This is a genomic window from Bilophila sp. T19-St14 (genome assembly GCF_059728385.1).
Genome location: NZ_BAAGFT010000002.1, coordinates 508,777 through 624,119 on the forward strand (window position 1 = coordinate 508,777; position 115,343 = coordinate 624,119).

Here is a 115,343-nt window from a genome sequence, read left to right on the forward strand (position 1 = left end):
CACGGCCAGAAATTCAGTGTGCAGATGGCCGGGCTTGATGTTGGTCACGCGGACGGGAGTACCCAGAAGGTCGCAACGGAGCATCCTGCTGAAGTGGTTCACGAAAGCCTTAGTGGCACCGTACACGTTGCCGCACTTGAAGGCGCGGTTGCCAGCGACGGAGCCGATATTGACGATGTGACCGGTACCGCGTTCGATCATGCCGGGCAGAACGGAGCGGGTGCAGTACAGCAGCCCGTTGATATTGGTGGCGATCATTTCGTCCCAGTCGTCCATGCTACCCTCCTGAGCGGGATTCTGGCCGATGGAACTGCCGGCGTTGTTCAGCAGAACGTCGATATTCTTGAACCCTTCGGGAAGATTAGCGAACATTTCCACCACAACATCACGCTTGGCGACATCGAAACAGAGGGGGAGGAAGTCTCCGCCCAGTTCAGCGGCGAGTTCGTCGAGGCGGGGCTGACGGCGACCGGTACCAATGACCTTCCAGCCTTCCTTGATGAAGCGGCGGGCGGTTTCGCGGCCAACACCGGAGGTAACACCAGTGATGAAGATGATTTTCTTGGACATGTCTGACTCCTCAGAAAGGTTAAAAGTGAGTATGCTGCAACATTGAGGAGGGGGCCCGGAAGCCGCTCCGGGCGGCAGCGGCTTCCGGGGATGGAGGAAGGGGGATTGCTTACAGCATCTTGAAGGTCGCGGTGAAGTTTTCTTCACCGTACTTTTCAGCGGTGGCTGCAAACACTTCGCGGGCGCGGGACATCATGGGCACACGCTGTCCGAGGGATTCGCACATCTCAATGCCGAGGCGCACGTCCTTGAAGGCAAGATTCACAGTAAACACCGGATGCTCGAAGTCTTCGTCGAAGGTGCCGGAAGCGGTGTTCTTGAACTGGAAGGAGAAGGCGCCGGAGTTGGAGATCTGTTCGATGAACTGTTCCTTGGGGATGTTGGTAAGCTTGGCAAGCTTGATGCTTTCGGAACAGACGGCGTTGATGCTCATGCCCATGAGGTTCTGAATGAGCTTCAGAGCACAGCCAGCCTTCACATCGCCGATGTAGGCGGGCTTGCCCATCTTCTTGAGCAGGCATTCTTCATACTTGTCGTAGGTGGCCTTGTCGCCGCCGCCGAACAGGGGGCAGGTGCCGTCTGCGGCAAAGGCGGGCCCCTTGCCCATGGGGATGACGAGGTACTTCTTGCCGAGCTTGGCGGCTTCGGCTTCGAGCATCACCACCGTTTCGATGTCCAAGGTGGACAAGTCGAAATGCACGCCGCCTTCGGGAAGGTTTTCAAACACGCCGTCGGGCCCGAGCAAAACACCCTTGGCGTCTTTAGGCATGGGCACGCAGGTGATGCTCACTTCAACTTGGGCGGCCAATTCCTTTACAGAGGCGGCGGGAGAGGCACCCATGTCCACGAACTTTTGGACGTTGGCGGGATTAATGTCATACACCACCACGTCGATGCCGTTCTTAACAATGTTAGAGCAGATGCCTGCCCCCATCTTGCCAAGACCGATAAAACCAACTTTCATGACAAACTCCTAATCAATTACATGGTTCCGCAGAAGTCGCGTCGTCACTTTTCTGCATCCACAAGAAGACGATACACAGAGATGTAGTCTTCCTCTCCGTAGCCGGCTTCCGATGCGGCCTTGTAGCGATCCCTGAGCATGGTGAAGGCGGGGCAGGAAACTCCCGCCTCTTCCGCCATCTCCACGCCGAACTTCATATCTTTCCAGGCGTTGTTGAGTGTACCGCGCATGGGCAGGAAGGCTTCATTGAACACCTTATGCCCCGAGTTCTGCATCTGGTAGGACCACGCACCAGTGGACTTTGCCCCATTGAGGAAGACCTCTTCGGAGAGGCCCATCCTCTTCGCGAGGAACACGCCTTCGGTAAGGATGACGTTGTTGGAAAGCCCGATGAGGTTGGTGATGAGCTTGAAGGCGCAGGCCGCCTTCACGTCGCCGAGGTAGAACACCTCCCCTATCTCGGAGAGGAACGCCTTATCCCGCTCATACACATCTCTGGAGCCGCCGAAGAACAAGGGAGACTCCCCTGCCTCGGCCGCTTCGGGCCCTTTGCCCATAGGCATGTACACGTAACGGACGCCGTGCCTCTCGGCTTCCGCCTCCAGAGCAAGGACGGACTCGATGTCCCACGTGCCCATATCGTAGAAGGCCATCCCCTTCCCCATACAGGAGAACACACCGTTTTCGCCTCCCGCCACGGCCTTGAGCGCAGCCACGGAAGACAGGCAGCTGAGCACCACACGGGCACCGAGGGCCGCTTCCTGAGGCGTGGCAAAGGCTTCCGCACCCCAGCCAGCAACCTTGGCCGCCTTTTCAGGGCTACGGTTCCATACCTGCAGGGCATATCCCTTGTTCAGCAGGTTGCGGCACACGCCGCTCCCCATGCTTCCAAGCCCCAGAAAACAAACCTTCATGGCATCCTCTGGCTTACAAAGTTCTCAAAAGACGGCTGGCAGCCGTTTCGATCTCACCCAGCATGTCGGAGCTGGTCATGGCACCCCAGCATACGTCCGCCAGCTTGTCCTGCACGATATCGGTGGCCTGATCGAGGGTGAGCCCCTGATTGATGACGCCGGACACGTCGACGTCGATATTGTCGCGCATAGACTTCACGGTCATGGGATTGCCGGAAATCTTGATGACCGGGGCCACGGGGTGGCCGATGCAGTTGCCCTTGCCGGTAGAGAAGATGACGGCGTGGCAACCGCCAGACACGATGGCGGTGAGGTTCTCCACGCCGGGGGCAGGAGCGTCCATGATGACGAAGCCCTTCTTGGTAGGACGTTCGCCCTCTTCGAGGACTTCGACCAGGGGCTTGGTGCCTCCCTTCTTGATGGAGCCGAGGGCCTTTTCCTCAATGGTGGTCAGGCCGCCGGCAATGTTGTCGGGAGCGGGATTGGCACCCATGATGTCGAGATTATGCTCAGCGGCATAGTCGAGGGTGCGCTGGATGATGCGCTTCACCTTGGCGGCCACTTCAGGAGTGACGGCACGGCGGCCAAGGATCTCTTCGCCGCCCAATAGTTCCAGCGTTTCCGACATGATGACGGTACCGCCGGCGTCGATGACACGGTCAGCCAGACGGCCGGTCACGGGATTGGAAACGATGCCGGAAGAACCATCGGAACCGCCGCATTCCACGCCGAGGACGAACTCGCTCCAAGGCATGGGTTCAGGGCGCAGGCGGCCTGCATCGTGAAGCATCTGAATGGCAGCCTGGGCGGCGCGGTACGCCACTTCCACGGTGCCGCCCTGATCTTCGATGGAGAAACCCACCACGGGCTTGCCGCCCTTCGCGATCTCGCCGGTGATGTATTCGGCGGTCTGATCTTCCAAAGCCACGACGATGACGCCGTACACGTTGGGATGCAGAGCGGTATTGATGGAGAGGAGATTGTGCAGGGCAAGGTCTTCGTTCATTTCACCACGGCCGAACCCGGGGCAGAACGGCACGCAACCCTTCACCAGAGAGCATATGCGCCGCACCGTAGGATTGGCGTTGTCCATCGTAGCGATGACGGCGATATGGTTGCGGATGCCGAAACGACCATCGGGACGCCTGTAACCCATGATTTCTGGCAACATAACAGCGTTCCTTATCCTTTTACAGTGTGGCGACCACTGATGACGTTATGCACATGAACATGTTCACCGGGGGCGATATCGGCGGTCGCTATACCCACCGGCTCTCCATATTTAACGATCTGACTTCCCTTGGGGATAGCCTTGATGGCGACCTTATGAGCAAAGGGGAGCTCATCTTTGGCGCAGACCGCCTTGCCTCCTACAGTAAATTCGCTTCCCACAGCCAAAGAAGGGGCCATGACAATGGCGATGTTATCTTTAGCATCCATCATAATAACGTGTTCCATTAGGCAACCTTTTCGTTGAGTGTATAGAGGGCGGATCGGTTTTTTGATTTCTCTTTTCCGACACCTTGTGCAAAAGGTTTGCCAAAATCCCATTTCTGCCGAAAAGCCTTCAATCTGGCCTCACCAATCCTCTGGAAAAGCCGCGAGTCTCACTGATTGCCCCGCCCAAAATCCTGCGTGCGGTACTTTTCATTTCAGTTTAAGATGATTTCATTTTGAACTATTTCATTTTGAAATAATAAAAGAAACTGCATTCCAAAAGACTTCTCACGGCACCTCAAAATTTACTATTTAATCTTTTCTTTTTCAAAAAAGTTTCTGTATATATAATATCAGATAGTTCCATTGTTTTTTGATCCAGGATCTGTCATAATAATCAGTTGAGATTCCATCTCATGGAATTTCATAGGAATACTACAAAATCACCCTTTACCGAAGGGTGGGATCAATAAAAATATTCCATAATTGAAATCACATAAAAACGTATCAATATTATTTTATTGCAAAATATTTATTCTTTATGGTTCATTGCATCTTTTTAAACTATGAGTTGGTGACTCAACATCGATATGAACATGTTACTTGTTATCGTGTTCTAAAATCATATTGATTCTCAATACAAAAAATCCATTTTAGGTACAAAAAAACATATTGTGCAACCTTAAAACCTACAGCCGGCAAACAGCTTTTTGCCTCTATCGTTTTTGATATTTTCAATTTTGAATATTTCATTTTAAAATTACAAACCATTTCTCCGCCCAGCGCCCTTCCCAAGCGCATAACAGAACCACTTCAAAAGCCCTGCCTTCTTGCGGCCATACTTCGGGCCTGTGCCCGTTGACACAGAATTTGCAAGAAGAAAACACAAATGGTGTTCCGACTGTTGAACCAGACATTCCCTCGTCACGAACATACGAACTCTGGAGGTTGTCATGCAGCGAGTTGAAAGAAGCGTTTTTGGTGAACTCAATGGTAAACCGATCCACCTGTTCCGCTTGGCCAACGCCAACGGTATGGTGGCCGAGCTCCTTGAATTCGGCGGCCGCATTAAGGCCCTGTGCATCCCCGACGGCAAGGGCGGAACGGACAACATGAGCGTGGGGTACGACACCTTCGAGCCCTACCATGCTCGCTTCAATCCTTGGCTCGGCGCCCTCCTCGGCCGCACAGCCAGCCGCATCACCGGCGCACAGTTTCAGATCGACGGCAAGGCCTACAATCTGTCCGCCAGCGGCCCCGCCGGCAGCAGCATGCACGGCGGATTCGTAGGCTTCGACAGCCGCGTGTGGGCTGGCGAAGCCGACAGCGACGCCACCGGCGCCACGCTGAAGCTCACGTATCTCTCTCCCGATGGTGAAGAAGGCTATCCCGGCAACGCTTCCGTGACCGTCACCTACCGCCTCGACGACGACAACCGCTTCCACATGAACTGGGAAGCCACCACCGATGCCCCCACCATCATCGACATGTCCTCTCACGTGTATCTGAACCTCAACGGCTTCAAGAACCGTGACATCATGAACGAATACCTAAAGGTCAACGCCTCATATTATCTGGAAAAAGATGCCACAGGCACCCCCACCGGCAACTTCATCCCCGTGGAAGGATCCGTGTTCGACCTGCGCACCCCCAAGCTGATGGAAGAACTCTCTCAGGGTGCGGTGTACAATCCCATCATGGCTCTGGACGGCGAAGGCGGCACCCTGCGCGAAGTGGCCGAAGTGAGCATCCCGGAACTGGGCCGCTCCTACACCCTGCATACCACGGCCCGCGCCCTGCAGGTGTACAACGCCTATAACATGGCCTCGTTCTACACTTCCCGCGGGCTGGAGTCCCCCTTCGCCCCGGCCCCCGGCCTTGCCATCGAACCGCAGAACTATCCCAACGCCATCAACATCCCCTCTATGCCGTCACCCATTCTTCGCCCTGGGGAAAGGTACAGCGCACAGCAGTTCTTTGCCTTCAAGTGGTAACCAGTTAGTATGATTAAGGATGGGAGCTTTGGAAAGCTTCCATCCTTTCATGCCGTTGCCGGTCATCAACGCAGCACTATCCTGCTAGGAGGCTCTTATGGCTACCCCACATATCCTCGATCTCAGCCAGCCCATCACCCCGGCGTCGCCTGCCCCTTGTGATCCGCCTGTGGAATTCCGCACGGTGGCCAGCCACAGCCCCGATTCCCCCTACCAGATGATGTGGTTCGGCATGACCGATCACACGGGCACGCACATCGATGCGCCTCTGCATTTCTTCCCCGGCGGAAAGCCTATCGATGAAGCAGATCTCTCTGCCCTGTATTCCATGCCCGGCGTCTTCCTCGACTTCACCGCCGCATCCTGCTTCCACAAGATCGATGCTGGCGACGTGGAACGCGAGCTGAAGAAATACGATTCCATCCCGAGAAACGCCTTCATCATGATCCATACGGGCACGGGTTGGTATTCCAACACGCAGGAATATTTCAATTCTCCCTTCATCACTCCTGCCGCGGCGGAACGTATCATCCGGCTCAGCCCGGTGGCTGTGGGCGTCAACGGACCCACCGTGGACGACCGCAGGGGAGAAGGACGCCCGATCCACTGCGCCTTTCTTTCCCATGGCGTGCATATCATCGAAGGCATCGTGCATTCCGAACTTCTGGCAGGAAAACGATTCCACTGTACGGCTCTGCCCTTGAAGCTCGCCGGCTTCACGGGTTCCCCGATACGCCTCGTGGCGGTTCTGGAAGGACCTGCCTGATCTGGTTTCGAATGGCCCTGCGGATGCCCATATACGGAAGACTGAATAAAAAAGCCCTCATGACAGAGGGCATACCAACAGGAGGTTCCATGAAGCCAGATTCCCTTTTCCGCAAAGCAATCAACGCCATCGAAGTCTGGGTCAGCGTCTTCGCCATGTTGCTCCTGATCCTCGTCATCTCCATTCAGGTATTCTGCCGCTATGTGCTTCATGACTCCCTCGACTGGACGGAAGAACTGGCCCGTTACCTCATCATCTGGAGCGTGCTTTTCGGATGCAGTTTCGCCATGCGCACCGACTCACACCTTGAGCTTTCCATCCTTTCCAACTTTTCCGGCCCCCGCATGAAGGCGTACATCAAGTGCTTCTCCTGCATCGTATGCCTCGTGTTCAGCGCCATCATGGTCTATGCCAGCATGGAGTCCGTCATCAACATCCACTGGAGCGAACAGCTCACCCCCGCCATGCATCTGCCAGCCTGGATTATCTGGATGGCCATGCCTGTAGGCTTCGGCCTCATGGGTATCCAAGCCATCCTGCGCTGTGCCGATGAGATATCGAAGAACGTCTAACATAGAATAATAAAAGGAAATAGCATGGATCCTGTTCTTCTTACCACATTCGGCACCCTCATTATCCTGCTCATCTTCACCGTGCCCATCGGCGTTTCCATCGGCACCGCTGTCTTCATGGGCATGATGGTGGGCGGCCTTCCCCCCGTGTTCCTCGCGCAAAAAATGTACAGTGCGCTGGACTCCTTCCCCCTGCTGGCCGTCCCCCTCTTCATCATAGCTGGCGACATTATGCAGAAAGGCACCATCGCCAACTCCCTACTGGCCGTTTCCCACTGTCTGGTCGGCCACATCAAGGGGGGCATGGCCCACATCTCCATCCTCACCAGCCTCTTCTATGGGGCCCTGAGCGGCTCCGCCGCCGCTACGGTAGCCGCCGTGGGCGGCATCATGATCCCCGCTATGGAGAAGGAAGGTTATCCCAAGGAGTTCGCCACAGCCGTGAACTCCACCTCCGGCTGTCTCGGCATCATGATCCCACCCAGCATCCCGCTCATCCTTTTCGGCTCCACCGCCGGCGTTTCCATCAGCGACCTCTTCGTGGCCACCATCGTTCCCGGTATCCTCATAGGATGTGCCCTCATGCTGGTAAGCTACGTCATCTGCGTACGCAGGAAATACGGCAAGACCGTAGCCCGTGCCAAATTCGCGGAAATGTTCAAAGCCCTGTACGAAGCCAAGTGGGCCATCATGGTGCCCGTCATCGTTCTTGGCGGCATCTACGGCGGCATCACCACCCCCACCGAAGCCGGTGCCATCGCCGTGGTTTACGCCCTGTTCGTGGAAGTGTTCATCACCCGTTCCATGACAAGGAGGCTGTTCCTCGAGATCATCAAGAGCTCCGTACGCATTAACGCCTCTATTTTCCTTGTGGTGGCCTCCGCCACGGCACTCGGTCAGATCATGATGTACTACAACCTTTCCGCCGCCGTGCTCGATACCATCATGAGCATCTCCACGAGCAAGGTCGTCATCATGACGCTCATCCTCATCGTGCTGCTCATTCTGGGCACCTTCCTCGAAGCGGCTGCCATCATCATGATCGTGACTCCGCTTCTGCTGCCCGTTGTCAATGCCATTGGCGTGGATCCCGTACACTTCGGCATCATCATGCTCACCAGTTTCGCCGTAGGGGGACAGACTCCTCCCGTGGGCATGACGCTCTTCGTGGGTGCCTCCATCGCCAAGATCAGCATCGAACGCCTCAGTATCGCGAGCATCCCCTACATTCTCACGCTCGTGGTCATGCTGTTCACCATCGCTTTTGTCCCACAGATCTCGCTCTGCCTCATCTAATCCTTAACGTTGGGAAGCCATTCTCACAAACTGCTAGGAGGATCTCTATGAAACTGTTTAAGGCCATGCTCTGTTCCGTCGCCGCTCTGAGCCTTCTGCTCCCTGCCGCCCACGCACAGGCTGCCCCCACTGTGGTGAAGATCGCCCTCACCCAGCCTACTGGCCACCCCACCACCGACCTCATCCGCGGCCAGTTCAAAAAGACCATTGAAGAAAAGACCAATGGCCGCTTCCGTATCGACGTGTTCGACAACTACTCCTTCGGCAACTTTGAAGCCGTAGTACAGGGCCTGCAGTTCGGCATGCTGCAGTTTGCTCAGGAATCTCCTTCCAACTTGTCCATCTACGATCCCAAACTGCTGATCTTTGACCTTCCCTACCTTATGCCCGACTACGATGCCGTCAATATTCTGCTCGATGGCAAGGTTGGCAAGGAACTGAGCTGTTCCCTCGAAAAGATCGGCATCAAAGGCATGGGCTGGATCGCCCTCGGCACCCGTTTCTACTGGATGAACAAGCCATTCCACACTATGGCTGAAGCCAAGTCCATGAAAATCCGTGCCACCGCTTCCAAAGTTCATATCAGTATGACCAAGGCCTTCGGCATGAATCCCACCCCCATGGCCTGGAGCGAAACATTTACTGCCCTTCAGCAGGGCACCGTGGACGGCGTGGACGTTGACATCCACTCCGCCATTGCCGCCAACCTGCACGAAGTCGCCCCCCATCTTGTGCTTTCCGGCCACTTCTATACCCCCCATCTGTTCATGGCTTCCGCCAAATTCATGGATTCTCTGTCTCCTGAAGACCGTAAGATTTTTGAAGAAGCATTCGCTGAAGTCCAGAAGATCCAGCGTAGTGCCATCCACAGCGGGGAACAAAAGCTCATCGAAAAGCTGCGTGCTCAGGGCGTGGACGTAATCGAGTTCTCCCCCGAAGCCCGCGCTGAATTCATGAGCGCCGGCAAAGCCATCTGGAAGGACTTCGATAAGCAGGTTCCCCCGTCCCTCATCCAGCAGGTTCTCGACGACTACAAGGCCGCTGGTAAGAACTACTAAACCATATAAAAGCTATCCGGCGAGGAGAAGCTCCGTTAGGGAGCTTCTCCTCCTTTGTCGTTTCTGCTTAGGCAGTTGAAAAGTTAGCGTGTTCAGGTATCCTGTATATATCCATTCACCAACTGCTCCCGCATCTCCGCCGAGTGTCCCTATGCCTAAGCATCCCTTCATCTGCGCCATCGTTTCCGACAACAGCGCGGCAGAACAGATAGAGCTCTGCCGGCACTCCATATCCTCGCCTGTCCGAATCATCACTACGGAATCCAGCAAATGCATAGTAGCCACGAAACGGGTCATCGAGGAAGGTGCCGCCGTCATCGTCAGCCGCGGCAGCGTGTGGAGCACGATAAAAAAGGCTTTTCCCCTCGTACCCACGCTACAAACCCCCATAACATGCTGTGATGCCATTGAATTTCTTACCAAGGCGAAGCAGTACGACACGAACATCGGCGTGGTTTCCTTTCCTTCCCACATCTCTAAGATGGCTACGGTGGCCCCACACATTGGGGTGAGCCTCACCGTCCATAGGGTTAACAATCCCGACGACATCGAAAAAGGCTGTTACGAGATGAAAGATAAGGGGATGAAGGTGCTCGTTGGCGGCGGCCACGCTGTGCAGTGGGCACAGAAACTGGGACTGCATGGCGTACTGCATACGGTTTCCGCGGACGGCGTGATACAGGTGCTGAACGAAGCCGACCGCATACTCAACGCCATCATCAGCGAACGTTCCAAAGACGCCCGCGTGCGTACCATGCTCAACGCCCTGAAAGACGGAGCCATCTCGCTGAACGAACAGGGCAAGGTACTGGAATACAATCTGCCTGCCCAAAAGATGTTTGCCAACGGCGAATCCACTATGAAAAGCATCTGCGCCTTTTTGCAGGATACGGGCATCATCGAGGCGGTACAGCAACAGCTCACGTGGTCGGGAGAAAGCAAGAAGTACGAAAAAAAGCAGTATCTCTGCAATATCATTCCAGCCTACAGCAACGATATCTACTGCGGAGCCAGCGTGATCATCCAGGATGCCAGCCATATCCAGAGCCTCGAACACAAAATGCGCCGGGAACTGCACGCCAAGGGGCATGTGGCGCGCTATACCCTCAAGGACGTGGTAGGGCATTCCGCGGAGATGCGCAGCCTTGTGGAACACGCGGAGCTTTACGCCAACAGCCCTTCTTCCATCTTCATCTACGGGGAATCCGGAACCGGCAAGGAGATCTTCGCGCAGGGCATACATATGGCAAGCCCGTTCAGGAACGGCCCCTTCGTGGGCATCAACTGTACGGCCCTGCCTGAATCCCTTCTGGAAAGCGAGCTTTTCGGCTATGCCGAAGGTGCCTTCACCGGCGCGAAAAAAGGCGGCAAAGTGGGCCTTTTCGAAATGGCGCACAACGGCACCCTCTTCCTCGACGAAATCGGCGAGATCCCCACCTCGGTGCAGGCCAAGCTTCTGCGCGTGCTCGAGGAAAAAATCGTCATGCGCATCGGTCAGGAACGCTATATCCCCATCAACGTGCGCATCGTGTGCGCTACGAACAAGGATCTTGCGGAATTGGTGCGATGCGGCAAGTTCAGGGAAGACCTTTTCTACCGCCTGAACGTGCTCCGGCTCAACCTCCCTCCCTTGCGGAAACACCCGGAAGACATCGAGGAACTCGTCGACAGCTTCCTCAGCTGGCTGCCCCAGTCGCTCTCTCTCCCCCGGCCCCTGATCAGCCCCGAGGCTCTGGCCGTGCTGAAGCGCTATCATTTCCCGGGCAATATCAGGGAACTGCGCAACGTCATAGAAAGGCTGGTGGTGATCGCAAAGGGCAGGGAAATACGGGAAAGCGACATCTCGCGCGTGCTCCTGATGAACGAGGCCCCGTGCGGGAACAGCCACAAGAAGGCCGTGACCGTGCCCCCGTCGCCTTCCGCACCTGCCAATGCGAACAGACGAACCAAGCAGAGTATGCTTCGTGCCCAGATAAACAGCACCATCCTTCAGGTACTGGAGGAAACACAGGGCAACAAGGCGGAAACAGCCCGGCGTCTGGGCATCTCCCCCGCCACGTTATGGAGAAGGCTGAAGGAGATCGCCGCACAAGAGAAGAAATAAGACGGGGCACGTCCTCAAAATTGCGGTTTTGGCATGTTATTCGCATCCAGTCTGTATTATTTCTTCAGATTGGGAGGCTTTTTCATGAGTAACCGCAGGACACAGACCATGGACGGCAACACCGCTGCCGCCTATATCTCCTATCCTTTCACGGAAGTTGCTGCCATTTTTCCCATCACCCCCTCTTCTCCCATGGCGGAACTCACAGATGCGTGGGCGGCTCAGGGCAAGAAAAACCTTTTCGGAGCCCCTGTGCGCGTGGTCGAGATGCAGTCCGAAGGCGGCGCGGCAGGAGCTCTGCACGGCTCCCTGCAAGGCGGCGCTCTCACCACCACCTACACGGCCTCGCAGGGGCTCCTGCTGATGATCCCCAACATGTACAAGATAGCCGGTGAACTCCTGCCCGCAGTCTTCCATGTGAGCGCGCGCTCCCTCGCCTCCAACTCCCTGAGCATCTTCGGCGACCATCAGGACGTGATGGCCACCCGCCAGACCGGCTTCGCCATGCTGGCCTCCAGCTCCGTGCAGGACGTCATGAACCTCGGTGCCGTGGCCCACCTTTCCGCCATTGAGGCGCGCCTGCCCTTCATCCACTTCTTCGACGGGTTCCGTACCTCCCACGAAATCCAGAAGATCGAGCTCCTTGAGCAGGAAGAACTTGCCGACATGCTCGACTGGGAAGCCGTGGAAGCTTTCCGCCACCGCGCCCTGAACCCCGACCATCCTCAGCTGCGCGGCATGACCCACAACCCCGACGTGTTCTTCCAGCTGCGTGAAGCGGTGAACCCCTTCGTGGACGCCCTGCCCGCCATCGTCCGGAAGTACATGGACAAAATCAACGCCATCACCGGCAAGGGCTACGACTTCTTCAACTATTACGGCCATCCCGAAGCGGAACGCCTCATCATCGTCATGGGCTCCGGTGCCTCCGTGGTGGAAGAAACCATCGACGAGCTCATGCGCCGCGGCGAGAAGGTCGGTATGGTCAACGTGCGCCTGTACCGCCCCTTCCTGCCGGAAAAGCTACTGGAAGCCGTCCCCGCCTCCGTAAAGCGCATCGCCGTGCTCGACCGCACCAAGGAGCCCGGCGCCTGCGACCCCCTGTGCCTCGACGTGCGCAACGCCTATGCCTCCAAAGCCGATGCCCCCGCGATATATGCCGGTCGTTACGGTCTCGCCTCCAAGGACTTCACCCCCGCTCAGGTCCTTGCTGTCTTCGATAATCTGGCCGCCGGACACCCCCGCGACAACTTCACCGTGGGCATCATCGACGACGTGACCCACACATCCCTCGAAGTGAAAGACTTCCACGTGGTGGCCGAAGGCCAGACCGCCTGCAAGTTCTGGGGCTTCGGTTCCGACGGTACCGTTGGCGCGAACAAGCTGGCCGTGAAGATCATCGGCGACCATACCGACATGTATTCTCAGGCCTATTTCGCCTACGACTCCCGCAAGTCCGGCGGCGTCACCATATCGCACCTGCGTTTCGGCAGCCAGCCCATCCGCTCTTCCTATCTCATCGACTATGCCGACTTCATCGCCTGCCACAACCAGTCCTATGTGGACAAGTACGACCTTCTGCGGGGCATCAAGGAAGGCGGCGTCTTCCTGCTGAACTGCATGTGGAAGGACGGGGATCTGGAAAAGCATCTGCCGGCTTCCCTGCGCCGCACCATCGCCCGCAAGAAGATCCGCTTCTACACGCTCAACGCCGTGGATATCGCCATGAACCTCGGCCTCGGCGGACGCATCAACATGCTCATGCAGGCCGCCTTCTTCAAGCTGGCCGGCATCATCCCTCTCGATGACGCCGTCGCCTACCTGAACGAAGCCATCGTCAAGACCTACGGCAGGAAGGGCCATAGCGTCGTCGACATGAACCAGGAAGCCGTGCGTCAGGGCATCGCCATGCTGCACGAAGTGGCCGTGCCCGCTGCATGGGCCGACGCCGCGGAAGACGCCCCCGCCTCCTGTGACGAACGCCCCGACTTTGTCCGCAACATCGTGGACGTGATGAACCGTCAGGAAGGCGACGAGCTGCCCGTGAGCGCCTTCCTCGGTTATGAAGACGGCACGTGGCCTGTAGGCATCACGGCCTTTGAAAAGCGCGGTGCCGCCATCATGGTACCCGTGTGGGATGCCGAAAAGTGCATCCAGTGCAACAAGTGCGCCTTCGCCTGCCCTCATGCCGCCATTCGCCCGCGCCTGCTCAGTGCCGAAGAAGCCGTCGCCGCGCCAGCTTCCATCGAGCATCGTCCCTGCCGTATCCAGAAGGGCTTTGAGTTCCACATGGCCATTTCCGTCCTTGACTGCACCGGCTGCGGAGTGTGCGTGGGCCAGTGTCCGGCCAAGGAAAAGGCCCTGACCATGACCAAACTGGAGAACGTGATGCCCGAGGGCGCCCGGAAGTGGGACTACGCTGAAAAGAACATCACCTACAAGAAGCCCGCTCAGGGTAAGCTCAACGTGGCCAACAGCCAGTATCTGCGCCCGCTCAACGAATTCTCCGGAGCTTGCGCCGGCTGCGGCGAAACGCCCTATGCCAAGCTCGTCACCCAACTCTTCGGCGACCGCATGATGCTCTCCAACTCCGCCGGCTGTTCCACGGTGTGGGCCGCCGGTGCCCCCTCCGTGTCCTACACCACCGACGAGAACGGCCACGGCCCGGCGTGGGGCTTCTCGCTCTTTGAAGACAACGCCGAATACGGCTTCGGCATGTTCCTCGGGGTTGCACAGATCCGCGCCACCCTCGCCTTGAAGATGAAGGCTCTGTTGGAGGGCAACGACATCAGCGCCGCTCTCCGTTCCGCTATGGAAAGATGGCTGAGAGACAAGGACCTCGGCGAAGGCACCCGCGAAAGGGCCGCCGCCCTCACAGCCGCCCTCGACGAAGCTCTGGCGGAAAAGGATAACGCCGAGCTCAAGGCCCTCCGCGAGAAGAGCGACTTTTTCGTCAAGCGTTCGCACTGGATCTTCGGCGGCGACGGCTGGGCCTACGATATCGGCTACGGCGGGCTCGACCACGTGCTGGCCAGCGGCGAGGACATCAACGTCCTCGTCTTCGACACCGAGGTCTATTCCAACACCGGCGGCCAGTCTTCCAAGGCCACGCCTACCGGTGCGGTGGCGCAGTTCGCCGCCAACGGCAAGATGAACCGCAAGAAGGATCTGGGCCTCATGGCCATGAGCTACGGCAACGTGTACGTGGCGCAGATCGCCATGGGCGCCAGTCAGGAACAGACCCTCAAGGCCATCTCCGAAGCGGAAGCCTATCCCGGCCCTTCCCTCATCATCGCCTACTCCCCATGCCTGAACCACGGCATCAAGGGCGGCCTCGGCAACAGCCAGATGCAGGCCAAGCGTGCTGTGGAAGCCGGCTACTGGTCGCTGTACCATTATGATCCCCGCCGTATCGGACAGGGCGAGAATCCGTTCGTGCTTGATTCCAAGGAGCCTTCCAACGACTTCAAGGAATTCCTGCTGTCCGAAGTGCGCTATTCCTCCCTCAAGCGCCAGTTCCCTGAACGTGCGGAGATGCTGTACGAAAAGGCCGAAGCAGATGCTAAAGCCCGCCGCAGCAACTACACGCGTCTCGCCAACAAGTAAGCAGGACGCATAATATCAGGAAGACGCTGGAGGAATTTCTCCGGCGTCTTTTTTCGCGCCAATCCGGTCGAGGGCTCTTTGCGAATACTCATCTAGATGCTGGAGATCATTTCAAAACGTTTTTGAGCAGGATCGTGATATAATCCAACTGAATAAAAGATGCATCATGCAGAACCGTTCAAAAGGAGTCGCCAAACGACGAAAGTTGTTCAGCTAAGCGAAAAACCGTTCCACCTTCCAGCGATTCATAGACAGATCGCCCTGAAAAGACCTTGGCCACCTCCCTTCTTTGGGCTTTTTTTCGTTCAGGGATACTGTGCTGTATGCCCACATGGACAGAGATACTGACGACACAAGTGGCTGTCCCCCTTGCCTGCTGTAAGCCCCACGGACGTCAGCCACAAACAACCTGTCTGGATGCTTCCCACAACCGCGACAGCGCGAGAACATCGTGGCATCGCCCGTCGGAAAGCGTTCCGCCAGCGGCAACGCGCGTTACTCGGTGACCCCATTCAAGGAGCCGAAACGAATCTCCCGCCGGAGGCATACGCGGCCTTCCGGCGCTGCACCGCCGCCCTTGATCCGCACGCCATTGCTGACGCCTGCCGAAACCTGCTTGAAAAAGCATGTGCCTCCATCCGCCCCTTCATGGCCGTTACCGTGTGGGCGGCATCCGCCAGCCGTTTGAACCCCCTAGCCCCATCTTGCCGGGCTCCAGACCCAAGCCTGACGCCCTGCCGCCGGATATGGTTACATTTTTGTGAAACATACCGGCCCATCTTTCGCCCAAGCCCTTACCCCCGAAAAATTGATTGACAACCCAAACAGCTCGCGCGTATCTAACGCGGAGATGCAGGAGCTATCCATGATCCTTTCCGCCACGCTGCGCACCCTCTTTTCCGCCGATGCCGAAGGGCATTTCGGTTTTTATTACTTTATGCGGAAAAGCGGCTCGCTCCGCGCCTGACGGTATGGATCAAGCGCAGAAGCGAAGGCCGCGGGCAAACAGTCCGCGGCTTTTTTATTACAAGAATGGAAACCGCCTCCCTCCCCAAAGGGAAAGGGCTTAGGCGGCAGAGGCGGAACGTGCCGGAGGGAGTGAAGGGGGCGGGGGACATCTCCCGCAGGACGGCACAAAAGCCGGAAAACGGATTCGCGGAATTGGACAACAGCGGAACGCCCCGGCCAACCGCCGGGGCACAGCACAGACGAAGGGGAAACATGAACGGCAGCGATGCAAGGGAACAGGCCGTCAACGCGGCTCACGTGCACGCCGTGGAGCAAGCCGCGGCACAGGCACTGGTAGAGGAAAAAGAGAGCGAATCACGCTTCCGGCACTACAGCAGCGGCCCGTGGGCGGCGGCCATCTCCATGCTGGCGGTGGCCTTCTCGCTGTTCCAAATATACGCGTCCACGTTTTCGGCCTTCGACGCCATGACCCTGCGCTCGTGGCACATCATTTTCCTGCTGGTGCTCTCCTTCCTCATGTATCCGGCATGGAAGGGCGAGCGCCGCAACCGTACCCGCCCCACCCCATTCGATGCCCTGTGTATTGCGGCGGGGCTGTTCTCATTCGGCTACCTCATCGTCAATTATACGGAAATCACCCTGCGCGGCGGCTACTTCCTGCCCGCCGACTACCTCGTGGCCTCAGTCGGCGTGCTCATCTGCTTTGAAATGGCCCGGCGCGTGGTCGGCAACCTTGCGGCGCTGGCGGGCGTGTTTTTCCTCTACAACTTCGTCGGGGAATGGATTCCCGGCGCATTCGGGCATACGGGATTTTCATGGGATCGCGTCGTCGAGCACATGTTCTGGGGCAGCCAAGGGCTCCTCGGCGTGGGCGTGGGCGTATCCGCCACCTATATTTTCCTGTTCGTGCTCTTCGGGGCATTCCTGAAATACAGCGGGTTCAGCGATTTCATCAATGATCTCGCGCTGACCCTCGTGGGCCGCACGGCCGGCGGGCCCGCCAAGGTTTCCGTGGTCGCCAGCGCGCTCATGGGCATGATCAACGGCAGCGCCCTCGCCAACGTCGCTACCACCGGAGCGATCACCATCCCGCTCATGAAAAAGACCGGGTACAAGCCCGAATTTGCCGCAGCCGTCGAAGCGGTCGCCTCCACCGGGGGGCAGTTCGCACCACCCATCATGGGCGCTGTTGGCTTCATCATGGCCGAATTCCTCGGCGTCCCCTACACCAAGGTCATGCTTGCGGCGGCCATCCCTGCCTTCCTCTATTACCTTACGCTGCTCATGGCGGTGCATTTCGAGGCGCGCAAGCTCGGACTCAAAGGGCTCTCCCCGGAACACATCCCGGCGGCCGGCAAAGTCCTGCGCGAGCGCGGGCACCTGTTCATCCCGCTGATCGTGCTGCTCTGGCTGATGTTTGACGGCTACACCCCCCTGTTCGCGGCGGCGGCCTCCATCTTCGCCACCGTCGGGGCCACATGGCTGCCTTCCCTCATCGGATTGCTGCGGACGAAAACCGCCCGCACCGCCGCTTTCATCCTGCTGCTTGCCGCCCTCGGAGGCCTGGCCCTCTCTGGGTTCCTCAGCCTTGGCGCGGCAATCCTCACGGCCCTGTGCGCGCTCGCTTCCGCGTGGTGTTCGGATCGGTACCGCATGACCCCCCGCTTGGTGATCCAGGCGCTCGACGAAGGCGCACGCGGCGCGGTGGGCGTGGGCGCGGCCTGCGTGATCATCGGCGTCATCATCGGCACGGTGTCCCTCACAGGGCTCGGCCTGACCTTTGGATATGAAGTGCTCAAATACGTGGGCGAAGGCCAGCTCTACCTCGGCGGCCTGTTCGTCATGATCATGAGCACCATCCTCGGCATGGGCGTGCCCGGCGTGGCGGCCTATGTCATCGTAGCGGCGGTGGCTGTCCCGGTGCTCACGGGAGTGGGGGTGATGCCGATGGCGGCGCATATGTTCTGCCTGTTCTACGCCTGCCTTTCCAACATCACGCCGCCGGTCGCCATGTCGTCCTACGTGGCGGCGGGCATTGCGCATTCGGATCAGACCCGTACGTCCCTCATTGCTGTAAAGCTGGGCCTGACGGGGTTCATCCTGCCCTTCTTTTTCCTGAACAACCCCCTCCTGCTGTACAGCTCGGCCAACCCGGCCCTGGCGACGCTGTGGGCGTTCGCCACGGCCTGCCTAGGCGTGAGCGCGCTGGCCGCCGGGCTGCAAGGCTGGCTGTTCGGGCCCTGTAATTACGTCATGCGCGGCCTGCTGCTTGTGGCGGCCTTTCTCGCCATCGATCCCGGCCTCAAGACCGATCTCGCCGCGTTCGCCCTGTGCGCCGTGGCAGGTGTGTGGAGTTGGAAGGCGAGAGGGAAGGGGTAGGGATTAGCGGGAATTGGAGGGGGAAGGAGGCCCTTTCTTGGAGAAAGGGCCTCCTTCCCCCTCCAAACCTCCCCCATCCTCCCCAAAGACTTTCGACTGGTGGGGAGGCAACACGGAGGAAGTCCCTGTCGCCTCATGGGGAAGCCGGAACGGAAAACCTGCCGGATGAAGGTATCGGCGGGGACGGAAAAATGAGGGAAAGAGCCCGGCGGCGCGGAACCCTTCATGTGGAGAGGAGCCGAATCTTTGCGGATATTTCGGCAACGAATGCAGCATGTAAAAGACTGGTGGAGAGGCGGCACGGAGGAAGTCCCTGTCGCTTCATGGGGAAGCCGGAACGGAAAGTCTGCCGGATGAAGGTATCGGCGGGGACGAAAAAATGAGGGAAAAAGCCCGGCGGTGCGGAACCCTTCATGTGGAGAGGAGCCGGGACCTTACGAATATTCCGGTAACGAATGCAGCATGTAAAACATTAGTGGGGAGGCGGCACGGAGGAAGTCCCTGTCGCTTCATGGGAAAGCCGGAACGGAAAGCCTGCCGGATGAAGGTATCGGTGGGGACGGGAAAATGAGGGAAAAAGCCCGACGGCGCGGAACCCTTCATGTGGAGAGGAGCCGGGGCGCTGCGGATATTCCGGCAACGAATGCAACATATAAAACGAGGAGAACGTCATGAAAACATGGTCCATGCTTTTGGCTGCGGCGGCGTGCGCGTGCATACTGGCCTCGCCCCTTCAGGCTGCGGAACGGAAAAAGGTCAACATCAGCTTTCCCACGGCGGCGACGACCGGGGCATTATATCCCCTCGGCGCGGGTATCGCCAATTTGTGGAATACCAAGCTCGGCTATGTGAATGCGCGGGTGCAGGCCTCCAACGGCGGCATTCAGAACCTCAACCTGCTCAAAGCCGGGAACGCGCAGGTTTCGTTCGCCGTATCGAGCATTACCTACGAGGCGCTCAACGGCGAGCGCGGGTTCAAAGGCCGTGCCTATAAGGATGTCCGCGTGCTGGCGGGGCTGTACTACAACCCGAACCAGGTCGTAGCCCGCGCCGACAGCGGCGTAGCTTCGCTGGCGGACTTCAAGGGCAAAAGTTTCGCGCCGGGGGCGGCGGGCGGTACGACCGAAGTGGAATCCCGCATCCACTTCACCGAAGCGGGGCTCAAGTATCCTGACGAGATCAAAGCCCATTTCGTGGGCTTCACCGAATCCATCGACCTGATGCGCAACAAACAGCTTGACGGCGTATGGATCATGGCCGGGATGCCCACCGCCGCCGTCACGGAAATGTGCTCCACCGCCGACGGCAAGCTCGTGGGCATGGACGACGAACTGATCGCCAAGGTACAGTCGAAGTATCCTTGGTACTCCAAATTCACCATCCCGGCGGGCACCTATGACGGACAGGCCGAACCCGTCCAGACCACGGCCGTCAAAATGCTCCTCCTCACCGATGCCTCCATGCCCGACGATGTGGTGTATGATCTTGCCAAAACCTTCTGGGAAAACCTTGATTCTCTCGGTAAGGCCCACGCCGTCATAAAAACCGTCACCAAGGAAATGGCCGTCAGCGATCTTTCCGGCATCCCCCTCCATCCCGGCGCTGAAAAGTACTACCGCGAAATCGGGCTGCTGAAGTAAAAGGCTGTCATAGACCCGTCCGCGCGGGTTTTCCCCTGATGATTCCCGACGCGCCGACTCCCGCAAGGCCATAGACCCGTCCACGCAGGTTTTCCCCGGCGAAGACCGCGCTGCGGGGAATGGAATCGAAACGGTAATGCGGCGTGGGGAAAAATCCAGAGGACCCCGCGCTAGGGGGAATGAAAAAACATTCCGGCACGCTGAAAATGGTTGATGCTTTTCCCTTGAAGTCCCAAAGGAATAACCAGAAGGCTGTGTTCAATTTTACGGTTGATGATTTTTTCAATGAAAATCAATAGATAAAAGCTCGTTCCACGTCTGGTGATGTGGGCCTCTCTCATTTTTTGTTCATTACATGAAATCCAGTTTTGAAGAATTGTTGCGAGACCTCCAAATAATTTCCAAAGAACTCTTCCTTTCCAGTTGGAATCTTGTATCAGCCACAAACTTAAACACAGCCAACCAGAATAACCAGCCAAATGCTTTAGCTAAGAATTCCGCCAAGGGGAAAACTGGATGAAGAGGCCGTATTTTCATCATGTTGTGAAGATGAAACAACCACGCCATGACAGAGCCAAGTAAAAAACATCCGCATGTTCCGGGAGCTGCCTTCCGTATCCGCGCCATCCCTGTTCTTCGCATACCAACACGAAATGGGGCCTCCAAACGGATAACGAACAAAAGCAACTGCCCAAGACACAAAAAACAGGGAAAGGAAAGCCCCGCCGTGCTCCCGGCACGAACGGAAATGTGGCGATAGAAAGGGAAACCTTTCCCAAAGGCTCTGTTATAGCATGTGGTTGTTTCATCTCCACAGTGCGGTGAAAAATGGAGCTTTTTTCCAGTTTTCCCCTTGGCGGGATCCACGGCTAAGGCATTTTGCCGGTTATCCCTTTGGAGTTTCAAGGAAAAAAGCATCAACCGTTTTCTATAACACTGCCTTCCCCAAAATCAAAACCACCCGCATAGCGGGTGTTTTCTTGTTTCGGATACTTCGTATCCACAACAGGCTGAAGCCCACAAACCAAGAGAGGCCGCCCGATCCAAGGGATCGGGCGGCCTCTCTTGCTGACCTTCAAAACGGCTTTCCTCATATCCCTCATTCCTCATATCCCCCAATGGTGCGCCAAACCCAAATGTCCCACCCTGCCCCAATACGGGAAAGCAAGGGAAAAACACCATGAGGGATTCAATAAAGAGGAAAAGTTTAGAGGGATGAGGGGAGGGGGTTCGGGGGAGGGGGGAAGGGAACCTTTTTAAAGGTTCCCTTCCCCCCTCCCCCGTTTCCGGGTTTCCCGTCCCGTTCCGTTACGCTCCGCGTGCGGCAAGCTCACGCTTGAGGGCGCGGGCGAGCTGATCGGGGCAGGACGTGGGCTTGCTGCCGCACCGGATGCCTTCAAGCCGGGAAATGACGGCTTCGGCGGGAAGCCCTTCAACAAGGCGGGAGACGGCTTCAAGGTTGCCGGGACAGCCGCCCGCGAAACGGACGCCGGTCACGCGGCCGTCATCGGTAATATCATACTGGAGCGCGCTCGAACACACGCCCATAAGAGGAGCAATAGCCATGAAAACAAATCCTTATCATCAGAATGTGACCAGAAAGCGGGAACCGCGGGCCCCGCAGTCCCAAACGGAAAGCCCCGCAGCAAAAGCCCAGAAAACGCCGGGGCAAGACCTCGCTGCGGAAAAGGCTGGGGCGTGCTAATCATCACGCCCATCGTCGCAGCGCCCATCCCGGAAACGGGAATCCCCCGGCATACGCGACGAATCGGAATCCTGTCCGATCCCCCCGCCGTCCCAGCGGAATCCGTATTGCCGCGGCTGCACGATGCGCCCAAACGAATGCCCGACACTGTCCACGGACTTGACCAGGTCGTCAAGGTTCTCCAGCGCTTCCGAAGCATCTTCCAGCGGTTCGGCGGCGTGGGCCGGGTACGCGCACAGGACGCCGAGGACGGCCAGAGCGGGAAACCATTTTACAAACACGGTAAACTCCTTGTTCGGTTGCATGGCACAGAGAGCGCCGGGCAACAGTATACCCCAAAACGGGCAGAGGGAAAACAGGGCTGAACAAAATATTCTTCACCAACAAGGACAGTATGATAGAAATGAACGGCATATGAATGAAGCCGAAGCGGAAACGGAGGTGGGGCACATGCTGGAACCGTGGGCATAAGGCTGGATACGTATGGATGAAAGCCGGGAAACCGTCCCGGCGGAAAACAGGCACAATGCGCGGGTGACGGTGCGGAAAGAAGGCAGCATTGCGTAACACGCCAAGATTGATAAAGGAACATGAAAAACGCACCGGATAGCACTCTTGACCCAAAATCGATTTTGCGTGAACACGGAATGGACGTCCTTACGCATGACATGACACGAGGTACGCTATGGCCCATCATTATTCCAATTCCCTGTATGACCGCCTTGCGGATCGGCTGAACCAGTTCCCGCAGGGCGCGCCGCTTTCCGACAGCCTCTTCGCCATTCTGAAAATCCTCTTTTCCGAAAAGGAAGCCGGGCTGGTGGCGCAGTTGCCCATCAAACCCTTCACCGTAGACCGCGCCGCCGCTATCTGGAAGCTCGACAAGGCCACCGCCCAGAATATGCTGGAAGACCTCGCGGGGCGGGCCATGCTGCTCGACATGGAGCAAAACGGCCGGCAGATGTTCTGTCTGCCCCCGCCGATGGCCGGGTTCTTTGAATTTTCCATGATGCGCGTGCGCGGCGACGTCAACCAGAAGGCGCTGGCGGAACTGTATTACCAATATCTCAACGTCGAAGAGGATTTCGTCAAGGCGCTGTTCGTCGAGAACGGAACCCCGCTTGGGCGCATCTTCGTACAGGAAGCCGCGCTCCCGCAGGACGGCAAGCTGGAAGTCCTCGACTATGAGCGCGCTTCGCACATCATCAAGACAGCCTCGCACATCGGCATCAGCATGTGCTACTGCCGCCATAAAATGCAGCACCTTGGGCGGGCGTGCGACGCCCCGATGGATATCTGCATGACATTCAACACCTCGGCCCGATCGCTCATCAAATACGGCCACGCCCGGCAGGTGGACGCCGCCGAATGCCTTGATCTGCTCGCCGTGGCGCAGGGGCACAACCTCGTCCAGTTTGGCGAAAACACCCGTGAAGGCGTGAACTTCATCTGCAACTGCTGCGGGTGCTGCTGTGAGGCGTTGCTGGCGGTCAAGCGCTTCGCCATCGCCCGAACCATCCATTCCAACTTCATCGCCCGCGCCGGGAACGGCTGCCGGGGGTGCGGCAAGTGTGAAAAAATCTGTCCGGTCAATGCCATCCATATGGAAGACGGCCCGGCGGGCAAACGCTTCGCTTTCGTCGATCCCGATCGCTGCATCGGGTGCGGCGTGTGCGTGCGTTCCTGTGCCTTCGGCCAGCTTATGCTCGAAGCCCGGCCCGAACGCGCCATTACCCCCCTCAATACCGTAAACCGCGTGGTCGCCATGGCCGCCGAACGGGGGATGATCAAGGAACTTCTCGAAGACAACGACGCGATGGGCAACCATCGGATCATGGCGGCGGTCATCGGGGCGATCATGAAGCTTCCCGGCGCACCAAGGGCGCTCGCCGTGGCGCAGCTCAAATCCCGCTATCTGGAAAACCTCATCGGCAGGATGGGATAGCGGAACATCCAAAAGGCCGGCGGGCGGCGTTTTGCCCCCGCCGGCTTTTTTGCCTGATCAGGCAAGGCGATGGGGCAGCCTGCCCCATCGGGCGGAAGCCGCCCGTTCCCCACGGGGTGCGGCTTTTCCGGCAATCCCGATACACTTTGTTACATTCCGCTGCATTCGGCACATCCTTATGAAACACTTTACGGGTAGTTTCGCTTTCACAGGGCAACGAGCCCTAAAGGAGCAACTACCATGTTGAAGCATACTTCTTTGATCGTCGCCGGGGCCCTCGTCCTCGGAATGGGAATTTCCACCGTTTCCTTCGCTGAAATGCCCTCCCTGGACAGCCAATCCTACACGCGGCCCGGCTCCATCATCAATACCAGCAGCGATACCGACAAACTCGCGCCCGATCCGCAGACCGGGAAACGGCCCGGCATCCTCGACTGGGAAGGCATGGGGGCCGACGTATCGAAGCATCCCGACAAGCCCGGACACGATCCCATGAACTGCGGCATCTGCCGATAGCCCTTTCCGGCGGGGAAAGCCGCCCGCCGGGAAAGCCCCGCATCCCTTCGGCCGTAACGGGCCTCCCCAAGGGGGGACGCGGGGCGCCCGTTTTCGGGAAGCCGCCGCGTTCCCGGTTCCGCCCAAAGGGAACCTTTTCTTTTACCAGCAAATGGAGCATGCTCGGATCGCCCCGGACGAGGCCATCCGGCGACAGGGCCGCCGTTGGCGGGCCGGAAGGCCCGGCGGGATGGGAGGTGATCCGTGCCAGAACAAACACGCCTTCTCGTCGTTGACGACGATGCCGACATCCGCGAGCTGCTCTCCGCCTACCTTGCCCGTTACGACATGGCCGTCGAAACCGCGGCGGACGGCGCGGGGCTTTTCGAGAAGCTCGATCATGCCCGCTTCGATCTCATTATCCTCGACATCATGCTGCCCGGAGAAGACGGCCTCAGCCTGTGCCGCCGCCTTCGGGGGGCGTCGTCGATCCCGGTCATTTTCCTGACGGCGCTGGACAGCTCCACGGATCGGGTCGTCGGGCTTGAGCTCGGCGCGGACGACTATGTGGTCAAACCGTTCGATCCCCGCGAACTGCTCGCCCGCATCCGAACCGTCCTCCGCCGTGCTTCCGACAAAGGGCAGGCCCCGGCGCAGTCCGACATACGCCGTTTCGCCGGATGGACCCTCAACGTCCGTTCCCGCGAACTCTCGCAGGGCGACGAGCGGATTGCCCTCAGCGACGCGATGTACCGGCTGTTGCTCGTGTTCCTTGACGAGCCGTTCGCCGTATTGAGCCGCGAATACCTGCTGCGGCAGACGCAGGGACGCGACGCCGACGTATTCGATCGCAGCGTCGACATACAGGTGAGCCGCCTGCGCGGGGTGCTCAAGGACACGGGCACGTCCAAAATCATCAAGACGGTACGCGGCGGCGGGTATATGCTTTCCGTTGATGTGGAGCACGGCGCATGAACCTTGACCGCCTGCTTCCGAAGACTTCCTTCGGACGCTTCTTCCTGATCAACGTAATCAGCCTTGCCCTGTTTTGGCTGCTTATCCAGCCCATAGCCAACTACTGGCGCAATCAGGCCCTGCTCCGCATAGTGGCTTCAAACGAAAGCCGCCTCTTCCTTACCCATATCCGCCTGCTGGACAAACTGCCTGCGGTTGCCGAGCGCAACGGGCTGTTCAATCCGAATGACGACGTATTCTCGATCCGGGTCTCGTATTTGCCGCCGGACGTGCCGCAGGACGGCTCGAAGTTCTCGCGGAGCCTGCGGAAGCGCCTTGAACAGGCGTTCAAGCAGGAAAACATCCGGTACACGGATCTCCTGACCCGGATCGTGGTGTCGCATGCACCGATCACCGCCATGAGCAGTGAAGAGAAATACGGCGATCTCGAAATGTTTTTGACGCACCGCTATGCACAGGCCGAAATCGCCCTGCGCAGGCCCGACGGGATCTGGATTTACGCCAAGCACCAGACAGAACTCATGCCGCGGAACCGGCTGTGGCTGAATACGGCGGCGCTGGCGATGGAATTCCTGCTGGTCATGGGCGGGGTGGCCTTGGCGCTGAACTGGCTGCTGCGGCCCTTGCGCAAGCTGGTGGCGGCAACAGACCGTTTCGGCAGGACGCAGAAGATCTCGCCGCTGCGGACGGATTCCGGGCCTGTGGAAGTACGCGAGGCCGCTTCCGCATTCAACAGGATGTTTTCGAGCATTCAACGATCATTCGAGGAACGGGAACGCTTCCTGACGTCGTTTTCGCACGATCTGCGTACCCCGCTGACCCGGCTGCGGCTGCGGCTCGAACAGGTGGCGCAGGACGATCTGCGGGAAAAGCTGTGCGCCGACGTGGACGATTTGACCGATACGCTGAACCGCACGGTTACGTTTTTGCGGAGCGCGCGGAGCATTGAAGACATCCGGCAGCCGATTGCGGTGATGCCGCTGTTGGAAGCCCTGGTAGAAGACAGACAGGGCATCGGGGAGCGGGTAACGCTGCGCGGGAACACGGCCGCCGTGCTCCAAAGCTGGAGCCGTTTGCGGAGCGCCTTTGAAAATGTCGTGGACAACGCGCTGCGCTATGGGGACTGCGCCGACATTGAGATCCATCACGAAAGGGACTCCGAAGGCCGGGAGTGGCTGTATATCGATTTCCTGGACAACGGGCCGGGCATCCCCGAAGAAAAGCTTGAGTTCGTATTGGAACCCTACGTGCGTCTGGAGACGTCGCGCAACCGGAAAACAGGCGGGCATGGGCTTGGGCTGTCCATCGTGCGCAATCTCGTGGAGGCGAGCGGAGGCAAGGTGCTGCTCATGAACCGCCCGGAAGGGGGGCTTCTGGTCAGGATGCTGTTCCCGCTCTGACCCTGCCAATCCGCCCGAAAAGGAATGTGGAGCAAGGGCAGGCCCGCGCGCCCGCCTTCCGGCCCTTCCGTTTTCCCTCCCAACGGAGTGGAATGGGTTCGGGATTCCTGAGCGTTTGCCGCGGGCAATCAGGTTTAATACGGTGCCCCTGCCTGCCGCTCCTTTTCCATGCCGCCTACAGCCGCATCAGGACAGGCGCCGGCTCCTTTCTTTTTGGCTCCGCCATAGCATATGGTTGCTTTATCTCCACAATATGCTGAAAATATACTTTTTCTCCAGTTTTTCCGGCGATAGATTCCACGATTGGGGCATATGATTGGACGTATCAGGAATACGCCGCACGCCTGCCGATGGACACCGTGCCTAGGGCATTTTATCAGTTATTCCTTTGTGATTTCAGGAAATAAAGCATCAAGCGTCCTCTATGGCACAGCCTTCTTCTTTGAAACGTATGACCTTCCGGGAACAGCGCCATCGCCCCGGCTGGGCCGTCTGGGTGTCCCTAACCCCGCAAGGTCACGCCCCCACAGCATCAAGGCTATGGGAACACGGAACCCAGCGATTTCTTGACCGCCGGGGCCACAGGCGGGAGCGGCTATAGCCAGCCTCGCCCATCAAAAAAACGGCGAAGAGATCGAATCTGCTTGGTCACGCCTTTTCCATGCCCCTGTCATGGCATGTGGTTTTTATCTCCACGGGATGGAAAATACTGACGTTTTCTCCAGTTTTTCCGTCGAAGGGCTCCATGATTGGGACATATTATTGAACACATCAGGAATAGGCCGCACGCCTGCCGATGGACGCCGTGCCTAGGGCATTTTAGCAGTTATTCCTTTGTGATTTCAGGAAATAAAGCATCAAGCGTCCTCTACGGTACAGCCTTTTTCCATACGCCGTGAGCGATGTCCCTGCTGCAACCATACGGAAGACGGCCATGATCTGGCCGTCCGTTTCTCCGGGGAACCTTCCCCCGTAAGGGGATGGAAACGGATAAGCTCAACCACGTCGGCTCAGTGGCCTTCCCACGCAGGGGGATGGAAAACGGGGAGTTTCCGTTGTCCGCCAGCACCAAGAGCGGAGTTCCGCTGAAGAAACTCCGCAGTCCATAAGGTGCGGTTGAAAAACAAACGGCCCAACCCGCCGCCATCTTGTGAGGGGCACCGTCCACGCCCCGCTTTAGGGCGGGATCAGGGGCGGAGCCGGGCCAGTTCCTCGCGCAAGCGTCCGTTTTCCTGCAGCAGCCTGCGGTTTTCAGCATAGAGCTGGCGGTTTTCAGCGGAAAGCTCCCGGCGCTCGGCGCGTTCCTCATCCAAGTCCTTCAACAACAGTGGGCACTGGCGGCAGTCGCATCCTGAAGAGAGCTCTTTATGCCGTTCGCGCATCGCGCCGCGCCCGAACAGCAGCCAGCCGGGAGATATATCAAAAACGGAGCATACGTTGATGATAAACTCCAAATCTGGCATATTGGTGCCGCGTTCGTACCTCCCAAGCGTGGTGAGCGGCGTCCGCAGACGTGTGGCGAATTCGCTCTGTGTCATGGCGCCCCGTACGGCCTTCAGCCGTTCCTGCAATGATTCCATAGGCAACGTGCATCCAAAGCCCGCAGCCCCTTTGCTTTCCTCCGGCAGGGCGCAATCGGATCGTCGTTGCCGGATCCGGCCGGAAAATTCCATTTTTGATTGACAATAATTCAAAAATGGTTAATAAAGGGCGTGGGCGGTTGAGAAATGATGTGACCACAGAACTCTACCGAACCCCTACCAAATGATCAACGTACATCCCCAAGGAGTGCGGCCGAACCTGACCTCTCCCTCCTTCGCCTCAACAATGCCCCGAAGACGCCTGTCCCCCTCACCGGACAGGCGTGACGTGCCGCGCTCAATGCGTACCGCCAATACATGAATATAACATACAATCTATTCTGTATTTGCTCTTTAGAGCGGAGCATGTTAATTCCTGTCTGTCGTGAAGAGATGCACCTGTTAAGGACGTTCAATGGCAAGGCAAGCTCAGAATCAACCGACTTGCGCCTCCCCTTCGGATGAGGCTTCTAAGGCCGCAGCCGCTTCCCAAGTGCGGGTTCCGGCCCGGCAGCGAGCCGCATCTTCTCTTAATCTCCATAAGGTTATTGGAGATACCTCAGCCGAAATCGTCTGGGAACAGGCCTGTGCTCCGGGTGCCGATTGTATTTTTTCCGGTGATTCCCGTTTTGCCTGCGCCAACCGATGCCTCCCGGCTGAAGAAGCCTACGAAACGATCCACCCTGACGATCGGCCTTTATTCCGTTCCGACATTGATTCGCTCCATTCCGGAGGGCAGGATACCTTTTCACGCCGGATCCGCAGCCTTGGCTGTGACGGGAGCTGGATTCCCGTGGATGCCTACGCCCGCAGCCTACGCGACGGCAGCGGGACGCCCCTGTATCTCATCGGCGGCTTTAGGGACGCCTCCAACCTCCCGCCCGCCTCTTCTCCGGGCATCCTCCCCCGCGACCCCGCCGTATCCGACATCATTTGGGAACGTTCCGTATCCGGGGGCGGCTTCGCCGTTTCCGATGGCGTGGAGCGTTTCCTCGGCCACCCGCGCCATCACTTCAGGAGTGCGGAGGATCTCATCTGCCTGTTTCACCCCAGCGACCTCGCCATCGTCCATGAACATATGGAAGCCATAGGCAAGCTGGCTGGCTGCGACTGCCTTTCCGTACGGATACGCCATAACGACGGCACATGGCGGCAGGCCGAGGCCCGCATGACCGTCTTGCGCGGCCGGGCCGGCGAAGACAGGATCATCTGCGCGCTTAAGGACGTCACCCCCAAGCCCGCACGGGATCTCCCGCCGCTCCAGCCCGCACAGATTTCGTCCTTGACAGGGTTGTACACGCTCGAAGCCGGGCAAGCCATTATTGAAAAAAACCTTCTCACCGGCCTCAACTTACAGGCCCTCATTCTCGTGGATTTCCGCAACCTCAGCGAAATCGAACAGCGCCACGGCAGCCGCTGGAAAAACCTTTTCCTTCAGCACGCGGGGGCCATCCTCCGCAGCCTCGCCCGCGAGAACGATGTGCCCATCCACTGCCGCGCCGGTTCGTTTATCCTGTTTGCCGATCAATACGAGTCCCTCCGCGAAGTGACCGACCTTACCCGCAGCCTTCAGCGGGCGCTTGGCGCCGCCTGCGCTTTCGACGGGGAGCCCGATTCCGTGGAATTTTCCATCGGCATCGCCGTCGCGCCGTACGACGCCCTCACGTTTTCCGGCCTCATTGACCGCGCTGCTCAGGCATGCAGCCAGCGTTCAGGGGTGAACTTCTATGACAAGCAGGCCGCCGACCGTTTTCGGATCGACGCCGAATTCATTGAAGAGGAGCGCCGCCGCGAAAAAGAGCAGATACGCAAAGCCCTCCAGACCATCATGGATAACGTGGACGCCTACCTCTTCGTCGTCCACCCGCTCCGCCATGAGGTGCTGTTCGCCAACCGCCAGATCCGCAGCATCCGGCCTGAATGCATACCCGGTTCATCCTGCTACCGTTCCTTTTTCCGTTTCGACAAGCCCTGCATCGACTGCGCCATCCTCAAAGGGCAGGACTGCCTCATCGAAAAGGACGGCCAACAGATTTATCTCCAGCTTCGCCATAAAAAAATCCGTTGGCTCAACGATGAGATGGTCTACCTCGTCAGCGGCATCGACATCACCGAGCGCATGCTCCACGCCCGCAGGCTTGAGCACATGGCTTACCACGATTCCCTGCTCGACATCCCCAACCGGCAGGCCGCGCTCAGGAACCTCCAGCACATGCTGCGCGAGGGCAAGCACTGTGCCGTCGTCTTGTTCGACATCAGCGATTTCAAGCTGTTCAACGAAACCTTCGGCCACGCCAAAGGCGATCTCCTGCTCAAGGACGTGAGCCTGTCCATTGCCCGTTTTGTGCCTGAAGGCAGCCTCTACCGTTCCGGTGGGGACGATTTCCTTGTCCTGCTTCCCGGCGCTGACGGCCCGCAGGCCGAACGCCTTGCCCAGTCCGTCAGGGCCTCTTTCATACGCGTGCTCACCATTGAGGATCTTGAGTACACCTGCAACATCGACGCCGGGATCAGCGTTTCGCCGCAAGACGGCACCAATCCGAGCACCCTCATCACCCACGCCGAGCTCGCCCTTGCCGAAGCCCGCAAGGAAGGCCGCGGCATCTACCAGTTCAACAAGGAACTCGATCAGCGCCTCTCCCGCAAGAAGCTGCTCCAAATCCTCATCCGATCCGCGCTGGCGAACGGCGATTTTGAGGTGCATTTCCAGCCGGTTTTCGAGATCAGCACGGGCCTGTTCCGCAAAGCCGAGGCTTTGCTGCGCCTGCGGGACGCTGCGGGCAATTTTATTTCCCCCTCCGAATTCATCCCTGTGGCCGAAGAGACCGGCCTCATCGTGGATGTCGGCTACCTTGTGCTCGACACCGTCTGCCGCCAGCTTCTCAATATGGCAAGTGTTGCGGGGCTCCCTTTCCAAGTCGCCGTAAACATTTCCGCCATCCAGCTTCTCCAGACCAATTTCGTCAGCAGGGTTGTGGAAATCATCCAGTATCACGGCATCAACCCACAACAGCTTGAGTTTGAAATCACCGAGAGCGTGCTCATCAATTCCTTTGAGCAGGTGAAGAGCGTCATGCAGCAACTGCGGGATAAAGGCATCCGCTTTGCGCTTGATGACTTCGGCACGGGCTACTCCAGCCTGAGCTATCTGACCCATCTCCCCATCAGTACCCTCAAGCTCGACCGTTCGTTCATCAAGAACCTCGAAACGTCCGAAAGCAACCGGCAGGTATGCAAGGCCGTCATCGACATTGCCCGCCACTTCAACATGGCGATCGTCGCTGAAGGTGTTGAAAACCAAGAACAGTCGAAAATCATTTCAGAAATTGGGGCAACAAGCATACAGGGCTTCTATTATGCCCGGCCCTTGCCCGGCGGCCAGCTTGTCCCGTGGCTTTCCGAGCACGAGGATCACGGCATCCCCGCGCCAACCGGAGAGAGAGAGAGAGAGAGAGAGAGAGAGAGAGAGAGAGAGAGAGAGAGAGAGAGAGAGAACTCTGGACCCGGCCGAAACTGAATGGCCTGCGCTCCTGCCCCTCCGGGGGAAACGGTGAGGAGGGCGGGCCTTTTCATCTGGACGAGAAAAGGCATGTGATGCTGCATACTTCTCAGGCAGATCAAATTTTTTCCGTTATGGAGGATGGCACCGCATCTTATCTGGTTCTTGAGTGAGCCCCTGATTTCAAGGGGCCGATGCCGCCCCACCGGAAAATCCGCGTACCCCCTATTGGGGGTAATGCCGTACATGGTTCTGCGGAACCGCCCCGGATCGATCACCTTGCCGATTTTCACGTTTATCAGGAAGTACGGCGAGGTTATGCCCCTGCCCAATCCTGTCCCTCTGCAAATCATGCCTAGCCCGATTCCCTTCCTCCATTTTCCCTTCCTCCATTCCCGAATGGAGGGAACAGCGGGAACGGCATCAGCCCGGACGCGAATCTGAGAGGAAAAGCCGCCTGCATTTCCTGTACTCAATCCGCCGACCCGCCGGGCCCTTTGCCAGGCGGGAACGCCCGGCCCTGTTTTCCCCCGTTTCCAGCTTCCGCGAAAACGCCTTCCCCCCTTCCTTTACAGCGGGGGCACTCTCCAGACATGCAGCTTTCCCCACCGGATGCGAATGAAAAAAGTCTTTTATCTTCATGGGCAAGAGAGGGTTCTGGACGCCGCAAAAATGGATCGGGGCACGTTCCGCTTTCCGGGCTGAACCAATTTCCTTTCCCGGATGCCGCTCTAGGCCGTACCGTCAATTAGATATAATATATTGAAATTATTAAAATATTTTCAGATTACAAAAATATTGTTTCAATAATTTCAAATAGTTATATATTAAACAACAACACGGCCTGACAAGATGATGACATGCGGCAACAGGCGTGCTACGCAGGGCGAGAACTTCAGGAGGGATGGGTCGTATGTCCGGGTTCGGCGTTTTTCTGGCTATAGCGACGGCCTTTTCATGGGCCCTTGGGTGCGTCGTCCATACGACGGCCTCAAGGGTGGTGGGGATACCGGCGGTCATGCTCATCCGGCAGCCGCTGGCAAGCGTGGTGCTCGGCATCTTTTGCCTGATTACGGGCGACTTGTGGCTTCCGTCGCTGCATTTGTTTTGGCTGGCGGCGGCCTCCGGGGTGTTCGGGATCATCATAGGCGACGCCTGCCAATACGCGGGCGCGCTGACCATCGGCCTGCGCCCGGCGCAGGTATGCCAATCGCTGTCCTCGTGCTTCACCGCCCTCTTCGGTTCCATCTATCTGAACGAATATATAGGGCTGCAAGGCTGGCTCGGAATGTTCGTGGCGACATGCGGGGTGATCCTCGTGATCCTCTCCGAACAGCGGGACGCCCATAATCCCCCGGTATCCAACAGGCAGCGCAACAAAGGGGTCATCATTTCGCTCCTTGCCGCCGTCTTCGTCGCGCTCGGCATCGTTTTTTCCAAGCAGGCCCTCCAGGAGGGCATCGGCGCGCTGCCGCTGGCTTTCTACCGCAACGCGATTTCCACAGTGGGCATCTGGACGGTCGGGCTTGCCTTCGGGGCCATCCGTCCGGCGTTCGGGAACCTCAAGGCCAACCCCGGCATCCTCAAGCTCTTCCCGCTCGGCTGCCTTTTCGGCCCCGCCGGGGGCATCTGGCTTTCGTGCGTCGCCCTCGACTACCTCCCCGCCGCCGTCGCCGCGATGCTCATCGGGCTTCAGCCCATCGCCCTGCTCATCATCACCGGGATCATGGAGCGCCGCATCCCCGCCCACAATTCCATCATCGGCTCCATCATAGCCTGCACCGGGGCGGCGATCCTGCTGCTCCGATAACGGGAAAAAACGCCCCATCAGGCGGATTCCGTTAACACGGCCCCACAAGGTGCCCCGCTCCAAGAGCGCGGCACCTTTTTTCGCGCACGGCGCCAGCCCGTTGATGCCTTCCAGCGGCATTGCCGCCCCAAAACGTGTTCCCTCCACATAGCTCATGAGAATCATTCAAGTAATCATGGGAGTTCGCCCAAAACGAGCTATTCCTAAAAGAAAAGGGCTCCCTGTCCCTCCACCATTGCTTGAAGCCTTGCCGTGATCCTTTTGCATTCAGGATGCCGTATGCCGAACAACGTATTCTCTACTGCATTGGCCTGTAATCCCTCCCCATTCCACAGCCGTTCCTCCCGAACACGATCCCACGGGCTCAAAACGGGCATAGCCCAATCGCTCATCGTGACGCTATGCCTGATCGGGGCGCCGGGGTGCTCCACATGGAGCGTGGGGCCTGATTTCGAGCGGCCCGATATGCAAAACATGCCGGAAAAATGGGATGCGGGCGACCCGCAGCCCCCTCTCGCCGGGAATGTTTCCCTGGATGCATGGTGGCAGAGCTTCAATGACCCCGCCCTGAACCAGCTTGTGGCGCGGGCGCGCCTCTCCAGCCCCACCATCGAGGCGGCCCTGCTGAAAATCGTACAGTACCGCGCGCAATATGCCGTTGCCATAGGCAGTTTCTTTCCGCAGACGCAGGAGCTTACCGGAACATACAGCTCCGAACACCCCAGCCGCCGCTCCGCCGATGCGCCCCAACCGGGCGAACCCTCACAGCCCGGTACCATCCAGCAACTGAATCTGGGCTTTCAGGCGACGTGGGAAATCGACATCTGGGGCAAGTACCGGCGCAACGCCGAAGCCGCCAAGGCCGCCCTCCAAGGTGCCCATGCGGGCTATGAACTCGCGCTCGTAACGCTCAGCGCCGATGTCGCCCAACAGTATTTCAGCTATCGCATGACGGAAAAACAACTGGAAATCGCAAAACGCAACAGCTTGGCGCAGAAGGAATCCGTACGCCTGACCGAAGCCATGTTCCGCTTGGGAGCCTCAAGCGGGCGGGACTACGATCAAGCCGTCGCCATGCAGAAGAATACGGAAGCCGACATCCCGCAGTTGGAAGCGCAGTTGATCGCCAGCCGCAATGCCCTGTGCGTGCTGCTCGGCATCCCCCCCGGCCCCGTACCGGAACTGGCCCCGGACTGGATGCCGCAGCCGCCTCAAACGGCTCCCGGAACAGCGCGGGCGTCTTCCGGGCCCATAGCGGGGAAAACGCTTCCTCAAGGGGCAATGCCATACGCGGCGGAACGCACCGCCCAGCCCTTTATCCCTCTGGACATAGCCATAGGCGTCCCGGCGGATCTCCTGCGCCGGAGGCCCGATGTACGGCAGGCGGAACAGGAGGCGGCGGCCCAGTGCGCGCGCATAGGCATCAACAAGGCGGCGCTGTTCCCTTCGTTTTCCATCAGCGGCTTTCTGGGTTTTCAAGGAAGCGACGTCGGGGCCTTCACGCTGGGAGACACCTTCTCACACAACGCCTTCACCGCAAGCGCCTCGCCGTCCCTGGTGCTGCCCTTCCTCAACTACGGACGGCTGTACAATGCCGTGCGCGCGCAGGACGCCGTTTTCCAGCAAAGCCTCGTCACCTACAAACAAACGGTGCTGCGGGCATTGCAGGAAGCCGAGGACGCCATGAGCTCCTTCATCCGTTCCCGCCAGCGCCTGACCCTGCTCCAGCAGGCCGCAGAAGCCGCCGGGCGCTCCACCAAGCTGGCGCTTGAGCAGTACAACGCGGGCAGCACCGATTTTACCACGGTCGTCTCGGCCCAGACCACGCAATACCAGCAAGAAAACAGCGTTGCGGCGGCAGCGGGAAACACGGCGCTGCAAGCCGTGGCCCTGTTCCGGGCCCTAGGCGGCGGCTGGCAGCCCCAGCCCCTGCCGTTGCCCAAGGCCACCGTCGACGCGATGAAAAAGCGTACCGACTGGGGCGGCATGCTGCGCGATATGGAAAGCGCCCCCGTTGCCGGACAGTCCGAGATCCCACAAGCCGAAACGCACAGAGGTTACTGATATGCACAGCTGCGACTCCCAAACAGCCCTTCGCCAAAACCCCGCCCGCGTGCCTGCGTCCCTCCTGCCCGGACTGCCGGGGCTCGCTGTGGCCCTCTGCCTTGTTCTGTCCGGCTGCAACGACACGCCGCATAAGGCAGAAACGGATGAACCTCTGCCCGTGGCCGCCGTCAAACCGGAACGGCGGGATGTGCCTTTGCTGGTGGAAAGCACGGGGATGACGCAGGCCGTGCGCACTGCGGACATTGTGGCCCGTGTGGAAGGCACGCTCCAAAAAATAGCCTATGCGGACGGTGCGCTCGTGCAGGAAGGGGACACCCTGTTCGTCATTGATCCCACGATGTACAAGGCCAAACGGCAGCAGGCCGAGGCCACGCTGGCGGCGCAGAAGGCGGTACGGAACAGGGCGGCGGTCGAATACGCCCGCAACCGGAAGCTCTACGCGGAACGGGCGGCCTCACAGTCCACGGTGGTCAGCTGGCGCGAACAGTTGAGCAATGCCGAAGCGCAGGTCGCCGCCGCGCAAGCCGCCCTGACCCAAGCGGGTATCGAATTGGGGTATACGGTCATCAAGGCCCCGTTCACCGGGCGCGTGTCGCGCCATAAAGTGGACGTCGGCAACGTCATCAGCCCGCAGACCGGAACGCTTGCCTCCATCGTTTCCCAGGATCCCGTCTATGCCAGTTTTACGGCCCCGGCGGACAGCATCCTGCCGCTTCTGAACAGCTTCGACGATGCCAAATCCATCCCCTTGGAACTGGCCGTCGGCGATGGGCCTTATTCCATCAAGGGGAAGCTCGACTACATTTCCCCGCAAGTGGACGCCTCTTCCGGGACGCTCGCCCTGCGCGGCGTTTTTCCCAATACGGACGGCAAGCTGCTTCCGGGCCTTTTCGTACGGGTTCAGGTCCCCACGGATCGTAAGAACGAAATGCTGGTGATCCCCCGGCAGGCCGTGCTGGAAAATCAGGGGAAATCCTTCGTATACGTCATCGGGCAGGACAGCCGGGCCCGCATGGTCCCCGTGGCGACCGGGCCCGCCGTGGGCAGTGACCGTATTGCCGTCATCAGCGGGATTACCCCGGAATCGTTGGTTATCTATGACGGCATGGCCCATATCCGGCAGGGCATGGCCGTCACCAACACCGCGCAGTGACGCCCGCCGCACGCTGTCGGCCCCTCCCCCGCAGTATGAGGAATGTCCTATGTTTACACGCCTGTTCGTCCAAAATCCCATTTTTACCAACGTCATTGCCATCATTGCGGTCATTCTGGGCATCGTGTCGCTGACGCGCCTTCCCATAGCGCTGTATCCCGACATCACCCCGCCGACGATCGCCGTTTCCGCCAGCTATCCCGGCGCGGACGCGGAAACCGTGGCCAAGACCGTCGGCGCGCCCATAGAGCTGCAAGTCAACGGCGTGGAAAACATGATCTACATGTCCTCCACCAGCGCCGATGACGGCACCTATTCCCTCACCGTCACCTTCGCGCTGGGGACCGATGTCAATATCGCCATGGTATTGCTGCAAAACCTGGTCAACAACGCGCTCCCGCTTCTGCCGGAGGTCGTACAGCAGCAGGGGGTCACGGTCACCAAACACTCCCCCTCCATCCTGCAGGTCATAGCCCTCGATTCCCCCGGCGGCTCCTACGACAACCTTTTTCTGGCCAACTACGCGAACCTGCAAATCGAAAACGTCCTTTCCCGCGTGAAGGGGGTCGGGCAGGTGCAGGCTTTCGGGGCCGGGTTCTACGCCATGCGGATCTGGCTGGATCTCGACAAGCTCAACTACCTTGGCGTGAGCGTGGACGAGGTCAATCAGGCCATCAGCCAGCAAAACGTCCAGGTAGCCGCGGGCAACGTCGGCGGCAGGCCCAATTCCGACAAGCAGGCCATGCAGTTGACGGTGCTCATGCAGGGGCAGTTGGACACGCCCACGGCATTCGGCGACATCATCGTCAAGACGCTGCCCGGCAACCAGATAATCCGGCTGCGCGACGTGGGCGAAATCGAAATGGGGGCACAGTCCTACGGGGCGCAGTCCCAGATCCGCGGGGACAACGCGGCGCTCATCGCCATCTACCAGCTTCCCGACGCCAACGCCCTTGAAACCGCCGCCAACATCCGCAGCGCCATGGAAAAGCTGTCCAAGGATTTCCCGCCCGACATGCGCTGGACCATGCCGTTCGACACGTCGCACTTCGTTTCCATCGCCGTGACGCAAGTATATCTGACCTTTGTAAAGTCCATCGTACTGGTCATGCTGGTCGTGCTGGTCTTCCTCCAGAACTTCCGGGCGGCGGTCGGCCCGGCGGTGGTCATTCCCGTGACCCTCATGGGGGCGTTCGTTTTCCTGAACATCGCCGGTTTTTCGGTGAACATGATATCGCTTTTCGCGCTCGTGCTGGCGATAGGGCTCATCGTGGACGACTCGATCATCGTTGTGGAAGCCACCATGTCCCATCTGGAGCGGGGGCTTACGCCGCAGGAGGCCGCCCTCGCTGGCATGAGGGATCTGTTCCTCTCCATCGTGGCGGTGATGTTCGTCTTTGCCAGCGTATTCCTCCCGGCGGCCACGCTCCCCGGCATCACCGGGCAGCTCTATAGCCAGTTCGCGCTGGTCATAGGCGGCGCGGCACTCCTCAGCGCCGTTTTCGCCATCTCGCTCACGCCCACGGAATGCTCCCTGCTGCTCCGCCAGCAGAAAGCCGTGCGCCCGGCCTCGTTCGACGCCCCGCAGGGCGAGCGGCCCGATTTTGCGGAAGACAAGGCCGACGTGACGACGGGCAATGTCTTTTGCCGGGTCTTCAACCGCGGGTACAACGCCCTGCACGGCTTTGCCATGCGCATTGTGGGGATCACCCTGCGTTCGCCCGCCATCTCCCTGCTGACGTACGGCGTCCTCGCCGCCTTTGCCGTCTGGGGGCTGACAACCCTGCCTCAGGGCTTCCTGCCCGAAGAGGATCAGGGGTATGTCCTTGTGAGCGCGCAGCTGCCCGACGCCGCGGCCAGCCCGCGCACTTCGGGATTGGCAGGCCGTATGGATGAGGTGTTCGCCAACACGCCCGGCGTGGAAACATGGGTCACCATCAGCGGTTTTTCCATGCTGGAAGGCGCGGCCCTGCCCAATGCTGTGACGGCCTTCGTGATCTTTGAAAGCTGGGCGAAACGCGGCACCAAACTCAACCAGTACGCCATCATGGACGAACTCTACCGGGGATTCGGCCAAATCCCCGAAGGCGAATTCATGGTCATCCCGCCACCGCCCATCATGGGCATCGGCAATGCCGGGGGCTTCGACATGATGATCGAAGACCGGGCCAGCCGCGGGCCTCAGGCGCTGGAGGCGGCGGTACGGGCCTACGAGGAGGCCGCGGCGAAAGATCCGCGCCTTGAGCATGTCATGTCCCTGTATTCCGCCTCGACGCCCAAGCTCTACCTGAACGTGAACCGCACGCAGGCCATGACGGAAGGCATTGCCCTGCCGCAGCTTTTCACGGCCATACAAACGGCGTTCGGAGGCCAGTACATCAATACCTTCAGCAAATACAACCAGAACTATCAGGTGCGCGTGCAGGCCGCCGAACGCTACCGCAGCACGGCGGACAACCTTTTGTCCCTGCGCGTGCCCAACGGCAAGGGCGAGGAAGTGCCGCTGGCGGGTTTCGCTTCCGTCCAGCAGGTCAGCGGGCCGAGCATCGTGACGCGCTACAACCTCTACTCTTCCGCATCCATGCAGGGCAGCGCCGCCCCCGGCGTCAGCACGGGCGCCGGTATGGAGGCTATGGAAGAAATCGCCGGGCGGGTACTGCCCCAAGGTTTCGGCTACGAGTGGACGGGGATGAGCTTTCAGGAAGAGAAAAGCCACGGGCAGGCCGCCATTGCCGTCGGTCTGGCGATCCTGCTGGTCTACCTGATCCTCGCCGCGCTGTATGCCAACTGGATATTGCCCCTCGGCGTGCTGCTGGTCATCCCGCTGGCGCTGTTCGGCACCGTGGCCGCCATCATGCTGCGCGGCATGGACAACAATATCTATGTGCAGATCGGGATGCTGCTGCTCATCGCCATGTCCAGCAAAAACGCGCTGATTCTGGTCTTGTACGCGCGCCGCTACGGGGAACAGGGGATGCCCCCCATGCAGGCGGCGCACAAGGCCGCGAGCGTCAGGTTCCGGCCCATCCTCATGTCCTCGCTGGCCTATGCCGTGGGCGCCCTGCCCATGCTCTGGGCAACGGGCGCGGGCGCGATCAACCAGCAATATCTGGGTACTGCCGTCTTCGGCGGCATGGTGGCGACGGCGCTGCTCACCGTGCTGTACGCCCCGTTTTTCTATACGGTGTTCATGGGGCTTTCCAGCAAACTGGGCGGCAAACGGACGCCCGAACCGAAGCAAGCCTGAAGCGGGGCCTCACCCGGAGGCTCCCCCGGCCCCCGGCAAGGGCGCTTTCCCTGTGCTCCGCAAGGTACGAGCGGCGCTCCGGAAGGGAAATGCCCACCCTGCTTGAACGCGAAGGTAAGCCGTCCGGCAAGCCGCGCGCCGACAGGGGAAGCGCCCTTGACCTGATCCCCGATTCCTTTGACCGCGAGGCCGCCAACGGAACCGCCTGAAGCATGGCGCTGAATGGGCCGCCGGGAAAAGAGTTTTTGTAATAAAAGAATACGTTTCACAAATACATGGAGGGGGAACCAAAGCCCCATCAAGGGAAAAAGAAAAAGGCTGTGTCATAGAAAAAGGTTGATGCCTTTTTCTATGACGTTCCAAGGGAATAACCAATAAAATGTCTCAGCCATAAAGTCCGCCAAGGGGAAAACTGGAGAAAAGGCTGTATTTTCACTTTGCTGTGGAGATGAAACAACCACAGACTATGACGGAGCCAAGAAAAAAAGCTGTATCATAGAAAACGGTTGATGCTTTTTTCTTTGGCTGTGCCATAAGAAACGGTTGATGCTTTCTTTCTTGAAATTCCAAAGGAATAACCAATAAGATGCTTCAATTATGGAGTCCGGTAGCGGAAAAATTGGAGAAAAAGTCTCTATTTTCAGCATACTGCTGAAATAAAGCAACCACGTGCTATGACAGAGCCTTTTCTTTGAAGTTCCAAAGGGATAATCAACAAAATGTGTTAGCTATGGATTCCGTCAATGGGAAAACCAGATAAAAGGCCGTATTCTCAGCGTGCTGCGGGGATGAAACAACCACAGACTATGACGGATCCCCCAAAAGAAGCAGTACGAATGCCCTTCCCCTCTTTGTGAGCCTCCCCTTCTCTTCTCCCTATTTCCATATTTCCGGCTCTTCCACGCGGGAGAGGTTCCTCCCATTCTGCCTTCCCTATCAGCCGGAAGCTCCGGGAAAGGGGGCGGAAACCAAGACCGTGCCGCAGGGAACGATTGCTGCTTTCTTGCCATTCCAATAACGGGCCGGTAAAACGCTCGGCCGGGCGTCCTCCAACGGGGAAATTGGGGAAAAAGTCCTGTCCGCACTTTGCGTTGGAGATGAAACGGCCACATTCCATGACAGGACCAAACCAAAGAAGGGAAACCCCTCTCCAGAAAGGTTTCCCTCCATCCAGGCCGTGCCGTCATTTTACATATGACTATTTGAAATTATTCAAAATAATATTTTGCGGCTTGAAAAATAGTGAAATAATTTCAATAGATCATATCTCATTGACGACACGACCCAGGAACCCCGCGCCGTTCCTTGCCGAAAATTATTGCTTCGCGTCGTAGACGAACGCGATGATCGCTCCGGGGTTCTTCATATCGCTGGTGGGCTTGCCGTCGCTGCCAAGAACGTTGCCGCGCACGTCGGTAGCCACATAAATGGTCTTCCCGTCGGGCGAGACGAGCACCGAACGGTAGCGGTTGGGCGTATGGAAGTACTTGGTCACGTCGCCCTGCGCGGTTTTGCCGTCGGCATTGAGGGGCACGCGATACAGTGCGCCGTTCTTGAGGCTAGTCACGAGAAGGGAGTTGCCCCAGCCGGGGATCGGGCCGTTCGCCGGGTAGTAGGCGACGCTCGACGGCGCGATGGTCGGCCAGCACAGGTAGGCCATGTCGCCGCAATGCCCGTCGCGGAAGTTGTACGAATTCGGCACGGTATAGAACGTCTTGATGGGTTCGCGGAAATCCTCGGCCTTCCACTCGGTTTCCTTCTGCTGCGGGACGCCGGCGGGGATATCGGTCGGGAAGTAGCTCTTCGCCAGCTTTTCGCAGTCGGGGGCCGCCGACCAGTTGCCGTATACGTAGCCCTGATCATCCCGGAACCCGGCGACATGCGGCCAGCCGTAGTTGCCGCCCGCCACGAGGAAATTGATCTCATCGTCAGACGAAGGGCCGTGCTCGACCTCAAAGAGCAGATCCCCCACAAAGACAAGCCCCTGCGGGTTACGATGCCCGTAGGTGTACACATGGCTCCTGACGCCGTTGATGACCGGGTTGTCGTCCGGGATGCCGCCGTCGGGATTGAGGCGCAGCACCTTGCCCGCATAGGCGGAATGATCGCCCGCGTCGAGTTCGGCCTTGGTGGGGATACGCTGGGCGTCGATGGGCTTGCAGACGTTCGCGCCCTGATTGTGCCCCTGCTCCCCGATGGAGTAATAGAGCTTGCCGTCGGGCCCGAAGCGCAGGCGGCCGCCGTTGTGGTCATCCCCGGCGGGCATGTTGCTCAGGATTACTTTGGGATCGGCAATCTTCCGGGTCTGCGGATCATAGTGGAACCGGACGATGCGGGCGTGTTCCCTGCCGCCGTCCATATATGTATGCGCGACATAGACGTTGTTCTTGCTGCCGTTTTTGCCGAGATCGGAATCAAGGGCGATGCCGAGCACGCCTTCATGCTGCGGCCCGGCCTTCACGCCCGGAATGCTGCCGACGAGCTTTTTCTCGCCCGTTTTGGGATCCACGCTGGTGATGCGGCTCCCTTCGCGCTCGGAAACCCAAATATGGTTGTCCGGCCCCCAGACCATATCCCACGGGGCGGCAAGGCCTTCGGCGATAACGACCCCTTCAAACGGTTCCGCCGTGGGCACCGCCTTTGCCTTTTGCGGCGCTGCGGCCCAAGAAGCCGGAGCGCTCAGAAGCAGCAGCGCCATCGCGCCTGCCATGACTCGGAAATGGTGCATCCTGTACCTCCTGATGTTTCTCTGCATATCGGAACGCGAGCTTCGCCGCCGCGCGGTTTCCGGCATTGTCAAAAGCGGGAAGGCGGTTTCCCGTTCGGCAAAGGCGGGGGAAACGCCTCCCCCGAAGCGGGTTCCTTTCAGGCTGGCATTGCCTTCCAAACCTGAAGCGCCCCCATCCTGCGGGAACGCGTGAGGAGGGCTTTGGGTAAGGCGCGGGCAGATGCTGAAGGACGCCCACGCCTTTCAACGGCGGAACAGCCGCAGAATGTTACCCATGACGGATGAACGTCCCCTCTTCCAGCTCCATAAACGCCTCGCGCACTTCCTCATCGGTATTCATGACGATGGGGCCTCCCCAAGCCACGGGTTCGTGCAGGGGCTTGCCGGAAACGATGACCATACGGGCGCCTTCGGGCCCGGCATGGAGGCGGATATTGCCCCCTTCCGAGAAGAGGACGGCACGGCGGGCGGGCTGGAGCACACCTTCCGGCTCATAGGCGCACGAACCTTCCATGAGATACGAGAACACGGTATTGCCGGGGATGGTTTCCATCTCCCACGCAGCTCCGGGCCCCATCTCCACATCAAGGAACTGCACGTCCACGTATTCGCCTTGTACCGCACCGCCGATAGTGCCGTATTTTCCGGTGACGACGCGGATCGTCACCCCTTTCTCCTCAATGACGGGGATGTCGTCGGGGGTGATGTCGCGGTATTTGGGATGAACCATCTTTTTGTCGCGCGGCAGGTTGATCCAGAGCTGGAGCCCAAGCATCCGGGGGGATGGCTGGGGCATTTCCTGATGCAGGATGCCCCCGCCCGCCGTCATCCATTGACAGCAGCCGTCTTGAATCCTCCCGCTGTTGCCGAGACTGTCCTTGTGGTCGATTTCGCCTTTCACCAGATATGTAAACGTCTCAATCCCGCGATGCGGATGCAGCGGAAAACCGCGCACGTAATCCGCGGGATTCAGCGAGTCGAACGCATCCAACATGAGGAACGGGTCGAAGTCCCGGATCGTCCCTGAGCCAAGCACGCGAACCAGATGCACCCCGGCCCCGTCCATCGCCTGACGGCCCGTTACGATCTTTTTGACCATACGGTATGACATGACTGTCTCCTTTTTTCCCATACTATCCTTCACACGGTATGGTGCGTCAACGAAATAAACATTATTTTTAATATGATAGGATTATAAAGGAGTTCCCAACGGCTATGGGGCGTCCCGGTTGTACACCCCAAAACACGCATTGCCCGGCAGCGACATACCGATCCCGTACACAATAAGAGAGCGCCCCCACTTTGAAAAAGTGAAAACGCTCCCTCATGTTCCGTACTAAAAGAGATCGTCAGTCCAATCTAGGCCGTGCCGTCAATTAAATATAATTTATTGAAATTATTTAACTGTTTTTTTAATTTCAAAATACTATTTTAATAATTTCAAATAGTTATATGTTAAATGACGACACGGCCCAGCCGTCAATATCCGAACCAAAAACTTCCAGCCCAATGATACGGGGAAATACGGCGGCGCGTCTTCCCAATGCCTTTCTGGGGGAAGGGAACGGCCTACATGAACCGAAGGCAAAGGCCCTACCGCAGGATATGGTTGTTTCATCTCCAAGGTATGGTGAAAATACGGCCTTTTTCTCCAGCTTCCCATTGGTGGACGGCTGGGGCATGTTATCGGCTATCCCTTCGGAACTTCACGAAAGCGCCAACCATTCCCTATGGCGCAGACAAGGCAAAAAGAAAGGGCGTCCCCGAGGGCTCGCAAACGCGGGGACGCCCTGCCCGGCGTCCGGGGGGTCGGACGCCGAACGCTTATGCCTGCCCGGACGAACCGAGTACGGCGCAAATCTTATGACGAACCATCTCGCGCACGGCTTCGCGGCCCGCAGCCAGATAGGCGCGGGGATCGAAGGTTTCCGGGTGCTCCGTAAGGAGGGTTCGGATGGCGGCGGTGACGGCCAGCCGCAGATCCGTATCAATGTTGATCTTGCAGATGGCGGAAGCGGCGGCGCGGCGAAGCAGATCTTCAGGCACGCCGGAAGCCCCCGCGACGTTCCCGCCGTGCGCGTTGACGGCGGCCACGGCCTCCTGCGGCACGCTCGACGCGCCGTGCAGCACCAGCGGCACGCCCGGCAGACGGGCGGCAATGGCGTCAAGGCGCTCGAAATCAAGCCGCGCCTCCCCCGAAAACTTGCAGGGGCCGTGGCTCGTCCCGATGGCAACGGCAAGCGAATCGCATCCGGTACGGGCTACAAATGTTTCGGCCTCTTCGGGATCGGTATAAACGGATTCGCGGGACGAAACGGCTTCCTCGACCCCGGCGAGCCGTCCGAGCTCGGCTTCAACCCAGACCCCCCTGTCGTGGGCGTACTCCACGACGCGGCGGGTGACGGCCACATTCTCCTCAAAAGGCAGGTGTGAACCGTCGATCATGACCGAAGTGAACCCGTCGTCGATGCAGGCCTTGCAGATGTCGAAACCGGCCCCATGATCCAGATGCAGCACAAAAGGCACATCGGTTTCTTCCGAAGCGGCTTCGGCCATCTTACGGAGATAGCCCCGCCCGGCGTACTGGCGCGCCCCGTTGGAGACTTGCAGGATCACCGGGGAACGCTCGTCCCCGGCGGCCTGCAAAATGCCCTGCACGGTTTCCATATTGTTGATGTTGAACGCGCCTACGGCGAAACCGCCTGCAAGGGCTTTCGCAAACATGTCACGAGGTCCGGTAAGAGGCATCTGACCTATCCTTTGTTCAAAAGGTTCCGCATCGCTTCAAAAAACATGCGCCGCTCCATGCCAAACGGGGCCCAGGCCCCGCCCGGAGGCACCATAATCCCGCAGGGCAACAGGCCATACTGCAAAACCGTAGCCCGGCGGGTATTCCCCCGAAGGCGTTGCACTCAAAAAAACGTTCAGAAAAGAGGCCGCATGTTTCCGAAACGCCGCGATACGTTACAGCCAAAACTGGCAACAGCCTTTACAGAAAAGCCTGACGGACATACTCGGCGTCGCGCCTGAGCGCATACAGGGGATCCGGGCCGAAAACCGGCTCCATATAACGGTTTTCGAGGAACAGCGCCCCATCATACCCTTCCCGTTTCAACGCCGCGAGCAATTCTCCCACGCGGCAAGACCCTTCACCGAGAGGCCTGACGCCGGGTTCGCCGTACATGCCGTCCTTGAGATGCACGCCGCAGCACGCGGCGAGGAGTTCCGGCAAGGCCTCAAACACGTCTTCCCGCCCACGCAGGACAAAATGGGAGAGGTCGAGGCAGGAACAAAGGTTATCGTAGCCGACGATATTCAAAAGGGATTTCATCGCCGTGGCGTCAAGCAGGTTCTCCGTGGCGACGGCAACCCCACGGTGTTTAGCCAGTGCGCAGGCCAGCCGCAGGCAACGGGCCGTTTCACGCAGATCGTCCTTGCTGCGGATAGCCGAAGCCTTGAAGCTCGGCAGCACGATCTGCGGAATCCCCATATCGGCGGCACAGTCCACGGCGGCGGCAATGGCCTTTTCCGCCGCCGCCCGCCGCCCGCTTCCGGGCTCGGCGGTCATGCCGTGCTCCAAGACATCCAGCACAGCCACGGCGGAAAGCCGGATGCCGTACAGCCCCGCCTCTTCCTTCCATTGCCGCCGCACATCCGGCGACGACAGCGGAAAACCCTCCCCGGCTGGCCCAAGAGCAAGCTGGAGGGCATCAATCCCCGTTTCCTTCAGGGCCTTGCAGCATGACGGAGATTGCAGCAGAGGATGCACCCAATTACAGACACCAAGCAATACGGACATATACATTCCTTTCAAAAATCTTGGGAAGGGGCAAAGGCCGGGAAAGGGGAAAGCCTCCTCAGGAGAGGTTCCCCCCTCCACAGCCAATTGCCTCTAACCCCTTCCCATAACGACGCGGATGTAATCCTTTACGGAGTCCTCAATGGACCATTCGGGCGCGTAACCCAGCTCCTTTCGGATAGCGGAATCGTCGAACGAGCACGCATACGGCGAGGTGTTCGCGCTGTGTTCCGCATAGGTGACTTTGGTTTCCGGGCAAAGGCGGTTGGTCAGTTCCGCGACTTCCCGAAGCGTGTGGACGCTGCCGCAGACGGTATAGAAACGCTGCGCGGGCTTTTCGGCGTTCCAGACCAGCAGCATGGCCTTGATTGTGTCATGAATGTAGATCCAGTCGCCCCGCTCGTCCGGGTTGTCGACGTGTACTTCGCCGCCTCTGGCGATGGAGTCCACAAGCCCCGTCGTATACTGCGTGGTCAGGCCGTTGGTGCGGTTGGGGCCCCAGACCCATGTGGGGCGGATGCCCCGGCTGTCGATGCCGTGATTGTCGGCATACCAGCGCAGCAGGTGTTCCCCGGCCAGCTTGGTCTGCCCGTAAATGGTGGCGGGCTCCTTGGGCGCGTCTTCCGGCACGGGCTCAACGGAAGCCGGGCTGTACAGGGAGATGGAGCTCATGAAGAAGAACCGCTTCACCCCGCAGGCCACCGCCGCATCAAGCAGCACCTGCGTGGAACGGAAGTTGACCTGAAACGCCAGCGGCGGATTCCGTTCGCACACGCCCGCCATGAGCGCGCCGAGATGGAAGATCCCCTCGATGCCGTTGGCCGCCACCGCCCTGTACAGGTCGAGATCCGAAGCGCTGTCGCCCTGCACGTAGGTGATCGAACCCATGATGTCCTGCAACAGATGAGGAACCGGCACACGGTCGAAAACGACGACCTCGTCGCCCTGCCGCAGCAGGGCGCGGACAAGATGGGAACCGATGAAGCCCGCGCCGCCCGTTACGAGAATACGCATGAAACCTCCCCTGGGATGTCCCCACGGCTAAAAGAAGCGAGGGTGCTGCCACTGAACGGTTTTTGCCTTAGGCCCTGTCATAGAATGTGGTTGTTCCATCCCCACAGCATGGTGAAAGGAGAGCTTTTTCTCTCATTTCCCCGTCGATGGCTTTATGGTTGGGGGATTTTATTGGTTATTCCCTTAGGCCGTGTCGCCATTTGAAATATAACCATTTGAAATTATTAAAAATAATTAAATACTTCCAATGAATTACATCTAATTGACGACACGATCTAGAATTGAGAGGAATAACATCAACCATTTCCTATGGCACAGCCTTGCCTTATGCCCCATGCAAAGGGAATGTGCTTTTGGGGAAGAACCATTTGGAAGCCGGCACCCTCAAAAAAGCATTCGGGATACGTCCGAGCACAGCCGCCCGAAACGCGCCGCGTGCCCGGAAAACACGGACGGCACGTTCCGCGGCGTGCCCGCCCTGCGGAACCGCCCGCAGGCCCTATGCCTTCCAGTTTTTCGCCACGGCCTTCCATGCTACGGCGTGATCCTTCGCGCCGTAGCCCTGAACCGAAACCATCCGGTGCACATAATCCACCGCCGCGCCCAGAATGAGCGGCGCGCCGTACTCCTTTGCCATGTCGAGGCACAACCTGTTGTCCTTGATGAGCATGTCCACGGTAAAGGTGGGCTCGTCATACCGCCCCTCGGCGATGCGGGCACCGATTTCCTTGTAGGCGTTGCTGAGCACGCGGGCGTTGGCGGCGACCGCCACGTCGATGAGCGTCTTCTGGGACAGCCCCATGTGCTCGGCGAGCGCCATAGTCTCGGCGGCGCAGGCGTTGATCGCGCCGAGCATCATATTATTGAGCAGCTTCAGCTTGTTGCCGTGCCCAAGCGGGCCGATGTGGAACAGTTTTTCTTCCGATCCGCTGAGCACGAGGAGCACATCCCTGATCTTGGCGAGGGCCTCATCCGAGCCGCCGAGCGCAAAAGCCCAACTTCCAACCCCGGACGGGCTGCCCATGACCGGGGCGTCCACAAAATCAATGCCTTTGGGGGCCAGCGCCTCGCCCATACGGATGTTCACGCCCGGATCGACCGTGCTCATGTTGACGACCACGGTGCCCTCAGGGGCCCCGGACGCGATCCCGCCCTCGCCGAGCACGACCTTTTCCGTATCGGCGGGGCCGGGGACGAACATCAGGATGACCCCAGCCTTGCCCGCCAGTTCCGCCGGAGAACCGCACATGCTCACCCCGGCCTCGGAAGCGCGCTTGACGGCGGGTGGATACGGATCGTACCCGGCTACGGAGGCCCCGCTTTCCATCAATTTTTTCGCGCAATTGCTTCCCATAACCCCCAGTCCGACAATGCCTACGGTATCCATATGCAATCCTTGCTTGAGTCCGAAAAAAGGTATGACTTCAGCCCCCCGCCGAACGGGCGGGGAAACGGTGAAACCAATGAAACGGGATGGTTCCGGCGGAACGCCGGGGGCGGCTACTTTCTGGCGACGGCCTTGCGGGCCGCCTTGGCGATGTCCGCAGCGGTGATGCCGAACACGCCCATCAGATAGGGCGCCTTGCCCACCTGACCGAAATGATCCTTGACGCCGACGCGTTCCAGCGGCGTGGGCCGCTGTTCCGCCAGCACTTCCGCAACGGCGCTGCCGAGGCCGCCGATGACGCTGTGGTTTTCCGCCGTAACCAGCGCGCCGGTTTCGGAGGCCGCCTTGATGACGGCTTCGGCGTCGATGGGCTTGACGGTGTGGATGTTGAGCACGCGGGCGGATACGCCTTCCTGAGCCAGCGTTTCGGCGGCCTGCAAAGCGTTGGCGACGCAGACGCCGGACGCGATCAGGGTCACGTCGGAACCCTCGCGCAGGAGATCGGCCTTACCGAGATCAAACTCGTAGCCATCGTCAAAGACGTTTTCGGCCTGACGGCGGAAAAGCCGGATGTACACCGGGCCCTTGTGCTCGACGATGGCGGGCAGGGCCTTGCGGAGCTGCACCGAGTCCGTGGGCTCGAACACGGTCATGCCCGGCAGGGTGCGCATGATGCCCATGTCTTCAAGCGCCATGTGCGTACCGCCGTTGAGTTCCGCGCCGACGCCCGGATCGGAACCCACGATTTTGACGTTCAGTCCGGCGTAGCAAACCGAGATGGCGATCTGATCGAAGCAGCGGCGGGAGGCGAACGTGGCGAAAGAATGCACGAAGGGGATCTTGCCGCAGGCGGACAGCCCGGCGGCCACGCCGACCATATTGGCCTCGGCGATGCCCACGTTGAAGGAGCGGTCGGGGTAGGCCGCCTTGAACGGCTTCATGCCGTGCGCGCCGGTCAGATCCGCCTCGACGTCCACGATGCGGGGATCCTCCTTGGCAAGCGCGATCATCGTATCGCAATAGACCTTACGCATTTCCTGAGATTCAAGCATGACGGCATTCCTCGTTCCTTATTGGAGTTCCTGCAAAGCGGCGGCGACGTCTTCGGGCGACAGGGGCATGTTGTGCGAACTGAGCTTGCCTTCCGCGACCGAAAGCCCTTTGCCCTTGACCGTGGCCATGATGATGGCGGTGGGGCGCTTCTTGATGGTGCGGGCATGGGTCAGCGCGGCTTCGAGCTCCGAGAAGTTGTGCCCGTCGATGCACAGGGTCGCCCAGCCGAACGCCTCCCAGCGCTTGTCGAGCGGGCGCACGGCGTTGATCGCGTCGGTATAGCCGTCGATCTGCATCCCGTTGTCGTCCACCAGCACGACAAGGTTGTCGAGCTCCTGGCTCCCGGCATACATGGCCGCTTCCCAGATCTGCCCTTCCTGCTGCTCTCCGTCGCCGACGATGCAGTAGACGCGGTAATCCTTGCGCTCCATACGCGCCGCCAGCGCCATGCCCACCGCCGCCGAAAGCCCCTGCCCAAGCGAGCCCGCGGTCATGTCGATGCCCGTGGTCAGCTTCATGTCGCAATGGCTCGGCAGCCTCGTGCCGGGCTGGTTCAGGGTGAGGAGGACTTCCTTATCAAAATACCCCTTCATGGCCAGCAGGGTATACAGCGCGGGTCCGGCATGGCCCTTGGAGAGCACGATGCGGTCACGGTCGGGCCAGCCCGGCTCTTCGGGGCGCACGCGCATTTCTTCATAATAAAGGTAGACCAGCGCTTCGATGAGGGACAGGGAGCCGCCCACATGCCCGACGCCGATCTGGCCGATCATTTTGGTGAGCAACTGCCTCGCTTCCTTGCTCAGCTCGGTGAGCTGCCGCAATTTCCGCTCGTTCATGGTTCAGCCTCGACTTCCTTACAGATGTTGTTCCGGTTCGGGGGACGTGCCCATCACGTCCCCCTGCCCGGTCGTTTCCAAAACCGACTGCCACAGGTCGGAACGCACGCTCATGGTGCGGCGCTTGCGCGTTACCAGCTCCAGCGGCAGATGGACGAACTTGTCCATAATGTTGGCTACGACCATGCCCGTCTTCCCGCTCATGGCCGCGTGCACGGCATGTTGGCCCAAAAAGCCGCAGTACAGCCTGTCGTTGGCGTTGGCGGGGACGGACCGGATCATGTAGCTCGGATCGATATATTTGAGATAGTAAGGTATCTTTTTGGCTGAAAAGTATTCGGCGATCTTCCCGCGCAGGAACCCGGTGATGTCGCCGAGGGCCTTGTTGCCCGAAGCGTCGCAGCGGGTTTCGTGCTCGGAAAGCAGATCCTGCCCCGCCCCTTCCGCCACGGCGAGCACGGCGTGAGAGTGCTCGGCAAGGCATTTTTCCAGAGCCGGGAACAAGCCCCGTTCCCCGTAAAGGCTAAAGGGGACTTCAGGGACAAGCACAAAATTGACCTCACGCATGGAAAGGGAGGCGTTGGCGGCGATGAAGCCCGACTCGCGCCCCATCAGCTTGACGATGCCGATGCCGTTGAAGACGCTGGCGGCCTCGATGTGGGCGCAGCGGATGGCGTCGGCGGCCTTGTCCACCGCCGTTTCAAAGCCGAAGGAATGGGGAATGAAATTGATGTCGTTGTCGATGGTTTTCGGAATCCCGACAATGGAGATGTGCTTGCCGCGCCGGGCGACCTCCTGCTGGATGGACGCCGCAGCCTTCATCGTCCCGTCGCCGCCGATGATGAACAGCGCGCTGATGTTCAGGCGCTCAAGGGCGGTGGCGATTTCGGATGAAGACTGCGGCCCTCTGGACGTGCCGAGGATAGTCCCGCCGAACTCGTGGATGCCTTCCACGCTGTGCGGCGTCAGTTCACGCACATCATACTGATAGGAAGGGATGAACCCCTGCAGCCCGTAACGGATGCCCAGGACTGACGGGACGTGGTAGGCGTTGTACGCCGTCATCACGATGGCCCTGATGACGTCGTTGATGCCCGGGCACAGCCCGCCGCAGGTCACGATGGCGCACTTCGTCTTGCTCGGATCGAAGTAGATCCGGTTGCGGGGCCCCGCCAGCTCAAAGGACATGGGGCACGGCGCGGCGCCTTCTTCCAGCAGTTCCTCATCCACGTTGAAGACAACGCGCCGCTCGCCGCCCGTCGCCATGTTGGACGACAACGGGGAGTCGATTTCCGGCGTTCCGAGGCATTGGATGCGGATCTCTTGAGCCGAGACGGGCGCAGCTTCACAGGTGTCCATGCGGGTTCCTTCCTTTTATTTTTCTTTGACCCTGCCGCAGGTCCTGCGCACGATAAGTTCCGTGTCGAGCAGGTACTGCACTTTGAGCGGGGTTTGCGACTCTATGGCCGAAATCATGATATTCGCCGCCATCTGGCCCATTTCGTAGCAGGGCGTCTTGATGCTCGTCAGCGGCGGGTTGAAGTAGGCGGCGATGTCGATGTCGTCAAAGCCGCAAACGGAAATGTCCTCCGGGACGCTCAGCCCCGCTTCGGTGATGGCGCGCATGGCACCGATGGCCAGATAGTCGTTCACGCACAGCACCGCCGTCGGGGGATCCTGCAATTTCAAAAACGCCCGCATGGACTCCTTGCCGAGCAGGTAGGAAGGCGGCTGCGAGCGGATGAGTTCCGGGTCAAAGGGGATGCCGTTGTCGGCAAGCACCTTCTTGTAGCCTTCCATACGGTCGATGGTGCGGCGCGCGCAGGTCATGGGGCCGACCAGAAAACCGATGCGCTTATGTCCGAGATCAATGAGGTATTTGACGCTCGTATAGATGGATCGCGCGTTGTCGATGCCGATATAGTTCACGCTTTCGTCCGGCACTTCCCACAGGATGATGCAGGGGATGCCCGCCGCCTCCAGCGTTTTCATGTAATCCACATTGCTCATGTCCAGCCCGACGAGGATGAGCCCGCCGATGCGCTGCTCGTGGAAGCGCCGCATGGCGAGGCGCTCCTCCTCCGGCGAGAACTGCGACAGGGCCACCTTGCACGAGTAGTTCCGCTCCGAGCACGTTTTCTGGATCGCCATCAGGTTCACGCCGAACGCCGCATACGTCGGCGAAGGCAGGAGGATGCCGATGGTGTCCGAGCGCCTCTTGGAAAGGGAGCCCGCCGTCGCGTTGTAGACGTAGTTGAGCGCTTCCGCGGCGGCCCTGACCTTGCTGACCGTTTCCGCGGGCGTTTTGTCCGGCTCGCGGAGGGCGCGGGATACGGTCGAAAGCGAGACGTTCGCCTTGATGGCGACGTCCTTTATGGTCGCCCGGGTGTTATTGAAACCGTTTTCATTCATTTTATTGTTTTTTTTCAATGTATTATCCATTTATTTTGTACTTCAATAAGTACGTTTTCAATCTAGCCGCCCATAAAACCGCTGTCAAGCCTCTTTGCAACGTTTTTTTTGCGTTCACCCCCCTTGGTTCCGAAAAAAGCCGGTTTTTGCAGCTTCCGCCACCCCATGCAGCGGAAAAGAATGTGCCCAAAGTAAAAACAAATTATATGTGTAGATGTTAGATAAACATCTACATTTCAAGCACCCACCCGGCGGCAGGCCGCCATGAAGACGCAAACCTCTTCACAGAGTTGCGGGGAGTGTCTGAAAGGGCAAAAACTATCTTTTTTAATAGGCTGTATTTTATAAAAAATATGTATCTTACGCCGCTGAGGATACAAAAAAAAGCATCCCATCTCTTGACAAGATATTTTTTTGACGCATAGAATGAAAACGTATTCATTCTAATATAAATTATAACATATAATATATTGAATATTCATATTTTTTTGCAAAAGAACGGATTCAAAATCCATTCATAAGCCTCATAAACATAAGGAAATCCACCTATTAGGCCTCATGCCCGCGGCCTTGGAGCATGTACGGCATCCCGAAAGGCCGCAGGCCTAACCAGATAACCCCAAGGAGAAGGGCGTTATGCAACTGTCCAACACATGGAAGGCAACGGTAGGATTGATGATCGGGGCGATCTTGTGCCTGCCCGCGCAAGCGGCGGCCGAAAAGAAAATCATCATGCGCTACAGCCACAGTTCGGCGGCCATGGTGGAGGAGCCGCATCACACGGCGGCTCTGGACTTCAAGAAATACGTTGAAGAGAAAACCAAGGGCAGGGTGGAAGTGCAGATCTACCCCGCCAGCCAGCTCGGCGGCGAGGAACGCGCCTTTCAGGACGTGCAGCAGGGCGTCATCCAGATAGCATCCCTGGCTTCCAATAATGCCGCCGTGTTCGCCCCTTCCCTCTATGTCATCGATCTCCCCTATCTGTTCAGGACCAACCAGGAAGGCTGGGACATTCTCGACAAGTATTGGGACGAGCTCAACGCCAAGGCCATCAAGGAAAGCGGCAACCGCATCATCGGCTGGCTCGACCTCGGCTACCGCCACGTCTGCAACAGCAAGCATCCCATCCGCACCATCGAAGACCTCAAGGGCCTCAAAATCCGCGTGCCCAACAACCCGGTCATGATCAACACGTTCCGCGCATGGGGCTGTGAGCCGACCCCCCTCGCGTGGGACGAAACATTCAACGCCCTCCAGCAGAAGGTCGTCGACGGCCAGGAAAACTCCTACGTGGTCTTTGCGTCCAACAAGTTTGAAGAAGTGCAGAAGTACATGACCGAGCTGCGCTACAAGCTCCAGATCATCGTCATGGTCGTCAACGACGCATGGCTCAAGAAGCAGCCCGCCGATGTCCAGCAGGCCATCCTCGAAGGCGGACGCCTCGCCACCAAGCACAACCGCGAAATGATCATCGCCATGGAAAACCGCCTGAAGCCCGCCATGAAGAAGGCCGGCGTCGAAATCCTCGACAAGCCCGAAGACGAAAACATTTGGGAAGAAAAGGCGATGGCCCTGTGGCCCGATCTCTACCCCAAAATCGGCAACCTCGATCTCCTCGACAAGATGATGGCGGACATGAACCGCAAGCGCCCGTAGCAGTAAAATCATGAAAACGTTTTTTACCATTGATTAAGGTCGATTATCTTTATTTCTACGTTCTTTTGATTCGACATGCAAGTGAAAAGGCACGCCTTTTCATGAATGCGGAGTGCGCATTCTTTGGAAAAGCGCGACTATGGCAATGGATTTCAGACTGTTCACCCACAAACGAGGAGGTCTTCATGAACATCCGGCAAAGCTTCAACCGGGCCCTTTTAGGGGCGGTTTGCGGAGCGCTGCTTCTGGTTTCCCCTGCCAGTGCGGCCGAGAAAAAAATCGTCATGCGCTACAGCCACAGCTCCAGCGCGATGGTCAAGGAACCGCATCACGCGGCGGCCCTCGACTTCAAGAACTATGTGGAAAAGGCCACCAACGGGAAGGTGGACGTCCAGATTTACCCCGGCAGCCAGCTTGGCGGCGAGGAGCGGAGTTTTCAGGACATCCAGCAGGGGGTCATTCAGATCGCGTCCCTCGCGGTCAACAACGTGACGGTGTTCAGCCCCTCAATGGGCGTGTTCGATTTGCCGTACATGTTCACCAACTATGAAGATTGCTACAAGCTCATCGACCAGAACTGGGACGAGATCAACAAGCGCATGATCGACGAGAGCGGCAACATGGCCGTGGGCTGGCTCGTGCAGGGCTTCCGCGTGCTGAGCAACAGCAAGCACCCCATCCGTACGGTTGAAGACCTCAAGGGCCTCAAGATCCGCGTGCCCAACAACCCGATCATGATCGCCACCTTCCGCGCGTGGGGCGGCGAGCCCGCGCCCATGGCGTGGGACGAGACGTTCAACGCCCTCCAGCAGAAGGTCGTCGACGGCCAGGAAAACCCCTACCCCGTGTTCGCTTCCAACAAGTTCGAGGAAGTGCAGAAGTACATCACCGAAATCCACTACAAGGTGTGGATCGGCCCCATCGTGGTGAACGCCGCGTGGCTCAAGAGGCAGCCTGAGGACGTCCAGAAGGCCATCCTTGAAGGCGGCCGCCTTGCCACCGAAAACAACCGCAAGATGATTGCCGAAATGGAAACCGAACTCGTCAAGGCGCTCAAGGATAAGGGCGTCGAAATCCTCGACAAGCCGGAAGACGAATCCGTATGGCAGGAAAAGGCCATGAACGTATGGCCGCAGTTCTATGACAAGATCGGCGATATTTCCTTGCTCGACACCATGATGAAGTCCCTCGGACGTACTCGTCCGCAATAACGCCTGCCGAGCCCGGAGGGGAATCCTCCCTCCGGGCCGCTAACCTCAACCGGCGAGGAGTGAGCCATGCGCGAGCAGTTGGCGTCCATTTGGAGAGATCTTGAAGAGTATATCTGTTGTACGCTGCTCGGCGTCATCATGACGCTTCTCATGATGCAGGTGTGCTATAGATACTTCGGCGGCAAGTCCATTGCCTGGTCTGAAGAGGTCAGCCGCTTCCTGTTCCTGTATCTTGTCTATTTCGCGGCGAGCCTCGCCGCCTCAAAGAACCTGCATATCCGCGTGACCGCGCAGCTCAAGCTCCTGCCGAAGCTTGGCCAGATGCTCCTGCTCCTTGCGACGGACATCATCTGGCTGATCTTCTGCATCATCGTGGTGGACGTCGGGACGGACTTCATCATCAGCATGAGCGACCGCCCGATGGTTTCCGGGGCGCTGATGCTTGACATGCGCTACGTCTACGCGGCGGTGCCCATCGCCTTCACCTTGCAGGCCGTCCGCCTCGTCGAGCGTTGGTGGCGTATCTTTACCAAACGTGATCCCTTAGTCGTCCCCAGCGAGGAGGTGTTCTGATGTCCCTTGAAATCCTCATCTGGGTTGCTCTGGCTGTCCTGCTCATCATGGGCACGCCCATTTTCGTCTCCCTCGGCATGGCCTCCATCACTGTGCTGCTTCTGAGCGACATCCCGCTTTCGCTCGTCATGATCGACCTTATCAAGGTTTCGGACATGTTCCCCCTGCTGGCGGTGGTGGGCTTCGTCTTCGCCGGGGCGCTCATGGAGCGCGGCGGCATGGCGGCCCAGATTGTTGAGGTCGCTTCCATGCTCGTCGGGCATATACGCGGCGGGCTCGGCATCGTGACCATCCTCGGCTGCATGTTCTTCGCCTCCATGATCGGTTCCGGCCCCGGTACCGTAGCCGCCATGGGCAGCATCATGATCCCCTCCATGATCAAGCGCGGCTACTCGCCCGAATACGCCGCCGGCGTTTCGGCCACCGGCGGCACGCTCGGCATCCTCATCCCGCCGAGCAACCCCATGCTCGTCTACGGCATCATCGCCAACGTCTCGATCTCCGCGCTGTTCACCGCCGGATTCGTACCCGGCGCGCTGGTCGGCACCTGCCTCATGCTCACGGCCTATATGATCGCACGCCGCCACGGTTACAGGGGAACGATGCATTCCTACACGATGGCCGAATTCGGACGCGCGCTCCTGAAGAACATCTGGTCTCTCATGGCTCCCGTGGTCATCCTCGGCGGCATTTACGCGGGCATATGCACGCCCGTGGAAGCCTCGGTCGTCGCGGTGTGGTACGCCCTTTTCGTCGGCTTCTTCATCACCAAGAAGCTTTCCCTGAAGGAAGTGTTCAACGCCATGAAGCTGGCGAACATCTCCACCGGGACGATCCTCATCGTCGTAGGCGTGTCCACCATTTTCGGGCGGTTCCTGACCATGTACCAGATCCCGCAGCAGCTCGCCGCCCAGATGATGCTGTACACCACCAACCCCATCCTGATCCTGCTGCTCATCGCCGCACTGCTGTTCTTCCTCGGCATGTTCATGGAGACCCTCGCCACCATCGTCGTGCTCGCGCCGGTCTTCCTGCCGATCATCAAGTCCGTGGGCATCGACCCCGTATTCTTTGGGGTATTCTGGGTCGTTACCAACGAGATCGCCCTGTTGACCCCGCCGCTCGGCGTCAACCTGTTCATCGCCATGAACCTGTCCAACCTTCCGTTGGAACGGGTGGCAAAGGGGGCCATCCCTTATATTTTCTTGCTTATTCTTGTTGTTTTCTTCCTTATCCTCTTCCCCGACGTCGTAACGTTCCTCCCGAAGGCGCTCGGCATGTATTGATGGGGCATTTTCCCAGACTTCGGCGAGGGGCCCTGCCCCTCGAACCCCGGCAGAGGCGCTGCCTCTGCACTCCGCAAGGGAGCAGCGCTCCCTTGACCCGGCATAAGCGTTTCCTCTCGCGGCAATGCCGCGAGAGGAAACGCCCCAGGCCCAACGAGTTCTCTTTTTGGTGGGAATCAGGGACGGTAACAGCGTGGGTAACGGTAAGGACGGCAACCCATCCATGATGGATGGCGTCGATCCCGATCTTATCGTAGGCAATTCCACTCTGGAATTACCCAGCCCCAAAAACAAAAATCTCCTCTCCACCTGCCGGGGGCTTCCTCCTCCCCCACTCCCCAAGCGGCGGCCGTTCCCCCCAAGGATAGCCGCCGCTCCCTTTCCGCAACGCCGCCTTCCTGAAAAACAATCCTTATTAACAATCCTTATTGAGGGTAAGATTGAAACGAAAGGCCATGTCGCAATAAACGATTGATGCTTTCTTAAAATTCCAAAGCAATTGATGCTTTCTTAGACCGGCAAAATGCTTCCTCCACAAAGCCACGAGATAAAAAGTGGCTGTGTCCTAGTCGTCAATATAGATATAATATATTGAAACCATTTAACTATTTTTCAAGCCAAATCATAAAAATATTTTAATAATTTCAAATAATTACATTAAAATAGCAACACAACCTAATTATTCTTTTGGAATTTCAAGAAGTAAAGCATCAGCCCTTTTCTATGGTACGGCCTTCAATAAATGAAGATCGTTATCACATCATATAGGGGCAGACTCCGGCACATGAATTGCGTTATACTGCATAGTAAGCGGGTGTCTTGACGGCAACGCCGCCAAGACAGCCGCGCCGCCGGGTCAAGGGGCGGCTCGCCCCTTGCGGGGTTCCGAGGGGCAGGGCCCCTCGGCGGGGCCCGTAGGCCCCGCAAAATCGCCTGCCTCGCCTCCCCACATTCCCCCACATGGGCGTCAAAAAATGTCACTCAACAAAAGCCTATAACGACAGGAGGCTTCATGAAACAGCTCAAGCTGGATGCCGATTCCTCCCACACAGGAAAACTTGAGGGCATGAACGCGCCGTGGAGCCGCCTGCTCCATCTCGCAACGCGCTACACCTACCCGAAACGCTACCCTCTCGTACTGGCGGGCGACGCCATGTTCGATTTCTACTACCTCGCCAAGGGCCGCCTCCGAATCATGCACGGCACGGAGAACGGACGCGAACGGGCTATGGTCTATGTCGGCAGCGGGAACGTGTTCAACGAGGCTACGGCGCTGGCAGGGTTCGACGATCCCGACTGCCGCTTCTACTGTATGGAAGACGTGGAACTGTACCGCTTCCCCGGCACGCTACTCCATGATCCCCGCTTCGTCGCCGAATACCCGGAACTCATCATCAACCTGATGGTCTCCATGAGCACCAAGGTGCTCGTGATGCACGCCAACCTCTCCGAAACGGGCGGCGGCACGGCGGTAAAACAGGTCAGCCTCTTTTTGTGCGGACTTTCACGCCTGCACGGGGACAAGCTCGACTTCAACCCTCAGATGACGCAGGAAGAATTGGCGATTTTCCTTGGGATACACAGGGCTACGCTCGTCAGGGCACTGCGGTCGCTGCGCGAATGCGGCGCACTCCTCCAGCTCACCAAGAACCGCCTCCGCATCGGAGACCTTGCGCTCCTGCAAAAAATAGCCGGGGAATAAGCCCGGAATCCATACAGAAAAACCATATAATCCACACTATTTCGTCCTGTTTCCTCTTTTTTTCCGCTTTTTTTCACAAATGGCGCATCTGCGCCATTTTCTTGAGAGCGGCTGTGTGAAGGTTCGCACAATGGGAAGTGAGCCGGAGGGCGGATGCGCGCCCGCCCGTCCCCTCACCCTTCACATAGCCGTTCCCTGTGACGCGGGGAACGCCAAGGAGACAGGACGTGATCAACGTTATCGATCAAGACAAATGCATCGGATGCGGAACCTGCTTCAAGTCGTGCAGCCTCGACGTCTTCCGCCTCGACACCGACCAGCGCAAGGTTTCGCCCTGCATGGCGGCGTGCCCGGCAGGTACCGACATTCGCGGCTACAATGCCCTCGTACAGCAGGGCAAGCTTGAAGAAGCCGCCAAGAAACTCCGCCAGACCAACCCCTTTCCCGGCATCACGGGGCGCATCTGCTTCCACCCCTGCGAAAAGGAATGCGCGCGCAATGCCGTGGACGGCGCGGTGAACATCAACGCCGTCGAGCAGTTCCTCGGCGATCTCGGTTTGCCCGAAGAACAGCCCGCCATCCGGCATACCGCCAAGGTTGCCGTGGTGGGTTCCGGCCCCGCCGGGCTTTCCTGTGCCTGTTTTATGGCCCGTATGGGCTATCCCGTCACCGTTTTCGAGGCCGCACCGCACCCCGGCGGCATGCTCCGCTACGGCATCCCGGCCTACCGCCTGCCCGACGCCGTGGTCGAGGCGCATGTGGCCCGGCTTGAAGCCCTCGGCGTCAGCTTCCGCTGCAACACCCGCATCGGCAAGGGAGGCGACCTGACCCTCGGCGACTTGCGCCGCCGCGGTTACAAGGCTTTCCTCCTTGCCCCCGGAACCAGCCTCAGCCGCAAACTCGCCATTGAAGGCGCCGAATTGCCCGGCGTGCTGTGGGGCGTGGAGTTCCTCCGCGCCGTGCGCAGCGATCACGCCCCGGCATTTTCGGGCCACGTCGTGGTCGTGGGCGGCGGCGACGTCGCCGTTGACGCGGCCATTTCCGCCAAGCGCCTCGGCGCGGCTTCCGTGAGCATGGTTTCCCTTGAATCGGAAAGCGAACTGCCCGCCTATCCGCACAACATCGCCGACGCCCGCGAAGAAGGCATTGATTTCCAGTGCGGCTGGGGCCCGGTGCGCGTCGAAGGCACGGGCGCCGTTTCCGGCCTCACCGTCAAAGCCTGCCTTTCCGTCAAGGACGCTTCCGGCGCGTTCCGCCCGTCCTTTGACGAAACGCAGACCCGCACCATCCCCGCCGATGCCGTGATCTTCGCCATCGGGCAGGCCGCCGATCTCGATCCCTTTGCGGAGGACGTGGCCATCACGCCCCGCCGCACCATCGAAACCGCCGCCGTCACCTTTGAAACCTCCCGCCCCGACGTATTCGCGGCGGGCGACGCGTCCAGCGGCCCGGCCTCGGCCATCCAAGCCATCGCCGGAGGCCGCGAGGCGGCCTACTCGATGGACCGTTACCTGCGCGGAGGCCAGATCCTCGCCAACCGCGCCGCCGTCCGCGAAACCGTGGACAAGGACAGGCTCCCCGGCGAAGGGGTGCTCCTCTCCCCGCGCAACGAGCGCGCCGTGACCGACGCCCCCGGCTTTGAAGAACGGCGGCAGGGGCTGGATCTCCACGCCGTGCTGGCGGAAGGCATGCGCTGCATGACCTGCGGGGCCAAGGCCCGCATCGCCTACAACGACGACTGCATGACCTGCTTCACCTGCGAGCTCCGCTGCCCGGCGGAAGCCATCAACGTGCATCCTTTCAAGGAACCGCTCCCGCGTACCCTTGAAATCCATTGCGAGGACTAGCCATGAGCGCGAAACCTTTTGTTTTCGATACGGACGTGCTGATCATCGGCGGCGGCTTTTCGGGTTCGTGGGCCGCATTGACGGCCCGGCAACATGTGGAGAACGTGCTCATCGTCGACAAGGGCCCCCGCGACTGGGGCGGCCTCGGCGGGATGTCCGGCGGCGACATGATCGTCAAACAGCCGGAGTTCGCCGCCGAGGATCTGGTCGAAGAGCTGGTCTATTACTACGACGGGCTGTGCGAGCAGGACGTGCTTGAGGAAATCCTCAACCAGTCCTACGAACGCTTCAAAGATTACGAGAAGATGGGCCACAAGTTCGCCCGCGACGATTCCGGCAGGCTCATGAGCATCCCCCAGCGCGGGCTCGAACTCATGCGCTACTACTTCTACCACCCCTACGGCAAGGGCGGCGCGCACACCACCCAGATCCTCAATGCCGAGCTCCAGCGCCTCAACGTCCAGCGCATCGGGCGCGTCGAGATCACCGATCTCATCAAGGACGGCGACGCCGTTTCCGGGGCCGTGGGCTTCCACGCCCAGAGCGGCACGCCCTGCCTGTTCCGGGCCAAGGCCGTCATCCTCGCCGCCCACAACGGCGGCTGGAAGGGCTCGTACCTGCTGAACACCTGTGCGGGCGAGGGCGCGGCGCTGGCCTACGGCGCGGGCGCTTCCCTGCGCAACATGGAGTTCATCGAGAACTGGAACGTGCCCAAGCTGTTCGCGTGGGAAGGCCAGACCGGGATGCTCCCCTACGGCGCGCGCTTCCTCAACGGCGAGGGCGAGGACTTCATGCGCCGCTATTCCCCCAAGCTCGGAGCCAAGGCCGACCCGCACTACAACGTGCGCGGCATGGCCTTTGAAGTCCGGGCCGGACGCGGGCCGATCTACTTCGACACCAGCACCATGAGCCCTGAGGGGGTCGAGATCATGACCCCCACCGGCGGCTGGATGAAGCTCAACGACACCAAGCTGAAAGAACTCGGCATCGACTTCTTCAAGAGCAAAACCGAATGGATGCCGCAGGTGCTCACCTCATTCGGCGGCACCGTGGCCGACAAGGACGGCTGGAGCGGCATTCCGGGCCTGTTCGTGGCCGGACGCGCCCGCAGCGTCACCCCCGGCGTCTACATGGGCGGCTGGGATACCTGCAAGACCACCACGACCGGCTACATCGCCGGGAACAGCGCGGGGCAATACGTTTCCGGGCTTACCTCCGCGCCGCGGTTCGACGACGCCCACGCCTCAGACACGCTCGACGCCACCCTGTCCCTGCTCGGCAAGCCCGGCGTCTATCCCAAGGACGTCGTGCGGCTCATGCAGGAGCTCATGGCCCCGATGGACGTGTGCATCCTCAAGACCGGCAAGGGCCTGACCCGCTCGCTGGAACGCCTTGAAGACGCCAAGCAAAACATCCTGCCGTATATGACCGCCCCTGAGCCGCACTATCTGGTCAAGCTCGTGGAAGCGCGCTCCATGGCGCTGATCACCGAAATGTACCTGAAGGCGTCGCTCATGCGCAAGGAATCGCGCAGCGGCCATTACCGCGAGGACTTCCCCGAACGCCACGGCGATCCGGCGTGGATCGTCATCCGCAGCGGGCGCGACGGCATGGATCTGCGCACCGACCCCGTTCCTCTGGATCGTTATCCGGTGAAGCCGCACCGCTACTATATGGACAACTTCGCCTTCCCCAAAACATCGGCCCTCTAAGGCAGCGTCCGCCGCGCCGGAATCCCCTATCCCGGCGCGGCTCCCCGACATCTGAACCCGCCTTCCGCAGGAGTCCCCATGAACCGTGTCCTGACATTAAAGTGGTTCGCCGTGCTCGGCATCGCCAGCCTGTTCTACCTGCTGGCTCCCCGTGATGTTTCGCCTCAGATGCCCCTCTATCTTGCGATGACCTCCGCAGCGGTCATCATCTGGACCTTCGATCTCTTGCCCGCCGTGGCCGTCGCCGCCGCGCTGACCTTCCTCTACCTGCTGACCAACATGGCCCCGCCCGAAGTCGTCCTTGGGCCGTGGACCACCGTGCTCATCTGGACCACCTTCGGCGCGGCCATCTTCGGAGAAGCCATGGAAAAGACCGGGCTCGCCAAGCGCGTGGCCCTGCGCTGCATGCTCCTCACGGGCGGCACGTTCACCGGGATGCTCATCGGCTTCGCCATCGGCGGCATCATCCTCGGCCTCCTGCTGGCCTCCGGGTTCGCCCGCACGGTCATCTTCTGCGCCATCGCCGTGGGCATCATCAGGGCGCTGGAAATCGATCCCAAGTCCCGCCTGTCCTCCGTCATCATCATCGCCTGCTTCTTCGCGGCGGCGGCCCCGACCATGCAGTTCCTGCACACCTCGGAGTCCTTCATCTGGTCGTTCCAGGTGCTTATGAAGGCCATCGGCGGCAATGTGGACTGGTGGGAATACCTGGACCACGTCTGTTTCATCAACACCATCTACGTCGCACTGTCCTTCCTGACCATCTATTTCATGCGCGGCAAGGTGGATCTCCCCGAAGGCGCAAAGCTCAAGCTCATCCTTGAAGAGCGCCTCGCCGAAATGGGCCCCATGTCGGTTTCCGAAAAGCGCCTCCTCATCCTCGCCATCCTCAGCATCCTCGGCTTTATGGTCGAGCCGTGGACCGGCGTGAACGCCGTATACGTCCTCTGCCTCGTGGCCCTGTTCTGCTACATGCCCGGCATGAAGATCATGGAGCCTTCCTCCTTCAACAACCTGAACATCGTGTTCCTCGTCTTCGTGGCGGGCTGTATGGCCATCGGGTTCGTGGCGGGCGAAGTCGGAGCCAACAAGTGGGCCGTCTCGTCCATCATCCCGTTCCTCAAGGAACTGCCTCCCACCCTCGGCGTGCTCTGTTCCTACCTCGCGGGCGTGCTCACCAACCTGCTCCTGACCCCCTTCGCGGCGACCGTGGCCTTCACCCCGGCGTTCGGCGAACTCGGCATCCAGATGGGCATCAACCCCCTGCCCCTGTTCTACGCCTTCGAGTACGGGCTCGATCAGTACTTCTTCCCCTATGAAGGCGTCATGTTCCTCTACATCTTCACCACGGGCTGCGTGACCCTCAAGCACGTCATCCCCACAATGATCGCCCGCTGCATCGTCGCCGGGGCGTTCATCGTGGCCATCGCCATCCCCTACTGGAAGTTCATCGGCATCATGTAGCCCCGGCGCGGCCCGCTCCCGCGCCTCTCCTCCCGCCCACGGATGCCCCGCATCCTGACACAAAAGGCATTGCCGCACCCCGTCCTGATGGCGGGATGCGGCGGTGCCTTTCCGCGATCCCCGCCTCCTTGACACGCCGCCCAGCCGTGCCCACATTCAGACAAAACGCGGGACAGAGGAGGCCGCCATGAGCGACAAGGACATTATCGATATGAAAGAGGAAAACGGCCAGTGGTCGGCTTACGTTTCCGATTTTTCCCCCGAAAAGCTCTGGGGAAAAATCAAAGGGCACGCAAAGAAAGTCGGCTGTGAGGGCATACGCAGCGCCCTGCGCCTGTTCTACGCGCTGGACAATCCGTCCATGCCGCTCAAGACGAAAATGGTGATCTACGGCGCGCTCGGCTATTTCATCTCGCCCATCGACGTGATCCCCGACTTCATCCCGGTCGTGGGCTTCACCGACGACATCGGCGTGCTCGCGGCGGCGGTGGTCATGGCCGCTTCCTATATAGACGCCGAGGCCAAGGCCAAAGCCGACGCCAAGCTTGCCGGCTGGTTCGGGGAAGGAGCCTGCTGAAACACGCAGCCCGGCCCGTTTGCCCGGCTTCTCCAGAAGAATGCTTTTAGAGAAAATCAACCTGACAGGATAATTAACCATGCACATGGAAAAGAAAACTCTTTTTGAACAGGTTCGATTTCCGAAACTGGATTTGAAAAATCGTTTCGTGCGTTCCGGCTTATGGATGAAAGCGGCGGACGAGAAAGGACATATAACGCCCGATTTGATTGACACATATAAGGCTCTCGCAGATGGTGGGGTTGGTCTTATCATCACCGAGTACACATATATTGATGCCAACGACCAACCCAATCCCCGCATGATTGGAATGTATGACGATTCTTTTATCTCCGAATGGAAAGAGATTATTGACTATGCACATTTCAAGAATGTCAAGATAGCCTGCCAGATTGCGATGGGGGGTTCACAAAGTGGCTTTGAGGCATCTCGGCACCGACGAATGATAGCTCCCTCTGCGGTTTTAAACCGCGTGACGGGTATCATGCCGCAAGAGATGACAGAGGCGGATTTTAAGCACGTAATCAACTGCCATGCAAAGGCTGCCTTACGAGTAAAACAAGCCGGATTCGATGCGGTACAAATCCATGCAGCGCATGGATATTTGTTGAGTCAATTCTTAACGCCTTATTATAACCGACGTAAAGACAAATATGGCGGCACATTACACAACCGTGCCCGCCTCATTTATGAAGTCGTCGCCGCTGTGCGTGCGGCTGTCGGCAAAGATTTCCCCGTGATGATAAAATTGAATTTTGACGATTTCATGTCCGAAGGCGAGGGGCTGACTTTTCCCGAATCCCTTGCCATGTTCGAGCGTCTGGATGCACTCGGCGTTGATTTTATCGAACCAAGCGGAACGAACCTCTCATCGGGTAACGGCATTACCCAATCGTTTCCAAACATAGCCCGATCCATTGAGAAGCAGTCCTATTTTAAAGAGCAGGTTTCCGAAATTGCACGACATATCACGACACCGCTTATTTTGGTAGGCGGAAACCGCAATATAGAAGTCATGGACGACTTGCTGAACAACAAAAATATCCCCTTGTTTTCGTTGGCACGCACCCTGCTTGCAGAACCCAATTTAATTAACAAGTGGAAAACTGACCTTGCTTATGTACCTAAATGTATCGCTTGCAATAAGTGTGGGGAAACTACACCTCATTCTTGCATATTGAACAGAAAAAACAATTGAATGTGCTCGATAAATGATTTTGTTTTGCTAACTTATATAGTTAACTCACAGTACAATATAGAGCCTTTGTCAAAAAAATCGGAAGCTCTATTAATCACTATATGGTAAAAAAGCAACTATACATGATTATTATTCAGATAGTTTGTTTACCTTTGAAACTAAAAGGATATTTGACAGCATAGCACCGCAAACCGCTGCAATTGGCACGGTTGCTAACTCGTTGCCACTACTTCTCAAATAGTTCGCTAAAAGTTTATTCCTCAATCGGTTAAGTCAAACCGATGAAAATCTAAAATACACTCGCTCAGGCATTGAACAGCATAAATGAATTGAACAACACAAATAAACGGTTCTTATGCCTCCACAGCGCCCGCCTGCTTCCCGCAGCCGGAAGAACCTTTTCAATGTGAAAAAACTCTGGGCGCGCCCTGACGAAACGCATACAACATGCGCCCACGTCAGGAGTTACGAATAAGCCCCGCGCACGGCGTCCACAACGGCATCCGTCAGGCGCCGCAGGTCTTCAGGCTCAATGCAGTACGGCGGCATGAGGTAGACGTTCCGGTTGAACGGACGCACCCACACGCCGCGCTCAACGAAAAAGTCCTGCAAAACAGCCATGTTCACGGGCTTGTCCACTTCCACGACGCCGATTGCGCCGAGCGTCCGCACGTCGCGGACGCCCCGGAATTCCCGACACGGCGAAAGCCCTTCCTCAAGGCCCCGGCGGATGCCTTCCACGCGTTCGGCCCACGGCGAGGCGTTCAGAAGGTCGAGGCTGGCGCATCCCACGGCACAGGCCAGCGGGTTGCCCATGAAGGTGGGGCCGTGCATGAACACGCCGCCGCCCTGCTCCGGCCCGGCCTCTTCAATGCCCCGCGCTACGGCTTCGCTGGCGACGGTCGCCGCCAGCGTCATGGTGCCGCCGGTGAGCGCCTTGCCGAGGCAGAGGATATCCGGCTTGAGGCCCGCCCATTCCGAAGCGAACATCTTGCCGGTGCGCCCGAACCCGGTGGCGATTTCATCAACGATCAGCAAGAGTTCGTGCTCATCGCACAGCTTCCGCAGCCCGCGCAGGTAGTCGGGGTGATAGAACCACATCCCGCCCGCGCCCTGCACGATGGGCTCAAGGATGACCGCCGCCAGCCCGTCCGCGTGGCGCTCGATGGCGTCGCGCATGGGCCGGAGGCTGTCGGGATCGAACGGGCTGTCGAAACGGCAGCTTGGGCGCTCGACGAACAGGTGTTTCGGCAGGATGCCGGTAAACAGGGTGTGCATGCCGTTTACGGGATCGCAGACGGACATGGCCCCCTGCGTGTCGCCGTGGTAGCCGCCCTTGGGGGTAAGGAAGCGGGTTTTGCCCGGCCTGCCCTTCGAGGCCCAGTACTGGACCGCCATCTTGAGCGCGACTTCGACCGAGACCGAACCCGAATCGGCATAAAAAATATGCTTCAAGTTGCCGGGCAGCAGCGGCAGGAGCCGTTTCCCCAGTTCCACGGCGGGCTCATGGGTCAGGCCGCCGAACATGACATGGGCCATTTTCGCGGACTGCCGCCGCACGGCGTCCATGAGGACAGGGTGCCCGTAGCCGTGGATGGCGCACCACCACGAGGACATGCCGTCCACCAGCTCCCTCCCGTCGCGCAGTCTGATGCGCACGCCCGACGCGCCCACCGCCTCCCGCACCGGGAGCGGGTTCAGCGCCGACGTATACGGGTGCCACAGGTGTTCCCGGTCGAAGGCGAGGAGCGATGAAGGGGAAAGGGGAGGTGAAGGGATGTGGGGGGAGAGGGAAACCCTTCTGGAGAAGGGTTGTCCCTCTCCCCCCACGCCCCCCTCTCCCTTCCCAAGACTTTCGACTGGTGGGAAGGCCACGCAAGAGCTTTCCCGGTTGGGACAGGAAGATGCAGGAGGGGTTTGCCCGCATCCATAAGAAGAAGGCTCGGCGCTGTCCGTCGTAGTGGGTGCCGCCCCGGTTTGCCCGCACGCATGGGAAAAAGACGAGGAAAGAGAGGTTTGCACGTATGCGCGGGAAGAAGAGGGTAAAGGGATGCGGGGGGAGAGGGAAACCCTTCTGGAGAAGGGTTGTCCCTCTTCCCCCACGCTCCCCTCTCCCATCCCAAGACTTTCGGCTGGTGGGGAGGCCACGCAAGAGCTTTCCCGGTTAGGGCAGGAAGATGCAGGGGAGATTTGTCCGCATCCATAAGAAGGATCGGCGCTGTCCGCCGTAGTGGGTGCCGCCCCGGTTTGCCCGCACGCATGGGAAAAAGCCGGGGAAAGGGTGGGCTGCACGTATGCGCGGGAAAAAAATGGAGAAGGGGTGGATTGTCCGTGTTCAAGGGAGGAAGACGGGGAGGTTCCGTATGATGCGTCATTGCCGGGGCGTTTCCCATTGGAAAGGCAATCCGCGAACAACGGGCGCAGGGCTTCCACGGCGGGCTCGACAAGGGCGGCGAGCCTAGGCCATACGTCTTCGGCATTGTTTGCGAATCCGGGTTGGTAGGGGATTTCCGCGAGCACGGGGACGCCGCGTTCCCGGCCCATGCGGGCGAGGGTTTCGGCATTGTCGCGCAGCAGCCTGCGTTCGTTCCCGACATCAGGATCGGGGCCGGAACCCGGATCGCATACCGTTTCCGGGAGCGGGCGGTTGAGGATCATCCCACACACGCGCAGACCGTGCGATTGCAGTACGTCGAGCGAAAGCAGGGCATGGTTGATGCAGCCGAGCTTGTTCCCCACAACGAGCAGGATCGGAAAATCGATCTCCCGCATGAAGTCGAGCATGGTTTCGCGGTCATTCAGCGGCACGTAAATCCCGCCCGCGCCTTCAATCAGCAAAAACGCCCCGTCCGGCGCCTTCCGCTCCAGCTTGCCCCGCAGCCCGGAAACCGTGAGCGGACGCCCCGCAAGCCGTGCCGCCAAATGCGGCGAGCACGCGGGTTCGTAGGTTTCCAGCACGATCCCGCCGCCTCCCGCCACCTCGTAACAGGCCACATCGGGAGCGACGAGGGCGGAAGAACGCGAAGAAGAAGAAGAAGAAGAAGAAGAAGAAGAAGAAGGCCCTTCCAACGAAGCGCCCACGCCTCCCATGCCTGCGTTCCCCCCGCCCTTCCCACGCTCAGGAATGGAATCACCTTCGCAGCCGCAGGCACAGCCTTCCTGTCCCGTCCGTACGGAATCACCTTTCACGCCGCAACCACAGGCACAGCCTCCCTGCCGTACCTGCAAGGCCCCCCCGCCCGCCGGGAAAGCCCCGATCAAAGCGCGCTCACCCGCGCCATGCGGCATGGAATCCCCACCTGCCGGAAAAGCCCCCTCATGGGGTGCGGCCTCCCCACCAGCCGAAAGTCTTGGGAGGGAGGTGGGGGGTACGGGGGGAGGAGGGCAACCTTTCTCCAGAAAGGTTCCCTCCTCCCCCCGCTTCTCTTCTCCCCCCCGCATGACGCACCCCGTCTGCACGGGCTTTACGGCGGCGGCGGGCACCCCGGCGAGCATCAGGGCGCGCAGAAGCGCGGCGGTAACGGTGGTCTTCCCCGCGTCGGTATCCGTCCCGGTGATGAAAAGCCCCCTCATGACCGCACCTCCCGAAGCCCCAATACCTCATACATCTCGGCATCGTCACAGAAGGCGCAGCCCTTGGTGGTCAGGTAATTGCCGGTCATCACGCCGTTGGCTCCGGCGGCGAAAACCCACGACTGCCACTGGCCGAACGTCTTGGAACGCCCGCCGCAGATGAGCACGTCCCGTTCCGGGTGCAGAAGCCGCATGAGCGCCACTACCCGCAGCGCCTCGGAAGGCGGCAGGAGGGGGGAATCCCCCAGCGGCGTGCCGGGGATGGGATTCAGAAAATTGAGCGGCAGGGAGTCCACGCCGAGATCGGCCAAGGTCTGGGAAAGCTCAATGCGCTGTTCCCACGTCTCGCCAAGGCCGAAGATGCCGCAGCTGCACACCCGGAACCCGGCGGCACGGGCCACGCGCACGGTTTCCAGATCCTGCCCGTAATCGTGGGTGGTACAGATCGAAGGGAAATGGCTCGCGGAAGTTTCAAGGTTATGATGATAGGACGTAAAACCCGCCTCGCGCAGCCGGGCGGCCCGCTCAGGCGTCAGCAGGCCGAGCGAGGCGCACAGGCCGATCTTCACTTCCCTGCCGATGCGCAGCGCCGATTCGCACAGCGCATCGAAATCGCGGTCGCTCGGAGCCGTACCGCTGGTCACGATGCCGAAGCGGTCGACATTGTTGGCGGCGAGTTCCTCGGCGCGGCGCAGCAGCGTATCCGTGTCATAAAGTGGATACACGGGCGAATCCGTTTGATGATGCGCGGACTGGGCGCAGAAGGCGCAGTTTTCGGGGCAACGCCCGGACTTGGCGTTGATGATCCCGCAGGTGAACGCGGCGGCGGGCTTGCGGGCGGCGCGGGCCAGCCCCGCCACGGACAGGATGTCCAGCGTCGCGGATTCGGGAAGGCGGGCAAGCTCCAGCGCCTCGGAAGGCGACAGAAGCGGATCGGCGCCGGACGTGATGCGTTCGGCGATGCGGGCAAGCAAAGCATACATGGAAAAAACGTCCTTACAAAAAGTGATACGGCCTTCGCTGTAAGCGGATAAGGAAACCCGGAAGGGAACCGGGGCGAAATTGGCAGGCTCGGCCCGCTCGGATGCCGAATCGGATGCCGAAAGGGTTTTCCTGAAAACCGGGCCCTCTCCAGATCTGGATTTCGGGGGAGAGCACGCCGAGGCCTTCGCCGTAAAAGGCCGCCTGAAATGCCCCCATGAATGCCGAACGGCGGATAACGGTGCCTAACCGTTGAACGGATACGGCATTTCCCGGCTCTGCGCAACTCCGGTGCGCCTCCCGGAAACAGGCCGGGTTCCGGCAAAACGACTGGGGAAACGTCCCCCTTCACAGGCGGCGGCTTTCGGGGTACTGTGCCCCCATGTCACATTTCCTTTATATATCGGACGTATTTTGTCCCTGGTGTTATGGTTTTGCCCCGGTTATGCGGCGGATTGCCTCCGAACATCCCGGCTGTCCCGTGCGTGTCCTGAGCGGCGATCTGGTGGAAAACCCGACCACCACCGGCGAAATGATGAAAAACCACCCGACCATGCGGGAATTTTTCGTCCGGCTCGCCAAAACCACGGGGCAGGCTGTCGGAGAGGATTTCCTGCGCCGCCTTGAACCGGGGCATGATGATCTCCGCATGTTTTCCCCGGATATGGCCGTGCCGCTGGCGGCGCTGAAAAAACTGGCACCGGGACGCGAGCTCGAACAGATGGAGGCATTTCAGGCGGCCTTTTACGGCGAAGGCCTCGACGTGCTCTCCCCCGAAATCCAGATGCAAAGAGCGGGCGTGGACAGCGACGCCTTCATGCAGGCGCTGCAAGACCCCGGAGTGCAGGACGCCGCAGAAGCCGAACGGGAGGAGGCGCTCGATATACTGGGCGACTTTGTGGTGTATCCCACGCTCTTCCTTGAAACGGACGACGGCGAGCGCCATGTGCTGGCGCGCGGCTACGCCGACTATGCCGTTGTAGCCGCCAAACTTGCCTCCGTACTCGACGGAGGGGCGGACACCCCGGAGACGCGCCCCGCCAACGCATGCGGCCTCGACGGGCATTGCGATATTTCAGCGTAAAAGGGAAAGGCCGATAGGAAGTTATAAAAGGCTCTGTCATAGCACATGGTTGTTTTGTCTCGGCAATATGCTGAAAAGTATATGCTTTTTATCCAATTTCCCGCTGGCGGGCTCCATGACTAGGGGATTTTATTGGTTATCCCTTTGGAATTTCAAGAGATCAAGCATCAGCCGTTTTCTATGACACAGCCTTATAAAAAGGCTGCGCCACAGAAAATGGCTGATGGTTTATTCCTTGGAGTTCCAGAGGGACAGCCGCTGAAAGGCTCCAGCCATGAAATCCCCCGGCGGAAAAGCGGAAAACTGGAGAAAAGGGTTGCAGCTTCACCATGCTGTGAAGATTAACCATATCCTGATGAGGGCGCCTTATCCCCCGGCCCCGCAAGACTCCGCCTGCGGGGGAGGCCGTGCGTCAGGAGCCCCTTTCAGGCACGCGGGGCATCCCCTCTCCTTATCTGACAGGGAAACCTTTTCCCGCTGTCCCAATCCAAGCCCAAGAACCCGCCCGAAACATTTGTCTGGGCGGGTTTCCATTTGGCTTTGTTATAGTTTGTGGTTGTTTTATCTTCACAGTGCGGTGAAAATACAGCCTTTTTATCCGGTTTTCCCCTTGGCGGGAGCCACGGCTAAGGCATTTTTCCAGCTATCCATTTGGAATTTCAAGAAAAAAGCATCAACCGTTTTCTATAATACAGCCTTCCATTTTCTGGTTATCCCAAAACCGGCAAAAAGGATTCGCCGGAGCCGAAAGCCTTGGAAAAGAAAAGCGCGGGTGCCGGATGTGCGGGGGTTGGCTTGTGATTCCGGGGAAGTGCCAGCCGGGATGAGCGGACGCCAGACGCGCGTTTTTGGGGAGGGGAAGCCTTCTGTAGACCCCTTCGATGCTGCATTGCCATCAATGCCCCCTAAAGTTCGGGATGCCCGTTTGTGGGGCGCGGAAAGCCTCAGGTACGGACAGGACAAAATAACATCCTGATATTCCTCACGCCTCCCAGCCCCCTTGAAGCCACCGGGCAGGTAGGTTAGAAGGGGGCTTCACAAAGCAGGCCGGGACAGCGGCGCAGGCGCGCCCTGCTCTCCCGGAAAAGCGTGGCGGAAGCCGCCGGCCCTGCCGAAGACCCAAAACCGCCGGGCCCAGTGCCCCGCCGTAACCACCGCAACCGTTTCAGGTGCCCGAATCTTTCGGGATAATTGGGAAGTTCGTAAAAACGACGCTGACACCGCAACCGTGAGAGGGGATGAACCCGCAACAGCCACTGTGGACGCCGTTCATGGGAAGGCGCGGGCAAAGGAGATCCTCAAGCCGGGAAACCAGCCTGAAAGCCATATGGTACGGACGCCGCCGCGCGTTCCGTCCGATCCACGATGATTGGATCAAGGAGTTGCCATGAAAAAATGTTTCGTCATGGTTCTGCTGTGCTGCCTGCTGGCCGCCGGAACCGCCTTTGCCAAGACGGGCACCCTGCTCGTCGCCTTCGGAACTTCGATGGACAGCGCAAGGCCCGCAATCGACGACATTGAAAAGGCCTACAAAAAAGCCGCCGGGAAAGAACCCGTGCTTCTGGCCTTCACCTCTGACATCATCCGCAATAAGCTGGCGAAGGAAGGCAAACCCGTCCTTTCCGTCAACGCCGCGATGAACAAGCTCGCCGCGCAGGGCGTGACCGATCTCAAGATCCAGTCCCTGCACATCGCCCCCGCCGAAGAATATAACCAGCTCGAACGCATGGTCGTCAAAAACATCACCAAGAATCCCGGCGTATTCAAGACCGTCAAGGTAGGCTATCCCCTCCTCGTCTCTGAAAAGGATCTCGACGACGTCATCAAGGTGGTGCTCGCTTCCCTGCCCAAGGATCGCAAGCCCGGCGACGCCGTGGTGCTCATGGGCCACGGCAACGACCGCGGCCCCGGCGACTTGACCCTCGCCGCCGCTGCCGCCGCCTTCCACAAGGCCGATCCCCATGTTTGGCTCGCCACGGTCGAAGGCGCCAACAGCTTCGACAACGTCCTGCCCGAACTCAAGGCTTCCGGCGCCAAGCGCGTCTGGCTCCAGCCCTTCATGATCGTTGCGGGCGACCACGCCAACAATGACCTCGCCGGGCCGGAAGAAGATTCTTGGGCCTCCCGCATCAAGGCCGCAGGCATGACCCCCATGCCCAACCTCAAGGGCCTTGGCCAGCTCAAGGGCATTCAGGACATCTTCCTCAGCCACACCCAGAATGCCGTTGTCGATCTCGCCAACACGAAGAAGGCGGATTAAGCGAGGACGGAATAGCGAAAGAATCGGAGGGGGAAGGGGAACCCTTCTGGAGAAGGGCTCCCCCTTCCCCCCTCCGAGCCTCCCCCTTTCCCCTCCCAAGACTCTCGGCCTTATCGAGTCCCTTTTCGCGGTTTTTCCTGTGAACCCGAAAAACGGCCTATGGTACGGCATCGCCCTCTGCCCCTGATCCTTCAAAGGCAACGACAAAAAACCACCATTTTGCAAAAAACAAAACAGCGTCCCCCTCCTCCATGACGAAAACCTTTGAAGAAGGAGGAGGAAGCCTTTCCTTCCTCTGAAAACACCAACCCGCTATAAGGATTTCACATGAAACCGGGAAAACTGTACGGCGTGGGCATCGGCCCCGGCGACCCTCGGTACCTGACCCTCCGGGCGGCGGACGTCCTGCGCTCGGTGGACGTAATCTTTACCGTCATCTCCCAAAACGCATCGAGCAGCGTTTCCCGGTCCGTGGTCGAATCCCTCGAACCGCGCGGAGAAATCCATCTCCAGACATTCAGCATGTCGCGTGACAAGGCCGTACGCGCCGCGCAGGTGCAGGCCAACGCCGACGCCATCATTGCGGAACTGAAAGCGGGCCGGGACTGTGCCTTCGCCACGCTCGGCGACGCCATGACCTACAGCACTTTCGGCTATGTTCTGGAAATCATACGTGAAACCATCCCCGGTGTGGAATGGGAGATCGTCCCCGGCATCACCTCCTTCGCCACCCTGACGGCGAAAGCCGGAACGGTGCTTGTGGAAAACGGCGAACAGCTCAGGGTCATCCCCTCCTTTAAGCCGGAAATGGCCGAAACGCTGGATTTCCCCAAAGGCTCCACCACGATTCTCCTCAAGACCTACCGCAGCCGCAAGGCGTTGGTGGAACGCCTCCGGCGCGAGGAAAACGTGGAAATCCTGTACGGCGAACATCTGGCAATGGAAGGGCAGGCCCTCCTGACCGATCTGGACGCCATTGCCGACCGCCCGGAAGAATATCTGTCGCTCATCATGGTCAAAAAGCAATGAAACGCGGACGCCGTCCCCTTCCCCCTCCGTGGAGGCGTCCGAGCCGCGTCCTGTGGTTCGTTCTGGCCGTCATCGGGGCCTGCTGGCTCACGCTGCACATGCCGGAATCCCGCATGGCGCGCCACAAAGCGGAGCCCGCAGGCATCGACGCCCCCACAAGCCGGACGCACCGGCCCGCTCCCGCCAGCGAAACGATGGAAGCGGACGCGGGCGAAGCAAGCCTTGCGGTCCCCTCCGTCCCTCCGGCGGACGGCGCGGACGCCCCGGCCCCCCGCATGAAGCGGCACACGCCCCCCACCCCGGCGAGAAAAATCTTCGCCAAGATGAAAACCTTCGGGCGGCTGTTCGCCATCGTGGGCATCGCGGCCTTCCTCGGAGGGCTGATGGAGGCGCGGCGCTGGCATATGGCGCTGGCGCGGGTTATGGGCAAACTGGCGCGGATGGCCCGGCTTCCCGAAATCGTGGGCCTTGCGATGCCGACCGCGCTCTGCTCCAACGCGGCGGCCAACAGCATACTGGTCAGCAGCCATGCCGAAGGGCATATCCGCACCTCGGCGCTCATTGCGGGCGGCATGGCGAACAGCTATCTGGCCTACGTCTCGCACTCCATCCGGGTCATGTATCCGGTGCTTGGAGCCATCGGGCTTCCGGGGGCGCTCTACTTCGCGGCGCAGTTCTCCGGCGGGTTCATCGTCATTCTCGGCGTCCTGCTCTGGAACCGCTGGTATGTCTCCGGGCATGGTGATAGGCCCGTTTCCGGCTTCGCCCCTGCGGATGAAGCCCCGCTTGCGTGGCCTTCCGCCGTGGAAAAAGCCGCCGTCCGCTCGCTGACGCTGCTGTTCCGCATGGTGTGCATCACGGTTCCGCTGATGCTCTGCATCGAATGGCTGTTGAAGAACGGGGCGTTCAGTTTCTGGGAGCAGTATGTCCCTGATCAGGTGAACCGCTTTTTCCCTGCGGAACTGGTATCCGTGGTCGCCGCGCAGATGGGCGGGCTGGTGCAGTCTTCCGCGGTCGCCGCGAACCTCAGGGCCGAAGGGCTCATCGACAACGCGCAGATCCTGCTGGCCATGCTCGTCGGGAGCGCGGTGGGCAACCCCTTCCGCACCCTGCGGAGGAACCTCCCCTCGGCGCTTGGGATTTTCCCCGTGCCCGTCGCGTTTGCCATAGTGCTAGGCATGCAGCTCTCGCGCCTCGCCGTCACCCTCGTCGCCATCGCCGGGGTCATCGCGTTCATGCACTATGTGTTGTATTGAAATTGAAGTTGGAGGGGGAAGGGGAACCTTTCTGGAGAAAGGTTCCCCTTCCCCCTCCAAACCTCCCCCTTCCCCTCCCAAGACTTTCGACTGGTGGGGAGGCCGCGCGGAGGGAGTCCGTTCCGGCGTAAGGTATTGAAGAAAGCGGTTATAGAAAAAATCGTTCCAGTGAAAGATGTTGAAAAAGGGAGCTGGGGAAAAAATCCGTTCTGAGCAAAGCCTTAAAAAGGCTGTGAAAAGAATTCATTCCAGCGCGGGCTTTTAAAGAAAGGAACGGCAAAAGAAACCTGTTCCAACAAAAGGCGTTGAAGAAGGGAAATGCGAGGTTCTGCCATATATGTGTTTTTTTCATCTCCACAGTATGGCGAAAATACGGTCTTTTTCTCCAATTTTCCCGTTGGCGGCTTCAGAGGTATCCTAATGGTGCTTCCTTTGAAATTTCGAGAAAGGCTGTGCCATAGAAAACGGTTGATACGTTATTTCTTGAAATTCCAAAGGAGTAACCAATAAAATGCCTCCAATCATGGAGCCCATCAGCGAAATGGGATAAAAAAAACAGGTACTTTCAACATATTGTAGATAAAAAGCAACCAGATGCTATGACAGAGCCAAGAAAAAAGCATCAACCCACTCCTAGGTCGTGCCGTCATTTATATGTAACTATTTGAAATTATTAAAAACAATATTTTCGTGGCTTAAAAATAGTTAAACAATTTCAATATATTATATCTAATTGACGACGCGACCCAATGACACGGCCACGAAAAAAACAGCGGCTGCGCGGCAATGAACGGGGCTTATTGAAGCCAGCGGCATACGAAAAAACAAAAGGTTCTGTTATAGTATGTGGTTGTTTCAACTTCACAGCACGATGAAAAATAGAGCTTTTTCTCCAGCTTTTCCCCTTGGCGGGCTCCACGGCTAAGGCATTTTTTCGGTTATCCCTTTGGAGTTTCAAGGAAAAAAGCATCAACCATTTTCTATGACACAGCCAAACAAAACTGTTGTTGCCGGAGGCGGCATGAATATACGTTGGAATTTGAGCGGCATGGAAATCGAGCGGGAGAGCTTCCGCGTCATCGAGTCGGAATGTGATCTCCACAAGCGCATGCCCGCACCGGAATGGCGTGTGGCGCGCCGCCTGATCCACACCACGGCGGATATGTCCATCGCGGACAGGCTGGTTTTCCGGCATGACGCCATCGGCTCAGGGCTGCGGGCGCTGCGGGTCGGTGCGCCGATATTCTGCGATTCCAAGATGATCCGCGCAGGGCTTTCCATCGAACGGTTGAGGAGGCTGAACCCCGGTTACGGCCCTGAAAGCCTGCACTGCCACATCAGCGATCAGGACGTCATCGAGCGCGCCAAGCTCGAAGGCCACACCCGCGCCCTGTGCAGCGCGGAGAAGGCACGGCCCATGCTTGACGGGGCCATCGTGCTCATCGGCAACGCGCCGCTGGCACTGGCCCGCATTGCCCGGTATGCGCTTGAGGAAGGCGTGCGGCCCGCCCTTGTCGTCGGGATGCCCGTCGGATTCGTCAATGTGGTGGAGTCAAAGGAACTTCTCGCCCAATGTGACGTTCCCCAGATCGTCCTTGAAGGGCGGCGTGGCGGCAGCGCCCTTGCCGTCACCACGCTTCACGCCGTTATGGAGAGCGCGTAAGGGGAAACTTGGGGAGGGGAAGGGGAACCTTTCTGGAGAAAGGTTCCCCTTCCCCTCCCCAAACCCCTCCCTTTCCCCTCCCAAGACTTTCGGCTGGTGGGGAGGCTGCGCGAAAGGAGTTCGTTCCGGCAGGAAGCAACCACCAACAATATAAGATAATAAATAAAACGAGTTGAATAAAAAATCCGGTGTGCCACAGGAAATGGCTGATGTTTCTTTCTTGAAGTTCCAAAGGGACAACCAATAAAATGCCTATGGTGTCCCAAACGAAAAAACAGGATAAAATGACGGCATTTTCACCATATTGAAGTGAAACAACCGCATCCTATGACAGGGATAAAAATTTCAAACGTTTCTTTTCAGAAAGACGATACAGCGGACGCTTGGCCGCATCCCGTAAAACCATAGTACAGGGATTCGATAAACGCGAAAGTCTTTGGAAAAGGGGAGGTGGGGCTGTGGAAGGAAAGGAAAAATCTTTCTCCAGAAAGGGTTCCTTTCCCCTCCCAAGGCTTTCGTCTGGTGGGGAGGCTGCGCAAAAGGAGTTCGTTCCGGCAGGAAGCAGCCACCAACAAGATAAGATAATAAATAAAAATGAATTGAATGAAAAAATCCGGCTGTGCCACAGGAAATGGTTGATGTTTCTTTCTTGAAGTTCCAAAGGGACAACCAATAAAATGCCTCTGGCATCCCAAACGAAAAAACAGGATAAAATGACGGCATTTTCACCATATTGAAGTGAAACAACCGCATCCTATGACAGGGCTAAAAATTTCAAACGTGTCTTTTCAGAAAGATGATACAGCGGACGCTTGGCCGCATCCCGTAAAACCGTAGAACAGGGATTCAATAAACGCGAAAGTCTTTGGAAAAGGAGAGGTGGGGCTGTGGAAGGAAAGGAAAAATCTTTCTCCAGAAAGGGTTCCTTTCCCCTCCCAAGGCTTTCGGCTGGTGGGGAGGCTACGCGAAAGGAGTTCGTTCCGGCAGGAAGCAACCACCAACAAGATAAGATAATAAATGAAACGAGTTGAATAAAAATCCGGTGTGCCACAGAAAATGGCTGATGCTTCTTTCTTGAAGTTCCAAAGGGACAACCAATAAAATGCCTCTGGCATCCCAAACAAAAAACAGAATAAAACGATGGCATTTTCACTATACTGCGGAAATGAAACAACCACATTCTATGACAGGACTAAAAATTTCAAACACGTCTTTTCAGAAAGACGATACAGCGGACACTTGGCAACATCCCGTAAAACCGTAGAACAGGGATTCGATAAACGCGAAAGTCTTTGGAAAAGGGGAGGTGGGGCTGTGGAAGAAAAGGAAAAATCTTTCTCCAGAAAAATTTCCTTTTCCCTCCCAAGACTTTCGGCTGGTGGGGAGGCTGCGCGAAAGGAGTTCGTTCCGGCAGGAAGCAACCACCAACAAGATAAGATAATAAATGAAACGAGTTGAATAAAAATCCGGTGTGCCACAGGAACTGGTTGATATTTCTTTCTTGAAGTTTCAAAGGGACAACCAATAAAATGCCTCTGGCATCCCAAACAAAAAACAGAATAAAACGACGGCATTTTCACCATACTGCGGAAGTGAAACAACCACATTCTATGACAGGACTAAAAATTTCAAACACGTCTTTTCAGAAAGACGATACAGCGGACACTTGGCAACATCCCGTAAAACCGTAGAACAGGGATTCGATAAACGCGAAAGTCTTTGGAAAAGGAGAGGAGGGGGTCTGGGGGAGGGGAGGGAAAACCTTTCTCCAGAAAGGTTTTCCCTCCCCTCCCCCAGTTCGCACCCCCCAACCCGATCCAACGCGCCATGAAACAGACCGAACAGAAAACTTTGCGCTGGGGCTACTCCACGGGCGCATGCGCGGCGGCGGTGGCGACGGCGGCGTGGCTGCGGCTGACGCAGCCGGAAACGCCCCTGCCCACTCTCCGAATGCTGTTCCTCGATGGCGGGGAACGCATACTCCCGCTGCTTGAGCCGGATGAGGGACACATGGCGGCCATCCGCAAGGACGGCGGCGACGACCCGGACTGCACGCACGGCGCGATCCTGTTCGGGAATATGCGTAGGTGCTCGGCTTCGGACGCACGGGAAGAAGACTATACGCTGAACGTAGGCGGCGGTACGGTCATCCTGCGCGGTGCGGCGGGCGTAGGGCTGTGTACCCGCCCCGGCCTGGACTGCGAACAGGGCAAATGGGCCATCAACACCGGCCCGCGCCGGATGATTGCGGAAAACCTGCGCCGCGCCGGGCTTGACGCCGGGTGCTGGCTGCTGGAAATCGGCGTGGAGAATGGGGAAGAGTTGGCGAAACATACCCTCAACCCGCTCCTCGGCGTTGTCGGCGGGATTTCGATCCTCGGAACGACCGGGCTCGTGCGGCCCTACAGCCACGAAGCCTATATCGAAACCGTGCGGATTTGCGTAAAATCACACCATACGGCCCACGGGACGACAATGGTGTTCTGCACCGGCGGGCGCACGAAGTCCGGCGCGGAGCGGCGGCTTCCCCACCTGCCTGAGACGGCGTTTGCCTGTATCGGGGACTTTATCGCGGAGAGCCTCGCCGCGGCCTGTGAATACGGGATGCGCGAAATCGCCGTGGCCTGCATGGCGGGGAAGTTGTGCAAATATGCGGCGGGTTTTGAGAACACCCATGCCCACAAGGTCAGTCAGGACATGGACTTGCTGCGTGCCGAGGTACGGAAGCACCTGCCGGGGGAAAAGGCCCTGCACGATGCGCTGGCGCACAGCGTTTCCGTGCGGGAAGCGCTTCTGTCCATCCCCGAAGCGGATCGGCCCGGCATCCTCCGGCGCCTCGCCCGCACCGCCCTCGGACAGTTCGCCCGCCGCTGCGGGGAAGGCGTCGCGCTGCGGCTGCTTGTCTTTGATTTTGAAGGGCACTTTTTATTTGAAGAAAAACGGAGCGGGCGGAAAGAGCCGGAGGACAGCGGAACGCCTTTATCGGGACAAGGCGAGCCTCCCCATGCCTCTTCTTCCTCCGAAGCGCCCGGAACAAAAGACGGGAGGCAGGCGGAACCTCCTGAACACAGCGGAATGATTGGCCTAACCTATTTTCTGGACGGCAAAAAGGACTGAGGCATTGCCTTTCCCAAGGACGCCGAAACGCCGGGGCTGAGGCGTCGGCAACGGAATGGTTTATCCCAAAACGGTTCATTCTTTCTATAAAACGAAAAACAACAATAAGTTGATGGTCAACACCCTAAAGGATTGAAGGCTATGGGCGGCAACGGAACGGATACGGAAGCGGGACGCATTGATGTCGTATCGTGCGGCGTCGGCTTTCCCAAGGACGCCGAAACGCCGGGGCTGAGGCGTCGGCAACGGAATGGCTTATCCCAAAACGGTTCATTTTTCTGTAAAATGAAAAACAACAATAAATTGACGGTCAACACCCTAAAGGATTGAAGGCTATGGGCGGCAACGGAACGGATACGGAAGCGGGACGCATTGACGTCGTATCGTGCGGCGTCGGCTTTCCCAAGGACGCCGAAACGCTGGGGCTGATCGGAGGGGCTGACGTGGTATTTGGCTCACGGGCGCTTCTGGGAGCCTGTCCTGTGGAGGCCCGTTTGACCCGGATCATCGGCGCGAAAGCCCGTGAGGATGCGGCGGATGCCCTCGCCTTGTGCCGGGCCGGGCGGCACGTCGTGGTATTGGCTTCAGGCGATGCGCTGTACCACGGGTTCGGGGGTACGCTTTCCGGCATGGCCCGCCCCGATGACGCCATCGTGCATCATCCCGGCATTACCGCTTTTCAGGCGCTGTTTCATCGGCTCGGCTTGCCGTGGCAGGACGCCCGCCTGTTCAGCGCACATTCCGGCGAAGCCTTGCCCGCCCGCGCCATTGCCGAAGCCCCGCTTTCCGTCGCCTATGCCGGAAGCCGCTACCCCGCCCATGCCATCGCGCAGGCAGTGCTCAAGCTCCATCCCGCGTCCGCCGAACGCGCCGCCGTCATTGCCGAACGCCTCGGTTCGCCCAAGGAACGCCTCGTTTCAGGCCCACTGGCGGATCTGGCCCACACTGAATGCGGCCCCACGTCCATCCTGCTTCTGCTTCCGAACCATTGGGGCTGCGCCCCCCATAGCGTCGCCCGCTTTGCCCTTGATGCGCGACCCGCCCCCCGCGAAGACGCCCCCACAGCCCGCAGTATCCCAGCGCCGATACTCACCCTTGGGCTTCCTGAAGAAGACTATGAACGCGAAAACAACCTGATTACCGCCTCCGACGTGCGGGCGGTGATCCTGTCGCGGCTGCGGCTTCCGGCATGGGGCACGCTGTGGGACATCGGGGCCGGAAGCGGTTCCGTGGGGCTGGAAGCCGCCGGACTGCGGCCCAACCTCAACGTCGTCGGCATTGAACGCAAACCCGAACGCGGCGCAATCATTGAGCGTAACCGCGCCCGTCTGGGCGTCCCCAATTATACGCTCCACATCGGCGACGCCCTTGGGCTTATCCGCGCCTCGTCCATCGGCAGCCTGCCAAGCGGTACGCCCGGCCTTCCCCGGCTCAACACCTCCGACGCCCCACATAATGAAACTTCCGTGCGGGAGGCTGGGAACAGAGAACACCCCATGTCCGCCTACCCGTGCGGCAAAACGCCCAAGGCGTACAGCCATAGGACGAAATCCGAACCCGCCTCCCCGTGCGGTATTGCGGACAGGAAAGAATGGACGACCGCCATTTTCCCCGCCTCGTCCATCGGCAGCCTGCCAAACGGCACACCCGGCCTTCCCCGGACCACCCCCCACGACGCCACGCATAATGAAACTTCCGTGCGGGAGGTTGGGAACAGGGAACATCCTATGCCCGCCTCTCCATGCGGCGAAACGCCCAAGGCGTACAGCCATAGAGCGGAATCCGAACCCGCCTCCGCGTGCGGCATTGCGGACAGGAAAGAATGGACGGTCACCATTTCCCCAGCCTCTCCATGCGGCAACGTGCCTCCCAGCGGACAGGACGACCCCTCCCTTTCCTCCCCATACAACGGAACTCCCGCCGCGCAACCTCCCCACCAGTCGAAAGTCTTGGGAAAGAGAGGGGATGGGGGTCCGGGGGAAGGGGAGAGGACAACCCTTCTTCAGAAGGGTTTCCTCTCCCCTTCCCCCGGCATCTCCGCCCCTTCCCTCCTCCCTCCCCCCGACCGCATCTTCATCGGCGGAGGCGGGCGGGGCTTGCCGGAACTGCTGGAGGCGTGCATGGAAAGGCTGGCGCCGGGCGGCATCATGGTAGTGAGCGCGGTGACGCTCGAAAGCTTCCATACCCTGTACGCTTGGTCCCCTGAGCGAAGAACCGGCCTGTGCAGCCTCAACATCGCCCACGAGCAGCCCATTGCCGGGACAAGCCGCCACTTGAAGCAACAGAACACCATCTACCTGTTTACATTCCAGAAAGAGATAATGCCATGAACACTCCTTTCGTCGAATTCGTCGGCGCCGGGCCGGGCGCGGAAGACCTCATCACCCTGCGCGGCCTGAATGCGCTGGAACAGGCCGACCTCGTGGTGTACGCCGGGTCACTGGTCAACCCCGGACACCTCAAGCGCTGCAAGCCCGGCTGCGAATGCAGGGACAGCGCCTCCATGAACCTTGGGGAGCAGGTCGCCGCCATGAGCGAAGCCGCCCTTGCCGGAAGGCGCGTCGTCCGCCTGCACACGGGAGATCCGGCTATGTACGGCGCGATCAATGAACAAATCAGCGCCCTTGCCGAAAAAGGCGTCGCCTCGCGCATCGTCCCCGGCGTGAGCAGCGTCTTCGGCGCGGCGGCGGCCCTCGGCTGCGAGCTTACCTGCCCCGACGTAAGCCAAAGCGTCGTGCTCACCCGCACCCCCGGACGTACCCCCATGCCCAAGGGCGAGGACGCGGCGGCCTTCGCACAAACCGGGGCTACGCTGGTATTCTTCCTCAGTACCGGGAAAATCGACGGCCTGACGGCGGATCTCATGGCTGAGGGCGGCCTGCCCCCGGATACCCCGGCGGCGGTGGTTTACCGCGCGACATGGCCTGACGAGCGCATCCTCCGGGGCACGGTGTCCGACATTGCGCGCAAGGTCGAAGAGGCGGGTTTTGGGCGGCAGGCGCTCATTTTCGTGGGCCGGGCGCTGGATGCCCAAGGCGGCAGGTCACGGCTTTACGGCGCGGGCTTTTCACATGGCTACAGGAACCACCTCGCCAATGAAGCCTTTGACGGGCGCTGCGCCCTGTATGCCTTTACCGACAAGGGGGTTGTCCGCGCCAAGGAAATCGCCGCCGGGCTCGGCCTGCCCACGGCGATCCATTCCACGCGCCCCACGGATGCGCCGGACGTCATATACACGCCGGGGGAAACCTTTGACGCGGCCCTGTCCGCCAACTGGAGGCAGTTCGATGCGCATATCTTCATCAGCGCGACCGGAATAGCTGTACGCAAGATTGCCCCGCTGCTCAGGGACAAGGCCAGCGATCCCGCCGTGTTGTCCTGCTCGGAAAGCGGCAGCCACGTGGTCGGCCTCACTTCGGGGCATCTCGGCGGCGCGAACCGCCTCGCCCGGCGCGTGGCCCGCATCACCGGCGGGCAGGCCGTGGTCAGCACCGCCACGGACGTCAACGGCCTCCCCGCCTTTGACGAGGCCGCCGCCCAGGAACATGCGCGCATCCTCAATACGGACGCCATCCGCAGCCTCAACGCCGCCCTGCTCTCCGGGGAACCGATTGCCTTTTGCGGCCCCCGCACGATATTCGACCGCCATTTCGCCGGGACGGATCAGGTCGCCTATACGGACAGGCCGGAAACGATCACCGCCCGCCATGCCGTGCTCTGGGATGCCGAAGGCACGGTTCCCGAAGGCGTACGGCATCTTGACATCACAAGCAAATCCTTTGTCCTTGGCGTGGGGTGCCGCCGTGGGGTCGAGCCGTTGGAACTGCGGCTCATTGCGGAAGGCCATCTCTCCGATCTCGGCCTGCGGCACGAGCACATCGCCGCCATCGCCTCGTGCGACGTGAAGGCCGATGAGCCCGCCATCCTCGAATTGGGCGAAAAATGGCAGGTGCCTGTGGAGTTCCACTCCGCCGCCCGGCTTGACGCCGTGCCCGTGCCCACGCCTTCGGCCAAAGTCCGCGAAAAGGTCGGCACCGCTTCGGTGAGCGAGGCCGCGTGCCTGCTTTCCGCCGGGTACGGCTCAACCCCCCAGCCCAAACTGTATGCCCCGAAAGCCGCCTTTGGGGACGTCACGCTGGCGCTGGCCCGGCTGCCGCACCTCTCCGCACCCAAGGCCGCAGGCGGGCAGGTCGTGGTCGTGGGGCTTGGTTCCGGCGCTTCCGGGCAGATTACGCCTGAGGTGGACGCCGCGCTCAGGCACTGCGGCACGGTGGCGGGATACAGCCATTACGTCGATTTCATCCGTGATCGCATCGCCGGGAAAAACATCATCCAGAACGGCATGATGGGAGAGGTGGAACGGTGCCGGGCCACGCTCGAAGCCGCCGCAGCCGGGCAGGAGGTCTGTATGGTCTGCTCCGGCGATCCCGGCATCCTGGCGATGGCGGGGCTGCTGTTCGAGCTGCGGGCGCGGGAACCGGAATTCGCGGGCATCCCGATCCGTGTCCTGCCGGGCATCACGGCGGCGAACATCGCGGCGGCTTCGCTTGGGGCGCCGCTCCAGAACGGCTTTTCACTGGTGAGCCTTTCCGATCTGCTTGTCCCTTCGGATGAAGTGCGGCAAAACCTGCGGGCCGTGGCGCAGTCCGCCCTGCCGGTGGCGCTCTACAACCCCGCCGGGCGCAAACGGCGGCATCTGCTCGCGGAGGCGCTCGGCATTTTCAGGGAACATCGCGGGGATGAGGTATTGTGCGCTTATGTCCGCCATGCCGGACGGCCTCAGGAGGCCAAATGGATCGGCAGGCTCGCCGATTTCCCCGCCGACGAAGTGGATATGTCCACCCTCGTCATCATCGGCGGCCCGCGCACGGTTACGGACGCCGGGGCCATGTATGAGGCGCGGGGGTATGTCGAGAAGTATATGGAATAATGACGGGGAAGGGGAACAGCCTATGCGACACGCGACATTCCACGCCTTTTGCATCGCCGCGCCCCGTTCGGGCGAGGGCAAGACCACGGCGAGCATCGCGCTCATGCGGGCCCTTGCCAAGCGCGGCCTGCGGGTGCAGGGGTTCAAATGCGGGCCGGACTACATCGATCCGAGCTTCCATGCCCAAGCCACCGGGCGGCCCGCCTGCAACCTCGATACGTGGATGATGGGCCGCGACGGAGTCCGGGCGCTGTGGGGAAGCCGCGCGCACGATGCCGACGCCGCCGTCTGCGAGGGCGTCATGGGGCTTTTCGACAGCCGCGATCCCGGCGATCCGGCGGGCGGTACGGTCGACTGCGCCCGCGCCCTCGGCATCCCTGCCGTGCTCGTGTTCAACGGCAGGGGCATGGCGGGTTCCGCGGCTGCGCTCGTCGCCGGGTTCCGGCTTCATGCCGCCCGCATGGGCGTCCGCCTCATCGGGGCCATCGCCAACAACGTGGGAAGCCCCCGCCATGCGGACATACTGCGCGAGGCATTGGAACGCTCCAGCCTTCCGCCGCTGCTCGGCGCGCTGCCCCGGCGTGAGGAATGGCGGCTCCCCGAACGCCAGCTTGGGCTCATCCCCGCGGAAGAGGCCGGGACGACCCCCGCATGGCTCGATGCGCTGGCGGATATGGCGGAACGGCATCTCGACATTGACCGCCTTCTTGCGCTGACCACGTCGGAACGCCCGGAACCGCCCCAACTGCCCGAACCGCCTGAACAGCCCGACCCCCCGCTTGCGGCAACCCTCCGGCCCAATCGCATGGGCATCACCCCCGGAGGAGGGGCCTTTTCCCCAAAAGAGGCCCCCCGCCCCCGGCGCATGGGCATCGCCAAGGACAAGGCTTTCCGCTTCTATTACGAGGAAAACGAGCGCGTCCTGCGTGCGCGGGGATGGGAACCCGTCCCCTTTTCCCCGCTTGCGGATACGGCCTTGCCGACCGGCATTGAGGCGCTGTACCTCGGCGGGGGCTATCCCGAAGTCTTCGCCCGCGAGCTGTCCGAAAACGCCGCCATGCGGGAAAGCATCCGGGATTTCGCCGCACAAGGCGGGGAAATCTATGCGGAATGCGGCGGCTATATGTATCTTTGCGCCACGCTCGAAGCCTCCGGGGAGGACGGGGGCACACGGGGCGGGCTCCGCATCTGGCCCATGTGCGGGGTCATCGACGCCACGGCGCGCATGGGCGGGCGCATCCGTTCCCTTGGGTATCGGGAGGCCTCCATGCTCTCCGGCGCGCCCTTCGGCTTGCGGGGCGGGGTCTTCCGGGGGCACGAGTTCCATTGGTCGGACATCGAATTGCACCGCGATTACCCGCCCCTGTATGAAGTCCGTACCCGTTCCGGCATCGAAAAAGCCGGGGTCGCCTTCGGCAACGTCAGGGCCGGATACGTCCATCTCTATTGGGGAAATGAAGGACATCCCGGAATAAACGGTGAAGACCACCCTTCCCCTCTCCCCTGTTTCTCCCACACCCCTGATGGAACACACGGGGAAAGCGGGAAGCACGGGAAACCTGATACCAACCTTGCGGCGGATAGGGCGGCGAATGGAGAGGCGGCGGATTCCCCCCGGATCGGGGTTCACCGGGATTTCGGCAGCCCGGCCCTTCAAGGGGGCGCACGCCCTTCCGGCACGCTCCCCTCCGGTCAGGTCATCCTCTTAAACGGGCCGTCGAGTTCGGGGAAGACCACGCTTTCCAAGGCGCTGCAAGCGCGGCTTCATGCGGATTACGGGCTGTGCTGCATGACGCTTTCCATCGATCAGCTTCTGAGGGCGAGCACGGGGGGGCATGAATCCGTACTCACGGGGCTTGCGCAAACGGGCCTTCCGCTCATCGAGACTTTCCACGCCGGCGTCGCGGCGGCGGCAAAGGCGGGCGCGTGGGTCATCGCGGATCACGTCATCGGAGAAGATCCGGGCTGGGTCGACGATCTGCTCGGACGGCTGGCGGGCGTTCCCATCCTGTCCGTACAGGTCACTTGCGACGCCGAAGAATTGCAGCGCCGCGAGTCCCTGCGCACGGATCGCACGCCGGACTGGGGGCACGCCGAACGTCAGGCGCGCTCCATCCATGTACCGCTCCCCAACCAGATGGCTGTGGACACCACCCGCACCGATCCCGAAACCTGCGCGGCCTGCATCCTTGAGGCCCTGTTTATGGAAAGCGGCATACCGATCTGATGGCCTGAACCGGCGGCCTCGGCCCGCAACAGAGGGGAACCGTCCCGACAGCCCCAGAAAAGTACGCCTGAGGGAAACCGCCCCGGCAACCTGAGAAAGAGGAAACCATTATGAAACCCGAAGCCCACGGCGGCGACTTGCTGCGCATGGCGGCTACAGCCGGACGCGATCCGGCGTCCCTGCTGGATTTCAGCGTGAACGTGCGGCCCGAAGGCCCGCCGGAGTTCATCCGTGCCGCTCTGTTCCGGGCCATGACCACGCTCGCGGCCTACCCTTCCCCCCATGCCGAGGAAGCCATGTCCGCGGCGGCCCGGCATCATGGGATGGACGCTTCCCGTTTCGTCTTCGGGAGCGGCAGCAACGAGCTTATCCACGCGCTTGCCCGCGTGCTCCGCAAGCGCGGCGTACCTTCCGTGCGCGTGGTCGAGCCCGCATTCAGCGAATACGGCATAGCCTGCCGCCTCGCCGGGATAGAGGCCATCCCCGTATGGGGGGGCATCATCGAAACCAATCAGGGCGGCCCGGCAACAGGCGCGGAAACGGAAAAAGATGCAGCCGTGCCCACGCGGGATCTGCTCGGCGCGCTCAGCGATGCCCCTGCGGGTTCGGCGGTCTTCCTTGCCAATCCCGGCAACCCTTCGGGGCTGTTCCGTACCCCGGACGAATGCCTGCGCCTCATGTCCTCGCGATCCGATCTCCTCTGGATCATTGATGAAGCGTTTGTCGAATACGCCGGGGCGGAAACGGAGGCTTCCGTACTGCGGCGGCTTCCCCAAAACGGCCTTGTCCTGCGCTCGCTGACCAAGTTCCATGCCGTTCCGGGGGTGCGCCTCGGATATCTCGCCGCCGATGCGGGGCTGGCGCAGGCCATCCGGGACGAGCTGCCCGCGTGGAGCGTCAACGCCTTTGCGCTGGCCGCCGCACAAGCCGTCTTCGCGGACACTTCGGGGTTCGCCGCACAAACCCGCGCCGAGAATGCCGAACGCCGCGCAGATCTCGCCGCAACCCTGTCCTCCCTGCCGGGAATCGAGGTTTACCCCTCCGCCGCCAACTACGTCCTGTTCCGCTGGCCCGGCGCGCCCCGCAACCTGCTCGGCATCCTCCTCAAACGCTTCGGCATCGCCGTCCGCGACTGCTCCAACTATCACGGGCTTGAAGACGGCTCGTGGTTCCGCGCCGCCGTCCGCTTTCCCGAAGACCACCGCCGCCTTGCCGAAGCCCTCTCCGCGATCCGGGAAACGATGTACGGGGCTCCCTCCCCCCAACTCCCCGAAACCCCAGCTGCTCCCGAACGGAACAGCACGGGGCGCGGGGGGCCCTCCCCCGCATCCCCTGAAACTGCGGCTTCACCTGAATCAAACAGCAAAGTTTACAGGAGCATCCCCCCGGTTTCATCCGAACACAACAATATGTGCGGAAACAAAACCCCAGACGTGCCCCAACGCAACACGGCTTGCGGGATTTCCCCCTTCCCGCTCCTCGAAAACCTGGCTGCTCCCGAACGGAACAACACGGGGCGCGGGGGCCCTTCCTACGCATCCCCTGAATTTCCGGCTTCACCTGAATCAGACAGCAAAATTTACAGGAGCATCCCCCCGGTTTCATCCGAACACAACAATGTGTGTGGAAACAAAACCCCAGACATGCCCCGACACAACACGGCTTGCGGGATTTCCCCCTCCCCGTTCCCCGAAAACCCAGCTGCCCCCGAACGGAACAACACGGGGCGCGGGGTTCCTTCCCACGCATCCCCTGAAGCTGCGGCTTCACCCGAATCAGACAGCAAAATATACGGGAACATCCCTCCCACTTCCCCCGAATCCGACAACAAGGATTCGATAAACACAAAAGTCTTAGGAAGAGGAGGGATGGGGGCCTGGGGGAAGGGAGGAGAAAGCCCTTCTTCAGAAGGGTTTCTCCTCCTTTCCCCCAGCATACCCTACCGCCGCCCCCCCCGCCATACCCCGGCCCTCATGCTGCAAGGCACCTCCTCCAACGCGGGCAAGAGCATCCTCGCGGCGGCCTACTGCCGCATCTTCCGGCAGGACGGCTACAGCGTCGCGCCGTTCAAGGCCCAAAACATGTCGCTGAACTCAGGCGTTACGGCGACGGGCGACGAAATGGGCCGCGCCCAGATCGTGCAGGCGCAGGCCGCCTTCGTCGACCCGGACGCCCGCATGAACCCCATCCTGCTCAAGCCGCACTCGGATACGGGATCGCAGGTCGTCGTCCTCGGACAACCCATCGGGCACATGGGCGTCCTCGACTACTTCAAGAAAAAAAAGGAATTATGGAAAACCGTCACCGAAGCCTACGACAGCCTCGCCGCAGGCCATGACGTCATGGTGCTCGAAGGCGCAGGCAGCCCCGGCGAAGTCAACCTCAAGGCCCACGATGTCGTCAACATGCGCATGGCCGAACATGCGCGGGCTTCCGTGCTGCTCGTCGGGGACATCGACCGGGGCGGCGTCTACGCTTCCTTCCTCGGCACGTGGATGACCTTCACCGACGCCGAACGCCGCCTGCTCACCGGCTATATCGTCAACCGTTTCCGGGGGGACGCCTCCCTGCTTGGCCCGGCCCATGAATACATGCTCGACCATACGGGGACTCCCGTGCTCGGCACCATTCCTTATATACGCGACCTCAACATCCCCGAAGAAGACATGGCGGGCTTCTCATGGGGGCACGCCGGCTGCGGGGAAAAAAAGGAAGGGGCGCTGGACATCGCCGTGGTCATGCTGCGGCACGTATCCAACTATACCGACTTCGCGCCGCTCGCCGCCGAACCAGACGTCAGCCTGCGCCCGGTGCGCCGCGCGGAGGAGTGGGGCGACCCCGATGTGGTGATGCTTCCGGGCTCGAAAAGCGTCGTCCCCGACCTCGACGACCTGCGCCGCTCCGGGCTGGCCGAGAAGATCCTCGGACACGCGGAGCGCGGCAAATGGATCTTCGGCATCTGCGGCGGGTTGCAGATCCTGGGCCGGGCCATCCTCGACCCTTACGGCATCGAGTCCGCCGCGCCGGAAGTGCCGGGGCTTGGGCTCATGGATCTGCGCTCGACCTTCGCCGCGGATAAGACGCTTGTGCGCGTGGCCCGCGCCGAAACCCCCCTCGGTGTGCCGTCCGGCGGCTATGAAATCCATCACGGCCTCACCGAGCACGGCCCTTCGGCCCTGCCGCTGTTCCTGCGGGCCGACCGCGCCTATCCGTCCGAAGAGGCGCGCATCTGCGGCTACGTCTCCGGGCGGCGCTGGGCCACCTACCTGCACGGCGTTTTCGATGACGACGCCTTCCGCCGCGCGTGGCTCGACCATGTGCGCGCCGACGTCGGCCTTGCACCGCAGGGCCGCCGGCTGACCGCCTATGATCTGGAAAAGGCGCTGGACAGGCTCGCGGACATTGTGCGCGAACATTCAGATATGGAAACCATTTACCAAAGCATGGGATTGAAATGAACCTCGCCTTCCTCGCGCTGCTGCCCGCCGCGCTGCTGATCGACCGCCTTTTTGGGGAACTGCCTTCCCGCGTGCATCCCGTCTGCATGATGGGCGCTCTGGCCTCACGCATGGAGGCCCTGCTCCGGCGCGGCCCCAACAACGCCCTGATGTCCCTTTCCGGTGCCCTCGCCTGCCTGCTTGTCGTCCTGCCCTGCGCCGCCCTCGCGGGCGGGCTGGCGTGGGCCGCGCAAGTTTACGCCGAGCCGCGGGCGGCGTGGTTCGTGTCCGCCATCACCATCTGGATCTGCGTCGCGCCCCGGAGCCTTGACGAGCACGCCCTGCGCGTCGCCGTCCCGCTTGCCAAGGGCGACCTCGAAGGCGCACGCAAGGCCGTCTCCATGATGGTGGGCCGCAACCCCGGACGCCTCGACGCCCACGGCGTGGCCCGCGCCTGTGTGGAAAGCGTGGGCGAGAACCTCACGGACGGCGTCCTGTCCACACTGTTCTGGGCGGGCGTCGGCCTGTTCTTTTTCGGATATCCGGGGGCCGCGTGCCTTGCCGTGCTGCACCGCTCCGCCAACGTGCTTGACGCGCTCTGGGGCAAGAAAAACGAAAAGTACATCCGTTTCGGGACGTTCGCGGCACGGCTCGACGATGCCCTGAACTTCGTCCCGGCCCGGCTGTCCCTGCCTTGCATCGCGTTCGCCTCCCGCATCATCCCGAACCTGCGGCACGGGGACATCCTGCCCGTGGGCTGGAAATACCGCGCGGCCCACGAAAGCCCCAACTCAGCATGGAGCGAGGCGGCCTTTGCCGGGGCCCTCGGCCTCAAGCTCGGAGGCCCCGCCGTATATGGGGATCTGCGCGTCGACCATCCGTGGCTCGGCGACGGAACCCCCGACGCCAAGCCCGCTCACATCGTGCTGGCGGTGCGGCTCATGTGGCATTCCGTCATCGTCTTCACGCTGTTTGAAGTGTTCCTTATCGGCATGTTGAGCTTGTAAAGACCATCCGTTGGAGAAGAAGGGCCATGAACACACTGACGATCCCCCCTTTTTCGGCAAGGGCGGCGGAAGCGGCGCAACGGCGTCTGGACAACCTCGCCAAGGTTCCGGGGAGCCTCGGCAGGCTTGAGGAACTGGCGGTACGGCTCGCGGGGATCACCGGGAACGAATGCCCGGCCTTTCCCGAAAAGGCCGTAGTGCTGTTCGCGGCTGATCACGACATCGCCCTTCGGGGCGTGAGCGCCACGGGGCAGGAAGTGACGGAAATGCAGGTACGCAATTTCGTCAAGGGCGGCGGGACGATAAATGCCTTCTGCCGCAATGCCGGGGCGAGGCTTTCCGTCGTGGACGTGGGCGTGAAGGGCGACCTCCGCGATGTGGAGGGCCTTATACGGCGCAAGGTCATGCACGCGGCCCGCGACTTCAGCGAAGGCCCGGCCATGACCCGTGAAGAGGCGCTGGCCTGCATACAGGTGGGCATCGACATGGCCCGCGAGGAGGCGGCCAAGGGCGCAACCCTGCTTGCCGCCGGGGAAATGGGCATCGGCAACACCTCGCCCTCCTCGGCCATCGCCGCCGTGCTCACCGGCGCGTCGGTTGACGAGGTGACGGGCATCGGATCCGGCATCCCTTCCGGGCGCGTCCGCCATAAGGCCGACCTCATCCGGCGCGGCATCGCCGTCAACCGCCCCGATCCGCGTGATGCCGTCGACGTGCTCGCCAAGGTCGGCGGGCCGGAACTCGCGGCCATGAGCGGGCTCATGCTCGGCGGGGCGTCGCTGCGCATCCCGGTCGTGGTGGACGGCTTCATCGCCGGGGCCGCCGCAGCCGTCGCCGTGGGCATCCGGCCCGGCGTGCGGGACATGCTCATCGGCTCGCATTCGTCCGTGGAGCCGGGGCATCGGCTCATCATGGATTACCTCGGCATCCCCACCTATTTTGATTTCGGGCTCAGGCTTGGGGAAGGCACGGGCGCGGCGCTGCTCTATCCAATCATCGACGCCGCCGTCCGCATCCTTACGGAAATGAACACGTTACAAGGCATAGGCATACAATGACGCTCCGCGCCGCCCTCGGCTTCTTCACCCGCCTGCCCATCGGTTCCGCGCCGCTGCCGCCCACCTTCCGGGGCGTCGCCGTCTGGCTGCCCATGGTCGGGCTCATCATCGGCCTGCTCGTATCCCTCGCCCTCGGCCTTGCGGCGCAGATCCTGCCCGCCTCCTTGTGCGGCGTCATCGGCTGCCTTGCTTGGGTCGCGGTGACGGGTGGGCTCCATCTTGACGGCGTGGCGGACTGCGGGGACGGGCTCATCGTGGAGGCTCCCCCGGCCCGGCGTCTGGAAATCATGAAGGATTCCCGGCTCGGCACGTTCGGCGGGGCCGCGCTGTTCTTCATCCTCGCGCTCAAGGCCGCGGCCCTCGGCGCGCTGGCGGGCACGTTTCAGGCGGAAGGAAGCGGGCCGGACGCCTTCGCGCCCCTCCTGCTGTCCTGCTGCCTTGCCGGGACGCTGGCGCGGTGCATGGTTTTCGCGGCGATGCGCGTCCCCTCGGCGCGTCCGGGCGGGCTCGGCGAAGCCCTGCACGAAGGCGTGGCCCCGCGCCATGAACTGATCGCCCTTGCAGCCGGGCTCGGCCTGTGCGCCGCCAACGGGATGCGCGGGCTCTACGCCCTCGTCGCCGCCCTGCTCGCCGCATCCCTTCTGCTTTCCGCCGCAAGGAAACGGCTCGGCGGCGTCACCGGGGACGTCTTCGGGTGCCTCATCGAGCTGACGGAATGCGCCGTCCTCGTCGTGTGTTGCGTATGAAGTTGAATAAGGAAAACAGCCTGATGCCAAAATACACGCTCCCGAATCTGCGCCTTGGCGCGACCTCGTTCCTGCTGCACGCGGCCTATGTGCCCGCCGTGCGGTTTGCGGCGGAGCGGTGCGATGACGTGGCGCTTTTGCTGCTGGAAACGGGCGGGCGTGGCGAATACCTCGCCACACCCGGCGAGATCGCCGAAATCGGCAGGATCATTGCCGGAGAGGGCGCAACTTTACACGTGCATCTGCCCACGGACGCCGATTTCGATACGCGGGAAGGCGCGCGGGCGATGATCGAGAAAGTCCGCCGCGCCGCCGAACTCACCGGCCCGCTTGATCCGCACAGTTTCGTACTGCATGTGGATTTCCCCTCCCTGCATGGGACAGGGCGGGAACCTTCCGCCGAACAGCAGGAGTGGACTGCCGAGGCCTTGCGTGAAATCGCGGCGCATCTGCCCGCGCCGGAACGCCTCGCCGTGGAGAACCTTGAGTCCTACGCCCCCACGTTCTGGGATCGCTGGCTTGCGGGTACGCCGTACTCCCGCTGTCTCGACGTTGGGCATATCTGGAAGGACGGCGGCGATCCCGCCCCTGTGCTTGCGGCGTGGCTCCCACGGGTGCGCGTCATCCATCTGCATGGCCTGGAGCCACGCGGGGACGGGGCAGGTGCGGCGGGCGCGGCAAAACAGCAAGGCAGGCAAAAGGCCCCGGAAACGCCGGTGGGAAGGAACCTCCCCCGCCTGTTCGGGACTCGCCCGCGTGACCACAAATCGCTCCGGTTCATGCCGCCGGAGCTCGTGGACGAGGTGGCGCATCCCCTCTGGAAGGCCGGGTTTTCCGGCGTGCTCAACCTTGAGGTCTTTTCCGTCGAGGATTTTGCCGTTTCCCATGCCGTGCTCATGCAGTCGTGGGAGCGGTATCAGGGAAAACGATTGGGGAGGGAATAATTGGGGAGGGGAGGAAGGGACTTTCTGGAGAAAGTCCCTTCCTCCCCTCCCCAAACCCCACCCCTCCATCTTCAAAGACTTTTGACCTTATCGAATCCCTTTTCACAGGTTTTCCCAAGCATGGAAGGCAGTCATATTTTCAATGGGAATGGTTCCATAATGGATTAAAAAAACAAATGAAATATTAGACTGTATCGTAGGAAACGGTTGATGCTTTCTTGAAATCCTAAGGCTCTGTTCAAGTTTACGGTTGATAAAGAGAAGTATGCTCCTTTTACCGCCGAAGGCGCGAGCGTCAGCGAGCTTTGAAGACGTCCCCCGCCGCATGGCAATGCGGCATGGGAGGAGGTCAAGGAGCGGCCAAATGTCTCGCGAAGCGCGGTCGAGAGCGGCGAAACCGCGCGAGACGAAGCGCCGTCAGTCGCTGCTGGAGGATGCCTTTCACCGCGCTGGAAGTGCGGCCGCCTTCACGGCAGCGAATGTTCCGCTGAAACAGGGGCAGATAGATGAACGACCTCTGATTGCTGTATCAGCCGGAAACTTTAACACAGCCAATCCTAAAGGAATAACCAATAAAATAGGCTGTGTCCTAGAAAACGGTTAATGTTTTATTTTCTTGAAATTCCAAGGAAATAACCAATAAAATCCCCCAATCACAGAGCCCACCAGCGGAAAATTTGGAGAAAAAGCATATATTTTCAGTACATTACCAAAACAAAACAACCATACACTATGACAAAGCCAATATTAAAAGGCTGTGTTATAGAAAATGGTTGATGTGTTTTCCTTGAAACTCCAAAGGGATAACCAGCAAAATGCCTTAGCCGTGGATTCCGCCAAGGGGAAAACGGGATAAAAAGGCTGTATCTTCACCGTACTGTGGAGACGAAACAACCACATACTAAAAAGAGCCAAAAAATATGGCTGTGCCATAGGAAATGGCTGACGTTTTCTTGAAGTTCCAAAGGGATAACCAAGGATCCGTCATGGTATGTATTTATTTTATCTCCACAGCATGGTGAGATACAGACTTTTTCTCAAATTTTTCTGCTGGTGGACTCCATGATGGGATATTTTATTGGTTATTCCTTTAGGATTTCAAGAAAGCATCAACCGTTTCCTATGGCACAGCCAACCAATAGAATAAATCAGTTATGTAATTTACCAACGGAAAAGCTGGAAAAAAGCCGTATGTTCACTATATGTGGAAATGAAACAGCCACAGCCTATGACAGAGCCAACAACATCAGAAAAATGGATGTTCCGCATGGGGAAAGTGTTTGCGTTTGACTCGCGGCAAGCACCGATGCAACATTTTCCCGCATAAAAAAGCTCTGTCAGGGTATAGGGTATAGGGTTGTTTCATCTCCACAGTGCGGTGAAAAATACAGTCTTTTTCTCCAGTTTTCCCCTTGGCGGAATCCACGGCTAAGGCATTTTGCTGGTTATTTCTTTGGAACTTCAAGGAAAAACGCATCAGCCACTTTTATGACACAGCCTAAGTCGTGTCGTCATTGAACATATAACTATTGAACTTATTGAAAATAATCTTTTTTGCAGCTCAAAAATAGATTAATAATTTCAATAAATTATATCTAATTGACGCACGATCTAAAAAATAGCGCAGATGGGAACCCTTTTCCGAAGGGGCTTTCTATCCGCAAAGGCCAACAGTATGGATAAGCCTGATCTGACCCTTTATCTCGGCGGCACGCGGAGCGGCAAAAGCGCACGCGCGGAGGCCCGCGTTTTTGAACGTGCCGACGGCCCGGTGCTGTATGTCGCCACAGCCGAAACGCGGCCGGACGATCCTTCGATGACGGAACGCATCCGGCGGCACCGTGCCCGCCGCCCGGAAAACTGGCGAACGCTCGAATGCCCGCTGCATCTTGGGGAGCGCATTGCCGCCGCTCTCATGGAATACGGCATGGCAGGAAATGTTTCTGGATGGGGCACTGGAGAAAACGCCAGAACCGCTTCCATGCCGCCCGGACAATCCAACGGTGGAACCCCCACTCCGAGGGGGGGCCATTCAGATGGTGCCCCCAGCAGTTGGAAGACAGAGGAGCAGTATACGGCCCCAAAAACAGATAGGGCTTTCAAGAAAGCCACGTACGAGGTACAAGGCGAGGCAAAGAAGGTTCCTACCATCTTGCTGGACTGCGTGACGTTGTGGGTATCGAATATCCTGTTCAGCCTGCCTGATCCCGAAGATCTGCTTGTCTTTGAGGAGGCGGTACGCCACGAAACGGAAGCGCTGCTTGCCGTAATCCGCTCTTCCGGCTGCCGCTGGGTGGTCGTTTCCGGCGAAACCGGGCTTGGCGGCATCGAACCCACCCGGCTCGGACGTAATTATCACGATGGACTCGGCCTCGCCAACCAGCTTATCGCCGCGCAAGCCCGTGAAGCCTTCCTCGTCATTGCCGGGAGACTGCTCAGGCTGGAGGAATAAAAAAGTGCCAATGGGATAGAACTGCTCCTCTTTCCTTACTCCAAAAGGAAAAGCAGTATGCCTTTGGCCTTTCCTGCCCTCAAATAAAAAAAGCCCTGTCATGGTATGTGGTTGTTTCATCTCCACAGTGAGATGAAAATATAGCCTTTTTCTCCACTGTTCCCATCAGCGGAATCCATAACTAAGGTATTTTTCTGGTTATTCCTTTGGAACTTCAAGGAAAAATATCAACCATTTTCTATGACACAGCTATAAAAATACTCCGCCACGCTTTTCTGTTAGGAATAAAAGCGGCACCACTAGATAACACTAAAAATCTTTGAGAGAGAGAGAGAGAGAGAGAGAAAGAAAGAAAGAAAGAAAGAAAGAAAGAAAAACAGAGCTTTTTTCAGTTTTCCTGTTGGCAGGCTCTACGGCTGAGGCATTTTATTGGTTATTCCTTTGGAACTTGCATCAGCCACTTCCTATGGCACAGCCTCAGTGTAAAATGGCATCCCATCAAGCGTTGGGGCAGGGCCTTCTTTTTAAAGGGTATTTAGGCAAGCTGCGGGGATACCTTACAGCAGTCTGCCTTTTCCACTCCATTTTTGCGTTTTCTTTAATTCCCAAAAGGGAGCCAAATGGGAACAAAGAAAATCCATTCATATTTAATCGTGCGGAAAGGCCATGAAAAGACGCCTTTTCCAGTCCCTGCACCTGCCCATTTTGTTCACCGTATTGCTGCGGCAGGCTGTTGGCCCGTACACCGATGCCCACAAGATCAAAAAAAGGCGGTATCATAGAAAATGATAGATGCTTTTTTCTTTGAAGTTCCAAAAGAATAACCAGAAAAATACTTTAGTTATGGATTCCGCTGATGGGAACAGTGGAGAAAAGGGCCGTCTTTTTACCGTGCTGTGGAGATGAAACAATCACATACTATAACAGAGCCAAAGAAAAGCGTATCCCGCTCCATTGCGCCGTACAAGCGTTTCCTTTGGCGGCAAAGCCGCCAAAGGAAACGCGCCGCCGGGTCAAGGGGGCGCTGCCCCCTTGCGGAGTGCAGAGGCAGCGCCTCTGCCGGGGTTCGAGGGGCAGCGCCCCTCGGCAGGGCCTAGGGCAGGAACCCCGGCATGCTCCGGGCAGCGCCCCGGAGTAAGCAGGATTACTTGGACTCCCCGCTTTCGCGCTGGGAAGCGTAAAGGAACTTGTCGTCTATGTTCAGCACCGGAAGGAACTGCCCGGCCAGCGCGTACAGCCGATAGGCCCCGACGATCTCGTTCCCGCGTGCCGTGGCTTCCTCCGTGGCGGAATTGAAGAGCTCGTTCTCGGCGTCCAGCACATCAAGCAGGCTGCGCTGCCCAAGGTTGAACTGCGCCAGATAGGCATCCCGCGTCTGCGTATTGTAAACGACCGCTTCCTGATAATACTTTCGCTGATCGATGGCGGCCATGTAACGCGTCCATGTGTCCGCGATTTCAAGATTCAAATCATCAAAGAAGTTATAGGCGGTCTGACGCGCCTGACGGACGCGCGACTCGGCGGCTTCCGTCTCGGCCTTATCCGCACCGCTGTTGAACAGGTTCCAGCGCATGGTCGCCATGACGTCGAAACTCGACGTCCAGTTGCTCCCCCTGCCGCCGCGATCCGAATAGTTCGGCCCAACCTCAAGGTTGATCTTCGGATGGTAGGCCGACTGTGCGAGCTCCTTCTCGCCGCGTGCCGCCCGGATATCCGCAAGGTACGCCTTCAGCTTGGGGTTCCCCTCCTCAGCCGCCTTCATCACCTCGTCGGGGCCGGCAAACATCCCTTCGGGGACATACACTTCCGCAAGCGACGTGGGCACGGGCTTCCCGGTCAGCCGGATATAGGAGGCTTCGGCTTCGCGCAGTGAAGCCTCGGCGTCCGTCAGGGTGGACATGGCGCGGGAAAGGCGGCCTTCCGTCTGGGTCAGGTCAGCCGTCGTGGATGCCCCAAGGCTCAGGCGATCCCGCTGCGAAGCGAGGATCTCCTTATGCCGCGCCACATTCTCCTGTGCGAGGCGCAGGATTTCGCGCCGCCTCAGGTAGTCCACATGGGCAATGAGCCCGTCCAGGCCGAACGAGGTGGCATTGTCGAACACACGGTATTCCATCGACTCAACGGTGGCTTCCCCGGTGCGTACACGGCTGCGGGTGGCGAAGCCGTCCCACAGGGGCTGGGTCAGGGTAAGGCCCACGCCGCTCGCCGCGTACATCCCCTTATCCGAACCGTACGAGCGTGTGGTATCGTCGCTCAGGCGGCTGGCCCCGTAGCGGCCGGTCGCGTCCACGCTCGGCCCCCATCCGGCTTTCGCCCGGCGCAGTTCATAGCGGGTCACATCCAGATTTTCCTGAATGACCTTGAGCCCACGGTGGTGGGCGATGGTTTCGGCCACGGTTTCCCGGACGGAGACGGCGCCTTCCTGTACGGGCGCGGAAGCCGCGGCTGCGTTGGAGGCGGGAGCGGCCGGGGCGTTCGCCGTTCCGCCAAGGCACAGCACCGCCGTCATAAGAATCATCACAAAGGTTTTACCGTACATATGTTGTTCCTCCAGAGGGCAGCTTACCCTCCTGCGTGGCGTTCACCCACGCGCTCGCTCGGGACATCCCCCAAGCGTTTTCCTAAAAAGCCGCGCCGCGCACAGGCGGATCGGCGTTTCCCTCGACAGGCGCCCTCCCCTTTCAAAAAAGGAAAGGCTTATTGCGCCACCCTCCCATCCGCTTTCGGCAGGTCGGCGGCGACCCTGTTCCTGCCCGCTTCCTTGGCGTTATAGAGAAAGGCGTCGGACACCTGCACCGCCCGCCGTATTTCCGCACGGCATTTCCGCGTTCCGGCGCAATCGGCAGCGACGGTTCCCGTCACCCCGAGGCTGATCGTCACCCGGATCTCCTCCCCTCCTGCGAGGATCGGCTTTCCCGCGATGCTCTTGCGCAGCCGTTCCGCAACCAATACCGCCCGGATCACATCCGTATCATGCAGCATGACGAGGAATTCATCCCCGCCATACCGGCAGCAGATATCCTCACCCCTGAGGCAGCCCAGAAAGCGCCGCGCCACCGCGCGCAGCACCTCATCCCCCGCCTCATGGCCGTGCAGGTCATTGACCTTCTTGAAATGATCGATATCCGCCATGATGAAGGAAACGCTTTGCCGCCTGAGGCTTGCGCGGGCAAAGCCCTTTTCCGCCAAAACCCAAAAGCCGCGCCGGTTCGGGAGGCCCGTCAGCATGTCGGTCAGGGACAGGTTCCTGTATTTGTCGATGAGCCTTCTGTTTTCCTGCAGCGTATTGCCGATGAGCTCGAAGTACGTCCCGATGGCCCCCAAGCGGGGAAGTTCCGGCGTGTCGCCCTCCGCAAGCTCCTTGATGCCCCACTCGACCGCCTTGAGCCTGTCCATGATGTCCTTCAAATACATGGCCATGCAGCCGCAATTTTTGAAATGGACATCCAGCCCGCCGTGCGCGATGGATTGCGCGGCCCGGCGCAGTTCGTAAATCTGGAGGCAGAGCTCCCGGATTTCCTTATCCTGTTCGGGTATTTCGTCGACGATGCGGGCTGTGCATCCGCTGTCGTTCACGATCCGCGAAATGATCCCAAGGAGCTTAGGCAGAGGCAGGCTTGAGCGCATCTTTCCCCTCTGCGGGTTGTGCCTGCCGTGCGCGCCAGTGGGCATAACGCTCCATCAGGAAAGCGATATGCCTTGGCAGCAGGGTGTTTTTATTGTGTTTCCCCAAAACGGCCTTCCGTGCGTTCCGGCGTATGGGGCTCAGCCCGGCCCGTTTTTCGAGCAGCAGGGTTATGAGCATGGCCCAGTTCATCCTGCGCCCGGAGGGGTACAGGAAACCGTTCAGGCCGTCGCTGAGGACTTCGCGGACGGCCCCGGTGTCGGGCGCGAGCACAACGCACCCGCAGCTCATGGCCTCCAAGAGTTCGGAGGGCAGCATAAAGGAAATGTCTTTACAGAGATGCAGCGACGAGACGCGCAGCAGGTCGCGGTAGGCGTTTGGGGGGAGGAAGTCCAGCAGGTGGATCCGCCCCCTCATGCCGGGGGGAAACGCCGCCATGCCCTCCCGGAGGCTGTCGAGGCGGACTTCCCTGCCCGTGCTGATAAGGGCCACATGGCAGTCAGGGCGCGCCGAGAGCAGGGACGGCAGCCCGCACCAGAAACCGCCCTCCCGCAGCCGGGCGGCATCCCGCACGGAAAGGGTCACGATCTCCTGCCGTTCCTCTTCCACAACAGCACAAAAAAGGAACGCATCATGTCCCAGCCATGTACAGGAACCGGGACTGTGTTCTTTCTGCACAATAAATTCACACATGGCTTGTGGATTCTCTTAAACAGTATTTTCCAAAAAGGGACACACTTTCTACATCAATGCCGCGTCCCTTTTCCATAATATGAAGCCTTCCAAGAGAAGGTGGGCTAGGGAGTCTGCCCGCCGTATCCCTGAGCCCTATGGAAAAAACAAAACGCCCCGTGCCGAGACATGATTTCGGTACGGGGCATCCTTATGGCGATCACCGTAAGACAGATGGCTCAGAAAAATCAGAGAGAGAGAGAGAGAGAGAGAGAGAGAGAGAGAGAGAGAGAACATAAAAAAATCCTGCTATATCAATATGTTACTTATATTTTAAAAAAGACGCAACACGCCTTTCTACATACAAGTTCCAATACCAGCAGGAACAATGCAGCCAAATACCAGTATGGCTGACAGACGTCAGCTATGCATTTTCTTCACATTAAGTCAAGAGGAAAGTTTAGATGAGATATTAACTTTTGACACAATTCCTTATAACCATACTAAATTAAATATTAAAAACTTTGTTTTACATCTCTACCTATCTCCCTACCCCACAATTATTGCCAATACTCTCCAATAAGACTCGCTAGTATCTTATACCTTTTAAAAACGGTTCAAGTCCGTCCAGAAAAATTTTTTGAATCTTTCAAAGAAATGGGTAGATAGAGGGGTACCAAAGACAAAATATGAAAACTTTATGTTTTTATTTCATATAGTTACTAACATTAAAAAGTTCACATGTATAAGGCCACGAAAAATCAGGGACAAAGCACCTACGCGGGCGGACTGACCAAGGTGGTTATCGGCGCTCTGGCACTCGGCCTGGGAGAACTCCTCGGTTCCGGTTCCGCTACGCTGTTCGGAAGCGACCAGACTTCCGGCATGGGCGAATTGGGCCTGTAAGCGTGAGGCGATGAGGCATGAATATTTTCAAAAAACAAAAAGACGCCCCGGAGTCTCAGGAACAGGCTCAAAGCGTGAGGGAAGCTCATGCCTCGTCGCCCGCCCCGGATGCCGCCGCCATTGGGGGACTGAACTGGTACAGGGCGCAGTTCCGCCGGGCCATGAAACTGGCTCTCGCTCTGACCGTGGCCTTGTGCGCCAGTCTGGATGTTGCCGCCATCCTGCTCCTGCACCAGCCGAAGCCGCAATACTTCGCGACCACGCCGGACTTACGGCTTGCGCCTATGGTGCCGCTCGACCAGCCGCTGCTTACCCAGAGCGGGCTGCTGACGTGGGTGTCGGACGCCATTACCGGGGCCATGTCGCTCAACTTCCTTGAGTGGCGGGAAAAACTGGAAAGCATCAGACCTCACTTCGATGACGCGGCCTACAAGTCCTTTCTCGCTTCTCTCCAAAGCTCCGGCGTGCTGGACATGATTCGGGGCAAGCGGCTTTCCGCTTCCGCCGTGGCCACACGCACGCCGGTCATCATCGCTTCCGGTCTGGTCGGCGGCAAGGCCACATGGAAAGTCGAGTTCCCCCTGATTGTTTCCTACGAGTCCAGCCAGGGCGTGGAAAGCACGCAAAAACTCCTTGCCACAGTCCTTGTTTGCCGCGCGTCCACGGCAAAGACGCCGCGCGGCGTGGTCATTCAGCAAGTCGTACTCAAGAGGGATGCGTAATGCTTGATATACTTGTCAACGGCGTGGATCGCGGCATCCGCGCTCTCTCGGAAGCATTCGCCGGGCCGGTTCACAGTTACTGTCGTCTTGAAACCGTGGATAACGGCGTACTGGTGGCCGATGACGGGAGCCTCATCAGCCTTCTTCATCTGGAAGGTTCGCTGAAGCATGTGGGGGTAGAGGAATACACGGCCATCGTCTCCGGCCTGACGGAAAAGCTCCAGGCCACGCTTTCCAAACCGGGGCACGCCCTTCAGGTGGTCTTTGAATACGACCCGGAAAGCAGCGGGGAACGGATTGCCGAGCTTCTTGAGCCGTCGCGCCTGACGGCGCACAACCTCGGCCTGCATATCGGCCCGCTGCTGGAGGATTGGGGCCATGCGCTGCAACGCTACTGCGCCCTTGAAAAATGCTGGATTGTACTGTGGACGCGGCCTGCCGTGTTGCCTGACACCCTGCGGAAAACGGCTCTGAAGGAGCGCGACGCGGCCATGTCCAAAGTACCGACGCTCGCGGGCTGCCAGCAGATTGCCCGTGCCGTCGCCGCGCTGCATGACGCGCATAACGGTTTTCTGACTGGTGTGCTGGACGCCTTCCGGCAGGCGGATTTGCTGGCCTGGCCGCTCTCGGCGCATGAGGCCCTGCGGGACATCCGCCTGTGCATCGCGCCGGAGTTCACCAGCAGGGCATGGCAGGCGCTTGTGCCCGGCGATCCTCTGCCGCTCCGTTTGCCTGACTCCGGTACGGGCAAAAGAGAGGAATTGCATAACGTCATATACCCGGACTTCAGAACGCAGCTCTGGCCGCGCGAGGGAAACATGGTGTCGCGGAGCGCAATCCGAATAGGTGAGCGCATCTATGGGCCGCTGATTATGACGCTCATGCCGCAGACGCCCAAACCCTTCCAGGACTTTTTCCGCGTTCTGGCGCGACGGGACGAGCGTTTGCCGTACCGCATGTCCTTCCTGCTGGAAGACGGCGGCCTGAACATGGGTCTCAAGCCGTTGCTGGCAGCGATTCTGGCCTTCACAAACGCGGACAACAAACGCTTCAACAACGCCGTGGAAGCATTGCGCGCACTGGATTTGGAAGGCGTCTGCTGCGTGAAATTCCGCATCTGCCTCTGCACCTGGGCCTGTATGCGGGAAAATGAACAGGAGGCCCATCTACTGCTCAGGCGGCGTGTCGCGGAACTCTCCAAAGCCGTACAAGGTTGGGGCACTACGGATGTTTCCGAAGCTCTGGGCGACCCGCTGCTCGGCGTTACCGCGACACTGCCCGGCCTGATGCCGACCTGTCCGGCCCCGGTCACAGCCGCGCCGCTTCAGGAGGCCATCGGCATGTGGCCGTTGCGTTCGGCTTCGCCGTGGAAAGAAGGAAGTCTCCTCTTCCGCACTCAGGACGGCAAAATCATGCCGTTCGCGCCCAATTCCTCCGAACAGGCCGCGTGGATTGATCTGGGGGTAGCTCCGATGGGAGGCGGTAAATCGGTCTTCCTCAACGCCTTCAATTTTGCCTTTGTCACACAGGCCGGACTGTCCCGTCTGCCCTGGCTGTCCATCGTGGACGTGGGGCCGTCTTCCTCCGGCCTTATCACGCTCCTGAAAGAAAACCTGCCCGAAGGGAAAAAACACCTTGCCGCCTATCACCGGCTGAGGATGACGCCGGACTATGCCGTCAATCCCTTTGACACGCCGTTGGGGTGCCGCAAGCCCCTGCCCTCGCACAAGGCGTTTCTGGTCAACCTGCTGTCGCTGCTGGCCACGCCGCTGGATGTCACGGCTCCGGCGGACGGCGTGCCGGGTCTGATAGGCCGGGCCATTGACCTTGCCTACGAGGAACTCTCCGACGGCAATCATCCCCGGCTCTATCAACCCAATGTGTTGCCGGAATTGCATGACCTCATTGTCCATGAAGGCATCAGCCGCGACGCTTCCACCTCCTGGTGGGAAGTGGTCGATGGGCTTTTTGAGCGGGGGTATGTGCATGAGGCATTGCAGGCGCAGAGATACGCCGTGCCGCTGCTGGCCGATGTGGGGGCGCAGATTCGGCAGAACAAGGGCATCCAGAACACCTATGAGGAACACACCATCAACAATGTCTGGCGCTCATTACTGGACGCCATTGAAGCGTATGTCATTCTGAAGGAACCTACCCGGTTCGATTTGGGCGACGCGCAGATCGTCAGTCTCGACCTGGACGAAGTGGCTCCGCGCGGAGGAGCCACGGCGGACAGGCAGTCGGCGGTCATGTATATGCTGGCACGGCATGTTCTCGGCTCCCGGTTCTTTCTCATGCCCGCCGATGTGCAGCTTATGCCCGAATACTATCAGGACTACCATGCCGGACGCATTGAGGCCATCCGGGAAGACCCCAAAAGATTGTGCTACGAAAACTCCCATCGCAAAATTTTCACGTCTATTTTATTTTTATTATCCTGAAAAAATTGAATATATTTTTGACATGGACTTTCATGGATTTTTTAGGACATGTGGACACCCCGGATTATTCGGGGTAACAATCGGGGTAAATTATTCTTGAAACGGAGGATTACCCCATATGCCCCTGACCGACACCACCCTACGAAATGCGAAGCCGGGAGAAAAACAAATCAAGTTATTTGACGGACATGGACTATTTCTGCTGATTGCTCCCAGCGGAACGAAAGCATGGCGGCTCAAATACAGCTTTCAGGGAAAGGAAAAGCTGATTTCTCTGGGACTGTACCCGACCGTATCCCTTAAGGAAGCGCGGGAACGCGCCGCGACAGCCCGAAAGGACATTGCCAACGGCATTGACCCTTCCGAAAAGCGGAAACTTGAAAAAGCGGCCTGTCAAAACAGCTTTGAGGCCGTTGCCCTTGAATGGTACGAGCAGAACAAAGACAAATGGAGTGCAAACTATGCCACAAGCATTATACATCGAATGGAGCGCAACCTTTTCCCACAGATTGGCTCAAAGCCCGTCCATCTTGTATCCGCCCCCGAACTTCTGGCCCTTTTACGAAAAATTGAGGCAAGGGGAGCCAAAGACATACCCCATATCGTGCGCTCCATCTGCTCAAGTGTGTTCCGCTACGCCATTGCCACAGGACGGGCGGAACGCGATCCGGCGGCTGACCTCAAGGGGGCACTGGCCCCGCGCGTCAGAAGGAACCTTCCCTCGCAGACAACGCCCGAAGCCGTGGGGCATCTGATGATTGCCATCGACAACTATCCCGGCACCTTTGTTGTCAGGAGCGCCCTCCAGCTTATGGCTCTGACCTTTTGCCGGACAGGAGAACTGAGAAACGCCGAGTGGCGGGAAATCGACTTTGAGGACGGACTGTGGCGAATCCCCGCCGAACGGATGAAGATGTCGCGCGATCATCTTATCCCTCTCAGCAGGCAGTCCGTCGCCATCTTGAGGAAATTGCAGGCGTATTCAGGCAAGGATGTTTATGTCTTCCCCAACTACAAGACGGAAAAAAGGAGCATGAGCAAAAGCGCTCTGCTTGGAGCAATCCGCAGGCTTGGCTTTGAAAATGATGAGATGTGTCCGCATGGATTCAGGTCTATGGCTTCCACTATGCTCAACGAACTTGGATATAATGGAGACTGGATAGAGAGACAGCTTGCCCATGTTCCGCGCAATATCATTCGTGGAATATACAACAGGGCGGAATACCTGCCCGAACGCCGAAAGATGATGCAAGAGTGGGCCGACTTTTTAGACGAATTACGAAGAAAAACCAGAGAACAACAGTCGCTTGACTGTCCATAAGGAGTAACCATGTTCCCGGAAAACAGCAATGAACATTTTCTGCGTCTGCCGCAGGTTTTAACAATTATCCCCATCAGCAAAAGCGCGTGGTGGCAGGGTTGCAAAGACGGACGTTACCCCAAGCCCATAAAACTGGGGCCGCGCACAACCGTCTGGCGGTCAGCGGACATTTTTGCCCTTGTCAGGCGTCTTTCCGGCCAAAACGGAGCAGAGCATACAACCGAAGCACATAACTAAAATACCCCGTCCAATCCTTTTCCGCAAGGCGGCGCGACCAGGGCTTGACCCCTGTCCGCGCCGCTTTCCTTTTGCCCCACGCCATGCCCGAATTTTCAGATTGCCCTTTCCGTGCGTTACTGCGCGGCGGGGGTGTGTCTTTTCACTCCTCACGGCATGAAATTAATCTGGGTGGAGACGCATACCCAAAGCGGGGACACAGTGCCTACATGGCAATCCGTATGAAAAAATGCCCTGCCGGAAAGCGCCGGGAGTTTTTCTTTACAGGATGGTAGCTGTCTGACAACAGCTACTCTCCTGCCAAAGGCTGCGCCTCTGGACTCCGACAAGTGTTCGGCGCTTCGCTTCTCACACTTCAAAAAGGCAACGGGACAGACAATGCCAAGGAAACATCAGGTAAGAGAGACAAGCGGAAACTTCGAGTTTTTTTACGAGTGATGGGCATCTCGCCAGGCATCCGCATTTCGGGAAGCAGTAACGAAATCCCAGACACGCCCGGCCCGCAAACGGAAAACATCGACATTGACGCCATTATTCCCCATAAAGAAGAACTTCAAAATTTCCTTTTGGAAATTGAGATAAGAAAAACTGTATGTGTAATATTATAACTCATCGAAATTTTTTATTTTTTGCAATTTAAAAAAGTGACTGTCATTAATATAACGTATCAATGGTGTTGATTCTGGTATCATTTTGTGTAAAGTGGAATTCACCGACATCGGTAATTTTTTTAAAAAATCAAAATCAATTTCTATATCATGTCGTTTGGTATTTTCTGATAATACATTAACTCGTGTTATCTGAAGCAAAGAGGGAGAAAATTCTTGCGGCAATGATTTTCTTGATCGATATACACCAATAGCGTATAAAGTTTTAGGTATATCTTTTTGGATAATTTGTATTTTGTCCGTGCCTTCATAATATGAGTCAAAAGTCGCGGTGCCACTTTTTTCCCATATTTTTTGATAATTTGAATCTAATGTTATCATAATTATCATGTATGCATCCCTCTAAAATGGTCTATCTCTTTGATTTAGTAAATTATTTTTATATTAACATTTTAAATATTCCTTCAAAGTCATCATATGAGTTAAAGTAAAATGAATCCATAAATGGAAAATTTATTTTATAGTCCCCATCATTAGCCTTTCGCCATATTCCTCGCTGGATTTTATTGAATATGATATTATCAGGGTAAAACCACCCTCCCTGCTCATTATTCAATAAAACTATACCAAAATGTATACTGTTTTCCTCTAAAGCATAAATTAGCGTGTCAAGAATATTACCATTTGCTCCATAAAATTTTTTATCTGTTCTACTTACTTTAATTATTAATATAATACCATCTTTAATAAATAAACTTCCATTATATCCTTTTAATTTTTTCGGAATTGCGTGTGTTATATTTATAAATTCCATAACTTCATTCTGAATCATAAAATACTCCTTTATTTGGCGATATTAAATTATGTTAATATAGCTTTTATAAACTAACTTAACTAGACGTTTTGTCAATTTCATGCTGCTTCCTCGTAATATAAGTTTGAAGATCAACTTCATTCAATTGCTCGATATAAGCAAGCTTTTCTTCACATTCTACAAAATCTGGATCCCCAGAAGCACAAAGTCTTTCTCTTGCCGTTGAGACAATATCCGAGTAGTAGATATCAAGCATTTTTCCAAAAGCTTCATCTAATATACCTGCATATTCGATTTTTTGTTGTGCGCTTAGTGCATTTTTTTCAAATTCCTTCGAAATATAAGCAAGAGCACTCTGTACTATGTTATCTCTGGAGACACCACATTCTTTTGCAAGTTTTGTAAATGTTTCTTTCGCGTCTTTGCTAATGGCATAGCTCATCCTGTTTCCTTCCGTTGGATCGGAAAAAACTGGCAACATACCTTTTGAATAGGCTTGCATGGCAATTGCCGCAAGTGAATCCAAAAAATTTCGAATTGTCAGGTTAGACGTTTTGGCAAGCTGACGGAGAAAATCCTCCCATTGGGGGGAAAGTCTGAAAATCGTCTTGCCGACTATTTGTTTTTTGGCACCAAGTGTAACGAGCACTTTTTTATTGATTGTACCCGCGCATGTCGGTTTTACTGTTTGTTCTCTCATGGAACCTCCCGATGGCTAGACTATCGCCTAAATCATTGTAGAGGTCAATATTATGGTGAGGGATTTTTTTGAAATAAGGATTCTTTTTTTGACTTCATGAATGCGCTCACCGTTTTCCCTGTCTTTGGGCTTCCCGGGGTTCAAAGGGGCATGGCCCCTTGCCAGCCGTGAGGCTATACGTACGGCGTATAGACGAAACGTAGGCTGGCCCTCGGAGACAAGGCCGGACGAATAAACAGGCATCTGTGCGAAAGCATGTACGCATGATGCGGGTATCGGGAATGCGGCAGGTGTGTATCCGGCGTGTCGCTGGTGGGCATGACGACAGTGCCGGGCAAGCATCCGGCATATAAGGAGACGGTATACGGCGAATGCCTGAACGCTATGCGCAAACCGTGTAGTCAGTATCCGACGCAAGGCAAGGTCGGCATAACGCGCATGACGGCACGGACATCTGAACTCCGGGCGAGAGGCCACGCCGTATGTATCGGGGAAACTCTGTGGAGCATACGCCGAGACAGATTTGCACGTATCGTGTCCGCCGTGTCGATATGTGGGGAAACTGCGGGAGGCGGGAAACGCTTTTTTGTGCCTTTGTCTTTGTGCTTCCGACCTGCGAGTTTCCTTTGACCGAGCCCCCGCCGGAGGCTTCCTCGTCCGTCGCCCGCGAGTATATAAGGCCGTAAGCCAGGGCATGAACGTCAAGGCCCGCGAAGCGGCCCGGCAGGGCTTGGCCTTGACGGAATGCCCGCTTCCGGCACCCATGCGGGTGTGACGGACGAAGAGCCGGGGATTTCCCTCCTCTCTCCCGCGCAAGGAAATATGGCATAACGTGATGTTCCCACTATGGACATATATGATTTGCCATTTCCCATGCGGATGGGTATTCTTGGCTTAACAGCGGCGGGGAAACGCCACCAGGCAGAAGTCCGCCGTCTTCATTGGAACAGCCCTCTACCCCGTTCCCGCGCTGTTTCGTCCATCTCCTTCTTTTTCCTGATTATCCAGAGACATCTCACCCCGTCAGATGAAATCCCCGAAGTTTCGGGGTATCTGACGGGGTAAAATTTTTTTCAAAATATTTTTATTCTATTTTTTTCAGTAAGATAAATCACAAAAACGCCTGAGCTACGACGAGGCTCACCGTGTAACCAACAACGTCTCGGTGGCGGGCCAGCTTCAGGCCGACATGACCACAATGGCCCGTGAAAGCCGCAAGTGGAACCTGTCCATCGGGCTGTATACACAGTCCATTGACGACATTCCCAAAATCATCACCGACGAACTGGCTACCACGGTCGTCATCCTCGGTTCCGGCACAGAAAAAAGCATCGACAATCTCTCGGAACGCTTCGGCCTGAACGGGGCCTGCCGTCATGCGCTCTCACGGTTGGGCAAGCCCGGCAAGGCCGGTTCCAATCTCATTGCCCTGTTCAGGACAGGTTCGGGCATGTCACAGCTTGTCCTCAGTCTGACCATAGGCCCTCAATCCCTGTGGGCCTTTTCCACCACCACGGAAGACGTGGCTATCCGCAACAATCTCTATCAGCGCCTGGGGCCGTCCGAAACCCTGCGGCGGCTGGCCGCTCGTTTTCCGGGCGGTTCGGCCAAGGCCGAAGTAGAACGCCGCAGGCGCAATGTCGAAGACTAGAGCCACGCCAATGAGGAAGTCGTCAATAAATTTTTGCCCAAAAGGAGAAAGTTCCGCCAGATAGGAACAACACAACGCCCGTCCAGATGAACAGAAACACAACCGGCGTGAAGTTTGAAATTCGGGCCGCCATTCGTTCGACCGATGAGACGTAGGGAATCCCCTTTGGAACAGACTTGCCGCCGTACGGTAAGCCTTGAGGTGAGGATTCGAGCATCAGAGAGCCATCAAAAGACGTCTTATTTGTTAACTTATTTTATAGTGAAAACGGGCGTATACTGGCATTGGACGCTGGGGACGGAGAAACCTACGGTCTGCGCGTGCTCCAGACGGTCAACGGTAAAACCGGCCTTCGTGTCCAATACGTGAAAAATCATATCATCAATGGAGCGCGTACCGTTAACGTCACCTTTGATACCCTTGCGGAAGCCTTTGGGCATATGGAGGCATATAGGCAGCTCACGGTTCCGCAGGCCAAAGCCGCCGCTCAGACGGTCTCACCCTCCGGCGGCGTGCCCGGCTTTGTGATTTCAAGTCCGCGCATAAAATGAACGGCGCGAGTCACTCACTACTCAACATGTTAAAAACATATGGAGTTTTTATATCCGGCTTTATGTCTTCAAGCACAGTCTTGATACTCTGCAAGGCCGGTTCCACCGCCTCGTTTCATCTGTATACCTTGCAATGACGGTCTTCCATCCCTGACATTGATGCCTAACGGCAGGCACTCCAACTATGTGGGAATTGACGATCTACTGGGTACTGACATTTTTAAGCTGGCCTTTGTGGATGGTCGATATTCCCGCTTTTCTTTCTATCTAGAGGTGTGCAACACTTCAAAAACGTTTACAATACCGAAGGAGGTTGGTTAGTACGCTGTACAGACTTCACCGTCCCTATGGGGCGAACCGCGAGAGAGGATTGCTTATGGCTATAAGGCCGTCTAATATGACTTTTGGACAATAGGAAATATTGTATTGCTAATATCCAACTTACGCCGGAGTCAATTCAAAGATTCAATGATGAAACAGACCGATACGCTCATACGATATGGTACAGCCAACGTAATATATAAAAATGTTATTGAAACAGCGGCATGGTCAAAACGAGCCTTCTGGCTTCGCCGTTCTTGACCATGCTGCTGCTTTCGGCAATGCTCTTTTATAGGCTATGGGTATCAACGACTCCGCCGGGATTGCCGGAGAAGCCTGACCACTTGATCTTAAAGATTGCCCAAGGCTTTTTATTTATCTATTCAATAGGGGGTAGGGCAGAGACCACTCACGAGGCAATACCATGAACAACAAAGAAAAATCTATCGACGGCTTTCAGAAAAAAATGCTGGAAATCCCTATAGCTCTTTCCAGCGTGGAGCTACCGGATTTTTTCCACTTTATCGACAATGCCCGGTTTGCCATCAACTTCGTCGATAAAAATGGGGTCATTGTCTATGCCAATCAGGAGGCTCGAGAATCCCGGATCATTCCCCCTGAGTTTGTGGGACGCAGCCTTTATGACTTGAAGAAATTTGGCATAATACTGAATCCGGCGGCCATCAAGGTCATCGAATCCTGTAAGGTGAATATTGGGGAAGTCACCCAGTACAGCGGCCGTACGTTCATGTCCATCACCGTACCTGTCATCGACGACAGAAAACAGCTCGAAGGTGTCATCGCCCTGACATGTGACATCGCCGACGTCTATAACTTCATTATCGCCTCATCATCGTGGACGCGTCATATTCAGGCTCCGCAGAGCTCCACCTCGGAGATGTTTCCCGATTCCAACGTCGTCACCGCAACTTCTCCAGAAATGTTGCATATTCTGAAGATGGCGGACAAAATCGCGCAGACAAGTGCTCCGGTACTCATTCTTGGGGAATCCGGCACGGGCAAAGAAGTACTCGCCAAGCGAATCCACAGCAAAAGTAACCGCAACAAAAAAAGATTGCTCGCAATCAACTGTGGCGCCATTCCGCCAGCCCTCATGGAATCGGAACTTTTCGGCTATGAAAAGGGAGCCTTTACAGGTGCATGGCGAAACACGCCCGGCCTGTTTGAAGAGGTCGACGACGGCACACTCTTTCTTGATGAAATAGGAGATCTTGATCTCCAGCTTCAGGTCAAGCTGCTGCGCGTTCTCCAAGAAGGCAAGCTTAGACGCGTCGGTGGACGAAAAGATATCGACTGTCATGTCCGTATCATCGCGGCGACCAACAAGGACCTGCCTGTCCTCGTCAGGCAGGGGCTTTTCCGTTCCGATCTCTTCTATAGACTTAGCGTCTTTACCCTGTCCATTCCTCCACTAAGAAACCGCCGGCAGGATCTCATGGAATTTATCCCCTTCTTTCTGGAGAAATATAACAAGGCCTATGGGTTCTCCCGTTATCTGACCGGCGATGCGTGGGCCCACCTTCTCGCATATGACTGGCCTGGGAACGTGCGTGAACTCAGCAACACATTGGAAAGGCTGGTCGTTCTTGCCGAAACAAACGAGATAACCTCTGAAGATGTCACCAGGTACCTTCAGTGTGGAGTTCAGAAGCATGACCTTCACCTCCCCTTAGAGGAAACCAAGGAAATGACGCTTCCCGAAGCCACGGAAATTCTGGAAAGAAAAATGCTCACCGACGCCCGGGCAAAATATGGAACATACCGAGCTATGGCCAACCATTTGGGCATCGACTTCTCCACCATTGCAAGAAAGATGCGCAAGTATGGCATAGAATAATAACCAGTAAACGCAAATAGAATGGTTACAGCCACATCCGGCCAGACTCGCTTTTTTTGAAAAAATCCAGCGACATATATTCCTCCATATTTGTTCTACAGGGCACATGGCCTCCACAAAAAACTCCTGAAGACAACCCTGCGGCTGTCTTCTTGCAGCAACGTGCGCTTTTTTTTGCAGCCCATCGGGGAAAATGGCATTTTGCCACACATTAAAGGAGCCGTTTGTCCCCAAAAAAACAAACGATCTATTATATTATTTTTTACAATAATAACTATATGTTATCATTTTTCTTCGTCCAAGCGCTGCATGTTTTTTCTCCCATCTTCCCACAAGAATGCAGCGATGATCGGGCATGATCCCTGCTGATCCGTACTGAATTTTACGTTTTTGTTGCAATTTAACAACACTATCGTGTTGTTTTTACCACAAACAATTATACTCTTAAAAATTCTAAAAAGAATTCAACATACTATATTCATGGCATAAATATAGCATTCTTGAAGGACATCCATCAAAAAAATCCCTTCAGGAGGATACCATGAATACGTC

Annotated in this window: 86 protein-coding genes and 1 riboswitch (2 of these 87 only partly in view); of the genes, 59 read left to right on the forward strand and 27 right to left on the reverse strand. The window is 58.5% G+C overall.

The annotated features are described in order from the left end of the window. The 5 genes from AC6I1V_RS16735 to AC6I1V_RS16755 form a co-directional block, all read right to left on the reverse strand. Positions 1 to 570, reverse strand: the 5' portion of a protein-coding gene (locus AC6I1V_RS16735) for an SDR family NAD(P)-dependent oxidoreductase (protein WP_486853436.1). It extends 186 nt beyond the left edge of the window; only the first 570 of its 756 coding nucleotides appear in the window; it begins with the start codon at positions 568 to 570; its stop codon lies off the left edge, out of view. Between the two features lie 109 nt (positions 571 to 679). After that, positions 680 to 1,534, reverse strand: a complete 855-nt coding sequence (locus AC6I1V_RS16740; protein WP_302554190.1) for an NAD(P)-dependent oxidoreductase — start codon at positions 1,532 to 1,534, stop codon at positions 680 to 682. Positions 1,535 to 1,578: 44 nt separating this feature from the next. Next, positions 1,579 to 2,448, reverse strand: coding sequence for an NAD(P)-dependent oxidoreductase (locus tag AC6I1V_RS16745; RefSeq protein WP_486850583.1), 870 nt, complete (start codon positions 2,446 to 2,448; stop codon positions 1,579 to 1,581). A gap of 13 nt (positions 2,449 to 2,461) precedes the next feature. Continuing rightward, positions 2,462 to 3,619 carry a UxaA family hydrolase gene (locus AC6I1V_RS16750; protein ID WP_302553417.1) on the reverse strand — a complete coding sequence of 386 codons (1,158 nt, stop codon included), beginning with the start codon at positions 3,617 to 3,619 and terminating at the stop codon, positions 2,462 to 2,464. A gap of 11 nt (positions 3,620 to 3,630) precedes the next feature. After that, positions 3,631 to 3,906 carry a UxaA family hydrolase gene (locus tag AC6I1V_RS16755; protein WP_302553416.1) on the reverse strand — a complete coding sequence of 92 codons (276 nt, stop codon included), beginning with the start codon at positions 3,904 to 3,906 and terminating at the stop codon, positions 3,631 to 3,633. Positions 3,907 to 4,838: 932 nt separating this feature from the next. Between AC6I1V_RS16755 and AC6I1V_RS16760 the strand changes: the two genes are divergently transcribed. The 9 genes from AC6I1V_RS16760 (at position 4,839) to AC6I1V_RS16800 (ending at position 20,269) form a co-directional block, all read left to right on the forward strand. Further along, positions 4,839 to 5,879 (forward strand): aldose epimerase family protein, encoded by a 1,041-nt coding sequence (locus AC6I1V_RS16760; protein ID WP_486853435.1) that lies wholly within the window; start codon positions 4,839 to 4,841, stop codon positions 5,877 to 5,879. A 97-nt stretch (positions 5,880 to 5,976) separates the two neighbouring features. Continuing rightward, the gene (locus tag AC6I1V_RS16765) at positions 5,977 to 6,645 is read left to right on the forward strand and encodes a cyclase family protein (RefSeq protein WP_337431182.1); all 669 of its coding nucleotides are present in this window, start codon (positions 5,977 to 5,979) and stop codon (positions 6,643 to 6,645) included. A gap of 89 nt (positions 6,646 to 6,734) precedes the next feature. After that, the gene (locus AC6I1V_RS16770) at positions 6,735 to 7,217 is read left to right on the forward strand and encodes a TRAP transporter small permease (protein ID WP_302553412.1); all 483 of its coding nucleotides are present in this window, start codon (positions 6,735 to 6,737) and stop codon (positions 7,215 to 7,217) included. 24 nt (positions 7,218 to 7,241) lie between these two features. Next, positions 7,242 to 8,513 (forward strand): TRAP transporter large permease, encoded by a 1,272-nt coding sequence (locus AC6I1V_RS16775; protein ID WP_302553411.1) that lies wholly within the window; start codon positions 7,242 to 7,244, stop codon positions 8,511 to 8,513. A 47-nt stretch (positions 8,514 to 8,560) separates the two neighbouring features. Next, positions 8,561 to 9,571 carry a TRAP transporter substrate-binding protein gene (locus AC6I1V_RS16780; protein ID WP_302553410.1) on the forward strand — a complete coding sequence of 337 codons (1,011 nt, stop codon included), beginning with the start codon at positions 8,561 to 8,563 and terminating at the stop codon, positions 9,569 to 9,571. 151 nt (positions 9,572 to 9,722) lie between these two features. After that, the gene (locus AC6I1V_RS16785; RefSeq protein ID WP_497737262.1) at positions 9,723 to 11,675 is read left to right on the forward strand and encodes a sigma 54-interacting transcriptional regulator; all 1,953 of its coding nucleotides are present in this window, start codon (positions 9,723 to 9,725) and stop codon (positions 11,673 to 11,675) included. A gap of 84 nt (positions 11,676 to 11,759) precedes the next feature. Continuing rightward, complete coding sequence (nifJ, locus tag AC6I1V_RS16790; RefSeq protein ID WP_497737263.1) at positions 11,760 to 15,281, forward strand: pyruvate:ferredoxin (flavodoxin) oxidoreductase; 3,522 nt, start codon at positions 11,760 to 11,762, stop codon at positions 15,279 to 15,281. Between the two features lie 1,221 nt (positions 15,282 to 16,502). Continuing rightward, positions 16,503 to 18,629, forward strand: a complete 2,127-nt coding sequence (locus tag AC6I1V_RS16795; RefSeq protein ID WP_486853432.1) for a TRAP transporter permease — start codon at positions 16,503 to 16,505, stop codon at positions 18,627 to 18,629. Between the two features lie 671 nt (positions 18,630 to 19,300). Beyond that, a complete protein-coding gene (locus AC6I1V_RS16800) occupies positions 19,301 to 20,269 on the forward strand; it encodes a TAXI family TRAP transporter solute-binding subunit (protein WP_486853431.1) in 969 nt (322 codons plus the stop codon). 351 nt (positions 20,270 to 20,620) lie between these two features. On the opposite strand, the gene AC6I1V_RS16805 is transcribed toward AC6I1V_RS16800, so the two are convergent. The 3 genes from AC6I1V_RS16805 to AC6I1V_RS16815 all read right to left on the reverse strand — a co-directional run bounded on the left by AC6I1V_RS16805 (position 20,621) and on the right by AC6I1V_RS16815 (position 22,255). Further along, the gene (locus AC6I1V_RS16805) at positions 20,621 to 21,187 is read right to left on the reverse strand and encodes a hypothetical protein (protein ID WP_497737264.1); all 567 of its coding nucleotides are present in this window, start codon (positions 21,185 to 21,187) and stop codon (positions 20,621 to 20,623) included. 390 nt (positions 21,188 to 21,577) lie between these two features. Further along, positions 21,578 to 21,835, reverse strand: coding sequence for a TIGR03905 family TSCPD domain-containing protein (locus AC6I1V_RS16810; RefSeq protein ID WP_302554372.1), 258 nt, complete (start codon positions 21,833 to 21,835; stop codon positions 21,578 to 21,580). A 135-nt stretch (positions 21,836 to 21,970) separates the two neighbouring features. Beyond that, positions 21,971 to 22,255 (reverse strand): hypothetical protein, encoded by a 285-nt coding sequence (locus AC6I1V_RS16815; protein ID WP_302554373.1) that lies wholly within the window; start codon positions 22,253 to 22,255, stop codon positions 21,971 to 21,973. Positions 22,256 to 22,659: 404 nt separating this feature from the next. Between AC6I1V_RS16815 and AC6I1V_RS16820 the strand changes: the two genes are divergently transcribed. From AC6I1V_RS16820 to AC6I1V_RS16835, 4 genes are all read left to right on the forward strand, one after another. Then, positions 22,660 to 23,919 carry a 4Fe-4S dicluster domain-containing protein gene (locus AC6I1V_RS16820; RefSeq protein WP_302554374.1) on the forward strand — a complete coding sequence of 420 codons (1,260 nt, stop codon included), beginning with the start codon at positions 22,660 to 22,662 and terminating at the stop codon, positions 23,917 to 23,919. 240 nt (positions 23,920 to 24,159) lie between these two features. Next, positions 24,160 to 24,435, forward strand: coding sequence for a histone (locus AC6I1V_RS16825; protein WP_308772087.1), 276 nt, complete (start codon positions 24,160 to 24,162; stop codon positions 24,433 to 24,435). A 243-nt stretch (positions 24,436 to 24,678) separates the two neighbouring features. Then, a complete protein-coding gene (locus tag AC6I1V_RS16830; RefSeq protein ID WP_486851089.1) occupies positions 24,679 to 25,389 on the forward strand; it encodes a response regulator in 711 nt (236 codons plus the stop codon). Next, positions 25,386 to 26,789: an ATP-binding protein gene (locus AC6I1V_RS16835; protein ID WP_486854940.1), complete on the forward strand. Its 1,404-nt coding sequence runs from the start codon at positions 25,386 to 25,388 to the stop codon at positions 26,787 to 26,789. Before AC6I1V_RS16830 ends, AC6I1V_RS16835 begins: the two co-directional genes overlap by 4 nt. A gap of 1,187 nt (positions 26,790 to 27,976) precedes the next feature. Here AC6I1V_RS16835 and AC6I1V_RS16840 read toward each other — a convergent pair. Next, positions 27,977 to 28,369 (reverse strand): helix-turn-helix domain-containing protein, encoded by a 393-nt coding sequence (locus AC6I1V_RS16840; protein WP_479860128.1) that lies wholly within the window; start codon positions 28,367 to 28,369, stop codon positions 27,977 to 27,979. Positions 28,370 to 28,784: 415 nt separating this feature from the next. Between AC6I1V_RS16840 and AC6I1V_RS16845 the strand changes: the two genes are divergently transcribed. The 5 genes from AC6I1V_RS16845 to AC6I1V_RS16865 all read left to right on the forward strand — a co-directional run bounded on the left by AC6I1V_RS16845 (position 28,785) and on the right by AC6I1V_RS16865 (position 40,145). Then, complete coding sequence (locus AC6I1V_RS16845) at positions 28,785 to 31,886, forward strand: EAL domain-containing protein (RefSeq protein WP_497737265.1); 3,102 nt, start codon at positions 28,785 to 28,787, stop codon at positions 31,884 to 31,886. 895 nt (positions 31,887 to 32,781) lie between these two features. Further along, entirely contained in the window at positions 32,782 to 33,678 is an 897-nt protein-coding gene (locus AC6I1V_RS16850; RefSeq protein ID WP_308772095.1) for a DMT family transporter, read from the forward strand. Positions 33,679 to 33,957: 279 nt separating this feature from the next. Next, positions 33,958 to 35,742, forward strand: coding sequence for a TolC family protein (locus AC6I1V_RS16855; RefSeq protein ID WP_486853490.1), 1,785 nt, complete (start codon positions 33,958 to 33,960; stop codon positions 35,740 to 35,742). 1 nt (position 35,743) lies between these two features. Further along, positions 35,744 to 36,898: an efflux RND transporter periplasmic adaptor subunit gene (locus AC6I1V_RS16860; RefSeq protein WP_486853489.1), complete on the forward strand. Its 1,155-nt coding sequence runs from the start codon at positions 35,744 to 35,746 to the stop codon at positions 36,896 to 36,898. 49 nt (positions 36,899 to 36,947) lie between these two features. Then, positions 36,948 to 40,145, forward strand: coding sequence for an efflux RND transporter permease subunit (locus AC6I1V_RS16865; RefSeq protein WP_486853488.1), 3,198 nt, complete (start codon positions 36,948 to 36,950; stop codon positions 40,143 to 40,145). 1,315 nt (positions 40,146 to 41,460) lie between these two features. Here AC6I1V_RS16865 and AC6I1V_RS16870 read toward each other — a convergent pair. The 10 genes from AC6I1V_RS16870 to AC6I1V_RS16915 form a co-directional block, all read right to left on the reverse strand. Further along, positions 41,461 to 42,873 (reverse strand): glucose/sorbosone family PQQ-dependent dehydrogenase, encoded by a 1,413-nt coding sequence (locus AC6I1V_RS16870; RefSeq protein ID WP_486853487.1) that lies wholly within the window; start codon positions 42,871 to 42,873, stop codon positions 41,461 to 41,463. A gap of 268 nt (positions 42,874 to 43,141) precedes the next feature. Further along, positions 43,142 to 43,984 carry a pirin family protein gene (locus AC6I1V_RS16875; protein ID WP_302552954.1) on the reverse strand — a complete coding sequence of 281 codons (843 nt, stop codon included), beginning with the start codon at positions 43,982 to 43,984 and terminating at the stop codon, positions 43,142 to 43,144. A gap of 713 nt (positions 43,985 to 44,697) precedes the next feature. Further along, on the reverse strand, positions 44,698 to 45,621 hold the full coding sequence (gene fba / locus AC6I1V_RS16880) for a class II fructose-1,6-bisphosphate aldolase (RefSeq protein WP_486853486.1): 924 nt from the start codon (positions 45,619 to 45,621) through the stop codon (positions 44,698 to 44,700). A gap of 241 nt (positions 45,622 to 45,862) precedes the next feature. Continuing rightward, entirely contained in the window at positions 45,863 to 46,672 is an 810-nt protein-coding gene (locus AC6I1V_RS16885; protein ID WP_486853485.1) for a sugar phosphate isomerase/epimerase family protein, read from the reverse strand. 93 nt (positions 46,673 to 46,765) lie between these two features. Further along, a complete protein-coding gene (locus AC6I1V_RS16890) occupies positions 46,766 to 47,686 on the reverse strand; it encodes an NAD-dependent epimerase/dehydratase family protein (RefSeq protein WP_302552957.1) in 921 nt (306 codons plus the stop codon). A gap of 499 nt (positions 47,687 to 48,185) precedes the next feature. Next, the gene (locus tag AC6I1V_RS16895; protein ID WP_302552958.1) at positions 48,186 to 49,073 is read right to left on the reverse strand and encodes an NAD(P)-dependent oxidoreductase; all 888 of its coding nucleotides are present in this window, start codon (positions 49,071 to 49,073) and stop codon (positions 48,186 to 48,188) included. 113 nt (positions 49,074 to 49,186) lie between these two features. Beyond that, positions 49,187 to 50,125, reverse strand: a complete 939-nt coding sequence (locus AC6I1V_RS16900; protein ID WP_486853484.1) for a transketolase family protein — start codon at positions 50,123 to 50,125, stop codon at positions 49,187 to 49,189. A gap of 18 nt (positions 50,126 to 50,143) precedes the next feature. Continuing rightward, a complete protein-coding gene (locus AC6I1V_RS16905; protein ID WP_337431387.1) occupies positions 50,144 to 50,962 on the reverse strand; it encodes a transketolase in 819 nt (272 codons plus the stop codon). 18 nt (positions 50,963 to 50,980) lie between these two features. After that, complete coding sequence (locus AC6I1V_RS16910; RefSeq protein ID WP_337431386.1) at positions 50,981 to 52,321, reverse strand: ATP-dependent 6-phosphofructokinase; 1,341 nt, start codon at positions 52,319 to 52,321, stop codon at positions 50,981 to 50,983. A 15-nt stretch (positions 52,322 to 52,336) separates the two neighbouring features. Further along, on the reverse strand, positions 52,337 to 53,374 hold the full coding sequence (locus tag AC6I1V_RS16915; protein ID WP_302552962.1) for a LacI family DNA-binding transcriptional regulator: 1,038 nt from the start codon (positions 53,372 to 53,374) through the stop codon (positions 52,337 to 52,339). A 636-nt stretch (positions 53,375 to 54,010) separates the two neighbouring features. Between AC6I1V_RS16915 and AC6I1V_RS16920 the strand changes: the two genes are divergently transcribed. From AC6I1V_RS16920 to AC6I1V_RS16970, 11 genes are all read left to right on the forward strand, one after another. After that, positions 54,011 to 55,030, forward strand: coding sequence for a TRAP transporter substrate-binding protein (locus AC6I1V_RS16920; protein ID WP_302552963.1), 1,020 nt, complete (start codon positions 54,011 to 54,013; stop codon positions 55,028 to 55,030). A gap of 185 nt (positions 55,031 to 55,215) precedes the next feature. Continuing rightward, the gene (locus tag AC6I1V_RS16925) at positions 55,216 to 56,241 is read left to right on the forward strand and encodes a TRAP transporter substrate-binding protein (RefSeq protein WP_486853483.1); all 1,026 of its coding nucleotides are present in this window, start codon (positions 55,216 to 55,218) and stop codon (positions 56,239 to 56,241) included. Positions 56,242 to 56,307: 66 nt separating this feature from the next. Further along, complete coding sequence (locus tag AC6I1V_RS16930) at positions 56,308 to 56,814, forward strand: TRAP transporter small permease (protein ID WP_302552965.1); 507 nt, start codon at positions 56,308 to 56,310, stop codon at positions 56,812 to 56,814. Then, entirely contained in the window at positions 56,814 to 58,100 is a 1,287-nt protein-coding gene (locus tag AC6I1V_RS16935; RefSeq protein WP_337431840.1) for a TRAP transporter large permease, read from the forward strand. The genes AC6I1V_RS16930 and AC6I1V_RS16935 overlap by 1 nt, the downstream gene beginning before the upstream one ends. Positions 58,101 to 58,224: 124 nt before the next feature. Beyond that, complete coding sequence (locus tag AC6I1V_RS16940) at positions 58,225 to 58,575, forward strand: hypothetical protein (protein WP_486853482.1); 351 nt, start codon at positions 58,225 to 58,227, stop codon at positions 58,573 to 58,575. A gap of 537 nt (positions 58,576 to 59,112) precedes the next feature. Then, entirely contained in the window at positions 59,113 to 59,802 is a 690-nt protein-coding gene (locus AC6I1V_RS16945) for a Crp/Fnr family transcriptional regulator (RefSeq protein ID WP_337432076.1), read from the forward strand. Between the two features lie 227 nt (positions 59,803 to 60,029). After that, positions 60,030 to 61,649, forward strand: coding sequence for an FAD-dependent oxidoreductase (locus tag AC6I1V_RS16950; protein ID WP_486853481.1), 1,620 nt, complete (start codon positions 60,030 to 60,032; stop codon positions 61,647 to 61,649). Positions 61,650 to 61,651: 2 nt separating this feature from the next. Further along, a complete protein-coding gene (locus tag AC6I1V_RS16955) occupies positions 61,652 to 63,361 on the forward strand; it encodes an FAD-binding protein (protein ID WP_482332658.1) in 1,710 nt (569 codons plus the stop codon). A 78-nt stretch (positions 63,362 to 63,439) separates the two neighbouring features. Beyond that, the gene (locus AC6I1V_RS16960) at positions 63,440 to 64,825 is read left to right on the forward strand and encodes an SLC13 family permease (RefSeq protein ID WP_486853480.1); all 1,386 of its coding nucleotides are present in this window, start codon (positions 63,440 to 63,442) and stop codon (positions 64,823 to 64,825) included. Positions 64,826 to 65,012: 187 nt separating this feature from the next. After that, positions 65,013 to 65,402 (forward strand): YkvA family protein, encoded by a 390-nt coding sequence (locus AC6I1V_RS16965; RefSeq protein WP_486853479.1) that lies wholly within the window; start codon positions 65,013 to 65,015, stop codon positions 65,400 to 65,402. A 79-nt stretch (positions 65,403 to 65,481) separates the two neighbouring features. Further along, complete coding sequence (locus AC6I1V_RS16970; RefSeq protein ID WP_486853478.1) at positions 65,482 to 66,600, forward strand: NADH:flavin oxidoreductase; 1,119 nt, start codon at positions 65,482 to 65,484, stop codon at positions 66,598 to 66,600. A gap of 465 nt (positions 66,601 to 67,065) precedes the next feature. On the opposite strand, the gene bioA is transcribed toward AC6I1V_RS16970, so the two are convergent. Then, positions 67,066 to 70,173 carry an adenosylmethionine--8-amino-7-oxononanoate transaminase gene (gene bioA, locus AC6I1V_RS16975; protein ID WP_497737266.1) on the reverse strand — a complete coding sequence of 1,036 codons (3,108 nt, stop codon included), beginning with the start codon at positions 70,171 to 70,173 and terminating at the stop codon, positions 67,066 to 67,068. Then, positions 70,170 to 71,156: a biotin synthase BioB gene (bioB, locus tag AC6I1V_RS16980; RefSeq protein ID WP_337430659.1), complete on the reverse strand. Its 987-nt coding sequence runs from the start codon at positions 71,154 to 71,156 to the stop codon at positions 70,170 to 70,172. Before bioB ends, bioA begins: the two co-directional genes overlap by 4 nt. A gap of 380 nt (positions 71,157 to 71,536) precedes the next feature. Here bioB and AC6I1V_RS16985 point away from each other — a divergent pair, with 380 nt between their 5' ends. From AC6I1V_RS16985 to AC6I1V_RS17080, 20 genes are all read left to right on the forward strand, one after another. Beyond that, entirely contained in the window at positions 71,537 to 72,238 is a 702-nt protein-coding gene (locus tag AC6I1V_RS16985; RefSeq protein ID WP_486853476.1) for a DsbA family protein, read from the forward strand. A gap of 132 nt (positions 72,239 to 72,370) precedes the next feature. Then, complete coding sequence (locus AC6I1V_RS16990; RefSeq protein ID WP_486853475.1) at positions 72,371 to 72,583, forward strand: hypothetical protein; 213 nt, start codon at positions 72,371 to 72,373, stop codon at positions 72,581 to 72,583. An 805-nt stretch (positions 72,584 to 73,388) separates the two neighbouring features. Beyond that, positions 73,389 to 73,572: riboswitch (cobalamin riboswitch) on the forward strand. 53 nt (positions 73,573 to 73,625) lie between these two features. Further along, complete coding sequence (locus AC6I1V_RS16995) at positions 73,626 to 74,498, forward strand: sirohydrochlorin cobaltochelatase (RefSeq protein WP_302554686.1); 873 nt, start codon at positions 73,626 to 73,628, stop codon at positions 74,496 to 74,498. Between the two features lie 327 nt (positions 74,499 to 74,825). Then, positions 74,826 to 75,527, forward strand: a complete 702-nt coding sequence (gene cobI, locus AC6I1V_RS17000; protein ID WP_486853474.1) for a precorrin-2 C(20)-methyltransferase — start codon at positions 74,826 to 74,828, stop codon at positions 75,525 to 75,527. Beyond that, positions 75,524 to 76,783 (forward strand): hypothetical protein, encoded by a 1,260-nt coding sequence (locus tag AC6I1V_RS17005; protein ID WP_486853473.1) that lies wholly within the window; start codon positions 75,524 to 75,526, stop codon positions 76,781 to 76,783. Before cobI ends, AC6I1V_RS17005 begins: the two co-directional genes overlap by 4 nt. Positions 76,784 to 77,804: 1,021 nt before the next feature. Then, the gene (locus AC6I1V_RS17010) at positions 77,805 to 78,446 is read left to right on the forward strand and encodes a precorrin-8X methylmutase (protein WP_486855083.1); all 642 of its coding nucleotides are present in this window, start codon (positions 77,805 to 77,807) and stop codon (positions 78,444 to 78,446) included. 1,140 nt (positions 78,447 to 79,586) lie between these two features. After that, positions 79,587 to 79,904 (forward strand): hypothetical protein, encoded by a 318-nt coding sequence (locus AC6I1V_RS17015; RefSeq protein ID WP_497737267.1) that lies wholly within the window; start codon positions 79,587 to 79,589, stop codon positions 79,902 to 79,904. Between the two features lie 369 nt (positions 79,905 to 80,273). Then, on the forward strand, positions 80,274 to 81,563 hold the full coding sequence (gene cbiD / locus AC6I1V_RS17020) for a cobalt-precorrin-5B (C(1))-methyltransferase CbiD (RefSeq protein WP_497737268.1): 1,290 nt from the start codon (positions 80,274 to 80,276) through the stop codon (positions 81,561 to 81,563). 141 nt (positions 81,564 to 81,704) lie between these two features. Then, positions 81,705 to 81,893 (forward strand): hypothetical protein, encoded by a 189-nt coding sequence (locus AC6I1V_RS17025; protein WP_486854869.1) that lies wholly within the window; start codon positions 81,705 to 81,707, stop codon positions 81,891 to 81,893. Positions 81,894 to 81,898: 5 nt separating this feature from the next. Beyond that, positions 81,899 to 83,893 carry a bifunctional cobalt-precorrin-7 (C(5))-methyltransferase/cobalt-precorrin-6B (C(15))-methyltransferase gene (locus AC6I1V_RS17030; RefSeq protein ID WP_486854870.1) on the forward strand — a complete coding sequence of 665 codons (1,995 nt, stop codon included), beginning with the start codon at positions 81,899 to 81,901 and terminating at the stop codon, positions 83,891 to 83,893. Beyond that, positions 83,890 to 86,493, forward strand: coding sequence for a precorrin-4 C(11)-methyltransferase (cobM, locus tag AC6I1V_RS17035; RefSeq protein ID WP_486854871.1), 2,604 nt, complete (start codon positions 83,890 to 83,892; stop codon positions 86,491 to 86,493). The genes AC6I1V_RS17030 and cobM overlap by 4 nt, the downstream gene beginning before the upstream one ends. Before the next feature lie 22 nt (positions 86,494 to 86,515). Then, positions 86,516 to 88,720: a cobyrinic acid a,c-diamide synthase CobB gene (locus AC6I1V_RS17040; RefSeq protein ID WP_497737269.1), complete on the forward strand. Its 2,205-nt coding sequence runs from the start codon at positions 86,516 to 86,518 to the stop codon at positions 88,718 to 88,720. A 110-nt stretch (positions 88,721 to 88,830) separates the two neighbouring features. Then, entirely contained in the window at positions 88,831 to 92,178 is a 3,348-nt protein-coding gene (locus tag AC6I1V_RS17045; protein WP_497737270.1) for a cobyric acid synthase, read from the forward strand. After that, on the forward strand, positions 92,175 to 93,164 hold the full coding sequence (gene cbiB, locus AC6I1V_RS17050) for an adenosylcobinamide-phosphate synthase CbiB (protein ID WP_486850654.1): 990 nt from the start codon (positions 92,175 to 92,177) through the stop codon (positions 93,162 to 93,164). Before AC6I1V_RS17045 ends, cbiB begins: the two co-directional genes overlap by 4 nt. A gap of 26 nt (positions 93,165 to 93,190) precedes the next feature. Beyond that, positions 93,191 to 94,222 carry a nicotinate-nucleotide--dimethylbenzimidazole phosphoribosyltransferase gene (gene cobT, locus AC6I1V_RS17055; protein ID WP_486854267.1) on the forward strand — a complete coding sequence of 344 codons (1,032 nt, stop codon included), beginning with the start codon at positions 93,191 to 93,193 and terminating at the stop codon, positions 94,220 to 94,222. Next, positions 94,219 to 94,968 carry an adenosylcobinamide-GDP ribazoletransferase gene (gene cobS / locus AC6I1V_RS17060; RefSeq protein WP_486850652.1) on the forward strand — a complete coding sequence of 250 codons (750 nt, stop codon included), beginning with the start codon at positions 94,219 to 94,221 and terminating at the stop codon, positions 94,966 to 94,968. Before cobT ends, cobS begins: the two co-directional genes overlap by 4 nt. A 23-nt stretch (positions 94,969 to 94,991) precedes the next feature. After that, positions 94,992 to 95,912 carry a cobamide remodeling phosphodiesterase CbiR gene (cbiR, locus tag AC6I1V_RS17065; protein WP_486854268.1) on the forward strand — a complete coding sequence of 307 codons (921 nt, stop codon included), beginning with the start codon at positions 94,992 to 94,994 and terminating at the stop codon, positions 95,910 to 95,912. 364 nt (positions 95,913 to 96,276) lie between these two features. Further along, positions 96,277 to 96,516 (forward strand): hypothetical protein, encoded by a 240-nt coding sequence (locus AC6I1V_RS17070; RefSeq protein WP_486854269.1) that lies wholly within the window; start codon positions 96,277 to 96,279, stop codon positions 96,514 to 96,516. A gap of 1,071 nt (positions 96,517 to 97,587) precedes the next feature. Further along, positions 97,588 to 98,364, forward strand: a complete 777-nt coding sequence (locus AC6I1V_RS17075; RefSeq protein ID WP_486854270.1) for a bifunctional adenosylcobinamide kinase/adenosylcobinamide-phosphate guanylyltransferase — start codon at positions 97,588 to 97,590, stop codon at positions 98,362 to 98,364. 666 nt (positions 98,365 to 99,030) lie between these two features. Then, positions 99,031 to 99,153, forward strand: a complete 123-nt coding sequence (locus tag AC6I1V_RS17080) for a hypothetical protein (protein WP_479859782.1) — start codon at positions 99,031 to 99,033, stop codon at positions 99,151 to 99,153. 355 nt (positions 99,154 to 99,508) lie between these two features. Here AC6I1V_RS17080 and AC6I1V_RS17085 read toward each other — a convergent pair whose 3' ends face one another. The 3 genes from AC6I1V_RS17085 to AC6I1V_RS17095 all read right to left on the reverse strand — a co-directional run bounded on the left by AC6I1V_RS17085 (position 99,509) and on the right by AC6I1V_RS17095 (position 102,574). After that, positions 99,509 to 100,903, reverse strand: a complete 1,395-nt coding sequence (locus AC6I1V_RS17085; protein WP_486854271.1) for a TolC family outer membrane protein — start codon at positions 100,901 to 100,903, stop codon at positions 99,509 to 99,511. 158 nt (positions 100,904 to 101,061) lie between these two features. After that, complete coding sequence (locus AC6I1V_RS17090) at positions 101,062 to 102,036, reverse strand: GGDEF domain-containing protein (RefSeq protein WP_486854272.1); 975 nt, start codon at positions 102,034 to 102,036, stop codon at positions 101,062 to 101,064. Beyond that, complete coding sequence (locus tag AC6I1V_RS17095; protein WP_486854273.1) at positions 101,966 to 102,574, reverse strand: glycosyltransferase; 609 nt, start codon at positions 102,572 to 102,574, stop codon at positions 101,966 to 101,968. The genes AC6I1V_RS17090 and AC6I1V_RS17095 overlap by 71 nt, the downstream gene beginning before the upstream one ends. An 828-nt stretch (positions 102,575 to 103,402) precedes the next feature. Here AC6I1V_RS17095 and AC6I1V_RS17100 point away from each other — a divergent pair. The 6 genes from AC6I1V_RS17100 to AC6I1V_RS17125 all read left to right on the forward strand — a co-directional run bounded on the left by AC6I1V_RS17100 (position 103,403) and on the right by AC6I1V_RS17125 (position 108,896). Beyond that, positions 103,403 to 103,567, forward strand: coding sequence for a hypothetical protein (locus AC6I1V_RS17100; RefSeq protein ID WP_300909611.1), 165 nt, complete (start codon positions 103,403 to 103,405; stop codon positions 103,565 to 103,567). A gap of 17 nt (positions 103,568 to 103,584) precedes the next feature. Then, complete coding sequence (locus AC6I1V_RS17105; protein ID WP_497737271.1) at positions 103,585 to 104,289, forward strand: DotI/IcmL/TraM family protein; 705 nt, start codon at positions 103,585 to 103,587, stop codon at positions 104,287 to 104,289. After that, a complete protein-coding gene (locus AC6I1V_RS17110) occupies positions 104,289 to 106,730 on the forward strand; it encodes a putative type IV secretion/conjugal transfer ATPase (protein WP_497737272.1) in 2,442 nt (813 codons plus the stop codon). Before AC6I1V_RS17105 ends, AC6I1V_RS17110 begins: the two co-directional genes overlap by 1 nt. A gap of 118 nt (positions 106,731 to 106,848) precedes the next feature. After that, entirely contained in the window at positions 106,849 to 108,051 is a 1,203-nt protein-coding gene (locus AC6I1V_RS17115; protein ID WP_279060915.1) for a tyrosine-type recombinase/integrase, read from the forward strand. 9 nt (positions 108,052 to 108,060) lie between these two features. Then, a complete protein-coding gene (locus tag AC6I1V_RS17120; protein ID WP_279060913.1) occupies positions 108,061 to 108,288 on the forward strand; it encodes a helix-turn-helix transcriptional regulator in 228 nt (75 codons plus the stop codon). Between the two features lie 329 nt (positions 108,289 to 108,617). Further along, positions 108,618 to 108,896 carry a hypothetical protein gene (locus tag AC6I1V_RS17125; RefSeq protein ID WP_497737118.1) on the forward strand — a complete coding sequence of 93 codons (279 nt, stop codon included), beginning with the start codon at positions 108,618 to 108,620 and terminating at the stop codon, positions 108,894 to 108,896. Here the strand turns inward: AC6I1V_RS17125 and AC6I1V_RS17130 are convergent. From AC6I1V_RS17130 to AC6I1V_RS17140, 3 genes are read right to left on the reverse strand one after another with little or no spacing between them, the layout of a single operon-like run. Then, complete coding sequence (locus tag AC6I1V_RS17130) at positions 108,891 to 109,286, reverse strand: hypothetical protein (RefSeq protein ID WP_483986451.1); 396 nt, start codon at positions 109,284 to 109,286, stop codon at positions 108,891 to 108,893. The two genes, AC6I1V_RS17125 and AC6I1V_RS17130, sit on opposite strands and share 6 nt — an antisense overlap. Before the next feature lie 49 nt (positions 109,287 to 109,335). Then, complete coding sequence (locus tag AC6I1V_RS17135) at positions 109,336 to 109,728, reverse strand: hypothetical protein (protein ID WP_483986450.1); 393 nt, start codon at positions 109,726 to 109,728, stop codon at positions 109,336 to 109,338. A gap of 58 nt (positions 109,729 to 109,786) precedes the next feature. After that, positions 109,787 to 110,410, reverse strand: coding sequence for a hypothetical protein (locus AC6I1V_RS17140; RefSeq protein WP_279060906.1), 624 nt, complete (start codon positions 110,408 to 110,410; stop codon positions 109,787 to 109,789). Positions 110,411 to 111,575: 1,165 nt separating this feature from the next. Between AC6I1V_RS17140 and AC6I1V_RS17145 the strand changes: the two genes are divergently transcribed. From AC6I1V_RS17145 to hpsG, 4 genes are all read left to right on the forward strand, one after another. Next, positions 111,576 to 112,061 carry a hypothetical protein gene (locus AC6I1V_RS17145; RefSeq protein WP_497737273.1) on the forward strand — a complete coding sequence of 162 codons (486 nt, stop codon included), beginning with the start codon at positions 111,576 to 111,578 and terminating at the stop codon, positions 112,059 to 112,061. Positions 112,062 to 112,345: 284 nt separating this feature from the next. Next, entirely contained in the window at positions 112,346 to 112,612 is a 267-nt protein-coding gene (locus AC6I1V_RS17150) for a hypothetical protein (RefSeq protein WP_497737274.1), read from the forward strand. A gap of 745 nt (positions 112,613 to 113,357) precedes the next feature. Continuing rightward, a complete protein-coding gene (locus AC6I1V_RS17155; protein ID WP_302553614.1) occupies positions 113,358 to 114,791 on the forward strand; it encodes a sigma-54 interaction domain-containing protein in 1,434 nt (477 codons plus the stop codon). 541 nt (positions 114,792 to 115,332) lie between these two features. Further along, a protein-coding gene (hpsG, locus tag AC6I1V_RS17160; protein WP_497737275.1) for a (2S)-3-sulfopropanediol dehydratase crosses the window boundary here: on the forward strand, positions 115,333 to 115,343 show its beginning. 2,503 nt of this gene lie beyond the right edge of the window; only the first 11 of its 2,514 coding nucleotides appear in the window; its start codon is at positions 115,333 to 115,335; the stop codon falls past the right edge of the window.

What these genes read in the sequence shown, in the direction of transcription:
- cbiR (WP_486854268.1), top strand. Translation starts at nt 94,992, where the DNA reads ATGCCAAAATACACGCTCCCGAATCTGCGCCTTGGCGCGACCTCGTTC.
- cobS (WP_486850652.1), top strand. Translation starts at nt 94,219, where the DNA reads ATGACGCTCCGCGCCGCCCTCGGCTTCTTCACCCGCCTGCCCATCGGT.
- AC6I1V_RS16915 (WP_302552962.1), bottom strand. Translation starts at nt 53,374, where the DNA reads ATGAATGAAAACGGTTTCAATAACACCCGGGCGACCATAAAGGACGTC.
- AC6I1V_RS17005 (WP_486853473.1), top strand. Translation starts at nt 75,524, where the DNA reads ATGAAACGCGGACGCCGTCCCCTTCCCCCTCCGTGGAGGCGTCCGAGC.
- AC6I1V_RS16745 (WP_486850583.1), bottom strand. Translation starts at nt 2,448, where the DNA reads ATGAAGGTTTGTTTTCTGGGGCTTGGAAGCATGGGGAGCGGCGTGTGC.
- AC6I1V_RS16870 (WP_486853487.1), bottom strand. Translation starts at nt 42,873, where the DNA reads ATGCACCATTTCCGAGTCATGGCAGGCGCGATGGCGCTGCTGCTTCTG.
- cobM (WP_486854871.1), top strand. Translation starts at nt 83,890, where the DNA reads ATGAACACTCCTTTCGTCGAATTCGTCGGCGCCGGGCCGGGCGCGGAA.
- AC6I1V_RS16965 (WP_486853479.1), top strand. Translation starts at nt 65,013, where the DNA reads ATGAGCGACAAGGACATTATCGATATGAAAGAGGAAAACGGCCAGTGG.
- AC6I1V_RS16795 (WP_486853432.1), top strand. Translation starts at nt 16,503, where the DNA reads ATGAACGGCAGCGATGCAAGGGAACAGGCCGTCAACGCGGCTCACGTG.
- AC6I1V_RS17025 (WP_486854869.1), top strand. Translation starts at nt 81,705, where the DNA reads ATGGGCGGCAACGGAACGGATACGGAAGCGGGACGCATTGATGTCGTA.
- bioA (WP_497737266.1), bottom strand. Translation starts at nt 70,173, where the DNA reads ATGAGGGGGCTTTTCATCACCGGGACGGATACCGACGCGGGGAAGACC.
- AC6I1V_RS16770 (WP_302553412.1), top strand. Translation starts at nt 6,735, where the DNA reads ATGAAGCCAGATTCCCTTTTCCGCAAAGCAATCAACGCCATCGAAGTC.
- AC6I1V_RS16995 (WP_302554686.1), top strand. Translation starts at nt 73,626, where the DNA reads ATGAAAAAATGTTTCGTCATGGTTCTGCTGTGCTGCCTGCTGGCCGCC.
- AC6I1V_RS17155 (WP_302553614.1), top strand. Translation starts at nt 113,358, where the DNA reads ATGAACAACAAAGAAAAATCTATCGACGGCTTTCAGAAAAAAATGCTG.
- AC6I1V_RS16775 (WP_302553411.1), top strand. Translation starts at nt 7,242, where the DNA reads ATGGATCCTGTTCTTCTTACCACATTCGGCACCCTCATTATCCTGCTC.
- AC6I1V_RS16850 (WP_308772095.1), top strand. Translation starts at nt 32,782, where the DNA reads ATGTCCGGGTTCGGCGTTTTTCTGGCTATAGCGACGGCCTTTTCATGG.
- AC6I1V_RS16945 (WP_337432076.1), top strand. Translation starts at nt 59,113, where the DNA reads ATGAAACAGCTCAAGCTGGATGCCGATTCCTCCCACACAGGAAAACTT.
- AC6I1V_RS16860 (WP_486853489.1), top strand. Translation starts at nt 35,744, where the DNA reads ATGCACAGCTGCGACTCCCAAACAGCCCTTCGCCAAAACCCCGCCCGC.
- AC6I1V_RS16865 (WP_486853488.1), top strand. Translation starts at nt 36,948, where the DNA reads ATGTTTACACGCCTGTTCGTCCAAAATCCCATTTTTACCAACGTCATT.
- AC6I1V_RS16890 (WP_302552957.1), bottom strand. Translation starts at nt 47,686, where the DNA reads ATGCGTATTCTCGTAACGGGCGGCGCGGGCTTCATCGGTTCCCATCTT.
- AC6I1V_RS16805 (WP_497737264.1), bottom strand. Translation starts at nt 21,187, where the DNA reads ATGCTTTTTTCCTTGAAACTCCAAAGGGATAACCGGCAAAATGCCTTA.
- AC6I1V_RS16940 (WP_486853482.1), top strand. Translation starts at nt 58,225, where the DNA reads ATGCCGCGAGAGGAAACGCCCCAGGCCCAACGAGTTCTCTTTTTGGTG.
- cbiD (WP_497737268.1), top strand. Translation starts at nt 80,274, where the DNA reads ATGAAACAGACCGAACAGAAAACTTTGCGCTGGGGCTACTCCACGGGC.
- AC6I1V_RS17030 (WP_486854870.1), top strand. Translation starts at nt 81,899, where the DNA reads ATGGGCGGCAACGGAACGGATACGGAAGCGGGACGCATTGACGTCGTA.
- AC6I1V_RS16740 (WP_302554190.1), bottom strand. Translation starts at nt 1,534, where the DNA reads ATGAAAGTTGGTTTTATCGGTCTTGGCAAGATGGGGGCAGGCATCTGC.
- AC6I1V_RS16935 (WP_337431840.1), top strand. Translation starts at nt 56,814, where the DNA reads ATGTCCCTTGAAATCCTCATCTGGGTTGCTCTGGCTGTCCTGCTCATC.
- cobI (WP_486853474.1), top strand. Translation starts at nt 74,826, where the DNA reads ATGAAACCGGGAAAACTGTACGGCGTGGGCATCGGCCCCGGCGACCCT.
- AC6I1V_RS16840 (WP_479860128.1), bottom strand. Translation starts at nt 28,369, where the DNA reads ATGGAATCATTGCAGGAACGGCTGAAGGCCGTACGGGGCGCCATGACA.
- AC6I1V_RS16920 (WP_302552963.1), top strand. Translation starts at nt 54,011, where the DNA reads ATGCAACTGTCCAACACATGGAAGGCAACGGTAGGATTGATGATCGGG.
- AC6I1V_RS17135 (WP_483986450.1), bottom strand. Translation starts at nt 109,728, where the DNA reads ATGATTCAGAATGAAGTTATGGAATTTATAAATATAACACACGCAATT.
- AC6I1V_RS17110 (WP_497737272.1), top strand. Translation starts at nt 104,289, where the DNA reads ATGCTTGATATACTTGTCAACGGCGTGGATCGCGGCATCCGCGCTCTC.
- cobT (WP_486854267.1), top strand. Translation starts at nt 93,191, where the DNA reads ATGAACACACTGACGATCCCCCCTTTTTCGGCAAGGGCGGCGGAAGCG.
- AC6I1V_RS17140 (WP_279060906.1), bottom strand. Translation starts at nt 110,410, where the DNA reads ATGAGAGAACAAACAGTAAAACCGACATGCGCGGGTACAATCAATAAA.
- AC6I1V_RS16750 (WP_302553417.1), bottom strand. Translation starts at nt 3,619, where the DNA reads ATGTTGCCAGAAATCATGGGTTACAGGCGTCCCGATGGTCGTTTCGGC.
- AC6I1V_RS16780 (WP_302553410.1), top strand. Translation starts at nt 8,561, where the DNA reads ATGAAACTGTTTAAGGCCATGCTCTGTTCCGTCGCCGCTCTGAGCCTT.
- AC6I1V_RS16905 (WP_337431387.1), bottom strand. Translation starts at nt 50,962, where the DNA reads ATGAACGAGCGGAAATTGCGGCAGCTCACCGAGCTGAGCAAGGAAGCG.
- AC6I1V_RS16985 (WP_486853476.1), top strand. Translation starts at nt 71,537, where the DNA reads ATGTCACATTTCCTTTATATATCGGACGTATTTTGTCCCTGGTGTTAT.
- AC6I1V_RS17120 (WP_279060913.1), top strand. Translation starts at nt 108,061, where the DNA reads ATGTTCCCGGAAAACAGCAATGAACATTTTCTGCGTCTGCCGCAGGTT.
- AC6I1V_RS17115 (WP_279060915.1), top strand. Translation starts at nt 106,849, where the DNA reads ATGCCCCTGACCGACACCACCCTACGAAATGCGAAGCCGGGAGAAAAA.
- AC6I1V_RS17090 (WP_486854272.1), bottom strand. Translation starts at nt 102,036, where the DNA reads ATGCCCACTGGCGCGCACGGCAGGCACAACCCGCAGAGGGGAAAGATG.
- AC6I1V_RS16930 (WP_302552965.1), top strand. Translation starts at nt 56,308, where the DNA reads ATGCGCGAGCAGTTGGCGTCCATTTGGAGAGATCTTGAAGAGTATATC.
- AC6I1V_RS16845 (WP_497737265.1), top strand. Translation starts at nt 28,785, where the DNA reads ATGGCAAGGCAAGCTCAGAATCAACCGACTTGCGCCTCCCCTTCGGAT.
- AC6I1V_RS16765 (WP_337431182.1), top strand. Translation starts at nt 5,977, where the DNA reads ATGGCTACCCCACATATCCTCGATCTCAGCCAGCCCATCACCCCGGCG.
- AC6I1V_RS16925 (WP_486853483.1), top strand. Translation starts at nt 55,216, where the DNA reads ATGAACATCCGGCAAAGCTTCAACCGGGCCCTTTTAGGGGCGGTTTGC.
- AC6I1V_RS16825 (WP_308772087.1), top strand. Translation starts at nt 24,160, where the DNA reads ATGTTGAAGCATACTTCTTTGATCGTCGCCGGGGCCCTCGTCCTCGGA.
- AC6I1V_RS16900 (WP_486853484.1), bottom strand. Translation starts at nt 50,125, where the DNA reads ATGCTTGAATCTCAGGAAATGCGTAAGGTCTATTGCGATACGATGATC.
- AC6I1V_RS17015 (WP_497737267.1), top strand. Translation starts at nt 79,587, where the DNA reads ATGGCATTTTCACTATACTGCGGAAATGAAACAACCACATTCTATGAC.
- nifJ (WP_497737263.1), top strand. Translation starts at nt 11,760, where the DNA reads ATGAGTAACCGCAGGACACAGACCATGGACGGCAACACCGCTGCCGCC.
- AC6I1V_RS17105 (WP_497737271.1), top strand. Translation starts at nt 103,585, where the DNA reads ATGAATATTTTCAAAAAACAAAAAGACGCCCCGGAGTCTCAGGAACAG.
- AC6I1V_RS16855 (WP_486853490.1), top strand. Translation starts at nt 33,958, where the DNA reads ATGCCGAACAACGTATTCTCTACTGCATTGGCCTGTAATCCCTCCCCA.
- AC6I1V_RS16800 (WP_486853431.1), top strand. Translation starts at nt 19,301, where the DNA reads ATGAAAACATGGTCCATGCTTTTGGCTGCGGCGGCGTGCGCGTGCATA.
- AC6I1V_RS17010 (WP_486855083.1), top strand. Translation starts at nt 77,805, where the DNA reads ATGAATATACGTTGGAATTTGAGCGGCATGGAAATCGAGCGGGAGAGC.
- cbiB (WP_486850654.1), top strand. Translation starts at nt 92,175, where the DNA reads ATGAACCTCGCCTTCCTCGCGCTGCTGCCCGCCGCGCTGCTGATCGAC.
- AC6I1V_RS17130 (WP_483986451.1), bottom strand. Translation starts at nt 109,286, where the DNA reads ATGATAATTATGATAACATTAGATTCAAATTATCAAAAAATATGGGAA.
- AC6I1V_RS16810 (WP_302554372.1), bottom strand. Translation starts at nt 21,835, where the DNA reads ATGGCTATTGCTCCTCTTATGGGCGTGTGTTCGAGCGCGCTCCAGTAT.
- AC6I1V_RS16820 (WP_302554374.1), top strand. Translation starts at nt 22,660, where the DNA reads ATGGCCCATCATTATTCCAATTCCCTGTATGACCGCCTTGCGGATCGG.
- AC6I1V_RS16970 (WP_486853478.1), top strand. Translation starts at nt 65,482, where the DNA reads ATGCACATGGAAAAGAAAACTCTTTTTGAACAGGTTCGATTTCCGAAA.
- AC6I1V_RS16785 (WP_497737262.1), top strand. Translation starts at nt 9,723, where the DNA reads ATGCCTAAGCATCCCTTCATCTGCGCCATCGTTTCCGACAACAGCGCG.
- AC6I1V_RS16885 (WP_486853485.1), bottom strand. Translation starts at nt 46,672, where the DNA reads ATGTCCGTATTGCTTGGTGTCTGTAATTGGGTGCATCCTCTGCTGCAA.
- AC6I1V_RS17040 (WP_497737269.1), top strand. Translation starts at nt 86,516, where the DNA reads ATGCGACACGCGACATTCCACGCCTTTTGCATCGCCGCGCCCCGTTCG.
- AC6I1V_RS16755 (WP_302553416.1), bottom strand. Translation starts at nt 3,906, where the DNA reads ATGGAACACGTTATTATGATGGATGCTAAAGATAACATCGCCATTGTC.
- AC6I1V_RS17045 (WP_497737270.1), top strand. Translation starts at nt 88,831, where the DNA reads ATGAAACCCGAAGCCCACGGCGGCGACTTGCTGCGCATGGCGGCTACA.
- AC6I1V_RS16875 (WP_302552954.1), bottom strand. Translation starts at nt 43,984, where the DNA reads ATGTCATACCGTATGGTCAAAAAGATCGTAACGGGCCGTCAGGCGATG.
- AC6I1V_RS16760 (WP_486853435.1), top strand. Translation starts at nt 4,839, where the DNA reads ATGCAGCGAGTTGAAAGAAGCGTTTTTGGTGAACTCAATGGTAAACCG.
- AC6I1V_RS16895 (WP_302552958.1), bottom strand. Translation starts at nt 49,073, where the DNA reads ATGGATACCGTAGGCATTGTCGGACTGGGGGTTATGGGAAGCAATTGC.
- AC6I1V_RS16910 (WP_337431386.1), bottom strand. Translation starts at nt 52,321, where the DNA reads ATGGACACCTGTGAAGCTGCGCCCGTCTCGGCTCAAGAGATCCGCATC.
- AC6I1V_RS17075 (WP_486854270.1), top strand. Translation starts at nt 97,588, where the DNA reads ATGGATAAGCCTGATCTGACCCTTTATCTCGGCGGCACGCGGAGCGGC.
- AC6I1V_RS17085 (WP_486854271.1), bottom strand. Translation starts at nt 100,903, where the DNA reads ATGTACGGTAAAACCTTTGTGATGATTCTTATGACGGCGGTGCTGTGC.
- AC6I1V_RS16835 (WP_486854940.1), top strand. Translation starts at nt 25,386, where the DNA reads ATGAACCTTGACCGCCTGCTTCCGAAGACTTCCTTCGGACGCTTCTTC.
- AC6I1V_RS16955 (WP_482332658.1), top strand. Translation starts at nt 61,652, where the DNA reads ATGAGCGCGAAACCTTTTGTTTTCGATACGGACGTGCTGATCATCGGC.
- AC6I1V_RS17070 (WP_486854269.1), top strand. Translation starts at nt 96,277, where the DNA reads ATGTCTCGCGAAGCGCGGTCGAGAGCGGCGAAACCGCGCGAGACGAAG.
- AC6I1V_RS17100 (WP_300909611.1), top strand. Translation starts at nt 103,403, where the DNA reads ATGTATAAGGCCACGAAAAATCAGGGACAAAGCACCTACGCGGGCGGA.
- bioB (WP_337430659.1), bottom strand. Translation starts at nt 71,156, where the DNA reads ATGTATGCTTTGCTTGCCCGCATCGCCGAACGCATCACGTCCGGCGCC.
- AC6I1V_RS16960 (WP_486853480.1), top strand. Translation starts at nt 63,440, where the DNA reads ATGAACCGTGTCCTGACATTAAAGTGGTTCGCCGTGCTCGGCATCGCC.
- AC6I1V_RS17080 (WP_479859782.1), top strand. Translation starts at nt 99,031, where the DNA reads ATGAAAAGACGCCTTTTCCAGTCCCTGCACCTGCCCATTTTGTTCACC.
- fba (WP_486853486.1), bottom strand. Translation starts at nt 45,621, where the DNA reads ATGCCTCTTACCGGACCTCGTGACATGTTTGCGAAAGCCCTTGCAGGC.